The organism is Pelovirga terrestris (assembly GCF_014773365.1).
In the GTDB taxonomy this organism is placed as follows: domain Bacteria; phylum Desulfobacterota; class Desulfuromonadia; order Desulfuromonadales; family Geopsychrobacteraceae; genus Pelovirga; species Pelovirga terrestris.
In genome coordinates, this window is the sequence record NZ_JACWUN010000008.1 from 1 (window position 1) to 115343 (window position 115343).

General features: G+C 55.0%; 101 protein-coding genes, 1 tRNA gene and 1 other RNA gene (1 of these 103 running past the window's edge). 45 read left to right on the forward strand and 58 right to left on the reverse strand.

The genetic code is table 11. The annotated features are described in order from the left end of the window. Nucleotides 1-174 precede the first annotated feature (174 nt). A complete protein-coding gene (locus ICT70_RS08070; protein ID WP_337906804.1) occupies nt 175-1422 on the forward strand; it encodes a methyl-accepting chemotaxis protein in 1248 nt (415 codons plus the stop codon). Nucleotides 1423-1571: 149 nt separating this feature from the next. On the opposite strand, the gene ICT70_RS08075 is transcribed toward ICT70_RS08070, so the two are convergent. From ICT70_RS08075 to ICT70_RS08130, 12 genes are all read right to left on the reverse strand, one after another. Further along, complete coding sequence (locus tag ICT70_RS08075) at nt 1572-2693, reverse strand: ATP-grasp domain-containing protein (protein WP_191155362.1); 1122 nt, start codon at nt 2691-2693, stop codon at nt 1572-1574. A gap of 9 nt (nt 2694-2702) precedes the next feature. Next, entirely contained in the window at nt 2703-3731 is a 1029-nt protein-coding gene (locus tag ICT70_RS08080; protein WP_337906805.1) for an LOG family protein, read from the reverse strand. Beyond that, a complete protein-coding gene (locus ICT70_RS08085) occupies nt 3712-4293 on the reverse strand; it encodes a hypothetical protein (protein WP_191155364.1) in 582 nt (193 codons plus the stop codon). Before ICT70_RS08085 ends, ICT70_RS08080 begins: the two co-directional genes overlap by 20 nt. Nucleotides 4294-4508: 215 nt before the next feature. Beyond that, nucleotides 4509-4896: RNase P RNA component class A (gene rnpB / locus ICT70_RS08090), an RNA gene on the reverse strand. Nucleotides 4897-4906: 10 nt separating this feature from the next. After that, on the reverse strand, nt 4907-5617 hold the full coding sequence (locus tag ICT70_RS08095) for a C4-type zinc ribbon domain-containing protein (protein WP_191155366.1): 711 nt from the start codon (nt 5615-5617) through the stop codon (nt 4907-4909). 29 nt (nt 5618-5646) lie between these two features. Beyond that, complete coding sequence (locus ICT70_RS08100; RefSeq protein WP_191155376.1) at nt 5647-6780, reverse strand: Nif3-like dinuclear metal center hexameric protein; 1134 nt, start codon at nt 6778-6780, stop codon at nt 5647-5649. A 242-nt stretch (nt 6781-7022) separates the two neighbouring features. Continuing rightward, a tRNA-Ile gene (locus ICT70_RS08105) sits at nt 7023-7099 on the reverse strand. Between the two features lie 126 nt (nt 7100-7225). After that, the gene (gene rpoD / locus ICT70_RS08110) at nt 7226-8974 is read right to left on the reverse strand and encodes an RNA polymerase sigma factor RpoD (RefSeq protein ID WP_191155378.1); all 1749 of its coding nucleotides are present in this window, start codon (nt 8972-8974) and stop codon (nt 7226-7228) included. Between the two features lie 104 nt (nt 8975-9078). After that, nucleotides 9079-10947, reverse strand: coding sequence for a DNA primase (gene dnaG, locus ICT70_RS08115; protein WP_191155380.1), 1869 nt, complete (start codon nt 10945-10947; stop codon nt 9079-9081). Beyond that, the gene (locus ICT70_RS08120) at nt 10944-13313 is read right to left on the reverse strand and encodes an endonuclease MutS2 (RefSeq protein ID WP_191155382.1); all 2370 of its coding nucleotides are present in this window, start codon (nt 13311-13313) and stop codon (nt 10944-10946) included. Before ICT70_RS08120 ends, dnaG begins: the two co-directional genes overlap by 4 nt. Next, nucleotides 13310-13807: a CvpA family protein gene (locus ICT70_RS08125; RefSeq protein WP_191155384.1), complete on the reverse strand. Its 498-nt coding sequence runs from the start codon at nt 13805-13807 to the stop codon at nt 13310-13312. Before ICT70_RS08125 ends, ICT70_RS08120 begins: the two co-directional genes overlap by 4 nt. Before the next feature lie 45 nt (nt 13808-13852). Further along, entirely contained in the window at nt 13853-14308 is a 456-nt protein-coding gene (locus ICT70_RS08130; RefSeq protein WP_191155386.1) for a GatB/YqeY domain-containing protein, read from the reverse strand. Between the two features lie 211 nt (nt 14309-14519). Between ICT70_RS08130 and ICT70_RS08135 the strand changes: the two genes are divergently transcribed. The 10 genes from ICT70_RS08135 to ccoS all read left to right on the forward strand — a co-directional run bounded on the left by ICT70_RS08135 (nt 14520) and on the right by ccoS (nt 24388). Then, nucleotides 14520-15914 carry an NfeD family protein gene (locus ICT70_RS08135; RefSeq protein WP_337906808.1) on the forward strand — a complete coding sequence of 465 codons (1395 nt, stop codon included), beginning with the start codon at nt 14520-14522 and terminating at the stop codon, nt 15912-15914. Then, complete coding sequence (locus ICT70_RS08140) at nt 15914-16708, forward strand: slipin family protein (RefSeq protein WP_191155388.1); 795 nt, start codon at nt 15914-15916, stop codon at nt 16706-16708. The genes ICT70_RS08135 and ICT70_RS08140 overlap by 1 nt, the downstream gene beginning before the upstream one ends. A gap of 320 nt (nt 16709-17028) precedes the next feature. Next, nucleotides 17029-18444 (forward strand): cbb3-type cytochrome c oxidase subunit I, encoded by a 1416-nt coding sequence (locus ICT70_RS08145; protein WP_191155390.1) that lies wholly within the window; start codon nt 17029-17031, stop codon nt 18442-18444. Between the two features lie 3 nt (nt 18445-18447). Next, complete coding sequence (locus ICT70_RS08150; RefSeq protein WP_191155392.1) at nt 18448-19320, forward strand: cbb3-type cytochrome c oxidase subunit II; 873 nt, start codon at nt 18448-18450, stop codon at nt 19318-19320. A gap of 2 nt (nt 19321-19322) precedes the next feature. After that, nucleotides 19323-19463: a CcoQ/FixQ family Cbb3-type cytochrome c oxidase assembly chaperone gene (locus ICT70_RS08155; RefSeq protein ID WP_191155394.1), complete on the forward strand. Its 141-nt coding sequence runs from the start codon at nt 19323-19325 to the stop codon at nt 19461-19463. A gap of 44 nt (nt 19464-19507) precedes the next feature. Continuing rightward, nucleotides 19508-20008, forward strand: coding sequence for a cytochrome c (locus ICT70_RS08165; RefSeq protein WP_191155398.1), 501 nt, complete (start codon nt 19508-19510; stop codon nt 20006-20008). Nucleotides 20009-20030: 22 nt separating this feature from the next. Continuing rightward, entirely contained in the window at nt 20031-21320 is a 1290-nt protein-coding gene (locus ICT70_RS08170) for a 4Fe-4S dicluster domain-containing protein (protein WP_191155400.1), read from the forward strand. 53 nt (nt 21321-21373) lie between these two features. Beyond that, nucleotides 21374-21811, forward strand: coding sequence for a FixH family protein (locus tag ICT70_RS08175; RefSeq protein WP_191155402.1), 438 nt, complete (start codon nt 21374-21376; stop codon nt 21809-21811). A gap of 1 nt (nt 21812) precedes the next feature. Next, nucleotides 21813-24209, forward strand: a complete 2397-nt coding sequence (locus ICT70_RS08180; RefSeq protein WP_191155404.1) for a heavy metal translocating P-type ATPase — start codon at nt 21813-21815, stop codon at nt 24207-24209. Then, nucleotides 24206-24388, forward strand: a complete 183-nt coding sequence (ccoS, locus tag ICT70_RS08185) for a cbb3-type cytochrome oxidase assembly protein CcoS (protein ID WP_224746915.1) — start codon at nt 24206-24208, stop codon at nt 24386-24388. Before ICT70_RS08180 ends, ccoS begins: the two co-directional genes overlap by 4 nt. A gap of 46 nt (nt 24389-24434) precedes the next feature. On the opposite strand, the gene thyX is transcribed toward ccoS, so the two are convergent. Beyond that, complete coding sequence (gene thyX / locus ICT70_RS08190; RefSeq protein WP_337906810.1) at nt 24435-25346, reverse strand: FAD-dependent thymidylate synthase; 912 nt, start codon at nt 25344-25346, stop codon at nt 24435-24437. 97 nt (nt 25347-25443) lie between these two features. On the opposite strand from thyX, the gene ICT70_RS08195 reads away from it, so the two are divergent. Further along, nucleotides 25444-25842 carry a tautomerase family protein gene (locus tag ICT70_RS08195; RefSeq protein ID WP_191155407.1) on the forward strand — a complete coding sequence of 133 codons (399 nt, stop codon included), beginning with the start codon at nt 25444-25446 and terminating at the stop codon, nt 25840-25842. Between the two features lie 20 nt (nt 25843-25862). Here ICT70_RS08195 and ICT70_RS08200 read toward each other — a convergent pair whose 3' ends face one another. Next, the gene (locus tag ICT70_RS08200) at nt 25863-27209 is read right to left on the reverse strand and encodes a peptidoglycan DD-metalloendopeptidase family protein (protein WP_191155409.1); all 1347 of its coding nucleotides are present in this window, start codon (nt 27207-27209) and stop codon (nt 25863-25865) included. A gap of 441 nt (nt 27210-27650) precedes the next feature. Here ICT70_RS08200 and ICT70_RS08205 point away from each other — a divergent pair, with 441 nt between their 5' ends. After that, the gene (locus ICT70_RS08205; RefSeq protein WP_191155411.1) at nt 27651-29201 is read left to right on the forward strand and encodes a DUF3373 family protein; all 1551 of its coding nucleotides are present in this window, start codon (nt 27651-27653) and stop codon (nt 29199-29201) included. A 138-nt stretch (nt 29202-29339) separates the two neighbouring features. On the opposite strand, the gene ICT70_RS08210 is transcribed toward ICT70_RS08205, so the two are convergent. From ICT70_RS08210 to gluQRS, 17 genes are all read right to left on the reverse strand, one after another. Then, a complete protein-coding gene (locus ICT70_RS08210; RefSeq protein WP_337906811.1) occupies nt 29340-29732 on the reverse strand; it encodes an ArsR/SmtB family transcription factor in 393 nt (130 codons plus the stop codon). Between the two features lie 143 nt (nt 29733-29875). Beyond that, complete coding sequence (locus tag ICT70_RS08215; protein ID WP_191155413.1) at nt 29876-30016, reverse strand: hypothetical protein; 141 nt, start codon at nt 30014-30016, stop codon at nt 29876-29878. 142 nt (nt 30017-30158) lie between these two features. After that, complete coding sequence (locus ICT70_RS08220) at nt 30159-30521, reverse strand: phosphoribosyl-ATP diphosphatase (protein ID WP_191155415.1); 363 nt, start codon at nt 30519-30521, stop codon at nt 30159-30161. 16 nt (nt 30522-30537) lie between these two features. Continuing rightward, nucleotides 30538-31305 carry an imidazole glycerol phosphate synthase subunit HisF gene (gene hisF / locus ICT70_RS08225; RefSeq protein ID WP_191155627.1) on the reverse strand — a complete coding sequence of 256 codons (768 nt, stop codon included), beginning with the start codon at nt 31303-31305 and terminating at the stop codon, nt 30538-30540. Nucleotides 31306-31343: 38 nt separating this feature from the next. After that, nucleotides 31344-31466, reverse strand: coding sequence for a hypothetical protein (locus ICT70_RS15110; protein WP_272977232.1), 123 nt, complete (start codon nt 31464-31466; stop codon nt 31344-31346). An 80-nt stretch (nt 31467-31546) separates the two neighbouring features. Further along, entirely contained in the window at nt 31547-32275 is a 729-nt protein-coding gene (gene hisA, locus ICT70_RS08235; protein ID WP_191155417.1) for a 1-(5-phosphoribosyl)-5-[(5-phosphoribosylamino)methylideneamino]imidazole-4-carboxamide isomerase, read from the reverse strand. Next, nucleotides 32275-32898, reverse strand: a complete 624-nt coding sequence (gene hisH / locus ICT70_RS08240; protein WP_191155419.1) for an imidazole glycerol phosphate synthase subunit HisH — start codon at nt 32896-32898, stop codon at nt 32275-32277. Before hisH ends, hisA begins: the two co-directional genes overlap by 1 nt. A 201-nt stretch (nt 32899-33099) precedes the next feature. Further along, complete coding sequence (hisB, locus tag ICT70_RS08245; RefSeq protein WP_191155421.1) at nt 33100-33690, reverse strand: imidazoleglycerol-phosphate dehydratase HisB; 591 nt, start codon at nt 33688-33690, stop codon at nt 33100-33102. A gap of 234 nt (nt 33691-33924) precedes the next feature. Then, entirely contained in the window at nt 33925-35220 is a 1296-nt protein-coding gene (gene hisD, locus ICT70_RS08250; RefSeq protein ID WP_420488577.1) for a histidinol dehydrogenase, read from the reverse strand. 17 nt (nt 35221-35237) lie between these two features. Next, nucleotides 35238-35900, reverse strand: coding sequence for an ATP phosphoribosyltransferase (hisG, locus tag ICT70_RS08255; RefSeq protein WP_191155425.1), 663 nt, complete (start codon nt 35898-35900; stop codon nt 35238-35240). A 5-nt stretch (nt 35901-35905) separates the two neighbouring features. Further along, on the reverse strand, nt 35906-37159 hold the full coding sequence (murA, locus tag ICT70_RS08260; protein WP_191155427.1) for a UDP-N-acetylglucosamine 1-carboxyvinyltransferase: 1254 nt from the start codon (nt 37157-37159) through the stop codon (nt 35906-35908). Nucleotides 37160-37162: 3 nt separating this feature from the next. Then, on the reverse strand, nt 37163-38014 hold the full coding sequence (gene prmC, locus ICT70_RS08265; protein ID WP_191155429.1) for a peptide chain release factor N(5)-glutamine methyltransferase: 852 nt from the start codon (nt 38012-38014) through the stop codon (nt 37163-37165). A gap of 3 nt (nt 38015-38017) precedes the next feature. Then, nucleotides 38018-39085 carry a peptide chain release factor 1 gene (prfA, locus tag ICT70_RS08270; RefSeq protein WP_191155431.1) on the reverse strand — a complete coding sequence of 356 codons (1068 nt, stop codon included), beginning with the start codon at nt 39083-39085 and terminating at the stop codon, nt 38018-38020. A gap of 114 nt (nt 39086-39199) precedes the next feature. Beyond that, complete coding sequence (gene rpmE, locus ICT70_RS08275; RefSeq protein ID WP_191155433.1) at nt 39200-39403, reverse strand: 50S ribosomal protein L31; 204 nt, start codon at nt 39401-39403, stop codon at nt 39200-39202. A 116-nt stretch (nt 39404-39519) separates the two neighbouring features. Continuing rightward, nucleotides 39520-40767, reverse strand: a complete 1248-nt coding sequence (rho, locus tag ICT70_RS08280; protein ID WP_191155435.1) for a transcription termination factor Rho — start codon at nt 40765-40767, stop codon at nt 39520-39522. Between the two features lie 358 nt (nt 40768-41125). Then, complete coding sequence (locus ICT70_RS08285; protein WP_191155437.1) at nt 41126-41896, reverse strand: membrane lipoprotein lipid attachment site-containing protein; 771 nt, start codon at nt 41894-41896, stop codon at nt 41126-41128. Between the two features lie 71 nt (nt 41897-41967). Further along, a complete protein-coding gene (gene gluQRS / locus ICT70_RS08290; protein WP_224746916.1) occupies nt 41968-42906 on the reverse strand; it encodes a tRNA glutamyl-Q(34) synthetase GluQRS in 939 nt (312 codons plus the stop codon). Between the two features lie 111 nt (nt 42907-43017). Between gluQRS and ICT70_RS08295 the strand changes: the two genes are divergently transcribed. Further along, nucleotides 43018-43452: an Rrf2 family transcriptional regulator gene (locus ICT70_RS08295; RefSeq protein ID WP_191155439.1), complete on the forward strand. Its 435-nt coding sequence runs from the start codon at nt 43018-43020 to the stop codon at nt 43450-43452. A 122-nt stretch (nt 43453-43574) separates the two neighbouring features. Continuing rightward, nucleotides 43575-44687, forward strand: a complete 1113-nt coding sequence (metX, locus tag ICT70_RS08300) for a homoserine O-acetyltransferase MetX (RefSeq protein WP_191155441.1) — start codon at nt 43575-43577, stop codon at nt 44685-44687. 43 nt (nt 44688-44730) lie between these two features. Here metX and ICT70_RS08305 read toward each other — a convergent pair whose 3' ends face one another. Beyond that, nucleotides 44731-44895 carry a hypothetical protein gene (locus ICT70_RS08305; RefSeq protein WP_191155443.1) on the reverse strand — a complete coding sequence of 55 codons (165 nt, stop codon included), beginning with the start codon at nt 44893-44895 and terminating at the stop codon, nt 44731-44733. 110 nt (nt 44896-45005) lie between these two features. Here ICT70_RS08305 and ICT70_RS08310 point away from each other — a divergent pair, with 110 nt between their 5' ends. Genes ICT70_RS08310 through ICT70_RS08325 form a run of 4 tightly spaced genes read left to right on the forward strand, consistent with a single transcriptional unit; the run spans nt 45006 to nt 51366 of the window. Further along, on the forward strand, nt 45006-45818 hold the full coding sequence (locus ICT70_RS08310; protein WP_224746917.1) for a GPMC system MBL fold metallohydrolase: 813 nt from the start codon (nt 45006-45008) through the stop codon (nt 45816-45818). Continuing rightward, a complete protein-coding gene (gene fusA / locus ICT70_RS08315) occupies nt 45815-47881 on the forward strand; it encodes an elongation factor G (RefSeq protein ID WP_191155445.1) in 2067 nt (688 codons plus the stop codon). Before ICT70_RS08310 ends, fusA begins: the two co-directional genes overlap by 4 nt. Nucleotides 47882-47920: 39 nt before the next feature. Next, nucleotides 47921-50005 (forward strand): ATP-binding protein, encoded by a 2085-nt coding sequence (locus tag ICT70_RS08320; RefSeq protein ID WP_191155447.1) that lies wholly within the window; start codon nt 47921-47923, stop codon nt 50003-50005. Further along, the gene (locus ICT70_RS08325; RefSeq protein WP_191155449.1) at nt 50005-51366 is read left to right on the forward strand and encodes a sigma-54-dependent transcriptional regulator; all 1362 of its coding nucleotides are present in this window, start codon (nt 50005-50007) and stop codon (nt 51364-51366) included. The genes ICT70_RS08320 and ICT70_RS08325 overlap by 1 nt, the downstream gene beginning before the upstream one ends. A 9-nt stretch (nt 51367-51375) precedes the next feature. Here ICT70_RS08325 and ICT70_RS14880 read toward each other — a convergent pair whose 3' ends face one another. Then, entirely contained in the window at nt 51376-51522 is a 147-nt protein-coding gene (locus tag ICT70_RS14880; RefSeq protein ID WP_224746918.1) for a hypothetical protein, read from the reverse strand. Between the two features lie 282 nt (nt 51523-51804). Here ICT70_RS14880 and ICT70_RS08330 point away from each other — a divergent pair, with 282 nt between their 5' ends. Then, a complete protein-coding gene (locus ICT70_RS08330) occupies nt 51805-52020 on the forward strand; it encodes a helix-turn-helix domain-containing protein (protein WP_191155451.1) in 216 nt (71 codons plus the stop codon). A gap of 184 nt (nt 52021-52204) precedes the next feature. Here the strand turns inward: ICT70_RS08330 and ICT70_RS08335 are convergent, their stop codons facing one another. Continuing rightward, a complete protein-coding gene (locus ICT70_RS08335; RefSeq protein WP_191155453.1) occupies nt 52205-53050 on the reverse strand; it encodes a ChaN family lipoprotein in 846 nt (281 codons plus the stop codon). Nucleotides 53051-53916: 866 nt separating this feature from the next. Between ICT70_RS08335 and ICT70_RS08340 the strand changes: the two genes are divergently transcribed. The 14 genes from ICT70_RS08340 (at nt 53917) to ICT70_RS08405 (ending at nt 69125) form a co-directional block, all read left to right on the forward strand. Next, nucleotides 53917-54774: a hypothetical protein gene (locus ICT70_RS08340; protein WP_191155455.1), complete on the forward strand. Its 858-nt coding sequence runs from the start codon at nt 53917-53919 to the stop codon at nt 54772-54774. Nucleotides 54775-54876: 102 nt separating this feature from the next. After that, complete coding sequence (locus ICT70_RS08345) at nt 54877-55611, forward strand: cytochrome C (protein ID WP_191155457.1); 735 nt, start codon at nt 54877-54879, stop codon at nt 55609-55611. Between the two features lie 150 nt (nt 55612-55761). Then, nucleotides 55762-57105 carry a cytochrome c3 family protein gene (locus ICT70_RS08350; RefSeq protein ID WP_191155459.1) on the forward strand — a complete coding sequence of 448 codons (1344 nt, stop codon included), beginning with the start codon at nt 55762-55764 and terminating at the stop codon, nt 57103-57105. Nucleotides 57106-57574: 469 nt separating this feature from the next. Next, on the forward strand, nt 57575-58639 hold the full coding sequence (locus ICT70_RS08355) for an NHL repeat-containing protein (protein WP_191155461.1): 1065 nt from the start codon (nt 57575-57577) through the stop codon (nt 58637-58639). A gap of 10 nt (nt 58640-58649) precedes the next feature. Beyond that, nucleotides 58650-59288: a cytochrome c3 family protein gene (locus ICT70_RS08360; protein WP_191155463.1), complete on the forward strand. Its 639-nt coding sequence runs from the start codon at nt 58650-58652 to the stop codon at nt 59286-59288. 61 nt (nt 59289-59349) lie between these two features. Continuing rightward, the gene (locus ICT70_RS08365) at nt 59350-61635 is read left to right on the forward strand and encodes a hypothetical protein (RefSeq protein WP_191155465.1); all 2286 of its coding nucleotides are present in this window, start codon (nt 59350-59352) and stop codon (nt 61633-61635) included. Nucleotides 61636-61661: 26 nt separating this feature from the next. Further along, entirely contained in the window at nt 61662-62705 is a 1044-nt protein-coding gene (locus ICT70_RS08370) for a 6-bladed beta-propeller (protein ID WP_224746919.1), read from the forward strand. Next, nucleotides 62702-64471: a cytochrome c3 family protein gene (locus ICT70_RS08375; protein WP_191155467.1), complete on the forward strand. Its 1770-nt coding sequence runs from the start codon at nt 62702-62704 to the stop codon at nt 64469-64471. Before ICT70_RS08370 ends, ICT70_RS08375 begins: the two co-directional genes overlap by 4 nt. 18 nt (nt 64472-64489) lie before the next feature. Further along, entirely contained in the window at nt 64490-65176 is a 687-nt protein-coding gene (locus ICT70_RS08380) for a hypothetical protein (RefSeq protein ID WP_191155469.1), read from the forward strand. 132 nt (nt 65177-65308) lie between these two features. Beyond that, on the forward strand, nt 65309-65677 hold the full coding sequence (locus ICT70_RS08385) for a four helix bundle protein (protein ID WP_191155471.1): 369 nt from the start codon (nt 65309-65311) through the stop codon (nt 65675-65677). Between the two features lie 217 nt (nt 65678-65894). Beyond that, on the forward strand, nt 65895-66482 hold the full coding sequence (locus ICT70_RS08390) for a hypothetical protein (RefSeq protein WP_191155473.1): 588 nt from the start codon (nt 65895-65897) through the stop codon (nt 66480-66482). After that, nucleotides 66479-67258, forward strand: coding sequence for a cytochrome c3 family protein (locus ICT70_RS08395; protein WP_191155636.1), 780 nt, complete (start codon nt 66479-66481; stop codon nt 67256-67258). Before ICT70_RS08390 ends, ICT70_RS08395 begins: the two co-directional genes overlap by 4 nt. Before the next feature lie 10 nt (nt 67259-67268). Then, a complete protein-coding gene (locus ICT70_RS08400; RefSeq protein ID WP_191155475.1) occupies nt 67269-67847 on the forward strand; it encodes a methyl-accepting chemotaxis protein in 579 nt (192 codons plus the stop codon). Between the two features lie 6 nt (nt 67848-67853). Beyond that, nucleotides 67854-69125 carry a GGDEF domain-containing protein gene (locus tag ICT70_RS08405; RefSeq protein WP_191155477.1) on the forward strand — a complete coding sequence of 424 codons (1272 nt, stop codon included), beginning with the start codon at nt 67854-67856 and terminating at the stop codon, nt 69123-69125. On the opposite strand, the gene ICT70_RS08410 is transcribed toward ICT70_RS08405, so the two are convergent. Next, nucleotides 69105-69554, reverse strand: a complete 450-nt coding sequence (locus ICT70_RS08410; RefSeq protein ID WP_191155479.1) for a hypothetical protein — start codon at nt 69552-69554, stop codon at nt 69105-69107. The genes ICT70_RS08405 and ICT70_RS08410 overlap by 21 nt on opposite strands. Nucleotides 69555-70001: 447 nt before the next feature. On the opposite strand from ICT70_RS08410, the gene ICT70_RS08415 reads away from it, so the two are divergent. Both ICT70_RS08415 and ICT70_RS08420 read left to right on the forward strand, forming a co-directional pair. After that, complete coding sequence (locus ICT70_RS08415) at nt 70002-71486, forward strand: protein adenylyltransferase SelO (protein ID WP_191155481.1); 1485 nt, start codon at nt 70002-70004, stop codon at nt 71484-71486. A gap of 50 nt (nt 71487-71536) precedes the next feature. Further along, on the forward strand, nt 71537-72769 hold the full coding sequence (locus tag ICT70_RS08420; RefSeq protein WP_191155483.1) for an MFS transporter: 1233 nt from the start codon (nt 71537-71539) through the stop codon (nt 72767-72769). Between the two features lie 113 nt (nt 72770-72882). On the opposite strand, the gene ICT70_RS08425 is transcribed toward ICT70_RS08420, so the two are convergent. Both ICT70_RS08425 and ICT70_RS08430 read right to left on the reverse strand, forming a co-directional pair. After that, complete coding sequence (locus tag ICT70_RS08425) at nt 72883-74508, reverse strand: ABC-F family ATP-binding cassette domain-containing protein (protein ID WP_191155485.1); 1626 nt, start codon at nt 74506-74508, stop codon at nt 72883-72885. Between the two features lie 50 nt (nt 74509-74558). After that, the gene (locus ICT70_RS08430; protein ID WP_224746920.1) at nt 74559-75431 is read right to left on the reverse strand and encodes an ion transporter; all 873 of its coding nucleotides are present in this window, start codon (nt 75429-75431) and stop codon (nt 74559-74561) included. Between the two features lie 95 nt (nt 75432-75526). On the opposite strand from ICT70_RS08430, the gene ICT70_RS08435 reads away from it, so the two are divergent. Further along, complete coding sequence (locus tag ICT70_RS08435; RefSeq protein ID WP_191155487.1) at nt 75527-76963, forward strand: glycerate kinase type-2 family protein; 1437 nt, start codon at nt 75527-75529, stop codon at nt 76961-76963. On the opposite strand, the gene ICT70_RS08440 is transcribed toward ICT70_RS08435, so the two are convergent. Both ICT70_RS08440 and ICT70_RS08445 read right to left on the reverse strand, forming a co-directional pair. Then, nucleotides 76957-77664, reverse strand: coding sequence for a general secretion pathway protein GspB (locus tag ICT70_RS08440; RefSeq protein WP_191155489.1), 708 nt, complete (start codon nt 77662-77664; stop codon nt 76957-76959). The two genes, ICT70_RS08435 and ICT70_RS08440, sit on opposite strands and share 7 nt — an antisense overlap. 2 nt (nt 77665-77666) lie before the next feature. Further along, nucleotides 77667-79334 (reverse strand): ExeA family protein, encoded by a 1668-nt coding sequence (locus tag ICT70_RS08445; RefSeq protein WP_191155492.1) that lies wholly within the window; start codon nt 79332-79334, stop codon nt 77667-77669. Nucleotides 79335-79788: 454 nt separating this feature from the next. On the opposite strand from ICT70_RS08445, the gene trhA reads away from it, so the two are divergent. Next, nucleotides 79789-80454, forward strand: coding sequence for a PAQR family membrane homeostasis protein TrhA (gene trhA / locus ICT70_RS08450; protein ID WP_191155501.1), 666 nt, complete (start codon nt 79789-79791; stop codon nt 80452-80454). Between the two features lie 316 nt (nt 80455-80770). Here trhA and ICT70_RS08455 read toward each other — a convergent pair whose 3' ends face one another. From ICT70_RS08455 to ICT70_RS08480, 6 genes are all read right to left on the reverse strand, one after another. Next, complete coding sequence (locus ICT70_RS08455; RefSeq protein WP_191155503.1) at nt 80771-82060, reverse strand: MFS transporter; 1290 nt, start codon at nt 82058-82060, stop codon at nt 80771-80773. A 113-nt stretch (nt 82061-82173) separates the two neighbouring features. Beyond that, nucleotides 82174-82875 carry an ABC transporter ATP-binding protein gene (locus tag ICT70_RS08460; protein ID WP_191155505.1) on the reverse strand — a complete coding sequence of 234 codons (702 nt, stop codon included), beginning with the start codon at nt 82873-82875 and terminating at the stop codon, nt 82174-82176. Next, nucleotides 82869-83624, reverse strand: coding sequence for an ABC transporter ATP-binding protein (locus ICT70_RS08465; RefSeq protein ID WP_191155507.1), 756 nt, complete (start codon nt 83622-83624; stop codon nt 82869-82871). The genes ICT70_RS08460 and ICT70_RS08465 overlap by 7 nt, the downstream gene beginning before the upstream one ends. Next, nucleotides 83617-84609, reverse strand: a complete 993-nt coding sequence (locus ICT70_RS08470; protein ID WP_224746921.1) for a branched-chain amino acid ABC transporter permease — start codon at nt 84607-84609, stop codon at nt 83617-83619. The genes ICT70_RS08465 and ICT70_RS08470 overlap by 8 nt, the downstream gene beginning before the upstream one ends. Before the next feature lie 37 nt (nt 84610-84646). Continuing rightward, nucleotides 84647-85561 carry a branched-chain amino acid ABC transporter permease gene (locus tag ICT70_RS08475; protein WP_191155509.1) on the reverse strand — a complete coding sequence of 305 codons (915 nt, stop codon included), beginning with the start codon at nt 85559-85561 and terminating at the stop codon, nt 84647-84649. Nucleotides 85562-85587: 26 nt separating this feature from the next. Then, the gene (locus ICT70_RS08480; RefSeq protein WP_191155511.1) at nt 85588-86760 is read right to left on the reverse strand and encodes an ABC transporter substrate-binding protein; all 1173 of its coding nucleotides are present in this window, start codon (nt 86758-86760) and stop codon (nt 85588-85590) included. A gap of 648 nt (nt 86761-87408) precedes the next feature. Here ICT70_RS08480 and ICT70_RS08485 point away from each other — a divergent pair. From ICT70_RS08485 to glnA, 3 genes are all read left to right on the forward strand, one after another. Then, nucleotides 87409-89103, forward strand: a complete 1695-nt coding sequence (locus ICT70_RS08485) for an L-lactate permease (protein ID WP_191155513.1) — start codon at nt 87409-87411, stop codon at nt 89101-89103. A gap of 253 nt (nt 89104-89356) precedes the next feature. Next, nucleotides 89357-90919, forward strand: a complete 1563-nt coding sequence (locus ICT70_RS08490; protein ID WP_191155515.1) for a bifunctional aminoglycoside phosphotransferase/ATP-binding protein — start codon at nt 89357-89359, stop codon at nt 90917-90919. Nucleotides 90920-91085: 166 nt separating this feature from the next. After that, complete coding sequence (gene glnA, locus ICT70_RS08495) at nt 91086-92414, forward strand: type I glutamate--ammonia ligase (RefSeq protein ID WP_191155517.1); 1329 nt, start codon at nt 91086-91088, stop codon at nt 92412-92414. Nucleotides 92415-92819: 405 nt separating this feature from the next. On the opposite strand, the gene ICT70_RS08500 is transcribed toward glnA, so the two are convergent. The 3 genes from ICT70_RS08500 to ICT70_RS08510 form a co-directional block, all read right to left on the reverse strand. After that, nucleotides 92820-93020: a hypothetical protein gene (locus tag ICT70_RS08500; RefSeq protein WP_191155519.1), complete on the reverse strand. Its 201-nt coding sequence runs from the start codon at nt 93018-93020 to the stop codon at nt 92820-92822. Between the two features lie 56 nt (nt 93021-93076). Beyond that, entirely contained in the window at nt 93077-95248 is a 2172-nt protein-coding gene (gene ldhH / locus ICT70_RS08505; protein ID WP_191155521.1) for an L-lactate dehydrogenase (quinone) large subunit LdhH, read from the reverse strand. 164 nt (nt 95249-95412) lie between these two features. Next, nucleotides 95413-95976 (reverse strand): LutC/YkgG family protein, encoded by a 564-nt coding sequence (locus tag ICT70_RS08510; RefSeq protein ID WP_191155524.1) that lies wholly within the window; start codon nt 95974-95976, stop codon nt 95413-95415. Between the two features lie 425 nt (nt 95977-96401). Between ICT70_RS08510 and ICT70_RS08515 the strand changes: the two genes are divergently transcribed. Beyond that, complete coding sequence (locus ICT70_RS08515) at nt 96402-97793, forward strand: FAD-binding oxidoreductase (protein WP_191155526.1); 1392 nt, start codon at nt 96402-96404, stop codon at nt 97791-97793. Between the two features lie 3 nt (nt 97794-97796). Further along, the gene (locus ICT70_RS08520) at nt 97797-99098 is read left to right on the forward strand and encodes a (Fe-S)-binding protein (protein ID WP_191155528.1); all 1302 of its coding nucleotides are present in this window, start codon (nt 97797-97799) and stop codon (nt 99096-99098) included. A 97-nt stretch (nt 99099-99195) separates the two neighbouring features. Here the strand turns inward: ICT70_RS08520 and ICT70_RS08525 are convergent, their stop codons facing one another. Continuing rightward, nucleotides 99196-101367 carry a GGDEF/EAL domain-containing response regulator gene (locus ICT70_RS08525; RefSeq protein WP_191155530.1) on the reverse strand — a complete coding sequence of 724 codons (2172 nt, stop codon included), beginning with the start codon at nt 101365-101367 and terminating at the stop codon, nt 99196-99198. Between the two features lie 13 nt (nt 101368-101380). Further along, complete coding sequence (locus ICT70_RS08530; protein WP_191155532.1) at nt 101381-103486, reverse strand: ATP-binding protein; 2106 nt, start codon at nt 103484-103486, stop codon at nt 101381-101383. Nucleotides 103487-103843: 357 nt separating this feature from the next. On the opposite strand from ICT70_RS08530, the gene ICT70_RS08535 reads away from it, so the two are divergent. Continuing rightward, nucleotides 103844-106669: a GPMC system transcriptional regulator gene (locus ICT70_RS08535; protein WP_191155534.1), complete on the forward strand. Its 2826-nt coding sequence runs from the start codon at nt 103844-103846 to the stop codon at nt 106667-106669. 1 nt (nt 106670) lies between these two features. Here the strand turns inward: ICT70_RS08535 and ICT70_RS08540 are convergent, their stop codons facing one another. From ICT70_RS08540 to ICT70_RS08570, 7 genes are all read right to left on the reverse strand, one after another. Beyond that, a complete protein-coding gene (locus ICT70_RS08540) occupies nt 106671-107954 on the reverse strand; it encodes a M16 family metallopeptidase (protein WP_191155536.1) in 1284 nt (427 codons plus the stop codon). A gap of 105 nt (nt 107955-108059) precedes the next feature. After that, on the reverse strand, nt 108060-109034 hold the full coding sequence (hemB, locus tag ICT70_RS08545; RefSeq protein ID WP_191155538.1) for a porphobilinogen synthase: 975 nt from the start codon (nt 109032-109034) through the stop codon (nt 108060-108062). A gap of 34 nt (nt 109035-109068) precedes the next feature. Then, complete coding sequence (locus ICT70_RS08550; protein WP_191155540.1) at nt 109069-109854, reverse strand: uroporphyrinogen-III synthase; 786 nt, start codon at nt 109852-109854, stop codon at nt 109069-109071. Between the two features lies 1 nt (nt 109855). Continuing rightward, on the reverse strand, nt 109856-110812 hold the full coding sequence (hemC, locus tag ICT70_RS08555) for a hydroxymethylbilane synthase (RefSeq protein WP_191155542.1): 957 nt from the start codon (nt 110810-110812) through the stop codon (nt 109856-109858). Nucleotides 110813-110832: 20 nt separating this feature from the next. After that, nucleotides 110833-112137: a glutamyl-tRNA reductase gene (hemA, locus tag ICT70_RS08560; protein ID WP_191155544.1), complete on the reverse strand. Its 1305-nt coding sequence runs from the start codon at nt 112135-112137 to the stop codon at nt 110833-110835. A 22-nt stretch (nt 112138-112159) separates the two neighbouring features. Then, entirely contained in the window at nt 112160-112996 is an 837-nt protein-coding gene (gene ccsB, locus ICT70_RS08565; RefSeq protein WP_191155546.1) for a c-type cytochrome biogenesis protein CcsB, read from the reverse strand. Nucleotides 112997-113066: 70 nt separating this feature from the next. Next, nucleotides 113067-113645 carry a phosphoheptose isomerase family protein gene (locus ICT70_RS08570; protein ID WP_191155548.1) on the reverse strand — a complete coding sequence of 193 codons (579 nt, stop codon included), beginning with the start codon at nt 113643-113645 and terminating at the stop codon, nt 113067-113069. A 195-nt stretch (nt 113646-113840) separates the two neighbouring features. Here ICT70_RS08570 and trxA point away from each other — a divergent pair, with 195 nt between their 5' ends. After that, nucleotides 113841-114170, forward strand: coding sequence for a thioredoxin TrxA (gene trxA / locus ICT70_RS08575; RefSeq protein WP_191155550.1), 330 nt, complete (start codon nt 113841-113843; stop codon nt 114168-114170). Between the two features lie 63 nt (nt 114171-114233). Here trxA and ICT70_RS08580 read toward each other — a convergent pair whose 3' ends face one another. Beyond that, nucleotides 114234-115343, reverse strand: partial view of a P-loop NTPase fold protein gene (locus ICT70_RS08580; RefSeq protein ID WP_191155552.1) — the 3' portion only. 564 nt of this gene lie beyond the right edge of the window; 1110 of the gene's 1674 nt are visible here — the last part of the coding sequence; its start codon lies off the right edge, out of view — the gene reads right to left on this strand; its stop codon occupies nt 114234-114236.

Genomic DNA, 115343 nt, shown 5'->3' on the forward strand with positions numbered 1-115343 from the left:
CACCCTTGCCGTTCGGCTAGCGGTTCCCGTCATCAGGGTCCGCAGAGGACTTTCACCTCCAAGTCACCATTTGGTCACCACAGCCAAATGGATGGTGCTTGAGCACCACGCGCCCTGCCGGGCGCACGTAGCGAAGCCGCCAGTCTCAAGACTGGCGTCATTATAGTCTGCCTTATGGTGGCAATTTTAGCCGTCATTATCAGTTTTATTCTGGTCCGCGCCATATCTCCACCGGTGCGCCGGGGTGTCGCTATGGCCCAGGAGATCGCCAAAGGTGATTTCAGCATGCGTCTCAACATGAACCGTGGTGATGAAATCGGCACCCTCGCTCAGGCTCTGGATGACATGGCCGAGAATCTCTCACGCAATGCCGATGTCGCCGAGCAGATTGCCGATGGCAATCTCAACGTTGAGGTCCAGCTGGCTTCGGAAAAAGATCAGCTCGGCCTCGCGTTGCAGACCATGGTGCTTAATTTGAACGATATTCTCAGTCAGATCCAGGTCGCCGCCGAACAGATTGCTTCCGGCTCCGGTGAGGTCGCTGATTCGAGTCAGTCTTTGTCACAAGGGGCAACCGAATCAGCCAGTTCACTGGAAGAAATTTCCGCTTCACTGAATCAGCTCTCATCACAAACCGGCACCAACGCCGAGAACGCCAATACCGCCAATCAGCTGGCCGGCGAGGCCCGTAATGCCGCCGAGCAGGGCAGCCGGAAAATGCAGGACATGGTGGCCGCCATGAGCGAGATAAACGACGCCGGTCAGAGCATCTCCAAGATCATCAAGGTCATCGATGAGATCGCCTTCCAGACCAACCTGCTCGCCCTTAACGCTGCGGTGGAAGCAGCACGTGCCGGTCAACACGGCAAGGGCTTTGCGGTGGTTGCTGAAGAGGTACGTAATCTCGCTGCCCGTAGTGCCAAGGCGGCGGCCGAAACCAGCGAGTTGATTGAAGGATCGGTTCAGAAGACCGCCAATGGCACGACCATAGCTGATCAGACTGCCCAGTCCCTCCAGTCGATCGTCAACGTTATCGGCAAGGTCACCGACCTGGTTGCCGAGATCGCCGCTGCCAGCTCCGAGCAGGCCCAGGGGGTCAGCCAGATCAACCAGGGGGTCAACCAGATCGATCAGGTGACCCAACAAAACACCGCCAGCGCAGAAGAAAGTGCAGCGGCGTCAGAGGAACTCTCCGGACAGGCCGCGCAACTGCGTGAAATGTTGCTGCGGTTCAAGTTAAAGGGGAGCGGCAACACCCATGCAAACGTCAGGGCCATCCCGCACATCCCGCAACAGCAGGAAGTGAAAGCCCAAACGGCAGGCTGGGGAGAATCACCGGCCCCGGCACCAAAAAAGATCGCAGGAAAAAAAAAAAAAAAAAAAGCGATTGCTCTGGATGATGATGAATTTGGGAAATATTAAAGATTAGACTCAATCAAACCACAGAGGCAGTAGAGACCAGAAGAGAACCTTAATGGCAAGACAGATTTGCCATACTGACTCGGGAGTGCAGGAAAAACGCCTTAAACCAAAGACTTTCTCAGTGCCTCAGCTCTGTGGTTAGGATAAGATCAGACAATCCGCACCGGGGCAAAACCACCCCCCGGGGTGCGCAGGTTGGTGAGCTGGCCCTGGTACAAGCGGGCGCCGACTCCAAGCAGATGATCGCGGAAGACAAAGAGGCGCAGGTCGACCTTGAACGCTTCGCCGTCCTGACTCCTCACCTGGGATGGCGGTACGATTTGCTGCACCAGGGTTGAATCGGGCTCCAGCTCAGCGAAGCGTTTGCGGGTAATGCTTTTGCCCATCAGCACACCACGGCCGCCAAACTTGTTGACCGGCTTAAAAATCAGCTCCTTGCGTTCATCCCATAATCGTGTGGCATCCATACCACCCATCAGCCGGCTTAAGGGAACCATCTCGAGCAACAGCCGCGTCCTTGCGGCGGAGAGGCCCAGTTGCTGCAATACCTCTTCATCCGACCATAGAATCATCCGCCGCTTGTCTGCCAGCAATCCATAAGCAAAGGGGTTGGGCGACAGACAGATGCTACCGGCCAGATAGGCAGCGCGCAAAGGGGCCAGAGCATCTTCTTCAAGGAAAAAATCACAGTGGCGGTTGTAGATGAGCTCAACCTTGCGCTCCTGATGGTAAACACCATCGCCATCAATCTGCAGATCGCCGGGGTCAGCAATACGGGCATCAATACCATGACTGATCAGCCAGTCACGACAGCTGACCATTTCCGGATACAGGGGTTGGTTCGGGGGATCTTCATCGAGGAGGACCAGACACTGAAGCGCTTGCCGTGATCGGGAAAAATCCCGCCACTCGCGCTGAAAGCTGAACAGCAACCGCTGCTGAAAGCGTTCCGACAAGGGAATCCCGTCGCCGCCCTGCAAATTGCGCATCTGGCTTTGCCAGGCGACAAAAGCCCCGCCGGCATTGGTATTGACCTCAATCAGTTTCGGCCCGTTTGCGCCCAGGTGAAAATCGTACCCCATCATCAAAGCCGCGTGGCCGGGATCAAAACGGGCAATTTCAGGAATCTCAGGGAAAACCCGCTGCTGGTAAGACGTACGCTGACTTAAGCGGAACAGGGTGCGGGCCAGGGTGTGCATGCGCTTGAGATCATGGCGAGAGATGTCGACCCGCGTCGGGCTGATGGGAATTCCAGTATGCTCAGTCATCATTGTTATTTTCTAAAAAACGTTGATACGACGGATGAAAGCGCTGAGCAGACCAAAGCTGCGCTGATTAAAGTCAACAATCAGGCGCGGTAGCTTATGCAGATCAGGCTGATCATGCTCTGCCGGCAAAGCTTCGTTGAGGACCATCGTCCCATCCGGCGCAAGAAGCTCACTAAACTCGCTGATCAGGGTATCACACTGTTCCTGAGCGAGTTGTTTGTTAAGGCGGATGACCAGTTTTTTGCCGACATAGCGCATGGAATGGTAGTTACGGTAAAATTCGTCAATAACGTGAACGGCTTCCCGATAATCGCGGGTAATGGTAAACAGACCAAAGTCCTCACCGGAAATCAGGCCACGCTTGAACAGACTGTCGCGCAAAAACTTGAACCATTCATCCCAGTAGCCACCATCATCATCGATCAGGACCAGAGGAATGGGAGGATTTTTCCCGGTCTGCATCAAGGTCATAATTTCCATCGACTCATCCATGGTACCAAAACCACCGGGAAAAAGAGCTACGGCATGGGCTTCTTTTAAGAAGGCCACCTTGCGATTGAAAAAGTAGCGATAGGTAATAACTTTATCATCCGCACTCATCACCGGATTGGTTTCCTGCTCAAAGGGCAGATGAATATTGACGGCGAAGGAATTCTCGGCGCCGGCGCCCTCATTGCCGGCCAGCATGATTCCGGGACCGCCACCGGTGATGACCATATAGTCGTGTTCGACCAGCCGGCGGCAGAAGTCGACGCAGGTCTGGTAGATTGGTTCGTCACGCCTGGTGCGGGCACTGCCAAAGACCGTGACCTTTTTACGATGGCGATAGGGGGCGAAGATCTTGTTGGTGTAGCGCATCTCCTTCATCGTGGTGCGCATCAGCTTCTGGTCTGCCATATAGCTGTTTTCCTGGCCGGACTTCAGAGCGGTCAGGATCATCTCACGAATCAGCCGGGGATGATGTACGCCCGCCTTGCTCATCAGCAGATCAATATATTCATCCATTTCACCGTTGGAACGATCAAAATTCAAGGTCATCATGGCATAGGTCCTTCGGCTTAGTTGCCGGCAACAAATAAAAAAAAGATCGCCCCTGTAACCGCGCGTATTGCAATAACAATCCGGTCATCGCCGCCCCCGCGTAGCGTCGGGCCAGGGTCAGGTAGTGTCGACGCAATTCACTTTCAATCCGGTAAAATTGTTTTAAATCCGCGTCAGACCAACAGGACTCGATTATATCACAATTAAAAGAGATACAATTGTAAGGTCTGCGACTGGGGGGCAACAGGCATCCCTGCGCCCCAAGAAACGGACAACTTTGCCGAAAATCAGGGGCGGGCAGCGGTTGTTGACGAGCGACATAGTGGAGCAGATTGACCAGGGTCATATGGTTGTGACCGGCATGGCAACAGCCACCGGCACACGCGCGACAATGGTGTTCTCCGTCGGCCGTTACAAAGAGGTCATTGAGTCGTCCCTGCAAATCGGCAATCGCGCTCAATTTAGGGCTTAACCAGTCTTTTTCATCCTGCCCCAGGTTCTGATAGTGTTCCTGAACCTCGGTAACAATCTGCTGCCATAATTGCTGGCGGTGGTGATGCATAGACAACCTTGAATATATATATTCTGCGCAGGGTCGGGGTTCCAGTGGCAAGGGTGTTTGTCGCCATGGACGGCGACAACAAGCGGTCATGGATGACAAACAGCGTCCTTTGACAGAGGATCCCCGACCCTGCGCAAGGACCGTGCTGAATAGTTACCCTGAAAACAACAAAGCGGCAGCATGATCTTCATTCATACTGCCGCTGCCGTCATGGTGGCTGGAGAAGGCCGTAAGCCGGGTTCTGTCTCCTGCGCAGTTACCTGCAAACAGGATGATGATCATTCATCTAGGATTGCCGTTGCCGACAACCTCAAGCGGCCAACCCGGGAACTTCGGGCGGACCACCCTCAAACGTTCCCCTATTAGGCCTTGCTCCGGATGGGGTTTACCTAGCTTCCGCCGTCGCCGCCGGAACTGGTGAGCTCTTACCTCACCCTTTCACCCTTACCCGCTGGAAAAACTTGCGGGCGGTTTCCTCTCTGTGGCACTGTCCCTGGGGTCACCCCCGGTTCCCGTTAGGAACCATCCTGTCCTGTGGAGCCCGGACTTTCCTCCCCCCGTCCCCGGCGAACCAGGGCGAGCGGCGATCATCTGTCCTTCTCCAGCCGAAAGATTAGACCTCTGCTTCTACGTACAAAATGCGATTGCAGTGGGGACATGTCTGCATATCAGCCCCCAACAGCAGTTGATTGAATAACTGGGGCGGTAGCTGCATATTACAACCAAGGCAGGCACCATTTCTGGCAACAGCGAGGGCCTGACCATTGCGTCGTTTGAATAATCCCTGGTATTTGCGCAGCAGGCTTTTGGGGACATCCGCAGCGACTTTTTCCCGATTCTGGACTTGTTGCTCAAGCTGACTGCCGGATTTGCTCAACAGCTGATCCAGTTCACTGCCACGCGCCCTGGCGTTTTCAGTGATAGCATCCAGGCTGGCCTGCTTTTCCTGCTGATCCTCAACCAGTACGGCAATCTCCTTGCGTTTTTCCTGCAGCTGATCCTCAAGCTCCTTGTTCCCCTTTTTGGCAACGTCAATTTCTTTGAGGACCGCCACATATTCTTTCTGGGTCTGAATACCGGGCAAGCGCGCTTCTACCCGGGCTACGTTGTCACGCTGTTTGAGCAGTTCCTGCTCTATCTGCGCTTCTTCATCGCGCAACTGATCAATTTCAGCGTTAAGTTGATCGAGCATGGTCTGAACCTCGGCGGTCTGCTCGGCAAAAACACCCAGTTCCTGTTGATAGTCGCTGCGGGTCGTTTCGATAGTGCTGATTTCCTGATCGATTTCCTGCAGGTCTCTAAGCAGGTTCATCTTGTCTTGCACGCGGTACCTCCATTGTTGTGTATTGCTTATCAGGTGATGGTAACAAACGGATCATGTTCTGTTGTCATGGTGATAACCTCAAGGCCTAAACCCTGCTCAGCCGTCAGGGACGTCAGGAGCTCGGCCATTTTTGTCATCATAATTTTTTCAGTGCCGAAGTGACCGGCATCAATTAAAGCCACCCCATCAGCACGGGCACGCTGCGCTTCATGAAATTTAATATCGCCGGTGACCAGACAGTCAGCCCCCAGGCGTTGGGCATCGGCATAGGTCACCATACCGCCGCCACCACAGACCGCCACCTTACCGATCAACCGGTCGGCGGCTCCTACGATACGCACTGCCGCAACATCAAGTGCTATCTTGACTTGGTGGGCAAAAGCCTCAAGCGTCAACTTCTGCTTCAGAACCCCGATCCGTCCGAGACCGGGACCATGTACCGGATTGGCCAGCGGGATCAGATCATAGGCAACCTCTTCGTAGGGATGCGCCTTGATCATACGGGTAAGGATACGATCACGCAGCTGAATCGGGATAATCGTTTCAAGGCGTAGTTCTTCGGCCTCTTCCTCAATGCCGGGAGTACCGATGAAGGGGTCGGTGTCGACCCCCCCACGAAAGGTGCCGATACCGCTGGTGCGAAATGAGCAGCGGTCATACGCGCCGATATGCCCGGCCCCGGCTGCGAACATGGCCTCCATCACGGCGTTCTCGTGGCCGCTGGGAACATAGACAACCAGCTTGTAATAACCGTCGCTGCGCGGGCGCTCGAGGGGAGTAACAGCAGCAAGACCAAGTTGTGCTGCCAGCCAGTCATTGAGGCCATCGACGCTACGGTCAAGGTTGGTGTGGGCGGCAATGATGGCAATGTTGCGCGAAATTGCCCGAAAAATAACATCTCCCGCCGGATCGCCGGGGGTTATGCGCTTGAGGGGGCGAAAAATCAGGGGGTGGTGACAGACAATCAGATCAGCACCAAGGCGCGCAGCTTCCTCAACCGCACCGCGCTCAGCATCAAGACATACCAGGATGCGGCGCACCGGTGCGCCGGGATCACCAACCTGCAGACCGACGTTGTCCCAGTCTTCAGCCAGATGAGGGGGGGAAATGCGGTTAATCAGGCCGACGATATCCGCTACCCGCGCTGTGTTTTTCTCAGCCATTTTACTCCTACAAACCGGGTGCCGGGCAAAAAGAAAGAGTGCACTGGTTCACCGGTGCACTCTTGGTTGAAATTCTGGTTTCTGGTTGTGGCATACTCTGCTGGGCTGATCTCATCAAGCGACCTCCCCGTTACGGAACCGGAAGGGTGAGTAGTGTAGCTGCTGTTCTCGCATGAATACGACAGGCCTTTATAATTTCAATACGACAAACGACTGGGCAACCGGCAAAAGAGTCAAAAAAGTGGTGGGCCCACCAGGACTCGAACCTGGGACCAGCCGGTTATGAGCCGGCGGCTCTAACCAACTGAGCTATAGGCCCGCTTCCTCGACTTTGCGCAAACGCAAGAGATAAGACTAAAAAATATTCCAGCAGCTGTCAAGCTAATTTCAGAAATTTTAGCCGCCCGGCCACCAGCAATCTCTGCAGTTGGTACCCGAACGCCTCTTAATCTACCGCCGAGAACCCCCGCAGACGTTTGGAACGGCTCGGATGACGCAGTTTGCGCAGGGCCTTGGCTTCAATCTGGCGGATCCGCTCACGGGTTACGTTAAAATCCTGGCCGACTTCTTCCAGGGTGTGATCTGATTTTTCTCCAATGCCGAAGCGCATGCGCAGGACTTTTTCTTCGCGCGGGGTCAATGAAGCCAGCACCCGCGAGGTCTGGTCACTGAGATTGCCCTTAATCACCGCTTCAAGGGGCGAGATAACCCCCTTATCCTCAATAAAATCACCCAGAGAAGAATCCTCCTCCTCTCCGATAGGCGTTTCCAGACTGATCGGCTCCTTGGCAATCTTCAACACCCGCCGCACCTTGTCCAGCGGCAGATCCATCCGCTCGGCTATTTCTTCCGGGGTGGGTTCGCGTCCGCATTCCTGAACCAGTTGCCGGGTAGTGCGAATCAGCTTGTTGATGGTTTCGATCATGTGTACCGGAATCCGGATGGTCCGCGCCTGATCAGCAATGGCCCGGGTGATCGCCTGACGGATCCACCAGGTGGCGTAGGTTGAAAATTTGTAGCCGCGGCGATACTCAAACTTGTCGACCGCCTTCATCAGGCCGATATTGCCTTCCTGAATCAGGTCAAGAAACTGCAGCCCACGATTGGTGTATTTTTTGGCAATCGACACGACCAGACGCAGGTTAGCCTCAATCAGCTCAGCCTTGGCCTTTTTGGCAATCCACTCCCCCTTGTAAACCTCCTTGAGATATTCCTGCAACTCTTCCGGCTCAAAGCCCGATTCCGCATTGACCCGTTTAAACTTGCGCTCAGCGGCAGCAAGACGCTTTTCCACCGAAAGCAACACGTCACCGGACACCTGGAGCTCATCAGCAACAGCATGGGCATCCTCATCACTCTGACGCATCCGCGTCAGGTAACTGGTTATTTCAGCACGTGGGCGCGACAGCATCTGCTCGCAGGCGCTGATTTCCGCCTGTCCTTTTTTTACCTGGGTGCCCATTTCTTTCAGACGGTCGACAATCTTGGCAACCTGAAAATCCTTCAGGCGCACCTCGCGCAGTAATTCTGTCATTTTTTCGCGCGCCTCGGCCTCATCCTTCTTCAGCTTCTTGACCTTGCGAACCGCCGTTTCCTGCTGCAACCCCTTGTCGATCTCATTGATCTGCTGCTCCAGCGGCAACAACCTTTCACGCAGGTCCATCAACCGCTGTCGTTGCCGACCTTCGACCTCACCCCCCTCTTCCTCATCATACTCACGGGTGATCTCGGAAACCCCAATCTGCCCTTTCTCAAGCTTTGCCAGCAGCAGCATGACTTCGCGACCGGCAATCGGGGTACGCATGATGACCTTGGCCACCAGTGCGTCGCCTTCTTCGATCCGCTTGGCGATCTCAACTTCCCCTTCCCGCGTGAGCAGGGCGACCTGTCCCATCTCCCGCAGGTACATACGTACCGGGTCACTGGTTTTGCCGAGGGTGCCGGCTTCCAGCTCGACATCACCTTCGTCTTCTTCCTCATCAATATCTGTGTCTTTGGAGCTGGATATTTTGCTGTCATTGTCGACAATCTCAATATCCATCTCACCGAACATGCTCATCACATCTTCCAGCTGCTCCGACGACACCATACTGGCCGGGAGCATATCGTTGACTTCATCATAGGTAAGAAAGCCCTTTTCCTTACCCATATCGATTAATTGCTGTACCTCTTCGGGATTGGTTTTTTTCGCCATCAGTACTAAATCTCCATGCGTTGTGACATTCGCGTAAAAAATATTGATCGTTAGTGTCAAGTGTAACCGTTTTTATCAAAATTGAAATATGACGCTCTTTTTTTTTACATTTTCCAGTCTGGTCTTCCCTTGATCTGCGATTGCAGCTGCGACAGCTCCGCCCGATAACGGTCGCCAGCCTCTACATCGCCCTGCTCATCAGCAGCCGGGATCAACTCACGCCAGAGCTGGTCCGATCGTCTTTTCAGGGCCTGTTTCTCCAGCGCGCGCAGACAGTCGCCGGCCACCTGATCCAGGGTCTCGGCAAATTCTGCCGGATCACAAATACGCGCCTGCGACAGAATCTCGCGTTGCGGTGCGGTCAGGCCCGGCAGGAGGGACTCGATATCACAACCCGAGGCCGTCGCCTGCTGAAGAATTTCTGCCATCACCGCCGCGACGTCAGGATGGTGAATCAGACGGACCCCGCCGCGTTCAATAAATGCTGTACGTACTGCCGAGCTTTGCAGCAACAACCGCAGCAGGGTCTGCTCGGTACGACTAACCGCCTTCCGGCTGTTCGCGGGGAGCTGCGGCTGCCTGCCCCCCGAACGCTGCGGCCCGGGCTCGTCGGCCGGATGAGGTGGTGAGATTGGCGCTGCTGAACCCTGAACCCGGCTTCGTCCTCGCTGTTGCCGGGCAATCATGTCGAGCTTTTTCTGCAGACGCGCAACCTCGATGCCGCTGTGTCCGGATAATTCCTTGAGATACAGATCCTGTTCTAATTCGCTCTTCAGGGCAGCGATTTTTCCCAGCACCTGCTCGACCGCCCGCACCTTTAACTCAACCCCGTTACCAGCCTCTTTAAGGGTCTCCTCCATGTAGAGTTCCATCAGCGGGCGTGCTCGATCCAGACGAACCTGGAAGGCTTCAGCCCCCTGACGCTGTAAAAACGAATCAGGATCATCGCCTGCGGGCAAAGTGACAGCTGCAGCAGCCACCCCTTCCTGCTGCAGGGTGGTCATCGCCTTGAAGGTTGCCTGCTTGCCGGCCCGATCCTGATCAAAAACCAGCACCACCCGCTGAGCATAGCGCTTGAGCTGCTGGGCATGTTCAGCGGTCAGAGCGGTACCACAGGTGGCAACCGCCTGGGCAAAACCGGCACGGTTCAAGGCCAGCTGATCAAAGTACCCCTCAACCACCAGCACATCACCACTGACGCGGATCGCCTGACGGGCCTGATAGAGACCGAAAAGAACCGCCCCTTTATGATAAATGGGCGATTCCGGCGAATTGATGTATTTCGGCTTGCCGTCATCCAGGACCCGACCACCAAAGGCCACAACCCGTCCAGCCAGGTCCAGAATCGGGAACATCAGGCGGGAACGGAACATGTCGTAGTCGCCGCGCCCCGACGACCCTTCACGCACCAAACCCAGGATGCGTGCCTCGGTAGCCGCTAGCTGGTGCTGCTCGAGATGATCCTTCAGACCCGACCAGCCGGACAGAGCATAACCGATGCGGTATTCAGCCGCAGCTTTTTGACCATAACCGCGCTCTTTCAGGTAATTGCGCGCGCTCACCGCCTGCGGATGCGCCATCAGGTTGGCATGGAAATAATCCGCAGCCAAACCATTGATCCGATACAGCCGCTCGCGCTCCTCGATGTGCGCCCGCTCCGGCGGTGTCAAGGGACGTTCCTCAAGATCGATGCCGGCGCGCCCGGCCAGCCGCCGCACCGCATCGGGAAAGCTCAAGCCCTCGCTCTGCATCAGGAAGCTGAAGGCATCACCGCCGGCACCACAGCCGAAGCAGTGATAAAACTGGCGCTCGGCATTGACGCTGAAAGAGGGTGATTTTTCAGCATGAAATGGACACAAACCCAGACGGTTGCGACCGGAGGTTTTGAGATCAACATACTGCGAGACCAGCTCAACGATATCGGTACGGTCACGAACCTGTTCAATTTTATCGTCGCCAATCTGTCCGCTCATCGTCCTCCCAACTCGACCACCGTCACATTGTCCCCACCCTGCTCCTGCGGCGCTGCATAAAATGCTGTCACCGCCGGCATGGTTGCCAGATAATCACGCACGGCACGGCGCAGGGTACCGCTACCGGCGCCATGAATAATCTCGACCTGCTGCAGATGGGCCAGCAAGGCATCATTCAGGTAGCGATCCAGCAGCGCCAGGGCGTCCTCTACCCGCTCGCCGATCAATTTCAGGCGGGGTGCAAGCTGCTCCACCACCGCAGGCCGTACCAGCATGGTGGAAGCGGGGCGCGATGCGATAAAACGGCGCGGGGCAAATTGCTCCACTGCGGTCAGCGGCTGGCGCATGCGCTTGCCGGCGACCTGCAGATCCACTTGCCCGCCACTAATCCGCTCGACCCGGGCCTCTGCTCCGAGGGCGACAATCCGCACCAGCTCGCCAACCTGCAAATCTTTCGGCACCACGGTCTTTTGCCGCGTTTTTGGCGCAAAGGCGGCAAAAGCCTGCCGCGCTGCTGCCAGTTCTTCACGCGCTGCCGCCGAATGACCTGGCGAGGAAGCATCAGCCTGACGCCGACGCAGCTGTTTCAGCCGCTCCTGGGTGGCCGAAATCAATTCTTCAGCCTGGCGACCGGCACGTGCGAGCACCTTGCTTTTACTTTCTTTAAGTTCCTGCAGCTGGCGCTTTCGCAACTGCTGCGACGCTGCTGCCGCCGACGTTAACTGCCGGGCTGCCGCCAGCTCACGATCTAACTCCTGGCGCTGACGCCCCAGTTCAATCAGTATCTGGTTCTGATCATGCTGATCCCCGAGAAACGCCTGGGCCCGCTCAACCACCTGCGGCGGCAAGCCGAGGCGGCGTGCAGTTGCCAGGGCACTGCTGACACCGGGAAGGCCATAATGCAGACCATAGGTCGGTTCCAGGGTATCAGGATCAAACTCTACCGCTGCGTTGGTCATTCCGGCGCTGACATGGGCGAACTGCTTGAGCTGCCCCAGATGCGTGGTCAGCAGAATCGTTGCCCCTTTAGCGCACAACGCCTGGATCACCGCCTGGATCAGCGCCGCGCCTTCCGCCGGATCGGTACCGCTCCCGGCCTCGTCGAGCAACACCAGGGTGTCGGCGTCGGCCCGTTCAAGAATCGTGCGAATCCGCAGCAGATGCCCGGAGAAAGTCGACAGGCTGTCAGCAATGCTCTGCTCATCGCCAATATCAACAAACACCTGCCGGTACAGATGAATGCGGCTGTCACTGCGACAAGGCAGATGCAAGCCGGCGCGCAACATCAACAGCATCAACCCCAGGGTCTTTAAGGCGACCGACTTACCACCGGTGTTCGGGCCACTGACCACCAGAACCTGATCGTTCTCGCCAATCAGCAGATCAATGGGCACTGCGGCGGCAATATCAAATTGGCCGGCACGGATCATCAGCAATGGATGACGGACCTGGCGCAGTTCAATCAGCGGGGAGCTCACCAGTTCAGGACGACAGCCCCGATAGGAGCGTGACAAGCGCGCCGCAGCAAAGCGCAAATCGATTTGCGCCAGCAACTGCTGGTTGCTGAGCAACAGCGCCCGATCGCGGCGCAACAGATCAGCAAGCTGGAGCAGGATACGCCGTTCTTCGCGCTGTTCTTCGCGCAGCAGATGCTGCAGACGATTGTTGCCATCGAGAATCTGGGCCGGCTCCACATAGAGCGTCTGGCCACTGGCTGACTCATCCTGCACAAAACCTTTAAGCCGACCACGGTAATCACTCTTGACTGGAACCACATAACGGCCGTTACGCACCGTCACCAGACGTTCCTGGAAACAGGCGGCCAGGCGCTCATCCGTCAGCAACCGCTCGAGCTGCTGCTTGACCCGGTCACGCGTCTGCCGTCCTTCATAACGCAGCTCAGCGAGTTTAGGCGAGGCATTGTCCAGCAGTTCGCCGCGTTCGCCGATGGTGTTCTGCAGGCGCCGCTGCAATTCCGGCAGCGGTACCAGCCCATCGGCCACAAGCGCCAGACAAGGCGCCTCCTTGCGTCCCTTGAACCAGTTGCGACAAACCGCCAGCGTCAGCAGCGACTGCAGCACCGGCCGCAGCTCCACCGCCGCCGCCAGACTACCGGGGGCCTGACAAGCGGCCAGGACCGGGGCTAAATCACAACAGCCCCCCAGCCCCGGCGACTTGTCAGCCTGAAGCAACGCCAGAGCCTCATCGACTTCGGTCAGCGCCTGCTCAACCGCGGCCTGATCTTCCAGCAAGCCAAGCTGCTGAGCCAGCAGTCGGCCCGGCTCTGACTGGGTTTGACCAGCGAGCCAGCTGCGCAATTCAGGAAAACCAAGACGCTCAAACAAGGATGCGTCGGCAACCATCATCGGCCGGAAGACCTGCCCATCAGTGCCTGCCCTTCATCCAGCAGGGTCTCTCCCAGGGTGGCAAAGGGCGGCGCCAGATGCGAAGCCCCGATCCATTGCCGGGCCATGGCCGGCGCAGGCTGTGAACCCATGGCAAGAATCAGCATGGCCAGGATGACCACTGCCTGAATCAGACCAAAAACTCCGCCGGCCAGGCGATTAACCCCGCCCAGCAGAATGATTTTAACAAACCGATGCAGCACGAACCCGAGCACCGCAAAAACAATGACGATCCCGAGGAAAATCGCCAAAAAAGCCGCCCACATCGAAACAGCCCCCGGCAGACCGGCACTATCCTGGAGAAACTGAGCAAGGGGGACATGAAAGGTAAAGGCAAAAACACCCCCGAGTACCAGTCCGAGGAGGGAACAGATCTCCTTGAGCAAACCGCGCAGCAATCCCTTGATCAAAAAGACCGCCAACACCACCAAAATCAGAATATCAACCAGACCCAAAAAAGAACTCCCTCTGAGAACACAGGATGAAAGGCGAACAAGGGACTAATCAGCAGGGCCGGCCAGCAACTCTCTGACAACCTGGTTGACCAGTCGACCTTCAGCACTACCCTTGGTTTTTGCCATGACTACCGGCATCACCTTACCGATGTCCTTAATAGAAGCAGCCCCGGTCGCGGTGATCACCTCCGCAACCAGAGCGCGGAGTTCATCCTCACTTAGCTGCGCAGGAAGATACTGTTGCAGGACCGCCAGTTCGGCTTCCTCTTTGTCGGCCAATTCCGGGCGGTCATTGCTGCGATAAAGCTCGGCAGATTCCCGACGTTGCTTGACAAGGGTACTGATGACAGCCAGAATAGTATTATCGTCAATGTCTTGTCTGAGTTCGATTTCTTTGTTTTTGATGGCACTGCGGAGTTGGCGAATCGTGCTGAGGCGATCGGTCTGTCTGCTCTTCATCGCCGCCTTCATATCCTGATTGAGTTGCTCTTTAAGACTCATATTGCTCCACCTGATCGTAGAAGTTGCGGTAGGACGTGAATGCAAAGAGGGCGCGCAGAAGCTTCTGGCACCCATATATACAAACAAATGATTATAACGACTGATGCTGAAAACACAAGTAAAGAAGTAACAATTTATCATATAACCGGAGCAGGGGTTCCACTTGGCCACAACATGAGGCCCCGGAACGACAACAAGAGGCGCGAAGACCGTGATCACCAGCTATCAGCAGGCAAAAAGACTCCTTTTGCGCACTATCAGCGTTTTTGCTGTCCTGTCAGGCTTTGCCCTGCTCGCCCTGAGCCCGGCACTATCGCTGTTTGCCAACCCACCGGCCAGTGACACCATCCTGCTGCTCGAGGTCGCAACACCGATCAATCCAGTGATCGCATCTTTTATTGCCGACACCATCACCACGGCTAATCGCCAAAACCACCGGGCGGTACTGATTGAGCTCGATACTCCCGGCGGTCTCGATACCGCCATGCGCGATATCATTCAAGCGCAACTGAATTCCAAGATCCCGACCATTGTTTATGTTGCGCCACAAGGCGCAAGGGCCGCTTCAGCCGGGGCACTGATCACCCTGGCCGCTGACTTTGCCGCCATGGCGCCGGGAACCAACATTGGTGCGGCAACACCGGTCAGTATCGGCGGCGGCGGCGGTGAAGCCGATGAAACGATGATGAAAAAAGTTGCCAACGATGCTGCTGCCTACGCCCGTAGCCTGGCCCAAAAGCGGGGTCGCAACCAGGAATGGGCGGAAGAGGCAGTACGTGACGGGGTCTCCATCTCTGCCGAGGAAGCGCTGGATCTGGCAGTGATCGACCTGATCGCCGAGCATCGCGAGGATCTGTTACGTCAGCTGGACGGTTACAAATTTATCCGCGATGGTGAGGTCATGATCTTCACCAGCGCCGGCAGTCAGCTGGTAACCGTCGAAATGAATTGGCGCCAGAAGATCCTCAATGCCCTGAGCAACCCGAGCTTCGCCTACCTGCTGATGATGCTGGGGATCCTTGGCATCTTTTTTGAAATTTCCCAACCCGGCTCGATTTTTCCCGGAGCGGTTGGTGCCATCGCCATCCTGCTGGCTCTGTTTGCTTTTTCCGCCCTGCCGGTCAACTACGTAGGCTTGCTGCTGATTGTCGTGGCCTTTATCCTCTTTATTCTGGAAGCCAACGTCCCCTCCTATGGTATGCTGGCGGTTGGCGGCCTTATTGCCATGAGCCTGGGATCACTGATGCTGGTCGACAGCAGCGAACCCTACCTGCAGATTTCCCGCGCGGTGATCGCCGCAACCGTGCTTTCCTGCGCAGCGTTTACTACCTTTGCCGCCACCATGGTAGTTAAAACCCAGAAGCGCCACAGCCCGTTTGGCCAGGACGGACTGATCGGCAAGCACGGGGAAGCGGTTGAGGCCATTGGTCCCGACAGCGGACGCGCCTTTGTTTATGGAGAATATTGGTCGGCTCGGGCCAACGCGCCGATTGTCCCCGGGCAAACAGTGGAGGTCATTGAAATGCTTGATGGTTTAAAGATCAAGGTTGGCGCCGTCACATCAACCGATCAGTCCGCTGACTGTGAAAAAAAGGAGACCCTATAATGTTTGATTTTGGTGCAGGTTTTTTCTGGATAATCATTGTCGCTATCGGCGCGGTCATTATCAGCGCCGCAGTACGGATACTGCTTGAGTACGAACGCGGGGTGGTGTTTCGTCTGGGCCGCTTCTCAAGTGTCAAAGGACCGGGACTGAAATTTATCATTCCTGTTATTGATCAGATGACCAAGATCAATATGCGTACCGTTGCCATGGATGTTCCCGAGCAGGACATTATTACCCGTGACAACGTCTCGGTCAAAGTCAATGCAGTTCTCTATTTCCGCGTCGTCCAGCCGGACAAGGCCCTGATCGAAGTCGACAACTATCTGTATGCCACCAGTCAGCTGGCGCAAACCTCGTTACGCAGTGTCCTCGGTCAGGTGGAATTGGACGAACTGCTGGCGGAAAGGGATAAGATCAACCACGACCTGCAGGAGATTCTCGACCGCCAGACTGACCCCTGGGGGGTCAAGATCTCCAATGTTGAAATCAAGCACGTTGATCTGCCGGCCTCGATGCAACGCGCCATGGCCCGTCAGGCCGAAGCAGAGCGTGAGCGCCGCTCCAAGGTCATCCATGCCACCGGCGAGTTTGAGGCCTCAAAAACCCTGGCCAACGCCGCTGAGCAAATCAACAAGCAGCCCGGCGCTTTACAGCTGCGCTTTCTCCAAACCATGACCGAGATCGCCGCCGAGAAGAACTCGACCATCCTCTTCCCGATGCCGATCGACCTGATCAAGCCATTCCTTGACATGGCGCAGCACAAAACACCGGAGAAATCGCAAGAGCAGAAGTAAATAATGTACTTATTCAGCTGCCGTCCTTCGCGCAGGGTCTTTGAATCCTGCGCGAAGGGAAACAATCGCGTCCCTTGTCATAGGATTTCTGACCCGGTACTGAACCGATACCTCCTTTTTTGATTTACAAATATACCTTGGTTTTTTGCAGCGCACCCTCCTGGATCACTGACCGTCACCACTTTGGTCTATTTTACCCTCAATGTAATTGACTTTCCCTCGTATTTCACTAAAATGGTCACGTTTATCATTCATTATTTTTTCTCTGCCACAGTGATCTGACCATTGGATACATCTGCCAATCTGCGCTAGGAGGCCACATGGGAAAACCGCAATATCATACCGACATCGTCAAGAGCTTTGTCAACTGGAGCCTCGTCTGGGGTGTCGTCGCGGTGCTGGTCGGGGTGATTGTATCGTTTCAGATGATCAACCCCGATCTGAACTACCCCCCCTATTTCACCTTCGGACGATTACGCCCGATTCATACCAATGCCGGCATCTACGGCTGGGGGGTGGGCACCATTTTCGCCATGTTTATTTACATGGTCCAACGACTATGCAAAACGCCGCTGTGGAGTCTCGGCCTGGCACGCTTCCAGCTGTGGTTGTTCAACGCCACCATTATCGCGGCTGCCGTCACCCTGCTTCTCGGCTACAACACCACCCTCGAATACCATGAAATGGAATGGCCCATCGACCTCATGATCGTCGTGCTGTGGGTCGTTTTTTCTATCAACATCATCATGACCATCATCAAACGCAAAGAAGAACAGATGTATATTTCTTTGTGGTACATGATGGCAGCACTTATCGGCGTTGCCATCCTGTTTACCGTCAACGCCCTCGCCGTTCCGGTCTCGGCCTTTAAATCCTATTCCATCTTTGCCGGCACCAACAGCGCCAATGTCCAGTGGTGGTTCGGTCACAACGCCGTAGCCATGGCCCTGACGGCACCGCCGCTGGCCATGTTCTATTATTTTCTGCCCAAGTCCACCGGGGTTCCCATCTACAGCCACCGGTTATCGATTATCGCTTTCTGGTCGCTGATCTTCATGTATCTGTGGACGGGTGCCCACCATCTACTCTGGACACCGATCCCTGACTGGATCCAGACCCTGGCCATGGCTTTTTCGATCATGCTGATCGCTCCTTCATGGGGTTCGGTCATTAACGGCTATATGTCGATGAAGGGGCAGTGGCATCAGATGCGCGACAACTATCTGGTCAAGTTCCTGATTCTCGGCATCACTTTTTACGGATTACAAACGCTGCAGGGGCCGATGCAGGCAATCCGGACCTTTTCAGCCTTCATTCACTATACCGACTGGGTTCCCGGTCATATTCACATGGGGACCATGGGGTGGGTCTCGCTGGTCAGTGTCGCCGGCATCTACTTCCTGTTGCCGCGCATCTACGGTCGCGAGGTTTACAGTATTCCTCTGGCCAACCTGCATTTCTGGCTGGTAGTGATCGGTCAGTTAATCTGGTCAACCAGCATGTGGATCTCCGGAATTCTGCAGGCCGGCATGTGGAACGCCATGAACGCTGATGGCAGTCTCACTTACACCTTCACCGAAACCATGGTCGAGATGTATCCCTACTGGTGGATCCGCGCCATTGGCGGCGTCATTTACCTGATCGGCATTCTGGTCTTTATCTACAACGTCTACATGACCGTGCAGAAAGGGAAAGAACCAGCCCCGAAACTGCTTGAAGTCGAAGGGAGGGCTTAAATCATGTGGGAAAAGAAACCGATTCTGCTGATGCTCATGGCCACCGCCGCCATTCTGGTCGGCACCACCATCACCATGATTCTCCCCTTTGTCTGGGTCAACACCGAGGCTGACCGCATTGAAGGGGTGACTCCCTATACCCCGCTGGAGCAGGAAGGTCGTGATATCTACATGCGCGAAGGGTGCAACAACTGTCACACCCAGACGGTGCGCCCGCTGGTGGCCGAAGTGCTGCGCTATGGCGACTACTCAAAATCGGGTGAGTTCGTCTACGACCGCCCCTTCCTCTGGGGTTCCAAACGCACCGGTCCTGACCTGGCGCGTCTCGGCGGCAAGTACCCTGATGCCTGGCATTACCAGCACATGGAAACCCCGCGCTCCATCTTCCCGAAAACCAACATGCCGGCTTACGGCTGGTTGAGCAATAACGCCCTCAAGCCTGACAAAGTGCGGCGCAAGATGCAGGTATTGGGATTTCCCCACAGCGAAGCGCAGATCGCTGAACTGGCAACAAAAAATGAGATGGACGCCATCATTGCCTACATGCAGAAGCTTGGCAGCGACATTCCCTGGCGCCAGACCGGCCGCACTGAAATCGTGGGCGAATTACGCAACCCCTTCAGTGGCGCTGATCAGACGACCCTGGCCGGCTGGCGTCCGCTGTATCAGAGCAATTGTTCTGCCTGCCATGGCACCAACATGGAAGGGGGGATCGGCCCGGAACTGGTGGGCGATTATTACGATGAGGAGACGCTCTTCCGGATCATCTATGACGGAATAGCGGCAGGAGGCATGCCTGCTTACGCCAATCTTGGCAGCGAGCGGGTCTGGCAACTGGTCAACTTGATCAAGTACGACCAGTCAACGGGAGACTGATCATGGATCTGGCGTCCATTATGTATCTGGCGGTAACCTTTGGCCTTTTTGTTATCTTTGCACTGATCGTAGGCAATACCTACAAGCGCAAGAACAAACAAAAAAAGGAAGCCCCTAAATACCGGATGATGGACGACGATTAAGCCGATCGTAACAAGCCTTCAGAACAAGAGAAAGGTTGCAACCGATGAGTGAAAAAAAACGCGACAAGCATGACGAACATGCCGATGGCATTGTCGAAGATCGCAAACAAGCGCCCCCCCTATATTTCTATATTCTTTTTTACGGACTGATCATCTGGGGAATCGGCTTCAGTGCCTATTACCTGTTCAGTGGCTGGAGCTCGGAAAAAGAGTTTGAAGAAAAAATGGCCGGTTATCAGGAAACCTACACCCAGCCCAATGCGGCCGCTCAGACAAGTGGACAGACGGCCACGGCTGAAGCAGCCGCGGCAGCGAGTGGGATTAATGCGGTGAGTCTTTACAACTCCAACTGTGCGGCCTGCCATGGTGCCGGCGGCGCTGGTGGCTTTGCTACCGACCTGACCGGTGATTACGCCTACGGGAAAGATGCCGACAGCATCCGCACCAGCATTGCTCAAGGGCGTGGCGCCATGATGCCCGGTTTCACTGACAGCCTCAGCAGCAACGAAATTGATGCGTTGGTAGCTTATCTGCTCAAGCTGTAACCGGCGAAGGAACCTTTAAGCGGTGGCTGGCTGCGGCCACCGCTACCTCACCATGCCCAACACCCACCAACACAAGCGCCTGCTGCTCCTTGCCCCCTGGCGCAGAACCTTCCAGTGGTTAACCACCCTGACGATTATTCTGCTGCCATGGATCCAACCGGATGGCGTCAGCCTGGTACGCATCGATATCCCCAGCCTCAGCCTGCATCTGTTTGGCCAGGTCCTGCGCATTCAGGAACTCTACCTGTTGCTGATCTTTATTCTCGCGACAGGTGCTGCTTTCTTGTTCATCACCCTGGTTTTTGGCCGTCTCTGGTGTGGCTGGGCCTGTCCGCAAACGACCCTCACCGATCTGGCGGAATGGTTTGCTGAACGCTTGAAGCTTAAACTCCTCGCCAACCGTCTGCAGGGGGCACTGCCCGGCAAAATCCTTGCTCATAGTTTTTATCTGTTGCTGGCCTCGCTGGTCTCCGCCAACCTGCTCTGGTATTTCATTGAACCTCAGCGTTTTCTTGCCGGTCTGGTCTCCGGAACCCTGCACCCTGGGGTCCTGATCAGTTTTCTGGTTATCGCTGCGATCATCTATCTTGACCTGGGTCTGATCCGGCGACTGATGTGTCGTGAATTCTGCCCCTATGGGCGCATTCAGTCATCCTTTGTTGATCCGGCAACCCTCACCCTGAATTTGCCGGAGAAGGAAAAACCACGCTGTATCCGCTGCAATTCCTGTGTGCGCGCCTGCCCCATGGGCATCGACATCCGCAACGGCTACCAGATCGAATGTATCAATTGTGGCCGCTGCCTCGATGCCTGTCGGCAGATCATGGCCAAACGGGACGAGCCCGGACTGATCTACTACACCTTTGGTATCGACAACCGGGGTGTCAAAGGGCTGCTGAATCTACGTGTTCTCCTGCTGGGGTTGCTCCTGATCAGTCTGCTCAGCGCCCTGACCTACGCCACCCTGACGCGAACTTCAGCATCTCTGAAGGTCTCATTGGCACCGGCTGCGGTCAGTCGGATCGTTGACAACCAGCAGACCACCCTGTTCACTGTCTGGATCAACAACCGCAGCACAGATGCTCAGGAATATCAGTTGCGAGTAAGGGCTCCCGGTGGTGAGCCGCTGGAGATCAGGGGGCAGACGGAACAGATTCCTGTCGCCGCCGGTGGCAATTACCAACTCCGGCTGATGGTTCTCTCCCCTGTCAGCAATCAGCCAATCATGGTAGAATTCCAATTGTTCAGCAGCCATCAGCAACCGGTTGCTACCGCTACCGCCCAACTATCAGCGTCAGCTCATCGCCAATAAGAGTAACGATTCTTGCATGCTGACCTCTTTTGTCGGCAAGAAACGAGTAATTCATGACTAAATTCAATTCTGCCCTGCTTGTTCCCCTGCTGCTCTGCTCCTTCCTGGTCTTTTCCAGCTGGGCTGCCTACCAGGCCGCAACCCGGGTCAGCGAAGTCAGTGATCAGGATTATTACAGTAAAGGATTGAAATATAACAGCACGATGCTGGAAAAACAGGCGGCAGCTGTCCTGGGGTGGGAGCTTCACAGCGAACTGATGGACGGCGTGTTGATCCAGCACTTGACCAACCGTGAAGGGGAACCGGTCAGGGGCGCTAAAGGTCAACTTAAACTGCAGTACCGTGGAGCCTTGCTGATAGTTCCTCTGGCAGAGGCAGATCCCGGCGTCTATCGCGCTCAGCTCCCCGAGCTATCCGGTGAAAACCTCATCCAGGCGGAGTTTGAGCATAAGGGTGCCCGGATTTTGCGGCGCTTGTTGTTGACCATCTGAAATGACCGTCATCAAAGAACTAACCTGCGACCACTGCGCTGAACCGTTTTCCCCGGCCGAGCTGGTAACCGACGAGATCGCCGGGACCACTCGCAACTTTTGTTGTTACGGCTGTCGCGGCGCCTATCTGATTATCCGCGGCGCCGGCCTCGAGCATTTTTATCAGCGCCCCGACCGTCAGGCCGGAACCCTCAAGGAAGCTTTCAACTTACGTTTTGACGAGGCCTACCTGGCGCGCTTTGTCCGTCATCATGAATCAGCAGATGAAATCAGCCTGATTGTCGATGGCATCCGCTGTGCCAGCTGTATCTGGCTGATCGAACGATTGCTGCAGAAGCTGCCCGGAATTATTTCGGTGCGGGTCAACTTTGCCACCCACCGGGTACTGATCCGCTTTGCCGGCGCTGACATCAGTGCCGCCGCTATCTGCCGCAAACTGGCTGACATCGGCTATCTGGCACGCCCTTACAGCCTGGACGAACTGCAGCAATCGGCCCATCGCGAAATGCGCAGCCTGCTCATGCGTTTCGGGACGGCAGTTTTTCTGACCATGCAGCTGATGGGTTTTTCCCTGGCGCTTTATGCCGGCTATTTTAAGGGAATCGACCTGCAAACCAAAAGCATGCTGGAATATTTTGCCGCCCTGGTCACGACACCGGTCGTCTTTTACTCGGGCTACCCCTTCCTGCGTGGCGCCTGGGTCAGTCTGCGCAATCATCAGCCCAACATGGACCTGCTGATTGCCCTGGGCACCCTCTGTGCTTATTTTTACAGTCTCTATGCCATGATGACGGGCGCTGAGGTCTACTTTGAAACCGCAGCCATGATTATCACCCTGATTCTTGCCGGTCGTCTGATCGAAGCGGGAGCGAGGCGCAAAGCGGCCGCCGGTATCGATCGGCTGCTCAAACTGGCACCGGCGCGAGCCCTGCGCTTTGAACACGGTAGCTGGAGTGAAGTTGACAGCCGGGAACTGTTGCCGGGTGATATGATCCAGCTCAAAGCCGGAGACCGCCTGCCGGTGGATGGCATCGTCACCCGGGGCACCAGTGAAATTGATGAAGCAGCGGTCACCGGCGAACCCCTGCCGGTATTTAAGGAATGCGGGGATCCGGTTGTCTCCGGCACCCTTAATCTGAACGGCACCATCGAGGTCAAGGTCACCTCGGCCGCCGCTGAATCCTTCCTTGCCCGCATGACCGCCATCGTGGAGCAGGCGCAATCCGATCAAGCCCCGATTCAGCGGCTTGCTGACCGGGTTGCCGGTGTTTTTATCCCGATCGTGCTGCTGATTGCCGCCGGCACTTTTATCTACTGGCACCTGCGTGATGGCGCCGCCCTGCTCAATGCCGTCTCGGTGCTGGTCGTCGCCTGCCCCTGCGCCCTCGGGCTGGCAACCCCGACGGCGGTGATGATCGCCACCGGGCGCGCGGCAGAAGCCGGGGTGCTGTTTCGTGGCGGCGATATTCTTGAGGCGGCATCAGGCATCAGCCATCTGGCGTTTGACAAAACCGGCACCATCACCATCGGGCGACCCCATGTGGTCGGCATCACCCTCAGCCATGGCACGCAACAGCAACTCCTGCAAGGGCTGGCCGATGTCGAAGCCGGCAGCCATCACCCCCTCGCACGCGGCATTCTCAAGGAAGCCGCGCAGCATGGCATTGTTCCCAAGCCGGTTGACAGATCCACCACCCATACCGGTCTGGGCATTGAAGCCTGGCAGGGCAACACCCATCTCATCGCCGGCAACCGGCGCTTTCTGAAAGAACAGGGGATCGATCTGCCGCAGACCGCAGGCGCCGGACGCAGCGAGGTTCATCTGGCCCTCGATGGCCGATATATCGGTCTGGTTACGCTGGAAGATGAGATCCGCCCTGATGCCCAACAGATGTTCAACGACCTGAATCGACGCGGGTACACCAGTGTGCTGTTAACCGGTGATCGTGAAGATGTCGCCCGGCGTATCTGTTCACTTCTCGCCATTGATACCTGGCACGCGGAACTGACCCCGGAACAGAAGGCGCTGCAGATTGACGCGCTTACCCCGGCGGCGGTGATGATGGTGGGTGACGGGATCAATGACGCGCCGGCCCTGTCGAAAGCCACCATCGGCTGTGCCATCGCCGGCAGCACCGACATTGCGGTTGAAAGCGCTGATCTGATTCTCACCCGTCCGCACCTGGCGAATATTCCCTTTGCCCTGCACCTCGCGCAAAAAACCCTGGTCAACATCAAACAGAACCTGGCCTGGGCCTTCAGCTATAATCTGATCGCCATCCCTCTGGCCGCCAGTGGGATGCTGGCGCCGGTTTACGCAGCGGCAGCAATGGCGATCAGTTCGGTCTGTGTCCTGCTCAATTCCCTGCGACTCAAACGCCAAGGACACCTGCCATGATGACCTCTACCATCCTGCTGATTTTTCTGTCCTTTTGTATCGGCACCGGAGTCTGGTTGTTTTTTCTCTACGCGGTTAAAAAGGGGGAGTTTGACGATATCGAAGGCCCCAAATACCGGATGCTGGATGATGATGATGTCGAGGAAAAGACAAAGGATGATGAGGTGGGTAAACTGTAGGGGCACGGCGCGCCGCGCCCCTGCAACATCATACGATTTTTTGTTCCTACCAGGGCGGTGTCAGGCCGAAACTCGCCAACTTGACCGCAAATTCTTTCGCCTCACGCGACAGGATCCGGCGTTCTTCTTTGTGCTTAACCCAGCCGCTTTTTGCGCACCAGGCGTCCGCCATTTCGGTCTGGCCATTCACCACCAGTGCCAACAGTTCCTGTTCTTGACGCGACAAGGTCATCTGTCCGAAGCGATAATCCTGAAACGCCTCCCAGGTCGCCGGTACCCACTGTTTGACAATCTTCTCGCCAATGGTTTCAGCGTAGCGGCGGATTTCAAGTTGGGCGTGACTGTCCATGCGCAAGGCCAGAAAATGCAGTAGATTATGCAGATCGATCTGCCAGAAGGCTTCGGTGTAGGTACTTAAGGGCAGGTCCTTGCGCGCCTGTTCGCGGGCCACGCCGGCGTCGAGGCGCTGCTGGTAGACCTGCTTGCTCAGACGATGCAACTCCTGTTCAGCGGCACTGAATCGTTCCCCTTCGTCCGACGCAAAAAAACCGCTGCTCCCCTGCTTGTTGTCCAGCGCCTGCTGCCGCCAGGCATTTGCCGGAGTCATCTGGGCGCGATCGATGGCGATGGAATAACGGGTGCTGTATTCGTTGACACTGGCGGTACGGTGGCGAATCCACTGACGCCAGGTATCCATCGGCACCCGAACATGGAGCTTGAGCATGCACATTTCAAACGGGGTCGTGTGTTGATGGCGGAGCAGATAACGGATCAGGGCGCGATCTTCAGACACCTTGCGGGTGCCATCGCCGTAGGAAACCCGGGCCGCCTGAACAATGGAAGAATCATTTCCCATGTAATCGACAAGACGGACAAAACCGTCGTCTAGTACGGGAAAAGCGTGACCAAGCAGTTTATCAAGATCGGGGCTGGACGAGCGCGTCAGTTGGGTTGTCACTTCTTAAATCCTCCGGCTGATGTTCCAATGAAATAGAACTGTGTTATAGTCTAGCGGTCAACAACTCGTCCCCACCTGACCAAAAATGGAGAATGTTATGCCTCACCTGCAATTTGAAATCAACCGTCCCCTGGAAGATCACGCCAAGATGGCCTTTGCCGAAAAAGTCCGCCAACTCTTTTCTACCATCATGGACACCGGCACCGACCATATCAGCATTTCAATCCGCGAATTCGGTACCTACAACCTGTCCATCGGGCGGGTGACAGGGCCGGAAAAAGGGGTCGCCCTGGTCAATGCCGATATCCGCGAGGGGCGTACCATCGAAAAGCGTCGCGAGCTGACCCTGGGTTTTATGCAACTGCTCCATGAGACCTGGGACATCCCTAAAGAGCACATGTACGTTACCATCACCGAACACAAGGGGGAGGACTTTCACCTGTTCGAGCGCTACCTGGCAAGCTGGCAGGAAGGGGAAGATCCGCTGGCCGATTGATCGCAACATCAGGATACGTTTTACTGACGGCTGGTTTCCAGCGCCGCAATCCGGTGACTGCCGTTTTCCATCACCGCAACCAGTTGCTCAACCAGTTGCTTAAAGTCGGTCCGCTTGTCTTTGGGAACCGATGCCGCCATGGGGATCTTGGCCGTGATCGGATTGACCGGCCGGCCGTGAACATGCAACTCGAAGTGCAGGTGGGGGCCGGTTGACCGCCCGGTGTTGCCGGAAAGAGCGATCCGTTCGCCACGCTTCACCGTCTGACCACGCTTCACCAGGATCCGGTGCAGGTGCAGGTAACGGGTAAGATACTGACTGCCATGCTGGACTTCGACATATTTGCCGGCATACGGATGATTCATTACCCGGGTCACAACTCCGTCACCCGTTGCCAGGATCGGAGTACCGGTGGGCATGGCAAAATCAACCCCGTTGTGGGGCTGAACCTGCCCGGTAATCGGATGCTTGCGAGCAGGATTAAAAGAAGAACTGATACGGTATTGGGCACCCATGGGATAGCGCCGGAAGGCACGGGCCAGACTTTCCCCGGTGGCATCGTAGTAGTTGCCGTCTTCAAACAGAAAAGCGGTGTGTTCACGCTGGCGGCGCAGAATCCGCACCCCCTCAATGCGACTCTGGCCGGTAAACTTCTCGCCGACAAACTGCCGGCTGCGTACCACCTGAAAGCGGTCACCGGCCCGCATATCACGGGCAAAGTTAAGGTGATCACGGAACAGGTTGGTAATGTTAGCCGTTTCCATCTCGCTTAAGCCGACACCGATAGCCGACAGATAAAAGCTGCCATTGATTTCACCATCGAGCAGCTGCTGCTGCCACTGGCCCGGATGGATCATCTCTTCATAACCAAAACTATTGTTGTCAAACCGGGAATAAAGCACCTGTTTACCCGGATCGATAAAGAGCTCCATGCTCAGCAACCGCGAACCATCCTCATCAAAGGTGAAGGTCAGATGCTGGCCGGGACGCAGCACATCAAGGGCCAGCAGTGACTCATCGGCCGCAAGAATCTGATACATCACACTGTGGATACCGAGGTGATCAAAGATGGTACTTAAGGTGTCCCCGTTAGTAATCGGATGGACTACGACACGCTCATCAACGGCTTCTGGAGCAGGGGGTACTTCGGGTTCTGCAACCGCTACCGCAACCACATCAGGACGCTCATCACGCGCCCGTTCTGCTGCCATATCACCACCGGCAGGGAGGTTCCGGCGCTGCGCGGGAATGGTGACAAAATAGCTGAGCAACCCAACCAGAATCACGGCGGCGAGGCCAAGGCGCAACAGGCGCTTGCGACGTATGGCTTTACGTTCCTGAGGCGATAAAATCCAGCTTGCATTCATAAATGACAACTCAATCGCTGCGAGGTCAACAGATAGCGGGACTGATAGAAATCTCTAACTTTCCACTTTACACGGAATCCATCATTATTTCCAGCCTTAAACTGCCGATGGGCAGATCCCTGACGATACCGGTTTTTAGCACAAGAGAACGGCGTCTGGCAATCAGGGCCAATCGAAACCCATCAGGACCGACTCACCTTGGTGCCCTTGGTGCCTTGGTGGCGAATCCCCTGCAGATTTACCCATCACATCAGAACGAACGCTCATCCATTTTTGTGTTGACCTATCGCGATATTTAGACATATAACCGCAAGTGATAATTTCTGCCACATTTGATCGGCTGCGAGTTGTATTGGTGCAAACAACCCATGTACGCTTTGCATCAGGTTCCTGCTACGAAACTGACCTGCCCGCAGCCCCCACCCACCACAAGGAGGAAAGATGAAAAAGGTACTTGGTATACTGGTGCTGGTCGGCCTGCTGGCTCTACCCCTCAGCGGCCTGGCAGCGACCCTCGAGGAACGCATTGAGGCGCTGAACCGTCAAACCATGGAACTCAAGCAGCAGCTTGAGCAGATCCGTCAGCAGCAAGCGCAGCAGGAAGAGTTCCTTACGGAAATCGACGAAACCATCTACGAAGACATGAGCAGCCGTTTTCAGTGGTCCGGTGATTTCCGCACCCGCTATGATTACTACAGCCGTGATCGTTACAACTCAGCCAACAACACCGTCACCGAAAAGAACGAGACCCTGTTCACCAACCGCCTGCGCCTCAACATGAGCGTCAGCGCGCTGGAGAATGTTGACTTCGTCGGTCGCCTCACCATGTACAAGGCCTGGGGCTTGCAAAACACCCCAAGTGACGGCATGGGTGGTACTATCGGCGGCTTCCCAGCGATCGATGGCAACTCCAGCCGCACCCCGACTGACGACAGGCTGCTGGTGGATCGCGCCATCGTCAACTGGAACAACATCGGCGGCAGCAACTTCTGGCTCTCCATGGGGCGCCGCCCGACCACCGACGGCCCTCCCAGCCAGCTGCGCCTGAACAACCCCAGCCGCATGGCCACCCCGGTCGCCTACATGGACTGGCCCTTTGACGGTGCCACCCTGGGCTACGCTTACGACAAACTCTTCGGCCTTGTCGATCTACCTGGCCGCATCCGCTTCTGCTACGGTCGCGGCTATGAAGCCGGTCTGGGTGAAAACAGCCTCAACGATACCGACTTCGCCGGCATCAGCTGGGATATCTACAACAAGAACAACCGCTTTATTTATCTGCAGTCGTATGTCGCCATGGAAGTTTTCAACTATCCCGACATGAACTCTATGGCAGTCGCTATGATTAGCGACCCTGCCCAAATGACTGTTAATACACCTATGGGTCCCATGGATATGTCGATGCCACGTCAAAACATTGGTGACATCTATCACACCTCCTTGCTCTACATGGACAAAATCCAGAATTTCAACTACTTCATCTCCGGTGCCTGGAGCCGTACCGACCCAAACAGCAAAGGCATGTTTAACGACCCATTTGCAGGCTCACCTAACACCGATTCGGAAAATGGCTATTCTATCTATATCGGTGGCCGTTTCGATATTCCCAAAAGCAACTTTAAGATTGGTGCGGAATACAACTACGGAAGCGAATACTGGATTGGCATGAGCCCGGGCCATGACGATATGTACGCTTCCAAACTCGCCACTCGTGGCCAGGTTGTTGAAGTTTATGGCATCTATGACCTGCCCGGCAAAGCGGTGGCGAAGCTTGGTGCCGCCAGCTTCCGCGTCGGTTACCAGCACTATCGCTATGATTACACCGGTTCTCTTGACTGGAACACCAAACCGTATGAAATTGACAGTGCAGCAGATCGTGCACAAGCAGCGATGATTGGGCAGCTGCTTGCACAAACACCTGCTGCAGGTTTTGCTCCCGCCATGGTTAAGTCAGCTGACCAGGTCTACGTCAGCTTCGACGTTAAGTTCTAAGAGCCACGAACACTGCAGTATCAGGCATGACGAAAAAAGCCGGACCCTTTTTAAGGGGTCCGGCTTTTTTATGGATAATTTGGATCAAAGCACCAGCAACAACCGATGCACGTCGGTACCGCCGGAAAAGTTGACAACTTAACGTAGGGCGTGAGCTATGTCTTTCGTGGCGATACACTGGTCCTGGGCACCAAAGCGCTTATGGATGCAGTTCATGATATCACCCAGCGCCGGCTCGGCGATGCGATAAAAGACCTTGCGCCCCTGGCGTTGGTTGTCAAGAAAGCCGCGATCCTTCAAGATGCGCAGATGATCAGAGACCATATGGCTGGGCAGATCACAGGCCCGCGCCAGTTCACCGACCGACTCTTCATGATCAAGCAGAATCTCGACAATCCGCAAGCGGTGAGGATGGGCCAGGGTGCGCAGGCATTCGGCGGCCAATTCCATCATCTCCAACGGAATCAGCTGCTGTTGCTGGGGCTTGCTACCTGCGGCAGCGACCTGACTGATAATTGTTGTCGTACCCACGTTTCACATCCTCTCTCAAATAAAAGCTTTTGCAGAATGATCAGCACCACATTGCACCACAAAAGATCCAGACGGTTGGCATTCAGCACACCGATAGGGGCATGCTGAAGTTTAATTTGAAAAAATATCACAATTTTTGCTCTTTACGCAAGTTTTCTTTGTTTTGTAGCCACGGCATCCTGCTGGTACTGACATTTTTTCACTGTTTTTTCAAGGAGTTGCCGTCTGAGTTGGTGGGGACGTTGGTCGTTGGTGGCAGGTTCGCTCGACAGCGTTTTGGTCATGAGATCTCCCGCGAAACAGGATCAAAAAAATCACCCTGAGGGCCCATCAGACGGTTACCAGCCGTAGATGATGGTGGGAAAGTCTCAATGATTTTCGGGAAAGAATCAAGCGGACAGAATATCTGACATGTGACATGTTAGATCAGCTGTCTGATCCCTCAGACAGCTGTCGCGAAGCTTTCTCGTCGATACCGGAAACCCCAAAACGCCGGCGCAGTTCGGCATAGATTGTTTCCGGTGGCAACTCGTAATAGCCAAGCAGCACCAGTAGATGAAAAATCAGATCAGCGGCTTCATAGACCACCTCATCGGGGTTTCCTCCCTTACCGGCGACCGCTGTCTCGGTGGCCTCCTCGCCGATTTTAGCAAGGATCTTGTCGAGCCCCTTGTCATACAGGGATTTTACGTAGGATTTTTCCCCGGGTCCAAGCTGCTTGCGCTCAAGGATGATCTGATAGACCGCTTCAAGGATATCGGGATGGGGGGAGGTATTATCTGAACTCATGCCATTCCTGCTTTCATCAGAGACGAACCACAACACCATGCTCGCGCAGATAGTCTTTGCACTCGGCGATGGTATATTCCTTAAAGTGAAAAATCGAGGCCGCCAGAGCCGCGTTGGCACCCCCTTCAACGAAACCGGCGCGGATATGCTCAAGGTTACCGACGCCGCCGGAGGCGATCACCGGAATAGGGACCGCGTCGGCAACGGTACGGGTCAGGGCGATATCGTACCCCTGCTTGGTACCGTCACAATCCATCGAGGTCAGCAGAATCTCGCCGCAACCATAGTCTTCCATCTGCCTGGCCCAGGCCACCGCATCAATACCGGTCGGCTTGCGGCCACCGTGGGTGTAGACCTCCCAGGCTGCCGGATCGCTGCCGGGCACGCGCCGGGCGTCGATGGCCACGACGATGCACTGACTGCCAAAGCGCTGCGCTGCCTCCCGCACCAGTTCAGGGCGCTGGACCGCCGCTGTGTTGATCGATACCTTGTCGGCACCGGCATTGAGCAGGTTGCGGATGTCGGCGATCTCGCGCACTCCGCCACCCACCGTCAAGGGCATGAATACCCGTTCGGCGGTACGGGCAACAACATCGAGGATAATGCCGCGGTTATCGCTGCTGGCGGTGATATCGAGAAAGGTCAGCTCATCCGCCCCCTGGGCGCAGTAGGCCTCAGCCGCCTCGACCGGATCACCGGCATCGCGCAGATCGACAAAGTTGACTCCTTTGACGACCCGACCATCTTTCACATCGAGGCAAGGAATAATCCGTTTAGCGAGCATCAAGGTTTCTACCTTTTTCGTTTAGGGTTCTTGCGCTGTCAACTATTGAGGTCATTCATGGCTTCATGGTCGGTGATCAAGACCGGTTCTTTAGAATCGTGCAGATCCGCCAGAATTCTGGTGGCCTGACGTTTCAGGTTGGTAACAAGCTCGACCTTCATAGGAAACCTCCACCCTTCCAAAGTGACACTATTCTATCACTTTGTTTCCATGAATACCAGGCTGGCTCGTCAATCAGCCGTCAACTGCCTTTGGTCAGAGCAACCGCCGCGCGCAGGTCAAGGGCGCCGGTATAGATCGCCTTGCCGGTAATCACGCCACTGACGCCGGAGGCTTCGATGGCCAGCAGATTGCGGATATCCGCCAGGGAGGACACCCCGCCCGAAGCAATCACCGGAATACAGATCGATTCAGCCAGAGCTTTAGTCGCTTCAATATTGGGGCCCTGCATCATACCGTCACGAGCGATATCGGTGTAGATGATGGCCGCCACTCCGAACCCTTCCATCTCTTTTGCCAGCTCGGTCGCTTTTTTTTCAGTCACATCGGCCCAGCCCCGGATGGCGACCAGACCCTCTTTGGCATCAATACCGACCACAATCCGCCCCGGGAACAGACGGCAAGCCTCTTGCACCAGGGCCGGATTCTCCTTGGCGACAGTCCCCAGAATTACCCGCTCGATCCCCAGCTCAAGGTAGGCTTCGATGGTTGCCAGATCGCGGATGCCGCCGCCGAGTTCAGCCGGAATATCGATGGCCGCAACAATCGCCTGGATCGCCTCGCGGTTCTTCGGCACCCCGGCAAAGGCCCCATCGAGGTCAACGATGTGTAAATACTCGCCACCCTGCTCCTGCCAGATGCGCGCCTGGGCGGCCGGATCATCATGATAGACCGTATCCTTGTCCATCAATCCCTGCTCGAGGCGCACACAGCGCCCGTCTTTTAAATCGATTGCCGGTAGAATAATCACTACAACTCTCCAAAATTACGAAATATCTTAAGGCCCAGGTCCTGACTTTTTTCCGGATGAAACTGGGTTGCCATGATGTTGTCACGCCACAGGGACGCGCAGAATTCAATAGCGCCATAACGACAGCCGGCAGCAACATCCTTCTGATCTTCTGCGGCACAATAGTAGGAATGGACAAAATAGACGTAACTGCCGTCGGCAACCCCCTTGAACAGGGGGGAGGGTTTGCGCAGGTCCAGGGTGTTCCACCCCATGTGCGGCACCTTGAGACGCTCCCCCTGCTCAACCATGTCAGCAGGAAAACGCACCACCCGCCCGGGAATCAATCCCAGCCCCTGGTGGCGACCAAACTCCTCACTCTCGTCAAACAGCATCTGCATGCCGACGCAGATACCGAGCAGCGGCTTGCCCTTGTCAATATGTTCGAGCAACGGCGCAACAAAACCACCCTGGCGCAGATTGTCGATACAATCACGAAAGGCGCCGACCCCCGGCAGCACGACCTTATCAGCGCTTACGATATCCCGTGGATCACCACTGATCCGCGCTTTTAAACCCAACCGTTCAAAGGCATTGGCAACACTGCGCAGATTGCCCATTTCATAGTCGATAATGTTGATCATTGTTCAACTGTCCACTCTTAAGTATCCAGCAACATTGCAGGCAGGGCTTGTGGTTTCCATGACGAGGGTGTCTGTCGCCATGGATGGCGACAGTCAAGCGGCCATGGATGGCCCAAAGGAAACTGTCGCGTCCCTCGGATTGGATGCCACAAGACCGGCCTGCAAATGCAGTAGCTGCCCGTCAATTGGCACAGGTCAATATCACTCCAATGTGCCCTTGGTCGACAACACCCCCTCGATCCGTGGATCGATACTGGTGGCTTCATCCAATGCCCGGCCGAACGCCTTGAAAATCCCCTCGATGATATGATGGAGGTTGTCGCCATAGGCCAGGTTCACATGGATATTGGCGCCGGAATGGTTGCAGAAGGCGACAAAGAACTCTTCAACCAGTTCGGTATCGAATTCACCAACCTTGGCTTTGGGCAACGCGACATTAAACACCAGAAACGGGCGCCCGGAAAAATCGATCACCACCGACGCCAGGGCCTCATGCATCGGCATGGTCGCCCGGCCGAAACGCCGCACTCCGACCTTGTCACCTAAGGCCTTCTTGAAGGCTTCGCCAAGGACAATGCCGAGATCTTCCACCGTGTGATGGGCATCGATCTCAATATCACCACTGGCCTTGACCCTCAGGTCAAAAAAACCATGACGCGCCACCGCACTGAGCATGTGATTAAAAAAGGGCACCGGACTGTCGATCTGATGCTGACCGCTACCGTCCAGATTCAAGGTGAGACGGATGGAGGTTTCCTTGGTTTGCCGCTCAATCGTGGCTGATCTGGTCATAATATCCTCTTTTCGAAGCATACATTTTTACCACAGAGACACTGAGACACAGAGTTTTTTAAAATCATAAACTTTATACAAAAGCCCCTTTATTCGTCATTCCCAAAGCCTTTCTTGGTGCTCTTGGAGCCTTGGTGGCTAACAAAAAAACTATAAAATAGTGCCACCAAGACACCAAGGGCTCCAAGAGGAACAAAAACTCAAGCTTTTCTCTGTGTCTCAGTGTCTCTGTGGTTAATCTGGATCATGCAACCGCAACGACACCGATCGCCCATGCGCCTCCAGCCCTTCCAGCTCGGCCAGATGAACAACCTCTTTACCCAACCGTTTCAAACCATTGGCAGAGAACGAGATAATACTCGATTTCTTGACGAAATCTTCCACCGACAAGGGGGAGAAAAAACGTGCCGTACCGCCGGTGGGCAGGGTGTGGTTCGGTCCGGCCAGATAATCCCCGGCCGCTTCCGGGGTATGGTGCCCCATGAAAATGGCTCCGGCGTGGCGGATTTGGGGCAGGATGGCAAAGGGATCAGCTACCGCCAGTTCGAGGTGTTCGGGGGCGATGCGGTTGGAGAAACGGATCGCTTCAGCCAGATCAGCAGCAATAATGATCGCACCATAAGCGTCAATCGACTTGCGCGCGATACTCTCACGCCGCAACTGCTGCAGCTGCTTTTCCACCTGTTGCTGCACCGCCAGCGCCATCTGCTCACAGCTGGTGACCAGCACCGCCGAGGCCAATTCGTCGTGCTCCGCCTGCGACAACAGATCAGCAGCGATGTGGGCAGCGTTACCGCTGCCGTCGTTGATGACCAGAATCTCGCTCGGCCCGGCGATCATATCGATACCGACCTGGCCGAAGACCTGTTTTTTTGCCGTCGCCACATAGATATTGCCCGGCCCGGTGATCTTGTCGACCCGCGGCACACTGGCGGTTCCATAAGCCAGGGCCGCCACGGCCTGAGCCCCACCAATCTTGAATATCCGGTCGACACCGGCGATGGCAGCCGCTGCCAGCACAAAAGGGTTGGCCTCGCCACCCGGCATCGGCACCGTCATGATGATTTCGGAAACTCCCGCCACCTTGGCCGGGATGGCATTCATCAGCACCGAGGAGGGGTAGGCCGCTTTACCGCCAGGCACATAGATACCGACGCGCTCTAATGGAGTGACCATCTGACCGAGGAGGACGTCATCTTCTTCGGTTGACAGCCAGGTCTGCTGTTTCTGCTTCTGGTGGTAAGCGCCAATGCGCCGCGCCGCCAGCTCCAGCACGGCCAATGAACGGGGGTCGATAGAGGCTTTAGCTGCGGCCATTTCTTCCCGGGTCACCTCGATGGAGGCGGCCGACAACTGCAACCGATCAAACCGTGCGGTCAGTTCAAAAACCGCCTCATCCCCCCGCTGACGCACAGCGGCAATAATCTCTTTGACCGTCTCTTCGATACCGGCAGGAATTTCATCCGCGCGCTCTTCAATGCGGCGAAAGCGCTCGTAAAAATCGCTATCGCTGAACCTCAATATGTTGATCATCCCATGCTCCGTCGCTATTGCGAAATTCTTACCTCATCGCCGATCACCTTTTCCAGACCATCGATAATCGCCCTGATCCGCTGATGTTTGGTCTTCAAGCTGGCGCGATTAACAATCAGGCGACTGGTAATTTCAGCGATGGTTTCTACCTCTACCATGTTGTTGGCTTTGAGAGTACCGCCGGTGGACACCAGATCGACGATCCGCTCGGATAAACCGACCAGGGGGGCCAGCTCAATGGAACCATAGAGCTTGATCAGCTCCACCTGAATGCCACGGGCGGCGAAATAGCGTTCGGTGATATTCGGGTATTTGGTGGCGACACGGATATTGGACCAATTCAGCGGATTGTCGGAATTTTCCATTCCCTTGGGTTCAGCCACCACCAGGCGGCAGTAACCGAACTTGAGGTCGAGGGGCTCATAGAGCTTCTTCCCCTGCTCAAGCAGGGTATCCTTGCCCACCACCCCGAGATCGGCACAACCGTATTCCACATAGGTCGGTACGTCGGTGGCGCGCACCGCCATAAAGCGCAGCTTCAGTTCAGGATTCTCGAACACCAGCTTGCGGCTGTTCTCGTTCATCTCCGGACAGGTGATGCCGATCTTGCTGAACAGCTCCATCGAATCCTGCATAATCCGCCCCTTGGGCAGGGCAAAGGTAATCCAGTCATTCATCAGCATTACTCCCGTTCACGCCGGATGCGGGCACCCAGCGTCGCCAGTTTTTCCTCAATCCGTTCGTAACCACGATCAAGATGATAAATCCGCGACACTTCCGTCGTGTTCTCAGCGGCCAGCCCCGCCAGAATCAATGAGGCACTGGCGCGCAGATCGGTTGCCATCACCGGCGCGCCGGTCAACTGCTTCACCCCGCGAATCATCGCACTGTTGCCATCAATCTGGATATCCGCACCCATGCGCTGCAATTCACAGACATGCATAAAACGATTTTCAAAAACCGTCTCCGCGATCCGGCTGCTGCCCTCGGCGAGGGTCATCAGGGCCATAAACTGGGCCTGCATGTCGGTCGGAAAACCAGGAAAAACACTGGTCCGGATATCGACGGGCGTCGGCTTCTTCGGCCCAATGACCCGTAAGGCATCGCCCTCTTCACTAATGCGCACGCCGGCCTCAATCAATTTGCTGATCAAGGCTTCAAGATCCTTACGCAGCGCGCCCCGAACCAGAACATCGCCGGCGGTCATAGCGGCGGCAATCATAAAGGTACCGGCCTCAATGCGATCGGGGATCACCTGACAATGGAGGGGATCCAAACGATCAACACCCTGGATCTGGACGATGGCGGTACCGGCGCCTTCAATTTTGACCCCCATGCTCATCAGCGCCTGCGCCAACTGTACCACTTCCGGCTCACGCGCGGCGTTTTCCAGCACCGTTTCCCCTTGCGCCAGGGCCGCTGCCATCAGCAGATTTTCCGTCCCCCCGACCGTCGGCAGGTCGAAAGAAATCCGTGCACCGCGCAAGCGTGGCGCAGTGGCCTCGACATAACCGTGGTCGATATGGATCTTCGCCCCTAACGCTTCGAGCCCTTTCAGATGCAGATTGATCGGCCGCGCACCAATGGCACAGCCGCCGGGCAGACTGACCCGGGCATGGCCGCAACGCGCCAGCAGCGGCCCCAATACCAGCACCGAGGCGCGCATGGTTTTAACCAGATCATAGGATGCCTGGATACTCTCGATGCGCCGGCTGTCGATGCGGCAACGGTGATTGTCCAGCGTCACCTCAGCACCCAGTTCACCCAACAGCTTGATTGCGGTACTGATGTCACGCAGTTCCGGCACATTACTGATCTCGCTCACGCCGTCGGTCAACAGGGTTGCGAACAGCAGCGGCAGGGCAGAATTTTTCGCGCCACTGACCTGAACCTCACCGCGCAGGGGCACACCACCATTGATGACAATTTTATCCACGAATCATCCGTTCCTTTGGCCGCCGACCACCCGTGGATGACCACCGTAGTCGTGACGTAAAAATAGCTCGGTCAAGCCCGCTGCTGCGAACAAGGCCGTGACGGCATCCCCTTGATCGGCGCCGATTTCCACCAGCAGCCAACCGCCGGGATGAAGGCAATCATCCGCCTGAGCGGTCAGACGACGATAACAATCAAGCCCGTCCACTCCGCCCAGCAGCGCCAGTGCCGGTTCATAATCGCGAACTTCCGGCATCAACTCATCCCACTGTGCTGTCGGAATGTAAGGGGGGTTAGACACAATCAGGTCAAACCGCCGCTTTGGCAAGGCCGCCAGATCGCCGTTAAGCAGTTGGCCGCGCTTTTCCAACGCATGTGCAGCAAGATTGTGCCGGGCAATGTCCAGAGCTGCCGGCGAAATATCGATACCGACCCCCTGCCAGCCGGGCAATTCCTTGAGCAGACTGATAAGGATAGCACCACTGCCGGTCCCGACATCAAGCAGGACACCATGAGCAGCACAACGCTTGAGAGCTTCCTCCACCAACACTTCGGTATCGGCACGCGGTACCAGCACCGCCGGCGTCACCTTAAGCGGCAGCGACCAGAATTCCGTGCTGCCCAGCAAATATTGCAAGGGTTCGCGCTGACCACGACGCTTAACCAGTGGACGAATCGCCCCCAGTTCGCTGGTTGTCAGCGGCCGATCATAATTCAGATAGAGACCAACCCGATCAAGGCCTAGCTGGTGGGCCAGCAGCAACTCGGCGTCAAGGCGCGGGTTGTCAACCCCTTTTTCAGTGAAGTAACTGGTCATCCAGCGCAGCAGTTTCAGCAATGTCCAGCGTTCACTCAACCGTTACGACTCCTGATGGCTCATCAGTCGGGTTTGATGGTCGGCGATTAACGCCTCAATAATCTCATCCACATCCCCCTGCATGATCGCCTCAAGCTTGTACAGGGTCAGACCAATGCGGTGATCAGTACAGCGCCCCTGGGGGAAGTTATAGGTACGAATCCGCTCACTGCGATCGCCGCTGCCAACCTGGCTCTTACGATCGGCAGCAACTTCGGCCTGCTGCTCGCGCTGCATCTGCTCATAGATGCGCGATTGCAGCAGTTTCAGCGCCTGCGCCTTGTTTTTGTGCTGAGACTTTCCCTCCTGGCAGGCAACAACGACGCCGGTGGGGATATGGGTCAAGCGCACCGCCGATTCGGTTTTATTGACATGCTGGCCACCGGCACCGGACGAGCGGTACAGGTCGATGCGTAAATCGGCCGGGTTGATCTCGATATCGACATCCTCAACCTCAGGCAGAACCGCCACAGTACAGGCTGACGTGTGGATTCTCCCTTGTGTTTCCGTGTCCGGCACGCGTTGCACCCGATGGGTGCCGCTTTCAAACTTTAAACGCGAATAGACCCGCTCACCGCTGATCTGGGCAACGACCTCTTTAAAACCGCCGCCGTCGGTTTCCGACAGGCTCATCAACTCCACTTTCCAGCGATTGCGTTCAGCATAGCGACTGTACATGCGAAACAGGTCGGCAGCAAACAGGGCGGCTTCGTCACCACCGGTACCGGCACGAATCTCAAGAATAATGTTTTTTTCGTCGTTGGGGTCTTTAGGCAGTAACAGCAGCCGCAGCTCTTCCTCGATCTGCTCCTGCTGCGCTTCAAGCTGCTCCAGTTCAGCCGCGGCCAGCTCCTTCATCTCCGGATCGCTGTCGCCAAGCAGTTCCTGATTGTCAGCAATGTCGCAACAAACCTGCTTATAGCGATGGTAGACCGCGACCACTTCGCTGAGATCAGCGTGCTCTTTGCTCAGCTGCCGATAGCGCTTCTGATCGGCAATCACCTTCGGCTCAGAGAGCAGCCCTTCGACCTCACGAAAACGATCTGCTACATCTTCCAGATTGGCAAACATAGGATTCTTTCACACCGCTGAGGAAGGTGAAGGCCCTGCCGGTACAATCATCCGGCGGCACCATAAAAAAAAGCGGCCCCTTGACCCGGGCCGCTTTTCTAAGATCTTAGCCGATTACTTCTGGGCGTACTTCTTGCGGAAGCGTTCGATCCGACCGGCGGTATCAATCAGCTTCTGCTTTCCGGTATAAAACGGATGGCAAGCCGAACAGATTTCCGTGTGGATTTCCTTACACAGGGTTGAGCGGGTTTCAAAGGTGTTGCCACAGTCACAGCGAACCGGGCTCACATCGTACTTGGGGTGGATTCCATCTTTCATCGTTTTTCTCCTTGGCGACCTGGCTTGGGTACAGGTCGGTAAAATTGCCATAAACAATTGGTCTTGATAACACTTTTAGCAGGTGTGGGCAAGCATTTTTCTGTCAAGAACCGCCCTTACTGATTCATCGAGTCGAGAAACTCCTGATTGGTTTTGGTTTCCGCCATCTTTTCCAGCAGAAACTCCATCGTGTCGACGGTATTCATCGATGTCAGCACCTTACGCAACAGCCAGATACGCTGCAAATGGCTTTCATCAACCAGCAACTCTTCGCGGCGGGTACCGGAGCGATTGATATCCATGGCCGGGAAGGTGCGTTTGTCAGCCAGACGGCGGTCAAGGTGCAGTTCCATGTTACCGGTGCCCTTGAACTCTTCGAAAATAACCTCGTCCATCTTGCTGCCGGTATCGATCAGAGCGGTAGCAATAATGGTCAGGCTTCCCCCCTCTTCAATGTTACGCGCGGCACCAAAAAAGCGCTTCGGCTTGTGCAGAGCGTTTGCGTCCACCCCACCGGAGAGAATCTTGCCGCTGGAAGGCACGATGGTATTATAGGCGCGCGCCAGGCGGGTAATGGAATCGAGCAGAATCACCACGTCGCGTTTATGCTCGACCAGGCGCTTGGCCTTTTCTATGACCATCTCGGCAACCTGGACGTGACGGGTCGCCGGCTCGTCAAAGGTCGAGGAAATTACCTCACCATTGACGTTGCGCTGCATATCCGTTACCTCTTCCGGGCGCTCATCAATCAGCAGCACAATCAGAAAAACCTCAGGGTGATTGGTGGCGATGGAGTTGGCGATATTCTGCAGCAACACCGTCTTACCGGTGCGTGGCGGAGCGACAATCAGACCGCGTTGCCCTTTACCGATGGGTGCGAGCAGATCCATCACCCGGGTTGCTTTGTTGTCAGGGGAGGTTTCAAGGATCAGGCGTTCTTCGGGATAAAGAGGGGTAAGATTATCGAAAAAGGTCTTTTCGCGCATCTTAACCGGATTCTCAAAGTTCACCTCAGAGACCTTGAGCAGGGCGAAGTAACGCTCCCCTTCCTTGGGCGGGCGAATCTGCCCCGACACCGTATCGCCGGTACGCAGAGCAAAGCGGCGAATCTGCGACGGCGAAATATAAATATCATCAGGCCCGGGCAGATAGTTGGCATCCGGTGCCCGTAAAAAACCGAAACCATCAGGCAGGATTTCCAGCACCCCTTCGCCAAAAATGGCGTTCTTCTGGGCTGCGGTAGCCTTGAGAATATTGAAGATCAGATCCTGACGGCGCATACCGCCAATTTCTTCCAGGCCAAGTTCCTTGCCCAAAGCAATCAGATCCGTCATTTTCTTTTGTTTGAGTTCTTTCAGATTCATAAAAGGTTCTCCGGTATTGACCGACAAGACAGGTGCCGACGACATATCTGTATTACCTGCAACAACAGGCCGCAACAGATCGGTTTAAAACTGTAGGGGTGGGTTTTATTAATTTGTCAGTGTGTAAGTCAGGGCTCTTTTTGGTCCAGGTTTGTATGCTATCGATGGTTGGTCTTATTTATATGTTAGGGGCACAACGGATTATATCTATCCAAACCACACGTGGTGCAGGAACGACACAGCGGGCCGGGCGCTCAAATGTTCGCGCTTTTTGTGCTTTTACCCGCTTTATCATCCCTTGTCAACCAGGAAGATACAGTTTTTGCTGCTGACCACTACGGATGTCTCAAAAAATATCCTAACGCAGAGAGTCCAGCAGACCGGGGCTGATCGCCGCGACAATTTTCGCAAAAAGCTCAGCGTACATGCGCGAGGGCTCAGGGCTAGCACCCCCTTCATCGTCGGTAATATAGCGCTCCGCACCGGCAACACTGATGTTTTTGACATGAACCTGGTTGGTCCGATTAAAGTGTGCTTCATCAAAATCCGGATATTGCAGATTGATCGCCATATAGCTGTCGGCGCCAGTCAACTCCCAGAGAATCTGGCCGTCACGATCAACGACCCTGGCGGTGGCCTGAATACTGCTGTAGGTTGTGCGCAAACTTTCCAGTCTGGTACGCGAACGCCGGTTTTCTTCAATCTGTTCACCGGAAAAGACCACGACCAGCAGCGCATCAACAACATTCTGACGCGTCAGGGCCGACACCGTTGCCGGGTCAAATTGATAGCCCAACGGGCGACCGCTGTCATCGTAGCTAGCGCCACCGGCCAGCAACGACAAAGCCGTCATGTCAGCAGGGATATCAAGGGCGCGCACATCAAAGTAGCCCTTCTTCGCCCGCAATTGTTCCGTCAGCAGATAGTGCTTGTTCTGTGCCGAGAGTTGAAGCAGGTCGTAAACTTCATCACTGTGGGGATAATTGATCGGTCTGCTGTCGACCAGGATCGGCACCACCCCCAGCACCTGCACGCGGGACTGATATTCGCGCTTTGGGATATTGTAGGTACCACTGCTGCAGGCAGCAAGGAAGAGCAGGACAACAATGGCAAAAACAACTCTTTTCATTTTATGCTCCATGAACGAAAGGGTTCAGTAAGGTGCAGAATAACCTTCTTTGCTTAAAAAACAAACACCAATCAAAGCTCAAGGGGGCGATTTTCCCGCCCGACGCGGCTGATGGAGAAGTTCGCAAGCCCCCAGCCCAGAACCTCGTGCGGGGTTGCATCGAGCAGCTCAGGCGGCGGGGTCTGACCAAGAAAAGCGAGGGCCCGCCACAACTGAGCGGCGCCATTGACCTGGTTGATCAGGGTATAATCACCATCGCGTTTGCTGAGTTTTTGCCCGTCAGCACCCAGCACCAGCGGGTGATGAAAATAGGCCGGTGGCTCAGCCCCCAGACAATGATAGAGCCGGATCTGCCGCGGGGTTGAAAACAGCAGGTCCGCACCACGGACAACATGGGTTACCCCGGCATCCATGTCATCGATCACCACTGCCAGCTGGTAGGCAAAAACCCCATCGGCGCGATACAGGACGAAGTCACCAACCTCACGCTCCAGATTCTGGCGTTGTTCTTTCTGGATGCCATCAACAAAGTGAATGTCGCGATCCTCAACCCGCAGACGGACTGAGCGCTCACGCCGGCTACCGCGAACGCCATGGCGGCAGGTCCCCGGATAGATCGGGCCTTCCTCACCGGGATGTGGAGCACTGGCGAGAATCTCACGGCGACTGCAGCCGCAATCAAACACCAACTGCCGATAGCGCAACTCCTCGAGAATGCTTTGATAACGCTCAAACCGCGTGCTTTGGTAAACGACCGGACCATCCCACTCAAAACCCAATTCTTCGAGCAACAGCAGCAGCGCAGCGGCGGACCCGGCAACAACCCGTGGCGGGTCGAGGTCTTCGATCCGCACCAACCACCGGCCACCCGTCCGGCGGGCCTGAAGATAACTGGCAACAGCGGCCACCAGAGTGCCAAAATGGAGTGGCCCGGTAGGACTGGGAGCAAATCGACCGATGACAGGGGAATGGGAGTGAGGTACAATCGCGGTCATAAACTTAATAAACATGGTTAAGATTCTTTACAGCAGCAACAGCAATCGGTTAATTATAGCAGAAGTACCCGGAAAAAAACCATCCGGCAAAAAGATTCAACGTATCTGTTTTGGGAGGATCATCGAGTGGTCATTACACGCGCAACTGAGTATGCCATCAGAACCATCATTTACCTGGCTCAACAGCCCCGCGACCAGGTGGTTCTGAAAAAGGACATCTGCCGCACCCAGGGCGTAACCCCGGCGTTTTTAACCAAAATCCTGCAACCACTGATCAAAAGCGGCATCGTCAGTTCTCAACGCGGGGTCGGTGGGGGGTTTTTATTGGCAAAGGATGCGGAGCAGATCACCCTGCTCGATATTTTCCAGGCCCAGGAAGGGGATCTCAAACTCAACCACTGCCTGATCGACTCCGAGTTTTGTGCCCGCGATGCCTTCTGTGCTGCCCATGAAGTCTGGGAGGAAGCACAGCAGGCACTCTCCAAGGTACTGCTGTGCCACAGTATCGCTGACATCGTTCGCCGCCAGGAGGAGAAGCTCAAAGCATTAGACAAGGCCTGATGGGTCACCATGAAAGGCCCTCCCAGATCGGAGGGCTTTTTTTGTTTCTGGTTTTACGAGTCTGAAACTTGCCCGCTTTCGGAGCTTCTGAAGGCCAACAAACTAATATAAGGGTTGTTTCATTGGAACAGAGTGTCGGCCTGGTCACAACTAAACAATTAAATATCAATACCGAGCTGCGCCTTGAAAGCGGACGACTGCTCGGCCCCTTGACCATCGCCTATGAAACCTACGGCACCCTGAATCGCGATGGGTCCAATGTTATTCTTGCTACCCATGCCTGGACTGGTGACGCCCACGCCGCCGGCTACCATACGCCGGAGGATCGCAAACCGGGCTGGTGGGACAACATGATCGGCCCCGGCAAAGTGCTGGATACTGACCGGTATTTTGTTATCTGCAGTAACACCATCGGTTCTTGCAAAGGATCTACCGGCCCGACCAGCATCAACCCCCGCAGCGGCAAACCGTACCGCCTCAAATTTCCGGTACTGATGATACGCGACATGGTGCGCGCTCAGAAACTACTCCTTGATCATCTCGGCATTGGCAGTTTAAAAGCTGTCATCGGTGGCTCCATGGGGGCCATGCAGGCGGTCGAATGGGCGATTCACTATCCCGATATGGTGCGCTCCATTGTTCCCATTGCCGGTACCGGCCGCACCTCGCCCATGGCCATTGCCCTGAACGCCCTGGCACGACAGGCTATCTACAACGATCCGCTGTGGAAAAAAGGGAATTATCCCATCGAACATCCGCCCGGGGATGGCCTCGCCTTGGCACGAGCGGTGGGTCACATCTCCTTTTTGTCTGACGCTTCCATGTGGCTTAAGTTTGACCGGCGCTTTTCTGTGCGCGACGGGATGTTCGATTTTTTCGGTCAATTTGAGATCGAACGGTACCTTGAATATAACGGCGGCACCTTTGTCGAAAGATTTGACACCAACTCTTTTCTCTACCTGGCAAAGGCCCTCGACCTGTACGATATCGCCTGGAATTTTGATTCTCCCAGTGACGCCTTAAGCCATCTGCATTGCCCATCCCTGTGGTTTGCCTTTACCTCCGACTGGCTCTACCCCCCCCAACAGACCGAAGAGGTCGTCAACGAATTGCAGCGTCAGCACAAACCGGTCGAGTACCACTGTATCCCTTCCGACTACGGTCATGATTCCTTTCTGGTGGAACCGGAAAAATTCATCCCCTTGCTGCAGAACTTTCTCGATCGGATCGAGTGACGTTCATTGTTCATCAAACAGCAGGCAGGATGCCCTGCGACAATCACTTGTCATTAAACAGATCGAGCTGCTTGAACTTGATTTCTTCCGGGTCAAAGGGGCGCTGCCGATAACGCGGACAGGACAACAGCAGCATATCTTGTGGCTGCTTGCAATGATGGATGCAACGGCGACACAGCTTGTTGATTTCCGGCTCTTCTTTTTTCACAACGCCTCCACCCTGGTTGCCAGTCAATCTGTTCTTGTCTGTCACCAATTCAAAGTGTTAGATTGCCTGACGATTTATCTGTTTCTCTTTCGTCATGGATACCTCTGACCATGCCAACAACCGCCCTGAACATTGTTCTGCTCGGCACAGGTACAAGTACCGGTATTCCGGTGGTGGGCTGTCGTTGTCGTGTCTGTTGCTCTGCTGATCCTCATAACCAGCGAACCCGCTGCAGTGCCCTGCTCAGCTGCGGGGGGCACAATCTGCTCATCGATACCGCAACCGATCTGCGTCAACAGGCACTGCGGGAAGACATCCAGCACATCGACGCCGTTCTCTATACCCACTGCCATGCCGACCATGTCCACGGCATTGACGATCTGCGCGGCTTCAACGTGCCCGGTGGCAACCCCATCCCGCTCTACGCCGACCCGCAGACCCTGATCAGCCTGCGTAGAAATTTCAAATATATCTTCGACCCGTGCCAGCCGCCCGGCTATGTGCCCAAACTAACGCTGCATCCGCTTGCAGGCCCGATGGACCTGTTCGGCCTGGAGATCATTCCCATCCCCCTGCGTCATGGCGCGCAGCCGGCAACCGGTTATCGTTGCGGCCCCTTCGCTTATCTAACCGACTGCAACCGGATTCCCGACAGTTCCCTGGCGCTGCTCAAAGGGTTGGAGCTGCTGGTCCTCGATGGTTTACGCTTCAAGCCCCATCCCACCCATTTTAACATTCCCGCGGCGGTTGCCATAGCCCAATCAATCGGAGCCAAACAAACCCTGCTGACCCATTTGAGCCATGACGTCGATCATGCAGGTGTCGATGCCGACTTGCCCGACGGTATCAACCTTGCATACGATGGACAACGGTTTTCCTTTGATGTGCCATACCATTTTCTCCCCGCAACAGGTGATCCATGACCCTCTCACAGCTTGAACGGATTCGTAATTTCGGCATTATCTCGCACATCGACGCCGGCAAAACCACGGTTTCCGAGCGGATGTTGTTCTATACCGGGGAAATCCACAAGATGGGCGAAGTCCACGACGGCATGGCGGTCATGGACTGGATGGAGCAGGAACAGCAACGCGGGATTACCATCACCGCCACCGCCACCCGCTGCCAGTGGAACGACTATACCTTTAATATCATCGACACCCCCGGCCATATCGATTTCACCATCGAGGTGGAGCGCTCCCTGCGCGCCCTTGATGGTGCCGTGGCGATTTTCAGCGCCGTCGAGGGCGTCCAGCCACAGAGTGAGTCGGTATGGCGGCAGGCCGACCGCTATCAGGTACCGCGCATCTGCCTGATCAACAAGATGGATCGCATCGGCGCCGATCATGAACAGGTCCTTGACGCCCTGCAGACCAAGCTCCAGGCCCGACCGGTGCTGCTGCAACTACCCATCGGCAGTGAAGAACATTTCGTCGGCGTGGTCGATCTGATCCGGCAACAGGCGATTTATTTTGATGTTGATGATCTCGGTCGGACCCTCGAATACCACGAGATTCCACCGCAGATGATTGACGCCACCCGGCGGCAGCGCGAGCTGCTGCTGGAAACCGCCGCGGATTTTGACGACGCGATCCTCGCCGATGTTCTGGATAACAAGCCGATTGCGTCAGAACGCCTGTTGGCCGCTTTGCGCAGCGGGGTTCTTGCCTGCCGGATTTTTCCGGTAGTGCTCGGCTCAGCCCTGCGCAACAAGGGCATTCAGCCGCTCCTCGATATGATCTGCGCGCTGCTCCCCTCCCCCCTTGATGCCCCACCCGCACCGGCAACACAGCTGCAAGACGGCACAGAGGTATGGATTGAGACCTCACCGGACGGCCCGGTCTGCGCGCTGGCGTTCAAGGTGTTGGCCGATGAAGGGCGCAAACTGACCTACCTGCGCATCTATTCCGGGCGCATTGCCCCGGGGGAGGTGCTCCACAACAGCCGCACCGACAGCGATGAAAAAATTGCCCGCCTGTTCCGCATGCACGCCCATAAACGTGAGCGCATTGATGAGGCCGGCGCCGGCGACATTGTCACCGCCACCGGCTTAAAAGGGGTACTGACCGGCGATACCTTAAGTGCGCCGGACACCCCCTTACAACTGGCCGGCCTGAGCTATCCGGAACCGGTTGTCTGTCTGGCAGTTGAACCAAAAACCGTCGATGACCGCGACAAGCTCCCCCTGGCGCTGGAGAAACTCCAGTGGGAAGACCCCACCTTCAAAGTCAAGGAGGATCCGGAAACCGGCCAGACCCTGCTGACCGGCATGGGGGAACTCCACCTCGAAGTCGTGGTACAGCGCCTCAAAACTGATTTCGGCGTTGAGACCCAGACCGGTCGGCCGCAGGTCGTCTATCGCGAAACCATCCGCTGTGCCTGCCGGCACCATGAAGTATTTGAACGCGACATCGAAGGGAAAACCCACTATGGTGAAGTCACCATCCAGCTTAACCCGCAGCCACGCAAACAGGGGCTTCAGATCGACCTCCCGGCAGAAGTCCTCGCTCCCTGGCCGCCCGAGATGGCCCAACGGATCAAAGAACAACTGTATCAGGCCTGCCAATCCGGCCCGGTCGCAGGCTACCCCCTGACCGACCTGACCCTGACCCTGACCGCCGCCCCCTACGACAGTCACCGGGTAACGGATCTCGGTATTGCAACCGCCATTTCGCGCGCCATCTACCAGGCCTTACGGGACAGCTCTTTGACCCTGCTCGAACCGGTCATGGCCCTGGAACTGACGGCACCCTCCGACTGTACCGGCCGGGTCATGAGCAGCCTCCAGCAGAAACGTGGTCAGATCGAGGGCATCACCTCCCGCCCCGGCCAGGATGTTATCCGCGCCGGCGTACCGCTACTGGAAATGTTCGGCTATATGACCGAGTTGCGCAGCGCCACCAAAGGCCGGGGAAGCTTCACCATGGAGTTTTCCCACTTTGAACAGGCGCCGGCACAGACCCTCGGAAAGTTTGGCCTGAAATAACGGTTTCACCCGTTAGCACGCTCTTGCAAGAGGCAGATCATGAAAAAATACAACCTGCAAAGACTGGTGTTGATCCCCTTAAGCCTGACCTTTCTGGTCCTGATCAGCGCTTTCGTATTAACCAGTTACCATATCAGTCAACGCGACGAAGCGACCTTCATGGAAAGTCGTTATCGCCAGTTCCGTACCATCTTCAGCGGACTGGCCGCACGTGATGCTCAAGCCATGCTCACTGCCGCAGAATTTATCGCCAGCCAGCGCCGTTTTCAAGAGGCCCTGCTTGAAAACAAGCTGGACCAGTTACAGGCCCATGCCCACGAAGTTTTTCTGCGCCTGCAACGATCATTGCAAATCAGTCACTTTTATTTCCGCGATGCCGAAGGAAACCTGATCCTGCGGGTTTACCGGCCAGAGGACAAATCGCCGGCAACCATGCGCGCATCCTTGCAGCGGGCGATGGAAACCGGCCTGCCGGCGGCGGGACTGGAATTGGGAAAATCCGGCCTGTTGGCACAACGGATTTTTTATCCATGGCGAATCCAGGGTGAGTTGGTCGGCTTCATCGAATTAGGTATCGAAATAATGCCGACCCTGCGCCAGATCAAGGAACTCAGCGATATCGATATCATGATTGTCCTTAACAAAGACCGCCTTGATCAGGACGCCTGGGAAGCCGCACATGTCTACCATACGCATCGCAAGGACTGGAACCTCCTGTCGGATTGTGTTATTTGCGAAACGACTCTTGATTTGTCCAAAGAAGACCTTGGTCATCTTTACACCACCGCAGTTGTCAACAATTTAGAAAAAACGGCAGGCATTTCCGGACAGATTTTTCGTTTGGGGCACTTCCCCCTGTTTGATGCCGGGCAAAACCAGATCGGCACCTTGCTGATGGTCGTTGACATGACGGAACGATCCGATATCTTTAAAACCTTTATTTTCAGAATTATCGGCTTCAGCCTGTTGATCAGCATGGCGCTGTTTATTTTCGCCTTCAGTATCCTCGGGCGCGCCAGTCGCCAGTTGAATTCAGGTGCCGAACGGTTGCGCCAAAAGGGTGAAAATCTGGCCCAAAGCAATCAACGCCTGCAGCAGGAGATCGTAGAGCGCGAAAAAGCCCAACAGCAACTGCAGGAATTCAGCAAATACCTTGAGGAGCGGGTCAGCGAGCGGACCAGAGAGCTGGCCAACAAAAACCGCGAAATCGAGACCAGTCGTAAATCCCTTGAAGCCGCCTACCATGAACTCAAGGAACAGCAGGCCACCATCCTGCACCAGGACAAAATGGCCTGTATCGGGCAACTGGCGGCAGGCATCGCTCACGACATCAATAACCCCATCGGCTTTATCAGTCACAATCTAACGATCTTTGAACGTTATCTGCAGCGACTCAACCAGTTTTTTGCCCTGCAACGGGACCTGGTCCAGCGCCGTGGTGACAGCGAACTGATCGCCGCCTGCCAAAAAGGGCGCCGCGACTTCCAAATCGACACCATGCTGACCGAACTACCAACGATGCTGACGGAATGTCGCGACGGCACCTCCCGGGTCAGCCAGACCGTCGAAAGTTTACGCATCTTTTCGCGGCAGGAAGTCCCGCAGCACAAGTTGACCGACCTGCACCATTGTATCGACAGCACCCTCGCCATCATCCGCCATGAGCTACGCGAAAAAATCAGGGTGGTGAAAAACTATGGCGAATTGCCCCTGCGCTATTGCTATGCCGGCCAGATCAACCAGGTCTTTCTCAACCTGCTGATCAACGCCATCCAGGCCATCGACGAGGGTGGCACCATCAGCATCAACACCTGGGCAGAGAATGAATTCATCTACATTGCCATCAACGACAACGGTGGCGGCATCCCTGCGGAAAAAATTGAAAAGATCTTCGAACCCTTCTATACCACCAAGGAAATCGGCGTTGGTACCGGCTTGGGGTTAAGTATTGTTTATGAAATTGTGACCCGCCATAAAGGGCGCATCGATGTTGCCAGCAAGGTCGGGGTTGGTACCACCTTTACTCTGATCCTGCCCTTCGATGAACGGGCTAAACCACGCCAACCGCAAGCCAACCCGCTAGGAACACCAATTAACTCAACACCAGAGGGGAATCTTTTCTGATGGATAAAAAAACCCGCCTGCTCTATGTCGACGACGAACCCGCCTGGCGCAATATTTTTCGTCGGGAAATAAGCGAAGACAAACGCTATGAGATAAAAACCGCCGACAGCGGTGCGGATGCACTTGCCGTGCTGAACAACTGGCGGGCCGATATTGTGCTGACGGATCTATCGATGCCGGGGATGGACGGCATTGAGTTGCTGCAACACATTCACTTGCTCTACCCGGAAACCTTTGTACTGATCCTCACCGGCGTCAACTCGGCCAATGAAGCGGTTCGAGCAATGAAGGCAGGAGCCTACGACTATGTTCTCAAGCCCTTTGATTTCACCACCCTGCAGATGCAGCTCGCAAAAATCATCGATCATCAACAGCTGTCAAATCAGGAAGCCCATGAACCGGACGCCCGTTTTGAGCAGTTGATCGGCCGAAGCCCCTCCATGTACCAACTGTTCGAGGGGATTCGCCGCATCGCCCCCACCAATGCCACGGTGCTGATCCGGGGCGAAAGCGGTACCGGCAAAGAGCTGGTTGCCGCCGCCATCCACAGTCGCAGCTCACGGTGCGACAAGGCATTTATCCCGGTCAACTGCGCCGCGCTGACCGAAAGCCTGATCAACAGCGCCCTGTTTGGTCATGAAAAAGGCGCTTTCACCGGAGCCGATAAACGCAAAGCCGGTTTTTTTGAACACGCCCACGGCGGTACCATTTTTCTCGATGAAATTGGCGACATTCCCCTGCAGACCCAGGTTGCCCTGTTACGGGTGCTCGAACTCGGCACCTTTCAGCGGGTTGGCGGCATCGACACCATCCAGGTCGATACCCGCATCATCTGTGCCACCAACAAGAACCTTGAAGTCGCCATGCGGGAAAAAACCTTCCGCGAGGATCTCTTTTATCGCCTCAATGTGGTCACCCTGAATACCTCCCCCCTGCGCGACCGGGCCGCTGATATCCCGCTGCTGGCCAACCAGTTTCTGCGCACGTCGAGCCAAAAACACAACAAGCAAATCGACCTGATCGCTCCCGGCACCCTGGAACTGCTCAGTGCTTATGCCTGGCCGGGCAACGTTCGCGAGTTAAAAAACGCCATCGATCGCGCTGCGGTCTTCAGTAACGGCAACACATTGTTACCCGAACACCTGCCGCCGGAGCTGCTCCAGGCAGTTAGCGCCCGTCACGGCAAAGCCTCGGCAGCCCAAATGACCCTGGATTCAACCAACCTGCCGGAAATTGAAGCGGCGGTCATCCGCAGGGTGCTGGAAGATAAAAACTGGAACCTCTCCCAGGCCGCCGAAGCCCTCGGCATCGCCCGCGGCACCCTCTACAGCAAAATCAAAAGTTACAACATTGAAAGGTAGGGGCGCGATTCATCGCGCCCAGGGCCACCCCGCCCCCGCTGTCACTGTCAACTGTTGTAATTTGCACAGTTGCCGCACAATCAACCATAAAGCACCATATTCCGGCGGCTGACACGCCTTGTCGGCAGCCGCGTAGTGCCCAATACTGAACAACATGTCATCCCCCGGCGCGTAACGCGTTTTGGTATCCGCCGTCGGCAGTCCGTTTTTTTTGTCACCCTGTTGCTCGGTTCATAAGCGCTGACACATCATCCAAAAATTTAGTCATTTCAGCTAGGTACTTGATCAAACCAGAGCGGCATCCGATTACTCAACGCTAATCAGCCAATCGTAACACCATAAAATAATTGATTTTTGGCACCATGTTTGCTTTAATTTTTACCAACAGACGAACTGACTCTCAAACTGACTCTCAAGCAAAGAAAGGGGGGCAATACAATGACCAGAATCACCATATCCGTCGAGCGCAAAGACGCCCCCGCCGAAAGCTTTTCCCTGCAGCTGAACTCATGCTCCCTGCCGGACATCGAAAAAATGGTCATCAGTGAAGTCCTCACCGGCAAAGACTGGAACCTCTCCCAGGCCGCCGAAGCCCTCGGCATCGCCCGCGGCACCCTCTACAGCAAAATCAAAAGCTACAACATCCAACGGTAGGGGCGCGTTTCATCGCGCCCTGATGCCCCTCCGTCCCAGCACATACGGGGACATAAACCAATAACGCCCTTAATTGGTATTATGTCCCCGTATTCATCGCGCCCTGATGCCCCTCCGTCCCAGCAAATACGGGGACATAAACCAATAACCCCCGTTATTGGTATTATGTCCCCGTATTTGCTGCCTACAGCCCGCCATCGTCGATCAGGTAATCGGCCTCGGTGGCGGTGCGGGGGTCGTTGGCGGCGAACCCGTCCGCCGCCGGCAGCACCACCCGGGTGGTCAGGCCGCCTTCCTGCAACTGCACCGGTACGCTGCTGTTGATGCTGTGCCAGATGCCGGCCAGGCTGATCAGGGTGCGCTGCGGATGCTGCTTCAGGTAACGGGCGATGGTCAGGGCCATGCCGCTGTTGCGCACCCCTTGCGCTTGCTTGAAATAGCTGAAATTACGCTCGCGCGTTACGGCCTCGAAGGAGGGGCGGAAAAATTCCTCCATCAGGGCGTCGTAGGTCGGGTTGAGGGTCGCGCTGATGGCGGCGGGGACGCGCAACAAATCATCAAAATCAAGGGCCGCGAACCCTTCGCGGCCGACCTTGCGGATGACGTTACGGTCACTGTTGATTGCCAGCAACGGGATGTTGTGCGCGCGGGCAAACAGCAGCAACTCGCTGTAGTGCTCCCAGGGGTACGACCAGTTTTCGGCATACACCTCACGAAACCCCTCCTCGTCCAGTTCCCCCGCCAGCCAGGCATCAAGCGCCCCCTGGGCACCGTGTTCAAACATCTCCAGGCCGATGGTCAGTTGAGCGCTGTGCCGCTGTACCCCACGGATAATCGCCACTGCCAACCGGCGATGCTCCGGTTTTTCGTGGGATTCACCAACAAATACCACATCGGCTGTTGCCAGATCAGCGAACAGGACCTCAGCACTGACCCTATCAGTGACTCCGGGCCGTACAATCTCAGCAAACCCGCTCAGCGGAACCCCCAACAATACCACCACCAGCAAGTAGCGTCCTATCAATGTCATACCACCATTCCTTTCAATTTAAGGGCAATAAGATGTAACGCAGAGCCGCAGAGAAAACCTTTTTAAGGGTAAAGCATCACCCCTCACTGTTCACTGTTCACCGCTCACGGCTCTTTTCAACCTGAAAACAATAGGGAACGCAGATACACGCAGATGTTACGCAGATCAAGCCAAGCAAGTCTTAGTCCCTAGTCGCGTTCATCTGCGGCTATAAGGTTTTTCATTGTGTCATTCCTGCTACCAATCTGGATCCTGCGACTGCGCGCAGGATGACACAGGCATTACAGGATGACACAGGCATTACAGGTTGACACAGGCATTACAGGATGACACAGGCATGAACTTCCGTCAGGGGTGGCGTCTACTCACGGCTCACAGCTCACGGCTCACCGCCTTTCATTCTTTGCCCTCTGGCTCTGTGATTCACATTTTTTCAACCATACTCCGGCGCTGGTCACCCTGCAACTGTCGGAAATTGAACAGACCCAACGGCGCTAAAAGCGCCTGTGGTTTGGCGTTGATGGCTCTACGGCGTGGCGGCTGCTTACTGTCGGGATTTGAACAGATTGCGCAATGTCCGAGTTATGCATTGTAATATCAGCTGGTTAAGACATCATTAGCGCTCACTATGTTGGTATTTGAACAGTTTGCGACAAGCAGAACGCATTAATTACCATTCCAGTGATAATTCTACGGCCCCTGTTTTTGGCGATTTACCCTTTTTTTTAAAAGTTGGCATCACGCTTGCTAAAGGGAAGGCATGCACACAACGCACTGTGCAAAGACACACAAACCAGCGGTGACGATCAAATAGGTGATCCCATCGCACCTGCCACCATGACACATGGAACAAGGAGAGAAACAAAATGAGAAAACTGTTAGTATTCGCATTGGTCGCAACCTTCGCCTTCGGCGCAACCGCTCTGGTTGCCACCGATGCCGACGCCCGCGCCATGGCCAACGGCATCGTCGGCAGCGCCCACGATTTCACCAACAACAGAGATGGTTCAGTAGCACTTGACGCCGAAAATAACCTCATACCTAACCGTGACGAAAGCTGGAACTACCGTGGCGAAATCTGCCGCGTCTGTCACGCACCCCACGATAAGGGCCGCACTGCATGGAGCAGCTGGGGCGAAGAGGTTGGTGAAACCGGGCTACTGTGGAACCATGCTTTGAGCCAAACCGCTGATTACCCCATGTATGCCAGCTCATCCCTCGAAGGTGAGATCTCCAATCAAGTCATCGGCAAATCCAAGCTGTGTCTCTCCTGCCATGACGGCACCGTCGCCCTCAATGCCTTTGATGGTCAGCAAGATAAGCCAGCTACTGATCCTGATGCCGTTCTGATTCAGAGCTTCTCCAACGGCTTCACCATCGGACCGGGCCGTACCGGCAGCGATAATGACTTCCTGATGGGTACCCACCCGATTTCCGTCGCCTATGCCGCCGGTTTCTATGACGAAAACCCCAAGGTCGGCCGCAATGGTGGTCTGCATATCCCTGACGGCCAAGTGTTCGGTAACCTGGTAAAAATGACCGGCGCCCCGACTGTAGATATGGTGCTTGAGCAGGGCATGGTTCAGTGCCACTCCTGCCACGATGTTCATGACTCCAAGGACGTCAACGCTGTCGGCACCCGCCTCAACCGTGCCGGTCAGGGCCTGGCTGAAAACCGCGGTGGCGACCCCTCCGGTCTGTGCCTGAGCTGCCACAACAAGTAACAGCAGGGCTTCTGCGCTTAACGCAGAACCGCTGACACCCCGAAGGGGGAGAGGAACAACCCTCTCCCCCTTTTAGTGCATCAATGATGGAAGGGGAATAAAATGAAAAAAGCGTACTGGAACTATCTGCCACTGTTACTGATCTGTCTTGCGTTCCCCCTGGTCGCCAGCGCCGGCAACGGCTTGGGCATCAAGGGGAGCAAACATGACTTTTCCGGCGAAGACTGGAACAACGGGACACTGCAATATGGTGGCGAAGTCTGTCGGGTCTGCCACGCCCCCCATGATCGCGGTCTTGACTTGTGGCGCGACGCCGACGTCTCCGGACTGTTATGGAACCACAAGATGAGCACCGCCGAATACAGCATGTACAGCAGCAACAGCATGGCCGGAACGATTGAAGATCAACCCATCGGCCGCTCCAAGCTGTGCCTGTCGTGCCATGACGGCACCGTCGCCCTGGATGCCTTCGGTGACGGCCCGAATAATGGCAACGGCGACATGGATACGGCGCTGACCGGCCGTTTTGTCATCGGCGCCCTGAAGGATGGCAGCAACCTGGATCTGCGCGGTCACCACCCGATCTCCCTGCAATATGTTGATAACGACAAGATCGGCACCAACGGCGGCTTGCACGATCCCGCCGACCAAACCTGGTACGACCTGAGCAGCGTCGCCCTGTCTCTTGAACAGGGGCGGGTCGAGTGTCACTCGTGCCATGATGTCCATAACCGCGTCTCGGTACCCAATACGCAGGTGCTGCGGGCCGGCATCCGTGAAGGTCAGGGCGGGGCAGAACATGCTTCGCTGTTATGTCTGACCTGTCATAATAAGTGAATATATGGGTAGTAGGTAGTAGGGAGTAGGTAGTAGTATCATCTTTACAAGCACCCGTGCACAGGATCCTTTCGGGCTTCTGTGCATTGGTGCGTTGAGCATCACCATTGTCACCGCAGCAATCCAGCAATCACAGGAGAGTCAGATCACGTGATAGCAACTCACCGAACTCACCGGCACCCTTTACTTCGATCAGTACTGCTGTTCGGCCTTTTTTTGCTGATGCCCCTGATGGTTTCTGCGGGCTTTGAACTTGACGGCATGGCGTGTCTGGACTGCCATGCTGAACTGAGCGAGAAAAAGGTGATTCACAGTATTATTGCCGACAGCGACAGTTGCACCATGTGCCATGCCCAGGACAACCCTGATCTCCATGGTTTTGACCCTTTTGCTGCCAACATCGGTGAGGGCGTCTGCTCCATGTGCCATGGTGAGTTCCCCGGCAGCGGTGAGCTGCATTACCCCGTCGCCGATGGCGATTGCCTGACCTGCCACAACCCCCATCAGTCCGACCTGGCAGCGCTGTTGACCCGGCCCCAGGGGGAACTGTGCTTCGATTGCCACGCGCCCTTTGACAGCAAACAAAAAGCCCACGCTCCGGTGGCCTCAGGCAGTTGCAGTGACTGCCACGACCCCCACCGCGCCGATCAGCCGAGCCTGCTGCGCGCCGTTGAACCGGAGCTGTGTTTTCAGTGCCATGGGCCCTTTGACGCGAGCGGTTCGAGCCACATGCCGGTGGAGTTTGGCGAATGCTCCAGCTGCCATCTGCCCCATGTGTCCGCTGAACCCAAACTGCTGAGTGCCCCGCAAAAGGAGTTGTGTCTGCAATGCCACGCCGAGTTCAGCGGTGCCCTGATCCACGGCCCGATCAAGGAAGGCAACTGCGCCGGCTGTCACGATCCCCATGGCGCCGCCCAGCAGAACCTGCTCAAGGCGGCCGAACCGGACCTCTGTTTCAGTTGCCATGGTCGCCGCCTCAACGCTGCCGATGGTCGCCCCCTGGTGCCGATCCAACCGCTGTTTGAAGGGGAGGAGCAACTCAAGCATTTCCCCTTTGAGGACGGTCGCTGCAGCGATTGTCATCTGCCCCACGCCGGTGAGCACGCGCGCCTGCTCAATGATGCCTATCCCAGCGGCATCTACGCCGCTTATAGCGAAGAGGCTTACGCTTTTTGTTTTAACTGCCATGACAGCGGCGCTTTTGAGGATTTACGCAGCACCTCGGCCACCAATTTTCGCAATGGCGAGCTCAATCTCCATTACCGCCATACCAACCGCGACAAGGGGCGCACCTGCAACGCCTGTCACTCGGGCCATGCCTCGGTACAACCCTCGCTGGTGCGTGAGCGCTTCAGCTTCGGCAAAAACCTTCTCGGACAACGGTTCACGGCCACCGCCGGCGGCGGCACCTGCGCCACCGCCTGCCATATTGAGGTGAGTTACGATCGCGATACACCGGTGAACAACCGCCTGCGGACCACGCCGTGGGAGTAGGTTAGGGGCGGGGAGTGGGGAGTGGGGAGTGGGGAGTTTATCCCTGTGTCATCCTGCGCGCAGTCGCAGGATCCAGATTGGTAGCAGGAATGACACAATGAAAAATTTTATAGCCGCAGATGAACGCAGATGAACGCGGATAGGGTCAAAACCTCATTTAAGAATTTATCTGCGTAACATCTGCGTGTATCTGCGTTCAATAGTGTTTTCAGGTTGAAAAGAGCAGTGAGCAGACTGGCATCGGTTTTGCTTATGTCTTCAACCCAAAAAAAGGTTTTCTCAGCGCCTCTCCATCTCAGCGGCTCTGCGTTGAATCTTTTTTTTAAAGACAGTAAGCAGTAAGCAGTAAGCAGTAAGCAGTAAGCAGTAAGCAGTATTTTGAATTCTATATTCTATATTCTAAATTCTGTATTCTGTATTCTATATTCTGTTTTCCTCATCCTGACTTTATCTTTCAAGGAGTTGACCGATGGCACGAACTTTTCTTTTGATCCCCCTGCTGGTGTTTGCTCTGTTCGGTTGTGCGCCGCCGGCAAAACAGCTGGAAACAAAATTTTATCCGGAACTGCCCATCGAACCGCGCATGCAATTTTTGACGACTATCTCCAACGAAGGGGATATCGGCAAGACCACCTCGGGGATGCGCGCCTTTGTCGCCGGTGAGGATGCGCTGCGGGGCTTCAGCCGCCCCTACGCCATCGCCAGCCGCCCGGGCACCCTCTATGTCAGCGACGTTGGTTTTAACATGGTGATTGTTGTTGATTTTGCCAACAAGGAATTCCGGCCATTGCCGAGCGAACGGGCGACGGCGTTACGCCAGCCCCGGGGGCTGACGGTTGCCGAGGATATTCTCTATGTGGCCGACAGCCAACGCCGCCAGGTCCTGGCCTTTGACAGCGAAGACAAATATCTGCGCCTTTACGGCGGTGCGGAAACCCTCGAGCAGCCCCTGGATGTAGCGGTTTATGGCGATCGCGTCTACGTGGTGGATCATTCCGCCTACAACATCAAGGTGTTCGACCGTGAGACGGGTGAGCTGCAAGGCACCATCGGTGAACGGGGGCGTGAGGAGGGGCAACTGGATCGCCCGACCCACGTCCGCGTCGACCATGAAGGGAACCTCTATGTCACCGATTCCCTGAATTTCCGCGTGCAGAAGTTTGATGCCGAGGGTAACTTCATCCACATGTTCGGTTACCCCGGTTCGACCCCCGGTGGTTTTGCCCGCCCCAAGGGGATCGATGTAACGCGCGACGGGTATCTTTACGCCGTTGATGCGGCCTTTGAAAATGTCCAGATTTTCCATGACCCGTCACAGTTTCTGGTCTTCTTCTTTGGCGGCTTTGGTCATGCCCCGAGCTATATGTACTTGCCTTCGCCCTTGACCATTTCCTACGAGAACATTGACCTATTCAAGCCTTACTTCGATAAAGACTTTAAAGTGGAGTATCTGGTCTACGTCGGCAATCAGCTCGGTGACTACAAGATCAATGTCTATGGCGTCGGCAAGTGGATCGGACCCCCCTTGAACTGATGACGGCTTGATGACCTTGTTTTCCCTCTTGCATATCAGGCGTTTGGGGCTGATCTTGCTGTTTTTGGCGCTGCTGCCCGCGGCAGTCGGTTGCAGCCCCGAGGCGCGCCATCAGGTGCTGACCGTTCTGTTTACCGGGGTGCCCCCCTTGGGTTGGAAAGAGGAGCTGCAGCGCCTGCAGGCAGAAGAGGCCATCGTTGTGCGCCAGGACTTCCCCTCCCGCTTTGATTCCGGCGGCTGGAATCACGGACCTTACGCTGCCGGTGAGTGCGGCAGCTGCCATGAAATGGTACCGCCGCGCAACCCCGGCGAACGACCAACGCGGATTGTCGTCGGCCAGTTTGTCGAAACCCGTGAGCAGATGTGTGTTGCCTGTCATGCCGAAAAAACCGCTGAGCGGGCGCGCAACGACGGACTCTGGCTCCACGGGCCGGCGGATAACTGCTTGCGCTGCCATCACCCGCACTTAAGTGCGCAACCGGCCATGCTGCGCCGCACGGCGGATGAGTTATGCCTGAGCTGTCATGATGACGGCTTGATCCATTCCCAGGATCTTCATGCCGGAGTCAGCGATTGCCTGTCGTGCCACAATCCGCACTTAGGGGCGGACGCACTGATGCTTTCTTGGGATTACGAGGAACTATTTTAGGGTGCGGGGTAAGAGATCGACATTCTTTATTCTTCCGGCAACGCCCCGCGGAATCATGGTGATGGCGCTGCTGATGCTGATGTTCCCGGTTGCTGCCGATGCCCGCGGGCTGTTTTTGCAGCGCCCCTTTCCTTCTTATCACGAGATGCCGAAATGGGATATCAACCTGGGTTACCGTTACGAAGACTTTACGCGCAAAACACCGCAATCGACCACCACCACCTCGACCCACCGCTTTACCGAAGGCTTCACCATGACGACCCGTGGCTTCAGTTATCACCCGGCCTTGATTAACTACACCCTGAGTTTAAGCCCGTCGTGGGAGCAGGAGCGGCGCCGCGCCCGCGACGGCAGCCGTTCAAGTGGCAACAGGGTGCGCCTGGAATACGGCATCGATGGTACCCTGCTCGCGCTAAAACCCTTTGCCACAGAGTTTTTTGCCGAAAGCACCAGAGAGACCAGAGCCAGTACCTTCGGGATCACGACCGAGCTCGATACCACCCGCTATGGTCTTTCGCTGACCCTGCCCTGGTGGCAGGAGAGCTTTCCCCTGCGCGTCCGCTACCGCCATCAAACCACTGATCGCACGACCGCCGACGCGCCGACCAGCACCACCAACACCGACTCCTGGTTTATTGACGGCGCCCAGATCAAAGAGCGCAGTGTCACCAGCCTGTCGGCCAGCTATAGCCTCGACCAAACCAGCGGCGGCGTCAGGGATGGCCGCTCGGAAGTGACCAACGGACAGTTTCAGAACACCCTGTTTTTGACCGAGGATCTGCAATTGCGGCTGGTTTCGCGCCTGCGCGGGCGCTGGACTGAAACACAGTTCGGCACACGCAATGACAACCTGCGCCTGAACGAAGAACTCTTATGGAATCGTGAACACAGCGCCAACCTAACGAGCGACTACGCGGCCAGATACGAATATCAGCGCAACAACGACCAACGGGAGCAGCGCTTTGAGCTGAACAGCGGCCTGCGCCACCAGCTCTACGAAAACCTGACAACCACCCTGCGGGGCCGCGCCCAACGGGAGATCGGCTCCACCCGTGACCAGGACACCTACCAGGGAAATTTCGACATGAACTATAACCGCCGGATTCCCACCGGGAATGTGAATCTCTATCAACGTCAGGAATATCGCTATGATAAGCGTTTCGTAACCGGGGGGTCTGAGATTCTCGACCTGACAGGCTGCGACGAGCTGAGTAGTGATTCCTGCAAGCTGACCTTGGGTGAAAATGCTCAGCGGATTAACCGGGACACCCTTGAGCTGCGGTCCTTCGACGGCGATATAATTTTTAACTTGGGTTCGGACTACGAGATCGATTTCGAGGGCGACCGGGTCTTCATTACCCTCAGCGCCGATCCTCTCGGACAGATCTTTGGTGACCCGCCGCTGGAACAACTGCGCGTCAGTTACGATTATCTGCTGACTGACAATTACGATGCCACCACCCGGACCCAGACCTATGGTGGCCGCCTTGATTTTCTTCACTACTGGAACATCCACGGCCAGACCCAGCGCAGCAAAGAGAATTTTATCTCGGGCATTCCCCCCGACGAGCTTGAGGATGATCGCTCCTACATTGTCGGGTTCGGCTGGGCGCGCCCCTTCGGCAGCATCATCCTCAACACGTCCGGCAGCTACAGCGATTCGCGCAGCGCAACCACTGCCAGCGAGAGCTACAATGCTACCGCCGGGCTGGTCAAACGCTTTGCCGGCGGCTCAATTATGACCAACAGCGCCTCTTATCAGCAGACCGACGGGTATGCGCAACGGCTGGTCGAAGATGAAGAACGACACAGCGACGAAGACAGCAAACAATACAATCTGCTTGCCGCTTTTGATATTCAGCTGCGGGAGGACCGTCTGTTAAGGCTGCAGTGGGAATACGAGCACCTTGACAGCAATGAGGAGTTTTTCGAGGAGCGCAGCGAGGACAGTGTACGGCTATTGAGCAGTATTCGCCTGGGGCGCAACACCAGTGCCGCCCTGAGTGGTCGCTACACCAAAGCGGACATCAGCAGAACCTCGAAGACTGGCATGGAAACCCGTGATGAGGAACGTATCCTGATCCGTGGTAATGTTGTGCGCCAACTCGACCAGCACAGCCGACTGAAACTCGACGGCAGCTACCAGAGCAGGTCAACGATCCGCCGGCGTGAAGAAACCACGGATCAGAAGTTGGAAACATATATTTTTTCAGCCGGTTATGAGTATCGTCTGGGGTGGATCACGCTGGCCGCCGATTATCGCTACCGCAACGAACGCAGACCCCATGACGGGACCAGCACCATCAACAACAGCGTGCTGTTGTCCCTGAAACGAGCACTGAACTGATGACCTGTCGATCTGAACACTCATTTATGTCTCATAGCCGGCGTCTGATCCGGCTGGCGTTGCTGTCCATGTTGTTCATTGGCGGCTGTCTGGCACCGGCGCCGCCGGTAAGCCACGATGCAGGCTACCTGCGCTGGCCGGCGGCACCGGAAATCGCCCGCATTACCTATCTGCACAGCCTCAGCGCCCCGACCGATTTGAACATCCGTGGTCCATTGATGCAGCGCCTCTGGCGGGGGCTGTCCGGTCACCAGGAGCCACCGATGGAACGCCCTCACGGGGTTGCCGGCGACGGTAACGGGGGCATCTACGTGGTCAACAAGGCCACCCGCGCACTGCACCTGTTTGATCCCGGGACTGATCGCTATCAACTGCTGCCGGCAACCCAGACCGGCTTGCGCATGCCCATTGATATTGCGATCGATGCATCGCGTCAGCGTTTTTTCGTCAGCGATGCCGAGGCCGGTTTGGTCCGCATCTTTGCCCGGGACAAGGGTCGGGCGCTGGGGGCAATCAGTCACCCGGAGCTGAAGCGTCCGACCGGCATGGCGATTCACCCGCAAACCGCTGAACTGCTGGTGGTTGACACTGAACAGGCGACCATTATGCGGATCGATCTTGACACCCTGCAGCTCAAGGGGCACATTGGCGCAAGCGGAGAGAAAGAAGGGCTGTTCAACGGCCCGGTGGCGGTGGCGGTCGGGCCGCAGGGACGCATCCATGTGGTAGATTCCCTCAATCACCGCATCCAGGTGTTTTCTGCCGCCGGAGAATTTCTCCTCGCCTTTGGCAGTGCCGGCATGGGTCCGGGCTATTTTTCCCGCCCCAAGGCGATCGGGGTTGATTCGGAAGGGAATATCCACGTACTTGATACCCTGTTTGATAATATCCAGGTCTTTGACCCTGATGGCCGCCTGCTCATGGCCTATGGCGAACCGGGGCAGGCACCGGGGCAGTTCTGGTTACCCTCCGGCCTGTTTATTGATGCTCATGATCGCATCTATGTCGCTGACACCTACAATGACCGGGTGCAGATATTCCAGTTTCTTGCGGGAGGAGAACTGCCATGACCAGAAACCTCTGCGGAGTTGTTGCCATCCTCTCACTGCTGGCCCTGCCGTTGTGGGCGTCGAGCAGCATCGTCGATACCAAGCACAACCTGTCGGTGACCGGGCCGGGACCGGTAAAATCCAACGCCGATGAAATCTGTATTTTCTGCCATACCCCGCACCATGCCAGCCCGGAGTTCCCCTATTTGTGGAACCGCAGCTTAAGCCGTGCCGACTATATCCCCTACAGCAGCTCCACCCTGCATGCGGCGGTGGGGCAGCCGACGGGAGCGTCAAAGCTATGCCTCTCATGCCACGACGGCACCATCGCCCTGGGCGCGGTATTGACCCGGCCGGAGTTTGTGTTTGACGATGATGTGCGCTTTATGCCGGAAGGGTTTCGTTCGCGCCTGGGCACCGACCTGTCGGATGATCATCCGATCTCTTTCGTCTATGACAATGATCTGGCCATGCGCAATAGCCAGCTGCGCCATCCCGACAGTCTGCCGCCGGAGGTGCATCTTGATGGACGCGGCGAACTGCAGTGTACCGCCTGTCATGACCCGCACGATAATCGCTTCGGCAAATTCATGGTGATGTCGAATGAATATTCGGCCCTGTGCAGCGCCTGTCACAACCGTACCGGCTGGGACGATTCCAGCCATGCCCTGTCGACCGCCACCTGGAACAACCAGGGGGCTAACCCCTGGCCCCATGCTGACTACGCAACCGTCGCCCAGAACGGCTGTGCTAACTGCCATGTCTCCCATGCCGCCGGCAGCTCCGAGCGGCTGCTGCTGTATGCTGCGGAAGAGGATAACTGCCTGGCCTGCCATAGCGGTCATGTCGCCACCTCCAATATCAACAGTGAACTGCTCAAGGAGTTTCGCCATGGCGTCCAGGATTATTTCGGCATTCATGATCCGGTCGAAGATTTCAGTACCGATCTGGTGACGCAGCACGTGGAATGCACCGACTGCCACAACCCCCATCAGGCCAACAGCGCGCAGCCACCAACGCAAATCGGTCAACCACGCGCAGCAGCCGGTCCCACCCGCGGCGTCAGCGGCATCTCTTTGAGTGGCCAGCAGCTGGAAAGCGCCGATTACGAGTACGAAATCTGCTTCAAATGTCACGCCGATACCAATTTTCTCGGCACACAGCCGCTACAACGGCAGGTCGATCAGCAGAATTTGCGCTTTGCTTTTGATCCGGCCAACCCCTCGTTCCACCCGCTGGCGAGTTTTCGCTCACGCGCTGGTCGCCCGGCCCCGCCGAGTTTGCTGCCACCCTACGACACCCAGGATCAGTGGCTGATCGGTTGCGGCGATTGTCACGGCAACAGCAACCCGAACGGCCCGCGCGGCCCCCACGGCTCGGATAACCCCTATCTGCTGGTGAAGGCCTACGAAACGGAAGATTCCTTCCCCCTGGAACCGATGACGAGCGAGATGACTGCCTATGCTCTCTGTTATCAGTGCCATGACCGCACCAACGTGCTCAATAACAACAGTTTTGGCGCACATTCACTTCATATTTCTACCCACCAGGTCACTTGTGCCGTCTGTCATGATCCCCATGGCGTCAGCTATCGCGACGGGGGGACGGAACTCAACAACAGCCATCTGATCAACTTTGCCACCGGGCAGTATCCGGGTGCGGTTGCTGATGATATCATAGTCCGTCCCGATGCCCAGGGACGCCTCTACTACGAAAAGCTTGGTACCTTTAGCGGACAGTGTTTCCTCAATTGTCACAATGTCGAGCACAGCCCGAAAACCTACTAACCGATTGGAGATTCAACGATGAATGTCAAAATAACCGCCAATACCCTCCTGCTCCTCCTTTTGCTGTTCTGGGCCGGATCATCCTTGGCCATGGACGTGCGTACCGGTACGGTGCTGATGGGTAAACATGCGGGCAAGTACACCATGATGCTGATTGAGGAAGGCGGGGAACAATACTGGATCGCCGCCAATTTCATCGACATCGCTGTCGGCGATCAGATTGAGTTTCTTGGCGGCCTGCTCATGCGCGATTTTCACAGTGCCGCCATGAATCATACCTTCCCGGAGATTCTGCTGGTGACCAATATCCGCATTTCTAACCAGGTTGAGGTTCCGGGAGACACGGACATAGTGCAAACAGCGCCAGAGCCCAAGGAGGTAGCCATTCCGACCACCCTGATCGTGCAGCAGCCCGGACAGATATCGGTTGCTGACCTGTTTGCCACCCGTGAGGACCTGGCCGGCAAAACCGTCAGCCTGACCGCCCGGGTCATCCGCGTCAGCAGCAATATCCAGGGGAAAAACTGGATCGCTCTGGCCGATGGGACCGGTAGCGAGCCTGATAACCAGGTGATGACGGTCACCAGCGAAACGGCAAATCTGGGCGATGTCGTTACGGCGACCGGCATCCTGCGCAGCGATCACACCGTCGGCATGGGGCACAGCTTCAAGGTGCTGCTGGAAGACGCGGTATTTGCGAAATAAGAAGAGAGGACGGAAAGGCTGTAAGGGCCGTTAAACGTTAAACGTTAAACGTGAAAAGTTAAAAGATTTACGTTTTACGAATTACGTTTTACGATTCACGAATTACGTTTCACAGTTCCTCAGGGGGGGGGTATGGATATCAGGCCGCATAGAAAATTGGATGTTTGGCAGAAGTCGATGCAATTGACAAAAGATATTTACGAAATTACAACCAGCTTTCCCAGGTCTGAAGTTTATGGCCTGAGTTCGCAAATGCGACGTGCTGCAACCTCTATCCCAAGCAATATTGCTGAGGGTGCTGGACGCAGAGGAAACAAAGAGTTTTTGCAGTTCATTGGTATTGCCCAAGGCTCGGCGAGTGAGTTGGATACCCAGCTTGAACTTGCAACCATGGTGGGTTATATCGATAAAGCGACGGGAGAAAACCTGGCACAAAAGCTGAATGACCTGACGAAGATGCTCTACGGCCTTTCAAGGGCGCTTCATCCGGAAAGGCCTTAGAGGCCTTAGAGGCCTTAGAGGCCTTAGAGGCCTTAGAGGCCGTTAAACGTTAAACGTTAAACGTTAAACGTGAAAAGTTAAAAGATTTACGGATTACGTTTTACGATTTACGGATTACGTTTTACGATTTACGTTTTACGATTTACGTTTCACGTTTCACGTTTTACGTTTTACGAATTACGTTTTACGAATTACAGATTACGGATCGGAGTACAGCATGGCAAACGACCAACCAACAGCACAACTCGACATGATCCCGCGCTTTTTCTATCGGCACATCGGCATTTGCTTGAGCTTGTTCTTTGTCGTGGTGGTGCTGGTCTGGCAGGTGTACCTGTATTTCCAGACCCGGGTCTTTCTCGAGGCTCATTACAGCGCGGTGATGCTGAAGCTGATGCAGATAAAGGAAGATGTTCTGCTCAACTCGGTTATCACCAGCCTGGTGTTTTTTGCGGTCCCCTGCTTACTGGCGGCGGCTTTTCTGGTCTACTATTCTCATCGCATCGCCGGGCCCATGTATCGGATTAAACGTTATCTGAAAGAAGACCTGAAGCAGCCGAAAGCCCAGGACCTGAGATTCAGGGAATCCGATGTACTCCATTCCCTGGCAACGGCAGTCAATAAGGTACAGCATCGCTACCGCGCTGATCAGCAAACCCTCGATCAGTCGCTGCGGGAGATCGAGGACTTGCTGGAAACAGTAACCTCACGCCATAACGCAGGGGAACCGGTTGACGTGCCGCTGGGCAGAATCAATGTCCTGTGTAAAAAAATGCAGCTCACGGTTGAAATGGTTAAAAAATGAGCAGAACAATCCGCAGCATTTTCGTTGTTGTTATTATCAGCGTTGTACTGATTGCGGCCTGGGTTCTGTCGTCACAGGATGGTCACCGCTTTGCCCCTGACGACTGCCTCATCTGTCATACCAGTGCGCAAGGTGGGCGTAACAACCTGCGTCCCGATGTCACTGAATCCTGCGCCACCTGTCACCCGTCGCAGCGCGACTATCAGGCCCATCCAACCGACATCATCCCAAAAAAACACCTGCCCGGTGACATGCTGCTGGTAGACGGACGATTTACCTGCGTCAGTTGTCATGATGTTCACCAGGGCAAGAGCAAGTCGGGACGGCGGGCGGCCTATTACCTGCGCCGTAATGTTGCGGGCAAACCCTTTTGCCTGATCTGCCACGATGTCGACGATAAGGGACACATGCTGATCGGCACAACCCACGTCGGCCAATTTGAGGTGCAAGACCGCGGGATCCGCATGGATGCGACCACCCTGTTGTGCATTGAGTGCCACATGGACCGCATCGCTTCGATTGACGCTGACCTTGGCGCCGGCAACTGGAACCACTTTTCCGGCCGCTTGAACCACCCGATCGGCAGCTCCTATCAGGAGGCTTACCGCGAGCGCCCCATGGCCTATACACCGCCTGAATTTCTACCCGAAGAGGTGAAGTTGTTTGATGGAAAAATTGGCTGCGGCACCTGCCACAACCGCTACTCGGGCATTCAACACATGCTGGTGATAAGCAACTACCGCAGCGCCTTGTGCCTGTCCTGCCACAATAAATAAGGAACCTGGAATGAAGAAAATCCCATTTTTCCGCAGACAATACATTGTCGACAAGGGCACCTTTCAGGGCAAGTTTCTCATCCCCTTTATGCTCTCCTGGTTTTTGGCGGCGGGGCTGTCAACGGTATTTTTCAACTACATGGTGCACCGCGAGATCGACAAGCTGCTGTGGCGGGCGCACGTGACCATTGACACAACCGACCAGATCATCGGGCAGATTTTTCTGTACACCGTCGGCCTTACCTTTGCCCTGATTGTTATCCTGGTGGCCGGATCCTGCTGGTTTATCCGGCAAAAGTCCAACGGCGTCGCCATCCGCCTGGTGAAGGATCTGGAGATGGTTGCTACAGGGGATTTTTCAAAGCAAATCTGGCTGCGCAAAAATGATGAATTTAAGGAGGTTGCCGCTGCGCTTAACGACTTTATTGCAGAAAAACGCGCCACCTACCAGCAACTGCACAGTGGCCTGAACCAGCTGGTCAGTCGTGTTTACAACGCTGAGCTGGCAACAGCAAGAAGACAACTGACCAACGAAGACCTTAAACTACTGACCGAGCTAGCGGGCAAACTCCGACAACAGCTGAAATGAGGATTGATGCCCCTGCACAACACTGACAACAACAACCTGTCTTCGCGCTTTTTTGCCCGGTTGATGGGTATCGGGATGTTGTCTATTCTCGCTATCCTGATACTGGCCGGGCTGGGCCTGAATAGAACCTACCACCACCAGATTTTTGATGAGGCCAAGCTGGATGCCGTGCAGATTGTCGCGGCGCTTATTCACTTTGAAGGCAATCAATTTATCAAGCAGGATAGCCGGCAAACCTGGCAGATAGAGATCGGGGACGACCAGATAGCGGATTTTGATCTGAGGTTGCGTGACCTCCTGAAACTTTTTGACATCAGCAAGATCAAAATCTTCGACCATCTATCCCGGGTTGTCTACAGTACCGATCCTGCCATCATCGGTCAGCGGGATGACAACAACCAACGGCTGGCCAACGCCCTGGCCGGGCAGGTGGATTCTTCGCTGAAACACAAGGAGGTTCCGGTTGATCTGGCCGATGAGCAAAATTTCAAGCCCGATGTGGTAGGAACCTACGTACCGGTTGTTTCCAAGCAGGGCCAGGTGATCGGTGTCATTGAAATCTACAAAGAGGTAACCCACTATCAAGAGATCATCTCGTCCCTGATCTGGAAAAATGTGAGTATTCTGGCGATTGTGTTGTTTCTGGTCGCTTCGCCGGCCATGCTGATTGTCAAAAACCTCACCGGCCGCCTCGCCGTTGTGCAGGCCCAACTTAAAAATCTGGCAAACATTGATCAACTGACCGGCGTGCTGGCCCGCCGGGAGATTATGGCTCAAGCCCTATCTGCGGGGTTAAAACCTTTACCTCGCCAGGAAGAGCACAAGGAAAAAACCAACGGTTTGATGATGCTGGACATTGATCATTTCAAGCAGATCAACGATAACCACGGGCATCTGACTGGTGATCTGGTACTAAAAATTATTGCCCAGCGCATTCAGACCAGCCTGCGTCAACAAGATCTGGTAGGGCGCTTCGGCGGCGAGGAATTTCTCATCATCCTGCCCAACAGCTCGCTGGAAACAACTCATACCCTAGCCGAACGCTGCCGCAAGCACATCTGCGAAACCCCGATCTCCTGCAATGGCAAAATGATTGACGTGACGGCATCAATTGGTATCAGCTGGTACCGGGTCGGTAGCGATGAGCCGGCATTTATGAGTGTCCTTAATGCGGCAGACAAGGCCCTTTACCAGGCTAAAGCCGGGGGACGAAATCAAACTCAAACAAAAGGATTGCCATCAGAGAAGGGCGGAGAGTCAACTACAGTTAGCCATTGAATAGACCTGGTCATTTTCAATGAAGTGTTCCGGTTCTCGCCGATTGTCAAAAACAAGGGTCAGGCATTCGCTGGAAAATGATTTGATGTTTTCAATCACATAATAGATCAAATCATCATTATCTTTGATAATCAGCAGCAATTTTAATTTTTTCCCCGATGAACGAAGCAGTTTTGTACTGAACAGTTGATCAATGGATTTCTGATCTATTGCAGATATCCTGCTGTCGAGAAAATCGACGACCCTGTAGCGAACCGGTTGTGAGCGAAGGGTTCTTTGGACGTTGGTAGAAAGATAAAGTGCTTCTGCCAGACAAATCTGACCAGATACACGTTCAAAAAAAATGTCATTTTCAACTCGATAATCGTATTTTTGGATGGTCTGCGCTGCCATCTCATCCAAAACACAACAGTTGTTTCGCATATCCATTAGTCCTCTTGTGTTGTTCTTTGCACGATCACAAAGAACCAAAAAGAGAAGCAAAAAACATACCTCAACCCCCCAAAAAACCATACCCCTCGATAAATCAACACCCTAACAGTCATATTTAGCATAGTTGTTAAAACTCATTGACTGCATCAATGTTCAATTCCCAACACGAAAAATTTCACGCTAACGACTAACCTACTGAAATTCATTAATTTATATTGTAAAAGGCCACCTGTTCAATTTACAACAGGGGCGACACCCCCGACCCGGTGCTGGACAGATACCAATGTGGTTGTTGTTTCACCGCCCCCCCCCTCTATCCTCCGCCGCCTGCTTGACGTTACAATAGGACCAGCCGACAAGGTAACTATTCAGCTCTATCCTTGCGCCGGGCCTTTGGATCCGGTGCTGAACAGAGACCCGGCAACGTCAATTATCGGGGGCACGATGGCCACTGCAGAATTCGCGACGTCAGCACAGACCGGTTGGAACTTTGATAACAGCTACCTTAAGCTGCCCGATATGTTCTACCAGCGACAAGCGCCGGTGGCGGTGCGGGATCCTCAGTTGACGCTATTTAATCACCTCCTGGCAGAGCAACTCGGCCTTAAATCGCAGGAACTGAATACTTCCCGGGGTGCTGAAATTTTTGCCGGAAACCTGTTGCCTCCGGGCGCTGTTCCTCTCGCCCAAGCCTATGCCGGCCATCAGTTTGGCGGCTTTACCATGCTGGGGGACGGCCGCGCCCTGCTGTTAGGCGAGCAGATCACCCCGGCGGGAGAGCGGGTCGATATTCAGCTCAAGGGCTCCGGTCAAACGCCCTTTTCGCGCCGTGGCGATGGACGGGCGGCATTAGGGCCGATGCTGCGCGAATATCTGATCAGCGAGGCGATGCATGCCCTCGGTATCCCGACCAACCGGAGTCTGGCGGTGGTGACAACGGGGGAATCGGTGCGCCGCGATACCCTGCTGCCGGGCGCGGTCCTGACCAGAGTCGCGGCCAGCCATCTGCGCGTCGGCACCTTCGAATACGCCGCCTGGCGCGGCACCAGGGATGACGTGAAAATTCTCGCTGATTACTGTATCCACCGCCACTACCCGGAGGCCGCCGCGCAGGACAATCCTTACCTCGCCTTGCTCGAGGCAGTTATCGACCGACAAGCTGCTCTCGTCGCGGGGTGGCTGTTGATCGGCTTTATTCACGGGGTGATGAACACCGACAATGTATCGATTGCCGGAGAAACCATCGATTACGGCCCCTGCGCCTTTATGGACGCCTACAACCCTGCCACCGTGTTCAGTTCCATCGATCATCAGGGGCGCTACGCCTATGCCAACCAACCCCCCATCACCCAGTGGAACCTGACCCGTTTTGCCGAAACCCTGTTGCCGCTATTGGCCGAACAGCAGAAAACCGCTGTCGCTATGGCGCAACAGGCGCTGGATCAATTTGAGAGTAGATTTCGGCGCTACTGGTTACCAGGGATGCGAGGAAAACTGGGATTGCTGGACGAACAAGAGCAGGATGTCGCACTGATTGACGATCTGCTCGCCATCATGCAGCGCTTGCGCGCCGATTATACCAACAGTTTCCGTGATCTGGCCGATGAGCAATTAACGCACAGCGAGCTGCATCAGGACGCAGCATTTCAGGAATGGCACAAACGCTGGCGGGAGCGACTGGCGCAACAGGGGCAACCGTTGCGCACAGTCAGAAAAATCATGGATCGGCACAATCCGGCGGTGATTCCGCGCAACCATCGGGTCGAAGGGGCGCTGACCGCCGCCGAACAGGATGGCAACCTGCAACCTTTTGAACATCTGCTGCGGATCCTGGCAACGCCCTATGCCGACCTGGCTGACGCTGACCGCGACTACCGTGAACCGCCGGAACCCTCAAATCGAATCTATCAAACCTTCTGTGGAACCTGATACAGTGGAATGGTTGCGTTTAACCTCAACCCATTGCCATTGATCTTTTGATGAAACCACCTAAATTTATCGCAGAACATCCACAACTGGCCCTGTTTGCCCTGTTTGCCACGGCTACCTCAGGTTTTGGCCAGACATTTTTCATCTCGGTTTTCGGCCATCTGATTCGTGATGAATTTGTCTTGAGCAACAGCGCTTACGGCTTGAGCTACGGTGGTGCGACCCTGGTTTCGGCGCTGCTGCTACTGAAATTTGGCGCACTGGTGGACACCCGCCCCTTACCCCAACTGACCCTGGCGGCATTGCTGATTCTGGTTGGCGGTTGCCTGATGATCGGGCTGGCTGCCCACTGGCTGATGCTGATTCCCGGTTTTTTGCTGATCCGCTTTGGTGGCCAGGGGCTCTTGTCCCATCTGGGTGTTACGGTGGCCGGGCGCTATTTTCATCAGCAACGCGGACGCGTCATGGCCCTCACCGTTAGCGGTTTTCCCTTGGCAGAATCGACCTTGCCGTTGGCTGCCGGACTCTTGCTGGTCCTTGGTAACTGGCGCCTGCCGTGGTTTGTTGCCGTTACTTTTCTGTTACTGGTTGCTCTGCCGATGTTACTGCTGCTGGCGCGCCATGCCCCACCGCCGGACGACACCAGGCAACAGACGACGACCAACGACCAACAGACCAGCCTGACCCGTAACCAGGTGCTGCGTGACCCCGGCTTTTATCTGCTGTTACCCGCGGCCCTGGCGACTCCTTTTACCATTACCGCTATTCTCTTTCATCAGGCCGCTATTGTCGGCCTGCGTGGCTGGCCACTGGAAAAGATTGGCGTCGCCTTTACCGGCTTTGCCCTCGGTCATCTGCTCAGCCTGCTGGTTGCCGGACCACTGGTTGATCGTCTCGGTGCCCAGCGCACCCTGGCTGTGGGTCTGCTGCCTCTGGTCGGCGGCTTGCTGGTGTTGGCCATCATCCCCGGTGACTGGGCTCTCTACCTCTATCTGCTGCTGACCGGAGGCAGTCTTGGTGGCAGTGGTGCGGCCGCTGGAGCCCTGTGGCCGGAGCGCTACGGCACCCGGCACCTTGGCGCCATCCGCTCTGTTGCCTCGGCCATCATGGTCGTGTCAACGGCACTGGCACCGGTACTGGTGGGGTTTATCCTGGATATCACTGATTCCGCGACCCTGATCGGTCTATTACTGGCGGCGCTGGTCAGCATGGCAATCCTGCTGACATTCAAGGTACGCCCCCCCGGAAATAGGCTGAAATCGGGGGACATAATACCGATTTAAACAACAAATCGACCGAAATCGGGGGACATAATGCCGATTTAAACAACAAATTGACCGAAATCGGGGGACATAATACCGATTTAAACAACAAATCGGTATTATGTCCCCCGATTTCACCCCCAGTTTCCGGTCTTTTCCAGATAATATTCATATCCTCCCGCAAAAGGGGTCATGACACCATGGTCGATCTCAAAAACGCGATTGACCAGTGAGCGCAGAAAGTGGCGATCGTGACTGACGATCAATACCGTCCCGGCAAACCCCTGCAGTGCTTCGAGCAACACCTCGCGCGACTGGATATCGAGGTGGTTGGTCGGCTCATCAAGGATCAGCAGATTTAAAGGGCGACCAAGCAGGGTGGCGAGCACCAGGCGCGATTTCTCCCCGCCGGAAAGTTTGTCGACCCGTTTCTCAACATCATCCCCCGGAAACAAAAAGGCCGCACAGAGGTTACGCAGCACCCCGACGGTCAGTTGCGGCAGGGCATCCTGTACGGTTTCGTAGACGGTTTTTTTCGGATCGAGCAGATCCATCGAGTGCTGGCTGAAATAGCCGGGGAAGACATTGGCTCCTACCGTCACAGTCCCCTGACTCGGCGCTACCTGCTCACTGAGAACTTTCAGAAAGGTCGATTTTCCGGCGCCATTGATCCCCACCACAGCAATCTTATCACCGCGCTGTACCAGCCCGGACACTCCGGAAAACACCGGCAGATCGCGCCCATCCTCGCGTTGCCAGACCTTAGCGAGATCCTTGAAAGCCAGCACGTCATCACCACTACGCGGCGGCTCAGCAAAGTCGAAGCGCACCAATCGTTGTTCCTGCGGCAGTTCAATCCGATCAATCTTTTCCAGCTTTTTTACCCGTGACTGCACCTGGGCGGCGTGGGAGGCACGGGCAGCGAAGCGGGCGATGAAATCCTCTTCCTTGGCGAGCATCTCCTGCTGGCGGCGATGGCTGGCGATCAGCTGCTCACGGCGAATATCACGCTCGCGCAGATAAAAATCGTAATTACCGCCGTAGGTGGTAATGGTACCGTTGCCCACCTCGATAATGCGCGTCACCAGCCGATTCATAAAATCGCGGTCGTGGCTGGTCATCAGCAGGGAGCCCTGGTACTCATCGTTGAGCCAGTTTTCCAGCCAGATGATCGACTCCAGATCAAGGTGGTTGGTCGGCTCGTCAAGCAGCAGCACATCGGGATTCAGGGTGAGAATCCGGGCCAGGGCAATGCGCATTTTCCAGCCACCGCTGAAGCTTTCAACCGGGCGGTTATAGTCGTCGGGGCCAATCCCCAGCCCGGTGAGTACTGCCTGGGCGCGTGATTCCAGATCATAGCCTCCACGCTGCTCGTATTCCTGCTGGACGTCACCGTAACGCTCGAGCAGCTGGGCCATGGCGTCATCATCCATCGGCTCGCACATCTGCGCTTCCATGGCAGTGATTTCCTGTCCGAGGCGGACGGTCTTTTCCGAGGCGGCAATCACTTCGGCAAGGGCGCTGCGGCCGGCCATGTCACCGACGTCCTGCGAGAAATAACCGATCACCGTTTTTTTTGAACAGGTGATATCACCACCATCGAGGCCTTCCTCGCCGTTGATCAGACGGAAAATGGTGGATTTACCGGCACCGTTGGGGCCAACCAGGCCGGTGCGGCTAGCGGGAAGGATCTGGCAGCCGGCATTTTTGAACAGCACGCGATGACCATGCTGCTTGGTAATGTTGGTCAGGTGAATCATTGTCCAATTCCTGTAGGTCTGATAGTCAAGGGGCGATTCATGAATCGTCCTTACGGTTTGGCAGTGAACTGATTGACCGATGTACCTTTGAGCAGCTCCTTCAGCTCGCGGATCTCTCCGCGCAAGCTGTCGATATCGGCATGCAGCTGTCGCTCTTTTTCTTCAGCCAGCGCTTCAATATCACGCATCTGTTCTTGCTGGGCAACATGAGCCTGGCTCTGCATAGCATCAACGATCACGGCGATAAACAGATTGAGCATGGTGAAGGTCGCCAGCATGATAAAGGGGACAAAAAACAGCCAGGCGTAGGGGAACACCTCGAGCACCGGCCGGACGATCCCCATCGACCAGCTTTCCAGGGTCATGATCTGAAAGAGGGTGTACATGGAGGCGTTGATGGAACCGAACCAGTCGGGAAAATCGGCACCGAACAGCTTGGTGCTCATGACGGCCGCCACGTAAAACACCAGCAACAACAGTGCGATAATCGAACTCATGCCGGGAATCGCCGCCAGCAACGCTGACACCACCACGCGCATGCGCGGCGACGCCGAGGCCAGACGCAACACCCGCAATACCCGCAAGCTGCGCAGAATACTGAAGGCACCGGTCGCCGGCACCAGAGCAATACCGACGACGATAAAATCAAACACCCGCCAGGGTTCACGGAAAAAGCCGCGTGGCCCCATGGCAATAATCGCCAGAGTCAACTCCACGACGAAAATCAACAGGCACAAACGATCAAGCTGAAACAGCAAATTTCCATAGGGTTCATTGATACTCGGCACCGTTTCCAGCCCGAGAAGCACCGCGTTAAACATAATCACGGCAATCACCAGCCGCTGGATAACGCGGCTTTCCAGCCAGTAGTACAAACGGATTCGCCAGTCCATCAATTGCTTCGTCGGTTGTTTGGTTGTCATTTCTTTACTCGCTAGGCATCGTCTTTTGCTAAACTACAAACGCTGGAAGTTAAAGCAGGAATCAGGCTAAAATTCAATGGAAAATGGATATCCGTATGAACCCTCAATCTGGATCAACCATCAGGATCAACAACCCGACCACAGCGGCAGCACCCAAACCTCAAACCTGTCGACACCACCTGCAACAGATAGTTCAAGCGGCGCTACAGCGAGTTGACCCTTACCAGGCGATCCACACCAGGGTCACCCTGTGCGGCGACCTGTTGCGGGTTAACACTGAAGACCTGGCAATCGACCTCGACCTGAGCCACTATGGCCGGATCCTGCTGCTGGGAGCGGGCAAGGCCACGGCGCCGATGGCCCGAGCATTCGAAGAGCTGTTGGGAGAGCGCATCGACACGGGGCTGATCTGCGTCAAAGAGGGACATCTCGAAGCATTGCAACGCACCGAGGTTATTGAAGCCTCGCACCCGGTCCCCGATCAGCGCGGGCTTGACGCTGCGCGCCGCTTTGCGCAACTGGCCAACATCGCTGACGAAAAAACCCTGATCATCAATTGTCTTTCCGGCGGCGCTTCGGCCCTGCTCCCCTACCCCCTGGAGCTGCAATCTTCCGGCGCTGGAGTTGCTGTTTCCCTGGCCGATAAACAGATCCTCACCCGCCTGCTGCTGGGCTGTGGCGCGCCCATCGACGAGATCAATTGTGTCCGCAAGCACCTCTCCGCCATCAAGGGAGGGCATTTTTTACGCCTGGCGGCACCGGCCCGGAGCCTCAACTTTATTCTCTCCGACGTTGTCGGCGACGACCTCAGCAGTATCGCTTCCGGCCTGACCAGTGCGGATCCCACCACCTTCAGCGACGCCATCAACATTATTGATCGTTATCAGCTGCGATCGCGAACCCCGGCCAGTATCCTGGCGGCCCTGGAACTGGGGCTGGCCGGCACGTTGGCTGAAACCCCCAAGGAAGGTGACCATTGCCTCAGCTATGCGACCAATATCCTTATCGGCACCAATCACCACGCTCTGCTGGCGGCAGAGCAACAAGCCAGACAGCTCGGCTATCACACCCGGGCGGGTAGCGTCATGATCACCGGCGAAGCCCGCCATGCCGCGCGCTACCTGGCAACCATTGCCCGGGAGGTCGCCGCCAGTGACCTGTTCATGGAAAAACCGGCGTGTCTGCTGTTTGGTGGCGAAACGGTGGTCACGCTGCAAGGGAACGGCAAGGGGGGGCGCAATCAGGAACTGGCGCTGGCATTTCTGCAGGAGTTATCAGCATGGGGAGATGCTCTGAACAAGAAGGTGTTCTTTCTCTCGGCCGCAACCGACGGCAACGACGGACCGACCGACGCTGCCGGCGCTTTTGCCGACGCCGAGGTCCTGTCCCGCGCCAAAAGTGACGCTCTGGAGATAGATCGCTACCTTGGCGACAACGATTCCTATCACTTTTTCGAAAAGGTTACAGGGTTGCTCATGACCGGCCCGACCAACACCAATGTTGGTGATCTGCAGATAATCCTTATTTACTGACCCCGGCGCGGCAGCAGGAAACGATAGCGGCCGGAACGCAAGATCGCCCCATTGCTGGTAATTTCATCAACGCTGAGATTGTCCGCTATTTGCGTTCCCTCACGCACCAGGTGACCGTTGATCTGCACCAGACTGGCAGCGGCATCGGCAGCATTATAGGCATGCAACGCCATTTGCAACGGGGGTAAGCGGCGCCGAACCTCTGTCGGCAAGTCACTGATAGCGTAAACCTGATTCTCGAGCGGCGGTGGAGTCGTCATTATAACAGGCTCCGCAGCAGGCCCTTGAACCGGCACAGGAACGGGTTGTAGAGCTTCTGCTGACGGGGCAGAAACAGCAGCAGCCGGTTCCCCGGTTTGAGCTACCAGGGATTGCGGGGCGGGTTCAAGATCCTCGTGTGACTGCGCTGTCGGCGCCGGAATGACCACCGGAGGCTGTGCTGCCGGTGCCGGAACTGACGGCTCGGCAATCCCTATTTCCGGCATTTCCGACCTGTTCGTAGCATTCCAGGGGCGTTGCCACACGAGCACACCGAGCAGCAGCAGAATTGCCAGTAATAAAACAATCATCAGTAACTGTAATGATCGTCGCCGCGCGATTATTTTTTTATCGTACAGCTCAAAAAGCGCAACAGATTCCCCCCCAGCTTGTGCTCGGCGTTTATGTTCTGATTTTTTCAAGGCATCAAGAATAAATGACATCTTCATTGCTCCCGCTCAAAGGCAAGCCGCGGCTGATCTGTTGCCATCTGGGCGTTCATTGTCATCAGGGTCCGAGGACCCACCAAGCCGTCAGCAGTCAGGCCATGGCGACGCTGAAAACGCCGCACCTCATTCATCAACTGATGATCGAACCGCAGGTTCAGCATGTCACGCGGCTCACGGTTGGCTAGCGCAGCGAGCTGCTGCTCCAGCCAGAAGACAATGATCCCTTGGTCGCCATAGCGCAGGACCTGTTCGTAACCCGGGGGCAACTGCCAGAGGATGCTGAAATGGCCATCCCATTGACGCAACAAGGTGGCAATGGGAACCCGAACCAGATCTGTACCGACGATCAGTGTCGCATTTGCGTCATCAAGGGCCGTCAGCAAAACATAAAATTGACCATCCCCATAGGCATCGATCAACGACAGAAGGGCCGGATGATTGAACGTGCGTAATAATTCCAGCCCCCCCTCTTCTTCCAGCAAGCCCAGTCCATACAAATCAGCAACAGTAGTTGTGGCTACCGGGTCTAAAGAATCAGTATAGCCCCACAATGCCAGCAGCGCCTGCATCGCTTGATTGCGGCTCTGCTCGGCTGTTGTCTGCGGTGGCGCGGTCACGGCAAGGACTGCTGCCAATTGCTCCGGGGCGGAATCGACCACTGGCGGCGACCGATGCTCGCCGGCTTCTTTTTCTTCAATGACATCCGCTTGCACTGGCGCTAACGGTTCCAGCGCCACCGTTTCTTGCCGCTGTGGCGTCGGCAAAAAAAGAACCAGGGCAACAACGACGGCAGCAATCACAAGCAACAAGGGCACGGCAGAAAAAAACCATTTTCCAGTTCTTCGGTGCTTGCGCTCGGCGCCAAATATTTCCCGGGCGGCCTGGGTCAACACCGTTGAACGAACCTGATGCTCCCCCCGCGAATAAGCCCCTAGCAGAGCTCGATCACTGATCAGATTGATCAGTCGCGGCACGCCACCACTTAAACGATAGAGTTTTTTGATGGCTGCCGGCGTAAAGAGCGGGCGCTCGACTCCGGCTTTTGCCAACCGGTAGCCCAGATAAGCTGAAATGTTGCGTAGCAAGAGCGGCTCGAGATGATAACGAGCGGTAACACGCTGTGACAACTGGCGCAATTCGGCTCGCTCAAGCAGCTGGTTGAGTTCCGGTTGGCCGAGGAGAATCACCTGGAGCAGCTTACGTTTATCGGTTTCCAGATTGGTTAGCAGACGGATCTGTTCCAGCACATCAACACTGAGATTCTGTGCTTCATCGATAATCAATATCGTCCGCTTGTTGTGACTGTGGGCATCAAGCAGAAACAGATTCAGGCAGTCGACAAAAACCTTGATACTGGCGGTTCCGGCCGGATATGCGATCCCCAGCTCATCACAGATGGTCGCCAGCAATTCGAGCACCGACAGCTTGGGATTTAAAATAAATGCGACCTCTGAGTTGTCCGGAATTTGATTGAGCAGACAACGACAGACCGTGGTTTTCCCCGTGCCGACCTCGCCGGTCAGCAGGACAAAACCACTGTCGGCTTTCATACCGTAGAGCAGATGAGCAAGAGCCTCGCGGTGGATCTCACTCATATAGAGAAATTGTGGATCGGGCGCGATAGAAAAAGGATCTTCCTTAAACCCGAAATGTTCTTTGTACATGGCTAACCGGACCTTGGTGGGTAACGGGCTAAACAACGGTAAAAGACAGGATATACCACAAACGCCAAAGCCAGGTCAGCTGAAACAACGCAGGGGAGGTTCCACACAAAAAAATGCCCCGTGACCAGGAGGGGGGTCACGGGGCGACACACTAAGGAGGTAACGAGAGAAAACTTGTTAAAATACCTTTTGCCTGCCACAACAAAATGTATTTGAGCCAAATATAACCACATAGGTCATACTTGTCAAGAAGATTTTGAAAGTTTTTTTCAAAATGGGTAATCGGGGGGACATAATGCCTATTTTGTTCATAACAGGTATTGTGTCCCCCGCTTATGCTCCCGCCTCCCACCAACGTAATACTTTTGTAAAACAACAACTTCAGACACTGATTGACCTTTATGTCAATGCTATACTTCCGTCTTAGGCATAATCGCAGATACGGGAGCAATGAATGAGTGAGCTATTATCAAACACGAAAAGATACAGCCTCGCAGAAGAGCTTGCCAATAGCATAACCCATGGGATTGGAGCGTTGCTGTCCATCGCTGGGCTGGTGGTTCTGGTTCGTCTTGCCGTCAGCCGTGGCGATGTGTGGCATATCGTCAGCAGCAGTATTTTTGGTGCCACTCTGATCTTGCTCTATCTATCTTCCACCCTCTATCACTCGATCACCGCCCCCCGCGCAAAAGAGGTGCTGCGCCGGTTCGACCACATCGCCATCTATCTGCTGATCGCCGGCACCTACACCCCCTTCTTGCTGGTTAGCCTGCGTGGCCCCTGGGGCTGGTCAGTATTTGCTCTGGTCTGGGGGATTGCTCTGACCGGGATTCTGCTTAAGGTGTCACCGTTGGGACAAAAGCGTGGGTTGTCCCTGACCCTTTACCTTGTCCTGGGCTGGAGCATTCTGATCGTGCTCAAACCGCTGCTGGGCTACCTTGAACCTGCCGGCATCCGCCTGCTGGTCGCCGGCGGGTTAGCCTATACCGGCGGCGTAATTTTTTATGGCTGGAAACGCTTGCCCTATAACCACGCCATCTGGCACCTGTTTGTCCTGGCCGGCAGCTGCTTGCACTTTTTTGCGATACTCTTCTATGTGATTCCGCCAAACGCCACCTGAACAGTCGGTTAGAACTGTTCTTTATCGAAATCGAAATCGCTATCGGGATCAAAATCGTTCTTGCCCTTGCCGTAAACCGCCTGATCCTCTCGGCGGGATCGGGGGACGTAATAGGTATTATGTCCCCCGATTAGAGAACTGTTCTTTATCGAAATCGAAATCGCTATCGGGATCAAAATCGTTCTTGCCCTTGCCGTAAACCGCCTGATCCTCTCGGCGGGATCGGGGGACGTAATAGGTATTATGTCCCCCGATTAACCGATCAACCCGATAGCGATCCCGATTTCGATTTCGATTTCGATTTTTCACCTCGCAGCTATAACTCTTCGGTCGACATGTCACATCTGGTTTCTGTAACCGGAATTAAGGCCAACACAGACAATAAGACACAACTAAAAAGCCAGAGAAAAGCAAAAAAATAGGCATCAGCACTGTAACTTGGCGTCCCACCCAACAGGGTACCATCCCAGTGACGATCAAGGACAAAACCCAGTAACGGCTGCAACAATGCCGCAAAGCCCAAAATGGACATATTGACGACCCCTCCCACCGTGCCGGCAACGGCAGGATGATTTGCTTCACGTGCAAAAGCAAATCCGACAATCAACCCGCCGGAGGCAAAACCCATAGCCGCGAAGAGTGGATAAAGCAATGGTTGAGGGATATCAGCAAACAGAAACAGTCCCCAAAGCAGGGCTGCACTGACATTGGCCGCAAGATAGGGCAATTTACGGCGTCTGAAGCGATCCGAGATAGCTCCCAAGGACGGCCCGCCAATGGCCCACGCCAGCAGCATGGTGGAGGTCAGCCCGGCGGCCTGAGAACGTTCCATCCCATAGATCTGGGTCAGATAAGGGACACCCCAGAGTCCGGCAAAGACGAGCAGGGGCGCAGCGGAAAGACCACCGGCAAAAAACAGCAGCCAAGTATCCCGCTGTTTCACAACCCTCTGCAATGACTCTCGAGCAGATAGTTTTTTCCCATCCAGCTGGGCCGCGTAGGCAAATGAGGCATAACCCCGTTCGCTAGGATCATCACGCACAACGACCCAGATCAGCATGGCACCGACAAGGGTCACAAATCCGCTGACAACCATGGAGGAACGCCAGCCGAACAGGGCAATAGCTTCGGATAAGGGAATCCCGGCCAGAATACCGCCCAGATTACCCATGAGCAGAGCAACGCCGGTGATGGTGGCAAACCGATTGGTAGGAAACCAGTGGCCGGCCAGCTTCATACAGGCGACGAAGGCCACCGCCACCGAGGCACCGATCATGAAACGTCCCAGATACGCCAGCCACAGGTAAGGCGACAGGGCAAAAGCAAAGATACCAAGAGACGCTATCAACGCAGCGTAAGTACTCAAACGACGGGGACCGATGGCATCAGCGAGCATCCCGCTGGGGATCTGCATGGCAGCATAGGCATAAAAATAAGCGGCAGACAGATTGCCCAGAACCGCCGCACCGATCTGAAAATCGGCCATTAATTCATCAACCATGACAGCCGGGGCGACCCGTTGGAAAAAACCGACAAGATAAAGATGAGCAACCAATCCCCACATGATCCAACCCAACAGCGGGGAGGCATAACGTTTTGATGTCACAAAAACTCCTCCACCTCGGGGGACAGCTGTTTTACCGCCCCGATCCGGTGCTGAACTGATACAGATTGCGTTGATATGTTCCAGATGATCCTGAGTTTCCAACAACCCGATTATCAGACCCCCAGGTAACGGGCCTTCAACTTCTCATTGGCAGCGATTGCGGCGGTTTCCCCTGACCAGACCACCTGCCCTTTCTCCATGATGTAGTGTCGGTCGGCCAGTTTCATCAGGGCATCCAGATTTTTGTCGATCACCAGGATCGCCTGACCGCGTCCTTTAAGCACGCTCAACCCGTGCCAGATTTCCTTACGTACCAGGGGCGCCAGCCCTTCGGTTGCTTCATCCAGGATCATCAGTTTGGGATTGGTCATCAGGGCGCGGACAACCGCAAGCATCTGTTGCTCACCGCCGGACAGCTGATCGCCATAATGATTGAGGCGTTCGGCCAGACGGGGAAATATCTCAAGCACCTCCTCAACGGTGTAGGGTTCTTTGCGACCACCACGATTAGCGGCAGCGACCAGAATGTTTTCACGCACCGTGAGGTTGGGGAAGATCTGGCGGCCTTCCGGAACCAGCCCGATGCCAAGCCGGGCAATGGCGTAACTGGGCAACGGGTGGATGTCGATATTGTTGAAGCTCATCCGGCCACTGCTGACCGGAGTTATCCCCATAATCGATTTGACCGTGGTGCTTTTACCCATACCATTGCGACCGAGCAGGGTGACCACCTCACCATCACCGATCTGCAGGCTGACGCCGAACAGAGCCTGACTACTGCCGTAAAAGGTTTCAATCCCCTCGACCTTCAGCATGGTTCTTCTTCTCCCAGGTAGGCCTCGCGCACAGCCGCGCTGGAGCGGATTTCATCAGCCGTCCCGGTGACGACAATCTCACCGTACACCAGCACGGTAATCCGGTCAGCAAGACTGAAAATCGCCTCAACATCGTGTTCTACCAAAACAATCGTCATCTGCTGTTTTAAACCGGCGATCAGTTTGCCTAACTCTACGCTGCCCCCGGGGCCCATTCCAGCCATCGGTTCATCAAGAAACAAAACCCGTGGGTTGCATGCCAGCGCCATCCCCACTTCCAGCTGTTTTTTCTCACCATGAGACAGAGCAGCAGCCCGGTCGCGGGCACGGTGTTCAAGCCCAACACGCTCCAGCGCCGGCTCCAGTTCACGCCGCAATTGAGGATCACTGACCGCCTTTTTCCAAAAGCGAAAACTATGGCCACTGTGGGCCTGAATTGCCAGGAGCAGGTTCTCCTCGACGCTGAGTTGCGGAAAAATCGAGGTAATCTGGTAGGAGCGTGCCAGTCCCAGGTGGGCACGGTGATAAAGCGGGACCCGGGTGATGTCCCGGTTATCGAGAAAAATCTGACCGGCATCCGGCTTTAGATCGCCGGACAACAGGTTCAACAGGGTGGTTTTACCTGCGCCATTCGGGCCGATCAGGGCATGAGTCTCCCCCGTGCAGATCTCCAGCGACAGATTGTGACAGGCCCTGACCGCACCAAAATGTTTGCGCAGGCCAACGATCTTCAGTAAAGGGTCAGACATTGTTACGCTCCCGACCGGTCAAGATGCCGTAAATGCCATGGCGGGCAAAGAGGGCAACCAGAATCAACGCCGGACCCAGATAGAGCATCCAGTGTTCGGTGTAAATCGCCAGCACTTCTTCCAGAATCAGAAACGTCGCGGCCCCGAGAACCGGCCCGAACAGAGTGCCGCTGCCCCCCAGCAGCACCATGACCAGAATCACTCCGGAGTGGGTCCAGTGCATCAATCCCGGGCTGACATACTCGGTGTGGTTGGCGATCAGTGCCCCCGCCAGTCCGGCGGCCGCCCCGGCGATCACAAAACAGGCCAATTTGTAACGAAAAGTCGGGAAACCCAGGGCCTGCATCCGTTTTTCATTGTCCCGGCTGCCCCGAATCACCATGCCGAAACGGGACGACACCAGGCGATAAGCGATCAGCAGAAAGATTCCGAGCACAGCGAGGCAAAGATAGTAGAAATGGGTATCATCGCTCAGATCCAGACCAGGGAAGCGGTTGCGCGCAAACAGGCTGAGACCGTCATCCCCACCGTAGGCTTCCAGGGAAACGAAAAAGAAGAACAGCATCTGGGCAAAAGCCAGGGTGATCATGATGAAGTGCATACCGCTGGTGCGCAGGCTCAAGGCACCGATGATAGCTGCCAGAAGTGCCGAAACCAGAATCGCCAGAGGCCACAGTACCAACGCCCCATCCAGTCCGGGCAGAACAAAAGGCCAGGAAAGGACAGGAGATCCATCGAAGCTGTGATGGGTAAAAATCGCTACCACATAGGCTCCGATCCCGAAAAATGCCGCATGACCCAGGCTCACCATACCACCAAACCCGAGCATCAGATCGAGACTGACCGCCACCAGTGCGTAAATCAGGATGCGGCTTGCCAGCGAAATCAGATACTCTTCACCCAGCCATCCGAGCAATGTTGGCAACAGCAACAACAGCAGGGTGGCGGAAATCAACAGGAGCATTTTTCGGGTCGGTCTGAACATGTCGAATCTTTCGAGTTGGGGGGTCGGGCAGAACCTGTCAGGAGTGCGCCGGCAACAGTCCACGCGGGCGCCAGATCAGAATCGCGGCCATGAGAAGGTAAATCAACATGGAAGCAATCGAGGCGGCAGCGCCATCAGCCGTTGCGGCCGGGAACACCAGGCGAAAAAACAGCGGTAAAAACGCTCGCCCGAGGGTATCAACCATACCAACCAGCAGGGCTCCGACAAAAGCGCCGCGCACCGAACCGATGCCACCAATAACGATGACGACAAAAGTGAGAATCAAAATACTCTCCCCCATCCCCGCTTCAACCGCAAGGATCGGTCCGGCCATCACCCCGGCCAGTCCGGCCAGCAGGGTGCCAAGGCCGAACACCAGGGTGTAGAGGCGCTTGATATTGATCCCCAGAGCAGCCGCCATCTCACGGTTGCTGGCACCGGCGCGAATCTGCATGCCGATGCGGGTATAGGCGAACATCAGATAGAGGAACAAGGCGACCAGCAGCCCGACCCCGATCACGGCAAGGCGATAAGTCGGATAGGGAATGCCGGGGATCAGTTCAATGCTGCCTGACAACCAGGCCGGGACATCCATGAACAGGGGCTGGCGCCCCCAGATAATCCGGGTCAATTCGTTGAAAAACATGATCAAGCCGAAGGTTGCCAACACCTGATCAACATGCTCCTTGTGGTACAGCCGACGTAACATACTCATTTCGACCAGCATACCGATCAGCGCGGTAACCGGCAGGGCGACCGCCAGCCCGAGCAGAAAAGAACCGGTATAGGCGGTAACCGTCGCCGCGACATAAGCGCCGATCATGTAAAAGGAACCATGGGCCAGGTTGATCACCTGCATGATGCCGAAGATCAGGGTCAGACCGGCGGAGAGCAGAAACAGGGTGACGCCTAGCTGCAGGCCGTTGAGCAATTGTTCAAAAACTAAAAGCATAAATTCGCCAGAATCAGATTATTCCTTCATTCACCCATTGCGCATTCGCCAACATAGGCATTGCTGTGTTCAGTGAAGACAGCTTTGAGGGTCTTGTTGGTGAAAATTCCGGCTTCATCCTGCACCACTTCACGGATATAGAGGTTTTGAATCGGGTGCTGGTTGCTAGAAAATGTGAAATTCCCGCGCACCGATTCAAAGTCAGCCGCCCGCAATGCCGTACGCAATGCCGTCAATTGCGCGACATCACCGTTGACGCTTTTCAGGGCACTAGCGATCAGGCGCGCGGCATCATAGCCCTGACTGGCATAGAGTGTCGGAGTGCGCCCGTACGTTTCACGGAACGCGGCAACAAACTGACGATTGGCGGGATTGTCGAGGTCATGGGTCCATTGGGAGCCGTTTTTTACCCCCAATGCTGCCGAACCGACGGCTTGCAACAGCCGTTCATCAAAAGAAAAAGCCGGTCCAAAGACCGGAATTGTCCGGTTAAGGCCGGACTGGTCAAACTGCTTAAGGAAGTTGATCCCCATGCCGCCCGGCAGAAAAAAGAACAGCGCATCCGGGTTGCCGGCGCGCATGGTCGCAATCTCGGCCGCATAGTCGGACTGGTCGAGCTTGGTGTAGACCTCACCGGCAATCTGTCCCTGATAGTAGCGCTTAAATCCGGCAATGTGATCTTTACCGGCAGGATAATTGGGAGCCAGCAGGTAAACGTTGGTAAAACCGGCTTCGTTGACATATTGACCGACCACTTCATCCAGATTGTCGTTCTGATAAGCGACGTTGAAATAATTGGGATCACACCCCTTGCCGGCCAGCAGAGATGGCCCGGCATTAGGGCTGATATAGATGACGTCGCTGCTGACCACCCTGGGTACCACGGCAATCGCCACGTTGGAGAAGATGATTCCGGTCATGATCTTGACCTTGTCGCGCTTGATAAAACGATCGGCGATCTGCCTGGCCTTGCCCGGGTCAGCGCCATCGTCTTCTACCACCAACTCAACCGGAATACCGCCTAACTTGCCACCTCCCTGGGCCAGGGCCAAGCGGAAACCATCACGAACCTCTTCCCCGAGATAACCGGCCTTGGTGGAAAGGGTGGTCACCATGCCGATTTTGACCGGGTCAAGGGACCAGGCGGTAGCCGGTATTATAATGACGATACAAAACAGGGCCAAAAAAATCTTTTTCATTTTTATCTCCTTGGCAAAAAGAATTTGAACGCAATCGAATAAGACGGTTTCAAGTTCAGTGTCCACCATTGGAACTGGTAAAAACCAATAGTTATTCTGCAGAGGACTAGAACAACATTTTTTTCCATCCTGGAAAGGGCAGGGGAAAATACCACAGGTGGTCAAATTTTACGACAAAAAGCCAAGGGGAGACAGGCACTGAATCACACCAGAAGCCAATCATGACTGTTTTTGTTGTTTTAATCGGTCCAGGTATTTGCTTTACAAATCTTATCATCCTTATGACAAAAAATTATCGATATACAAAAATTGTATTTACATGGACAACAATCATGACATATAAGAGGTCATACCTCTTTGCCAAACATGGTGTTTTATATATTTTGCCAAGAGCTTTTATCTTATACCGGTAAGAACACTATTATAGAGGAATCTCGACCCGGCCTTGATGGCGCGCAAGGAGTCCAGAAGGAGTCCAGATCATCAGCGCCCATCCATTGACGGAATTCCTTAATTTACATAGTGCCCATTCGGGAACTGTGTTTTTTTTCATAATGGACCTAGCTGAATAAACGCAAGAGTCGGCACCATCGCAGGACAATACGACCGCAGGTAGCACAATAAATCTTTTTCGCAAGGGGTTATTTTATGTCACCAGGGATCCAAGCATTACTCGCAGCTACACCTATTATTATCGCAGCCGTGCTGCTGGTTGGCCTGCAATGGCCGGCTCGGCGAGCTATGCCCATTGTTTATCTTTCAGCAGCAGGCATTGCTCTGTTCTTCTGGGAGATGAGCCTGAACCGTGTGCTCGCCTCAACCTTCCAGGGCATCATTGTTACCGCCGCAGTACTCTGGATTATTTTTGGAGCGATCATGCTGCTCAATACCCTTCAGAATTCCGGTGCTATTTCAACTATCCGGGCGGGGTTCACCAACATCAGTCCAGATCGACGGATTCAGGTTCTTATTCTGGCGTGGCTTTTCGGCTGTTTTATCGAAGGTGCCTCCGGCTTCGGCACGCCGGCTGCCATCGCCGCGCCATTGCTGGTCGCCATCGGTTTTCCCGCCCTCGGCGCTATCATGGTGGGCATGATGATTCAATCAACGCCGGTTTCTTTCGGCGCCGTTGGAACCCCTATTATCATCGGTGTCACCAATGGACTGGATCATATCGCGATTGGCAATCAGCTCACCGCCAGCGGATCAAGCTGGGAAGTGTTTCTGCAGATAATCACCTCTGAAGTAGCCATTGGCCATGCCATCGTCGGAACCCTGATGCCGTTGCTGATGGTCATGATGCTCACCCGTTTTTTCGGCAAAAACAAGAGCTGGAAAGAGGGACTTGAGATGACGCCTTTCGCCCTCTTTACCGGCCTGGCCTTTGCTGTCCCCTACGCCCTTACCGGAATCTTTCTTGGACCGGAATTTCCTTCTATCGTCGGTGCCTTGGTCGGCATGGCCATTGTTGTGCCGGCCGCCAAAAAAGGCTTCCTCGCGCCCAAAACCGTTTGGGACTTTGCGCCACAAGAAGAATGGCCAAAAGCCTGGTTTGGTACCATCGTTCCCAAGAAGCCCAGCCTTGATGAGCGCAAAATCTCCCTGGCCATGGCCTGGACCCCGTATCTGCTGGTTGCCCTGATTCTCGTCGCCAGCCGGGTCTTCCCTGCTCTCAAGTCAGCATTACTTAGTGTCTCATTCGGCTGGTCAAATATTCTTGGCGAAACAGGTGTCAGCGGCAGCATTCAACCGCTCTATCTTCCCGGTGGAATTTTACTGTTCGTCTGTATATTGACCCTGTTTCTCCACAAAATGAAATTCTCTCAATTCACCGAAGCGGCCAGCTCGGCCGGTAAAACCCTTATTGGTGCCGGATTCGTTTTGATTTTTACCATCCCGATGGTGCGTATTCTGATCAACTCCGGGGTTAACGGTGCCGATCTGGCATCCATGCCGGTCGCCATGGCTGACTTTGTTGCTGTGACCTTCGGTTCCGTCTACCCGTTACTTGCTCCAACCGTTGGTGGCCTGGGGGCGTTTATCGCCGGATCGAATACCGTCAGCAACATGATGCTCAGCCAATTCCAGCTTGAAGTGGCTAATGCCCTGAGTGTTTCCGGTGCCGTCATGATTGCTCTGCAGGCAATGGGCGCAGCAGCCGGCAACATGGTCGCTATTCATAATGTGGTTGCTGCCTCGGCAACCGTCGGGCTCCTCGGGCAGGAAGGCAGAACAATTCGCATGACAATTATTCCAACGGTCTTCTATGTACTTGCTACTGGAATTCTGGGCCTTGTGGCCATCTATGTGTTTGGTCTGACCGATCCCCTGATGGGACTGTAATTCAGCCGGACAGCTCATCACTGTCGAGCTACAACACTGTTAACACTCCAATCAGAGGGCACAATTGATTTTGTGCCCTCTGATTCTGATTCCAACCCTTAAAGTGTGCCGGTCGCAAACTGTTCTTTTTTTACTTTGGTTACCCAGCCACACGGCGGGTAGAAAAATCCTTGCCAAACCTTCCCCATCGGCTAGACTTCACGTTACGAAAACCTTTTTTTCACCATTGACAAATCGCCCCTAAGGCATCGTCATGGAGAAGCACCGTCAACTTGTCAAGCACATGCTTAAACCTTGCTTCTTCGGGTCTTCGAACCCTGCCGCCGAGCTGATCGAAACCCACGCCTCATGGATTTTTTTAAGTGGTGATTACGCCTACAAAATGAAGAAGCCGGTCAATTTTGGCTTTCTCGACTTCTCCAGCCCTGCCAAGCGCCACTTTTTCTGTACTGAAGAACTGCGCCTCAATCGTCGCGTTGCCCCGGAACTGTATCTAGCAGTTATTCCGGTCGGTGGCTCCATCAACCAACCGCGGCTGAACCGGGAACCGGCACTGGCCTATCTGGTCAAAATGCGCCGTTTCCCTCAGGAAAACCAGCTCGACCGGATGCTGGCGGCAGGAACGTTGGATGTTGCCGTATTCATCGGGTTTGCTGAAAAAATTGCTCACGTTCACTCGCTGGCCCCTCAGGCTGATCGGCATAAACGCTTCGGAACTCCGGAGAGCATCATCGAGCCGGTGCGCCAGAATTTCGCGCAGATCAAATCGTCACGGCCAGACAATGTATCGCTTCAATCAATCAGCACCATTGAAGAGTGGAGCGAATCAACCTTCGTAACGCATCAGCCTGTCCTGCTCAGACGCCGTGAAGAGGGTTTTATTCGCGAATGCCATGGTGATATGCACCTGGCTAATATGGCCTGGTTTCAGGGCCGACCGCTGCTGTTTGACTGCATTGAATTTAACGAGAACTTGCGCTGGATCGACACCATCAACGACATCGCTTTTCTGGTGATGGACCTTGATGCTCGGGGTCAACATCTGTATGCCTGGGCCTTCCTCAATACCTACCTGCGCCACACTGGTGACTATGCCGGCCTGAAAGTGTTACACTTTTATCAGACTTATCGCGCCATGGTCAGAGCCAAGGTCCTTGGTTTGCGTTTAGGTCAACCAAATATGTCAGACCGGGAACGCCGCACCGACCTTGAGCAGCTTGATAACTATCTGACTCTTGCAGAAAACTATACCCAACCAACAACACCCCGGCTGATCATCACCCACGGACTATCAGGGTCCGGGAAAACAACTTTCGTCAATGAACTGGCCCCCCATATCGGAGCCATCTGCATCCATTCGGATCTGGAACGCAAGCGTCTTTATCACCTTGAGGCGACCCAGTCCGGTAACTCGGGGAGAGGAAAAGGAATCTACAGCACAACAGCAAATAATAAAACCTACGACCACCTCAACCAACTGGCTACCATCATTATTGATAGCGGGTTCAGTGTTATCGTTGACGCGACCTTTATCAGACACGCTGATCGTCGGCAGATCGCACAACTCGCGACCAGCCGGCAATATCCTCTTAACATTCTTGATTTTCAGTTGCACGAAGGAGTGTTACGCAGGCGGATTAAACAACGCCTAAAGCAGGGAGGCAGCCTGTCTGACGCAGATGAAAAGGTGCTGGCATGTCAGCTCACCAGCGCAGAACCGCTGACCGCAGCGGAACAGGATATCAGTATCGTTATTGATGAGCAGACGGACGTGAAATCGGTTGGTAAACAAGTTGAGGGAGGCTTGAACTGTTAGAAGTAATGCATCTCAGAGATCCAGTCCAAGCCCATAGCTACTGCTTGAAAGCCAACAAAGAGTCCCTTTATCGGAATGAGATAATCAAGTAGAATGAGCGCTGCATGACCCATTCTGCCCACCTCCATTCATTTTTCAGCCACCCAAACCACGCAGGAGAGTGCTTATGACCCGTAGTGAGATCATGGAAGCCATCAAGGAACACAATGTCAATTTTTTTCGTCTGCAATTTGTCGACATCTTCGGCTTCATGAAGAACGTCTCTTTACCGATCAGCCAGATCAACAAGGCCCTGGATGGAATGATGATGTTCGATGGGTCATCGATTGACGGTTTTGTCCGGATCAATGAGTCGGACATGTATCTGAAACCCGACTATAACACCTTTGTTGTCCTGCCGTGGCGCAACAAGGACGGCGTTAATGCCGCTCGGATTATCTGCGATGTCTACAAGGCGGATGGGACCCCTTTTATCGGCTGCCCGCGGGTTAACTTGAAGAGGGTTCTGGCTGAAGCCAAAGATCTCGGCTACACCATGAATGTCGGCACTGAGTGTGAGTTTTTTCTGTTTCAAAAGGACGAAAACAGGATTCTCTCAACCCGCACCAATGATGTGGCGGGCTACTTTGATGTCGATCCCGATGATACCGGCATCAATTGTCGCCGTGAAATTATCGACACCCTCGAAGCCATGGGGTTTGAGGTTGAAGCCTCTCATCACGAAGTCGCTGAGGGACAACATGAAATCAACTTCAAATATTCCGATGCCCTGACCGCCGCCGATAACACCCTCACCTTCAAATGGGTAGTGCGCTCAATCGCTGCCCAGCATGGCTTTCACGCGACCTTCATGCCCAAACCGGTCTACGGCATCAACGGCTCGGGGATGCATACCAACCAGTCACTGTTCAACCTGGATGGCACCAACGCTTTTTTTGACGAAAACGGCCCCTTAAAACTCAGCACCACGGCCTACCACTACATCGCCGGTATCTTAAAGCATGCACGCAGCTTTACCGCCGTCACCAACCCGTTGGTCAATTCCTACAAACGTCTGGTTCCCGGCTATGAAGCCCCGGTTTATGTCGCCTGGTCCGGCTCCAACCGCTCGGCCCTGGTGCGCATCCCCTCATCCCGCGGTTTAAGTACCCGGACCGAAGTACGCAGCCCCGATCCGTCCTGCAACCCCTATCTGGCCCTGGCAATGATGCTCAAATCCGGGCTGGATGGAGTTGTCAACAAGCTTGCGGCACCGGAGCCGGTCAATGTCGATATCTACCACATGACCCAACCGGAGATGGATGCTGCCGGGGTGATCTGTCTGCCCGCCAACCTGCATGAAGCGATAGAAGCACTCAAGAGCAACCCCCTATCAAAAGAGGCCCTGGGTGATCATATTTACACTAAATATATCGCAGGAAAAGAAAAAGAATGGGACGACTGGCGGACCGCCGTTACCGATTGGGAAATCAACACCTACATGAAAAACTTCTGACCGCCATATACAAAGCAAGCGACAAAGCCATCGCAAAAACCCTTCATGGTGATGGCTAAGCAAAAAACGCTAAATGCAAGGCGCGCAAATGTTGAGCAATGAGACGTACTTATGTACGTCGAAGCAGCGAGACAATTGCAGCAACGCAGCAGTTAGCGAGTTTTTGCGACGCCATCAAAAAAATGCCCCGTCAGGGAGGAGATCCTGACGGGACCAAGCACGTGGGAGAGAGAGTCTCACGGCAACAAACGAATTTTTTTGGTTTTTATTTTTAACCGGCAGAGGCCGGACACCATCTGAACCAATAATGAGCTGGTAAGACCATTTAATATAGTAACCACCCCGCTGCTGTCAATAAAATTCTTGACCGGGTTAATTGTTTTCCTTTTTTCTACCTTGAGCTGGTTACTCGTGCCAGGGCCCTGGGGCACAAAGGGCCCCTGCTTCGTTGGCCTTGCTGCCACAATTACCACAGACAAAACGCGGCTCCACCGCCAGGCGCTCAATCTCATCGTAACGCCCGGCAGCCTTCATTTCACAGATATGGTGCTGGTGATTTTCCGGATTACGACATAAATTGTCAACAACGGGTAGACGTCCGCTCATATTGCATTCTCCATCACGTGTTCTCCAATGGCCCTGAACAGGCTGGAAACCGACTGCTACTGCCGCCCTGTTATGGCCTCAGCCAACAGCTCCATGGTGTGGGCACAACGTACTGTCGAATCGGCCTTGCCCATACTTCCACCAACCATAATCATACAACCGGGACAGTCCATGGCAACGGTTTTAACCCCGGTGGCCATGATACTCTCAACCTTATCGCCGGCAATCTGGCGGGAGATCTGCGGGTGGCTCAAAAACGAATAGGTTCCACCGAAGCCACAGCAGCGATCGCTGTTTTTCATCTCCTCAAGCTGGTAGCCGCTCGCCTGCAACAGGGTGCGCGGTTCCTGCCAGACATCGTTACCTCGCTTTAAATGGCATGAGTCGTGATAGGTAACGCGGGCAGCCGATGTTGCCGTGAGCAGATCGGAAGCCTTGAGGACATTCTCCAGAAAGGCAGCGGCATCCATGGTTTTTTCCGACAAACTGACAGCACGCTGCGACCAGATCGGGTCATCGACCAGCCGCTCAACGAAATCGCGTTTCACCCCCATGGTGCAGGTCGGGCAGACACACAAGACGTAGTCGACATCAGCCTCATAAAAAGCTTTGACGTTCTGCTTAGCCAGCTCAACCCCGGTTTCCGTATCCCCGGCGTAAAGCGCTGGGATACCACAGCAGTTCTGGGCGTTCGGAAAAACCACCTCGACGCCCAGATGGTTGAGAACCTTGACCAGACTAACACCGACCTCGGGATAGACAAAATCGGCCCCGCACCCGACAAAAAAGCCGACCCGATAGCGCGGCTGATCAATCTTCTGATCAATGTCGGCAAAAAGATCGCGGAACGACCTGGGTGCCACCGCCGGCAGATCGCGCCACTGGGTCAGATCCTTGTCCATAAAATGCATCGGCAAATGGCGGATCACCCGGGTGGCAGGCTGCCCTTCTTTTTGCTGGGTCACCGGTTTCTGTAATTTGGATGCGGCCTTGACCATATTATGGAACAGGGCGCGATTGCGCATCACCGCCTTGAAGGTGATGTTTTTCACCAGCCCCATGCCGTATTCGTTGGTCACCTGCTGACGCAGATGAAGAATAATCTCTTCCAGGTCAATATTGGCCGGGCAGACGGCGGTACAGGAGCGGCAGCCGATACAGGCGCGGGTGATCTCTTTGGCCTTATCCAACCCTTCATAAAAAGCGGTGAGGATGATCCCGATGGCAGAAATATAGATGCTGCCGAAAACATGACCACCGACGGTCTGATACACCGGGCAGACATTGGCACAGGCACCACACTGGATACAGCGCAGGGCATCACGACACACTGGTGATTCGTAGAGTGCCTCACGGCCGCCATCGATCAGCACAATGTGTTGTTCTTTATCATTGCCGGGAGTCGGCACCGCGCCACGAATCCAGGTCACATAGGATGTCAACAACTGACCGGTAGCATTACGCGGCAGCAGTCGGGTGATCTTGACGGCATCCTCAATATTACGGACGAGTTTGTGGATACCGGCAAATACCACATGAACCTTCGGCAGGGTGGCACACAGGCGCGCATTGCCTTCGTTGGTGACCAGGCCGATGCCGCCGGTTTCAGCCACCAGAAAGTTGGCTCCGGTCAGACCAATATCAGCAGCAAAATAGTCTTTGCGCAGCTGCTTTCGAGCGGCATTAACCAGGGTTCTGATATCTGCTTCGAGGGGTTCGCCAATTTCTTTACTGAACAGCTCGGCGACCTCCTCCTTGAACATATGAATGGCGGGCATCACCAGGTGGGAGGGGCGCTGACCGGCAAGTTGAACAATCCACTCACCCAGATCAGTTTCAGCGGCACGCACCCCGGCGGCTGCCAATGCTTTGTTAAGATGCGCTTCCTCCGATACCATCGACTTGGATTTTGCTATCAATCCGGCGTTCTTCTGTTTGGCCAGATTCACCACATAGTCATTGGCCTCGCGGGTGTCTTTGGCGACGAAGACTTTAGAGCCCGCCGCTTCAGCGTTAGCGATAAATTGGGCAAGCAACTCCTTGCGCCGCTCCCTGACATCATCTTTAATCGCCGCCAGCTCGGTTCGCAGCTGATCAAAGTCGAGCCCACGAAAGGCATTTTCCCGGGCAATCAGATAGGCATCACCAAACAGGTGTAACGCCTCGCTGAGCTTTGGCTTAGCCAGGGCATTCTCAACGCTTTTTTTAAAATCGGCGGTAGCGGCCATGTTTTTCTCCTCAGCGATCGTAGTCAGATCAGTCAGATCTCTTGCTGTATCACATCAACAACGTCGGGAGCAATAAATTGCCCCCACCCCCTTCGTCCGTCTCGGTGGCACCAATATCACTCTTGTGGGGGCGCGATTTATCGCACCCGATGGTTATCTGTCGCCTATATCTCCAGCAGATCATCAGATACGTCAGGGACAAGCAAAATATGGAGTTGACGGGGCCCATGGCAGCCGATGGTCAGCACCCGTTCTATATCTGCGGTACGACTTGGACCGGTAATGTACGCGACAAAACGTGGTTCAGAACCTTCATACAGCCTGTTCATAGGGTCTACGGCAGCCAGATTATCGGGGAGAATTTTAGTCGGATCGAGAAGGACAAAATGAACTTCGGGGATGGTGGTTGCCAGACGGATATCTTCACTGGTGCTGTCGAGGACAACCGTACCGGTGTCGGCCATGGCAAAATTGCAGAAGGTAACACCGGCACCAGGCAGTTGACCAGCGTCTCGAAAGCTGCCCGCATGAACTTCCACGCCAGCCGCTTCAAGTAACGACCACAACTGGAACTTGTCCGTCAGTGCCGTTTGGGGGACCAGGGTTTTACCGACCGCAGTGCGCGCAATAAAGTCAGCTGCATCCTCCAACGTCCCATAGTGCGCAACTGTTGCACCGACCCGCTCGGCACTTTCTGTGAACCTTTTAACCTGGTCTTTTCCTACCATAGCACTATCTCCCTGCAGATCGATCAATCCGCCAACTGTACCCAACATAAATGAAACAGCAAGAGCTAAACCACGAGACTGGTATGACCATTTCTATGTTATAACTTATCTGCCATTATTTCCATAATTATTTCCATCCTAAAGCCACCGATGCGACCTGCTTACAAGAATGTACCGTTACCACACAACACTAAGCGTTAAAGGGCCTGATGAAACCGCTATGGTTTTCTGATATCCCCACGGACAGCACCCGCTATCAGAGAACCTGGCTATTTAAACCCGCTTGACAATATACCAGCATGCACACTATTGTATGGTATTACCATCTAACCATCTTACCACCCATCGGTGGACATTAACAATAAAAACAAAAAAGCCACAGCAACCGGTTTGTTCTTCCACCCATCAGACAAGACGAGGGACCAATGATCAATCAAAGCGCTATGCAACAACTTGAACAGGCTCTTGGAAAAGAAAAACTGGTAACCGCCAAGGAGGATCTGCTCGTTCTTGGCTACGATTCAACTCCGGGACTCCATAGCCTGCCGGATGTGGTTGTCTATCCGACCAGCACCGAGGACGTCGTCAAGATTGTCGACGTAGCCCGCGACCACAACCTGCCGTTGACACCGCGTGGCAGCGCAACCGGCCTCTCCGGGGGGAGCATCCCGGTGCATGGCGGCATCGTCATCTGCCTGAACAAGATGAACCGGATTCTGGAGATTGACGAGGAAAACCTCACCGCCACCTGCGAACCGGGGGTTGTGACCCTTGATCTGTTCAATGCGGTGGCAGAAAAAGGGCTGTTTTATCCGCCCGATCCCGGCTCGCAGAAAATTTCTACCCTGGCCGGCAATGTCATGGAAGATGCCGGTGGTCTGCGCGGTCTGAAATATGGTGTGACCCGCGATTATGTCATGGCTCTGACCTGTGTTCTTGCCGACGGCAGCCTGATTTCCACCGGCGGCAAAAGCGTCAAGGATGTGGCCGGGTACGCCTTCAAGGATCTGCTGGTTGGGTCGGAAGGCACCCTGGGCATCATCACCCAGATCACCGTCAAGCTCATCCCACCACCGCAGACCAAACAGACCTTTCTAGCCTACTTCGATAATATCCGTACCGCCGGCGAAGCTGTTTCAAAGATCATCGCCGCCAAAATCATCCCCTCCACCATGGAGATCATGGACAAGGCCACCATCAATTGCGTTGAGGATTATGTCGGTATCGGCCTGCCACGGCAGATGGCGGCCCTGCTGTTGATTGAAGTTGATGGTCATCCTGCGGTAGTTGCCGAAGAAGCTGATGCATTAAAAGCGATTCTCGAAGAGGTCAAAGCGGCGGAAGTGCATCAGGCCAAAGATGCGCAGGATGCCATGAAACTGGCTGAGGCCCGCCGTACTGCCCTGTCGGCTCTGGCCCGCGTATCACCCACCACCCTGCTGGAAGATGCCACGGTACCGCGTTCGAAACTGGCGGACACCTTTACCCTGATTGAGCAACTGACCGAAAAATACCAGCTCACGGTCGGCACCTTCGGTCATGCCGGCGACGGCAACCTGCATCCGACCGTACTTTGTGACGAGCGCAATGAAGACGAAATGAAACGCGCCCATGCTTTCTATGATGAACTCTACGAGCAGGTCCTGGCCTGGGGTGGCACCGTCTCGGGTGAACACGGCATCGGCATTGCTAAAAAAGGGTACCTCGCCAAACAGATCGGCCCCGGCGGAGTGGCCGTCATGCGCCGGATCAAATCGGCCTTCGATCCGCAGGGGATCATGAATCCCGGCAAAATTTTCATTAGCGAACAGGAGTAACGCATGAGCGATCAGCAGCCACTGGGTAACTTCACCTCCAAGGATGCCCCTGACTACGAAGATGTACTGCAATGTATGCGCTGTGGATTCTGCCTGCCCACCTGCCCGACCTTTGCCTTGACCGGACGTGAACGTTCGAGTCCCCGCGGCCGTGTTGCACTGGCCCGAGCGGTGGCCGAGGGGAAGCTCGATTTTAATCAGGCGATGAAGGATGAGGCTTTTTTCTGTCTCGACTGCCGCGCCTGCACCACCGCCTGTCCATCCGGGGTTAAAGCCGGGGAGGTGATGGAAGTCTGCCGTGCCCAGGTCCATCAGCAACTAAAGGCACCGAAATGGCAGGGAACCTTACGCAACCTGGTATTGAAAAAAATGGTGCCGAATCCTGGCCTGATGGAAACTTCGATGCTGCCGGCCCGCCTCTACCAGAAACTCGGTATTCAGTGGCTGGTGCGCAACAGCAAGATCCTCAAGCTGGGGCCGGTCTGGATCGACAAGGCCGAGGGCATGCTGCCGGAGCTTCACGCCCCGCTAAGGCCCCAGTTGCCGGATCTCAGCCCGGCCAAAGGAGAGAAGCGAGGCACCGTCGCCTTTTTTCTCGGCTGCGTGATGACCCTGCTCTATCCGGAAGTTTCACGCCAGACGGTCAAGGTGCTCAATCATCAGGGGTTTGATGTGATCACCCCCAAAGAACAAAAATGCTGCGGCGCCCCGCATCTGACCGAAGGTGATCGGGAAACAACCCGTGAGATTGCCGCCTTTAACCTGGATCTGTTTCTTGATCTGGAGGTCGATGCCATCGTGACTGATTGTGCCGGCTGTGGGGCAGCACTGAAGGAATACGAAGAGATTCTGGCCGAGCGTGAAGACCACGATCGTCTCCACCTCTTCCGTCAGAAGATCAAGGATATCAGTGAATTCTTATGTGAACAGGGGATACGGACCGAGGGGCTTAAACCGGTTGACAAGAGCGTTACCTATCATGAGCCTTGTCACTTGTGTCATGCTCAAGGAATCAGCAAACAGCCGCGGGCATTGATTCAAGCTATTCCAGGAGTCGATTTCCGAGAGATGAAAGAGGCCTCCTGGTGCTGTGGTTCAGCAGCTACCTTCAGCCTCAAGTTTACTGATGAGAGCCAGAAGATTCTCGATCGCAAACTGGAGAACGTCAGAAAAACCGGCGCCGAGGTCCTGGTAACCGGCAATCCCGGCTGTCACCTGCAGCTCGCCTGGGGATTACAGCAAGCCCAGATGCCGCAACCGGTGCTTCACATTACTGAATTGCTGGGGCTGGCGACACCGGACTAGTTGTCATTCGGGAAGGGGCACTGACCCATTGTATAACCGGAGTGTGTCCATCCATAAGCTATTAGGTGGTGTTGGATGGACACCTGTTGCGCCGCGCTCAGTGTTTGGCCAGACTTATTCCCGGAGCCAGGTTCGGATGAGTGCACAACAGGGCAAAGGCGGCATCAGCAGAAACGGCTTCACCGTACAGATAACCCTGCACTGCATGGCAACCCAGGTGGCGCAAGTGCTCCAGCTGGATGAGGTTTTCAACGCCCTTGGCCATCAGGGTTAAATTAAGCCCGCGCGCCATCATGGCGATACCATCGGCGATTCGCGCCCGCCCCACATCCTGCGTAATGTCGCGCACAAAGGAACGATCGATCATCAGGGTATTGACCGGATAATCACGCAGATAATTGAGCGAGGAATGGCCGCAACCAAAATTATCTATGGCAACAGAGACACCCATGCGACTCAACCCCCGCAACACTCCCGCTACCCCACTGGAACCATCCAGCATCCCCTGCTCGGTAATCTGGACTTCGAACAGCTCGGCATCAAGCCCTGCCGCTTTGATAGTGGCGGTAAACTTATCCGTGTAGTCCTCCTGCTGCAACTGGAGGACCGACAGGTTAAGAGCCACCCTGATCGGCGGCAACCCCTGCCGTCGCCAGCGCAACATCTCCTCACATACCTGTTGCAGCACCCAGTCTCCGATCGGGATGATCTGGCGGTTTTTTTCAGCAACATGGATAAAATCACCCGGGCACAGCAAACCACGATACGGATGCTGCCAACGCAGCAATGCCTCCATACCGACAATATGACTGCTGGTCGGATCCACCTTGGGCTGGAAAAATACCTGCAGCTGGTTGCGTTCCAGGGCAGTGCTTAATTCTTTCTCCAAGTTCACGCCTCCCAGGATGTTCCCCATCTGCCGCTCATAGACACAATAGCCATCCTTGCCTGTATCCTTGGCATGATACATGGCGATATCAGCACTATGGAGCAAGGCCTCTATGCTATCCCCCCCTTCCGGATAAAGAGCAATTCCCATGCTGGCGCTCAAACGTACTTCATGACCATCAACCGTCAGGGGCATGCGAACCGCTGCGAGGATTTTATCTGCAACAATGGTCGCATCCTCCAGCGATGTAATATTCACCAGCAGCAGTGAAAATTCATCGCCACCAAAGCGACTGACCGTATCTTCGGCACGGACACATTGAACGATGGACCCTGCCACCTGTTGTAAAATCCGGTCACCAACAATATGGCCATAGCTGTCATTGATCTCTTTAAAAAAGTCCAGATCGATAAAAATCACCGCAATTCTGGTGTTGCTGCGCGTCGCGTGGGCCAGGGCCTGGGTCATACGATCAGCAAAAAGAAGACGGTTCGGCAAACGGGTCAACAGGTCATGGTAGGCCTGATAGCTGATCCGTTCTTCTGAGCGTTTTCTTTCGGTAATATCGCGGGCGCTACCGAGAGTTCCAACGAATTCCTTATGACCAGCGTTGTTCTGGGCATAGACCCCCATGGCATTCAACTCTACCAGAAGCTCTGCTCCGCCTTGTCCCTGCTGACTGTTCCGACTTGCCTGCAAGCGAATCTCCGTACTGCGGGTCGCCCGCTCCCCGGTACGTTGTTCACTGAAGAACCGGTGCGCAATATCGGCATTATTAGGATGGATAAGAAAGGAAAAATGACGCCCGATAATCTCATGCCGCTTGTACCCCAACAGTCCCTCGATCATATCATTGACAAAGGTAAACACCCCGTTGGCGTCAAGCATATAAATAAAGTCAGGGGAATTATTAACAATAAAACGATGCATCCGTTCCGATTCTTCCAGCGCCAATTCGGTACGGCGCAACTGTAACCGGGTCTGCTGCCGCTCAACGCCCCGACTGACACTGACCAACAGATCTTCCGGACGATAGGGCTTGCGGACAAAATCATAAGCGCCCAGGCGCAAAGCATCTTTAATGGAGACAACGGAACTATCGGAAACCAGGACAATGGTTTCAACATCAAGGCAGGAGTTCCGAACCGCTTCGATCAGGTGGCAACTGTCACGACCGGAAATCTGTAAATCGAGTAATAATAGAGCGTAGCGCCCTTGTTTGAGTTTTTTCACTGCCTCTTCACAGGAGGTTGACAGGTCGGTACGATACCCGTTGATGCGCAGCAGCGCCTGCAGACTGTAAAGCAAGGGCAACTGCTCACCGACGATCAGAATTCCCGCTGACGGGTTTTCTAGTTTGGTGGTATGTTCCTGAGACATGATTCCCCCCTATTCAGGCAAACAAGCTGAAATCATCCACGACCGGCAGTTGCAGATAAAAACTGGTGCCCTGGTCCGGGCCACTGTGACAGCTGATCCGTCCCCCGAGATCTTCCACCATCCCCTTGACAATACTTAAGCCCGACCCGGCATGCCCTCCACCTTTGGTGCTGACAACCGGTCGGAACAATCGATCCCTGATGGCAGCCGGTATTCCAGGACCATTGTCGGCAATATGTATTTCGACATAACGCCCACGCTCAGAACAAAACCCTTCACGGGTCGCCAGGGTAATTTGGCCGCCATGATCGAGAGCTTCTGCTGCATTCTTAATCAGATTGACCAGGATCTGTCGAATCAGGATAGCCATGCTCGACAGCAGTGGAAGATCCTGCTGGAACTGTTGGATCACCTCTATGTTGCGGGGTGTTAATTCAGCCTCACGCAAGGTATCAACGGTTTCCTGCACCAATTGGTTGATATCAATCTCCTGGTCAGGAAATTCGTAGGTATCCTGCTGATTAAGATAGTAATGAACGATTTCATCGACCCGTTGTGATTCCTGCTTAATGGCTTCAGCCAGTTCCCGGCCGGATCTCCCTGACAGATTGTGTTTCAACACCTCGGCATAATTGCCGATAATGGTCAGAGGACTGCTGATTTCGTGATTAACCCGACGCAGCAGCAAGGCACCATCTCCAATGCGATTAAATTCTGCCATCGATACCTGGGCCAGCGCCGCACTGACGATAGGGTGCAAAACAGTTATTGCCGGGGACTCAAGTCCGTCAGCCTGGTAAGCGTTATCGAAACCAAAAACTACCACCGCCAGAGGATGATCATTGGAACGTAAAGGGTAACACACGAAGCCCTGGCCACCGCCCAGGCGCAGCAGCAGATGGTCGGTCACGGTCAAGGCTTGATCTGGAGCAAAACTGCTGACAGCACCCCCGCCGGACAGAGCCCGGGCCGCCAGGCTCGCCTCACTGATCAATGGAATTTTCAGCTCACGTGACAAGCGCGAGCCGTCTTTTGAAGAAATCCCGATCAACTCCTGACGCCGCTGATCAAGCAGAAAAAAATGAACCTTCTTAGCCTGACTGTTCTCCAGATAAAGACTCCTGGCAATCTCGGCAATCTCTTCCGGCGTAGTGCCGCTGGTCAAGCGGGCTCGGGCCGCCTCCTGGCTGGCAACCAGAAAAATCTGCCGGGTTAACCGTCGACAGGCCTTATTGAAGGACTCCACGGATGCTGCATCGTTATCCTTGGCCTCGAAGGAAGGGGCAGAAAGACTGGTCACCCACTCAAACAGATAATCTGTTTCTGTGGGACGCAGATTAAAAAACAACTCGCCCAGGCGCCCCGCTTCAGGATTCAATTCACCATCGCTGCCGGCAAAAAGCTGGGCCAGCCTGGCGATCCGAAAGAGTGGATTGGCCGTTTGCAGTTGACCGCTGTCCACCATCAGGAAACGGATGGCATCAGCCAGAAAGGAGTCAAGTCCCCAGCTGTCAATCTTGTCAGCCGCCAACGTGAGATGGTCGGTCTGAACGTGCTGCGGCTCCAGTCCTGCTTGCTTTTCGCAACTCCAGGAGACGGGTTCCTTATCCAGAAAAAGATCACCGTGCTGCGCTAGCAACTGATAAAGGCCAAGGGTCTGCAACAGTCCACCGAGTTGTGCCTCTTCGATGTAGGGGTAGTTAACCGAAGGAGCAATACAGCGGGCCGCCTGACCGGCAAAACGCGATGTCCGCCACAGTGTCCTTAAATAGGATATTTCAGTTGCCGACAGCTTGTGCTCCAGTACGTGCCGGGCGGACTGAAGAACCAGGCTGACAATCATCGGGTACCCTAAAGAATTCACCGCAGCGGTAACCGGTTCGGTAGCATCCAGTTTATGGTGACTACCCTTTGCAGCAACGTCAATCAAGTGAGCAGCGAAGGGGGCATCCTGTAATATAATCTCTACAACTAACTGGGGACTGGCACCTTGAAGGCAGGCGGACAGGAGATCGGCAAGGACATCGGGCATGGAAAGCAAAGAAGATCCCTTTGCCCCATAGGTTTTGGCAGGCGGCTCCGGGAGAGGCTCTTTTTTATTGATTGAAATGACCCCCATAAATACATCCCTTGCTTATTGATGAAACATGCAGCCATTATTCATCAGCTATGCTAGATTAGCAAGGACAAAAAAAAGAAATATGCTTAACATTCAGGCATTTAGATAGAGAAACAGGTTCAAAATTTTCATAATAAAAACCTCACAAACTCATATTTCCCTCATCAATTGCAAGCAAGCTATCAAAACCAAAGCCTATTTTATATTGGCTTAATAAAAATCTAATTCTTAAAGATTAAAAAACATCGCAATGATGATCCCAGGATCAGCCTGCCGCTGGTACTATTTTTTTGACAGCGATGAGCATTCCCTCTACCCTGCAGACTAAGCAACAAACAACTCATTCGGAGTACTTACATGAACATACCGGCACAAAAACAGATCGACCAGATCATTAAAACTCTTGACGAATTCGGCAAAGAGAACCTGGTCGAAATTTTACGCCGTATCAGCCAGGGAGTGCAGCTGATAAGTGGTGGTGGACATTGTCGCATCTACCTTGAAGATCTGACCGTGGGGTCTTTAAGCTGCGCTGCGGCAGAGAGTGATGACCTGCAGGGGATCAGCGAGCCCAACTTCCCGATTAATGACAGCTTCTTTCCGATCCCGCAGGTTTATCAGCAAAAGCAGGAAATGGCGGTTGCGAGCCTGTCACGTCATTCAAGGACCGCAGTCACCACAGATGAGCCCTTTGCCCAGTCCTTTTATCTGCTGCCGATCCTTCACCTTGGTCGCGCTATCGGGGTGATCAGTCTTGACCGCAGTGGCGCTGAGCAACTCCCATCAGAGCTGGTGTTGCGGCAATTACGCAAACTGCTGAGCGGGGCAGCGCCAAGCCTGAACCGCGCCCGCAAGTACCACCAGCAATTGCTCCTTGCCCGGCGCGTCGATGAAGCTAAAAAGCGTGAAGCAGCCCTGTTCATGGTGAAATCGGCGGCCCAGCTGATTGATCGCGTGGCGCTGGCCTCGGTGCTGATCCCGGTTCCCTCCGGCATCGACGGTGAACGCACCCTGGAAATTCTCGCCTCCTACTCCAAAGAACGCGAAGCCCGGCGACTTTACGAAGAAGAAAAACTGATCAACCTGGCTCCCGGAGAGTCCCTGATATCCCGCTTTATCGATCGCGCCGGGGTTATTGTCGACGATAGCCTGCTGGCCCCCCTGTATATCGAAGATCTGGCCGTTGAAACCCTGCAAAAACGCTATCTGACCGAAAACCTGGGCCTGAAATCCCTCTACATTGTTCCCCGCTATGACAGACACAATCGTCGTGTCATCTGCCTGGTCAATTACTACACCAAGGATCGCTACCACTTCAGTTCCTTTGAGCGTGACCTGCTCGATGCTCATGCAGAAATGGCACAGCGGGTCGTGCAGGAAATCGGCGATGAACACCTGGAGATCCAGATCCTGTCCGAAATCGGCGATCTGCTGCAACAGTCAGGCGATGGGCTGCGCCCCTTTTTACACCGGGTGCTCTCCAAGGCAACCCAGCTGATCGGTGCCGACACCGGTAGTCTTGCTCTGGTGCGCGAGTCCCAGGGGGAACGTTGGCTATTGGTGGAAGATGACCAGGGGAATCTGATCGGAGCCAAAAACAAGGAATGGCTGAAAAAATATATTCCACCGATCCTCATTGGTGGCAATGAACTTCCCCCCGATCAACGCAGTCTGACCGGCCTCGCCGCCGCCACCCGCCGCCCGCAGATTCTTGATGACTGTCATGAAGGCAGTAATGAAGAAAAGTTTTACCGCCCGGTCACCGAGGCGATTCGTAGCGAAATTGCGGTACCGGTAGTTTACGAAGATGACGTTCTGGCAGTTGTTTGTCTCGACAGCCTGCGACCTCACTACTTCACCGATGAGCATCAGCGCATCCTGCAGATTATTGCGCGGATGATCGGCCACCATCTGTCAATTCTGCAGAAAATCGATCAACTCACCAGCGAAATCGACCGCCTGCGCCAGGATGTCGGCTACAAAGACCCGAAAATCACCTCTTATCGGCTTGGCAATATTATCGGCAATTCCAGCAAAGCCCAGGAAATCATCACCACCATCCAGCGCATCAGTCCTCCCCTATGCGAACGCATCACTCAGTGGCACAAGCAAGGGGTGCCTGATCAGGGCGAGTTTCTCGGCCTTCCCTCTATCCTGATTACCGGCGAAACCGGTGCCGGCAAGGAGTTTCTGTTCAACAACTTCTACACGGAACTTAACCGTATTTTTCGCCAGCTGCTGCCCGGTCGCAGCAGTCTGCCGCTAAAAAAAACCAACATTGCCGCCTACAGTGGCGATCTGACCTACTCCGAGCTGTTCGGCCACAAGCGTGGCGCCTTTACCGGGGCCCATAATGATCGCCGCGGCATTCTTGAGGAAGCCCATGGCGGAGTCGTGTTCCTTGATGAAATTGGTGATGCAGACCCCAAGACTCAGGTACAGCTGTTACGGTTTCTTGACAATGGCGAATTTATCCGTCTCGGGGAAAACATCACCCGTCACTCCCAGGTACTGCTGGTTGCCGGTACCAACCGTGATCTGCGCCAGCTGATCGCTGACGGAACGTTTCGCGAAGACCTTTATCACCGTCTCTCCGAATTGATCATCGAGGTCCCCTCCCTCAACCAGCGCCGTGAAGATATCCCTGACCTGGCCATTCACCTGCTTGGTCGCCTGTTTCAGGCCTACCACAAGCAGGACGAAAAAAACGCCCAGCCGGCACTCAGCCAGAAGGCCAAAAACCTGTTGCGTCGCCATCACTACACCGGCAATATCCGTGAACTGCGCAGTATCCTGTTGCGCGGCATGCTGTTGCGCCGGGGAGATGTGATCGATGTCGAGGAAATCACTAATGCCCTGCAACCGCAGGCCTTTAGCCGGGCGGACCGTAGCGACCAGAACAAAGTGCTGAACGATCAACTGGCCGAGGAGATTTTGCAGAGGGTTATCCAGCAGGAGGAGACCTTCTGGTCGGCTCTCTACGAACCCTATGCGCGCCAGGAGATTACCCGGGATCTGGTGCTCAAAGTGGTGGAAAAGGCGCGCACCGAAGGGGCGACCAACATGCCTAAACTGGCCCGGCTGCTGGAGGCCTGTGACCCGTCATCAACGGACGAAAATGAAAAGAAGCGCTTTTTCCGCTTTAAAAACTTTTTTTACAAAACCGTCAAGCTGCGCTGGTAAGTTACAAACCGGCATGAAGCAGTCGCTCAACCTGACGGCGATCCTGCTCGGACCAGGGACCAACAACGGCCAGATTGATGGTAGACGGCGTCACCAGTTGTTGAACCACCTGCCGGATATTTTCTGCGCTCAGGCTCAACAGTTCCTGCCGATCCTGTTCCAGGGTGCGCAGATAGCCGGCCTGCAGCCCCCAGCCATAACGTACTGCCAGCGATTCACTCTGGTCGCGGGAGAAATCAAGATCAAACAGATAGGTTTTAACCGCCGCCGCCAGTTCAGCGGCGCCAAGCGGTTCATCGCGCAAGCGTTTTAAGATTGCCAGAACCTCCGTAACAGCGGCAACCAGATTGTCAGGAGCAACCGCCGTATCAATTGCCAGGTAACCGGTATCGTCCAGCAGTAAACAGCTGACCTCCACCGAGTAGGTCAGGCCGAGTTCTTCGCGTAAGCGCAACGGCAGGCGCGCACCTGCACCCCAGCCGAGGATCCGCCGCAGCAAACGGATCGCCATGGTGCGTTCATCGTTACGTCCAGGCAAACGAAACGCCAGCTGAAAACTGACCTGGGAGTCAGAGTCCTGGACCCAGCGGCTGCGTGGTACCCACTGCCGCGACTCCTCCAATGGCACCGGAGTGCGCGGTTCACGCGGCTGCCAGTCGCCGAATTCCCGTTCAGTAGCCCGGCGCAAGACGGCAGGGTCGACTGCGCCGCAGGCACAGATCACCAGATTGCCGGGATGATACCAGTCATGATAATAGGCCTCAAGCTGCGGGCGACCGATAGCGTTCAGCGTCTCGGGGGATCCGATCAGTGATGCGCCCAACGGATGATCCGGCCAGAGTAAGTCGACCATCAGATTATCGAGATTAACCTGTTCGCCGCACTCGTTAAAATCCTCCCGCGCTTCTTCCAGAATAATCTTCCGCTCCGTATCGATCTGGTTAAAACAAGGGCGTCGCAGCATGGAAGCAAAGAGTTCAACCCCGCGCTCAATATAATCAGGATGAACGCGCGAATGGAAACAGGTGGTTTCAACATCGGTTGAGGCATTTACCGCCCCGCCAATCTCCTCAAAAGCGCGTTCCAGTTCGGTGCTGTTGGCAAATTCGGCGGTGCCGCGAAACACCATATGTTCGAGAAAGTGGGAAATCCCCGCCTGGGCCAACGGCTCACAACGACCACCGACGGCCAGATAACAGACCAGCTCCACCGCGTGCTGGTGCGGCATGGGAACCGTGACCAGGCGAATACCGTTGGGGAGTTGATCGATAAGATATTCTTCCATAGATGATTCTTCTCTTGCCGAAGCCAAGCGGCCAGTTTGCAAAAAGGACAACGGGCCACCGTTTAACGATAGCCCGCTGACTGATATTTTCATCCTGTAGATTTATTACCTGGCCAGCAACCGTGCCGCTTCCTTGGCGTGGTAGGTGATAATCAGGTCGGCGCCGGCGCGTTTCATTCCCAGCAGGGTTTCCATCATCACTCCATCCCCATCGATCCAGCCTTTTTCTGCTGCGGCCTTGACCATGCTGTACTCGCCGGACACATTATAAGCGACCAGTGGCAGATCGAAGTTGTCTTTCAGCTCGCGCAGCAGATCCAGATAGGCCAGGGCCGGCTTGACCATGAGAAAGTCTGCTGCTTCGGCCACATCCTGAGCCGCCTCGCGCAAGGCTTCCAGGCGATTGGCGGGATCCATCTGGTAACTGCGGCGATCGCCAAAACCGGGGGTACTTTCCGCCGCTTCACGGAAGGGTCCGTAGTAGCTGCTGGCATATTTGACCGCGTAGCTCATTATCGGGACAGGATCAAAGCCATTTTCATCGAGAATCATGCGGATTGCCGCTATCCGCCCATCCATCATGTCAGACGGGGCAACAATATCAGCCCCGGCCTGAACATGGCTCAACGCCTCCTTAGCGAGCAGCTCAAGGGTCGCATCGTTATCGACATCCCCGTCCTTGATCACCCCGCAATGGCCATGATCGGTGTATTCACACAGGCAGACATCGGTGATCACCAATAGTCCCGGGATCTCGGCCTTAATCGCACGGATGGTGTTTTGAATAATCCCGCTGTCACTGTAGGCGTCGCTCCCGACGGCATCCTTGGCTTCCGGAATACCGAATAAAATAACCGCCGGAATTCCCAGATCACGCACTTCTTTGGCTTCAGCGACAATATGCTCGATGGACTGCTGATAGATGCCGGGCATGGAGCTGATCTCTTTTTTGATGTTGGTGCCAAAAGCACTGAACATAGGGTAGATCAGATCGTCAACGCGCAGATGGGTTTCACGTACCATGCGCCGTAGCGTGGCGTTGCGGCGCAAGCGACGAGGACGGTAATCAGGGAAATTCATAGGTCACTCCTGTTGCTGTCTTGAAGTTCAGATGTTAGCGGTAATAATTTACCATCGCCTGCAGCAAAGCATCCATCGTCCAGGTCTCGGGCTCAAGATCAACCTCAAAGCCTCCCTCTCGAATGGTCTGTGACGTTTGCGGGCCAATGGAGAAAAATTTACTTGTGCCCTTAAGATGAGCCAGATCTGCGCCAAGCATCTGGTGCAGGTGACGAAAAGTTGATGACGAACTGAAGCAGATCGCGTCCAGCTCGCCGGCAGCTAGCAGGGAACGAATTTTTTCCGTATTTTCCTGGGGAATCACGGTCTGGTAGGCGATGGGGTCGATCACCGTGGCACCGGCAGCGCGCAACTCTGCGGCCAGCAGCGGACGCGCAGCAGCAGCACGGGGATACAAAATCCTTTTCCCCGTAACCTCGCGGGCCAGCAATTCCTTCACCATCCCTTCAGCACGATGATCCACCGGCATGAGGGTTGGTCGCAGCTTGTATTGCGCCAGCGCTTCAGCAGTTTTTGGCCCAACGACAACCAGTTCCAACTGGCGCAACAGACCGAAGTACTGATTATTCTCCAGCATCCGCGCAAACAGTGCCTGCACCGCATTGACCGACGTTAAAATGACCATCTGGTAGGTATCCAGATCACCCACTGCCAGATCCAGCTCCTTATAGCTGGCGGGTGGGACAATCTCAATGGTCGGGAGGCAGATGGCTTCACCGCCCAGGGCATTGATCTGGGCAACAAAGGGGGCGGCCTGGTCAGCCGGGCGCGTCACCAGAAACCGCCGACCACCCAGTGGCAGTGGGGACTCTCCAGTCATCTTAGTGTTCTGCTTCGGGAAAGGTGCGACACCCATAGACTTCGTTGAGGATCGCCGCAGCGCCCTCTGCCAGCAATTCTTTCGCCAGGGCGACGCCGGCAGCATGAGCCTGATCGGTCGGCACCAGGGTGGAGCGCTTGAGCAGGGTTTTTCCCTCCACATCAGCCACCAGGGCGGTCAAGGTGAGCTGCCCTTGGTTGACTGTACCAAAAGCGGCAATCGGCACCTGACAGCCCCCTTCAAGGGTTGCCAGGACCGCCCGCTCACCAATCACGGCGCAGGCGGTTTCGGTGTGATTGAAAAAGTCGATCAACTCATTGGTGCGATCATCGTCAAGTCGACTCTCAAGCCCTAAAGCACCCTGTCCGATCGCCGGCAGACAGACATCGGGTTCGAGGTAACAGCCGATCTGCTCGGCAAAGCCAAGACGCTTCATACCGGCGGCGGCGAGGACAACCGCATCGAGATGATCATCGATCAGCTTGCGGATCCGTGTTTCGACATTGCCCCGCACGTCAATCATCTGCAGATCCGGGCGCAGGTGCAGCAATTGCGCCTTGCGTCGCAAGGACGAGGTGCCGATGCGCCCACCCTGCGGGAGGTCCGCCAGCGAACGCCGCCCCGCCGGCAACACCAGAATGTCACGCGGATCCTCACGCTTGGTAATACAGCGCAGCCCGGTCCCTTGGGGAAACACGGTAGGCACATCCTTCATCGAGTGAACCGCGATATCAATTTCGTTACGCAGCATCGCTTCCTGGATTTCCTTGACGAACAACCCCTTACCACCGACCTTGGCGAGGGGAACATCGAGGATTTTATCACCTTGGGTCTTGATTTTAGTCAGGGTGACCGCCAGATCAGGATAGCGCTGTTCAAGCTCAGCCTTGACCCAGTTAGCCTGCCATAAAGCCAGGGCGCTGGCGCGGGTACCAATACGTAATGTGCGGTTGGACATGCTGTCTCCTTCTCTTATGACTATTCTTCCGGCAATTCAGGCAGATCGTCAGATGGGGGTTGAACAGAAAGATCAAATAACATCTGCACCGCATCGAGATAACGCAGTTTATCATCGTCACAATCACGTTGTTTGAGCAGACGGGTGGGATGATGGAGAATTTTATTGACGATGGCGCTGGTCATGGCATCAAGCATCTTGCGCTCATGCTCATCCAGGTTGCCGAGGCTGGACAGGGTACGCTGCAGCTCTTTCCGGCGCACCTCTTCGAGTTGTTTGCGCAAGGCGACAATGGTTGGCCTGACCGTGAGGTTGGACAGCCAGTCATGGAAGCGGCCGACCTCCTGAGTAACAATCTGGTCCGCCTTGACCGCCTCCTTTTCACGTTCCTTGAGATTGGATTGTACCACACCCTGCAGATCGTCGACATCATACAGATAGACACTGTCAATCTTGCCGGCCGCCGGATCAATGTCACGCGGAACGGCAATATCAATCAGAAACATCGGCTGATAGCGCCGTATTTTACAGGCGGCCTTGAGATCCGCAGCGCTGATGACATAATCAGGAGATCCCGTCGATGACAACAGGATATCAACCCGGTGAAGCTGCTCCCGGAAGTTGGCAAAATTAACGGCAACCCCGTCAAAGCTTTCGGCCAGGCTTTCGGCGCGGCTGAAAGTCCGGTTGGTCACCAACACCTTTGATACCCCGTAACGGACAAAATGTTTGGCCGCCAATTCACACATCTCGCCGGCACCGACCAGCATGACCGTTTTGTTTTCAAGGGAGTCAAAAATTTTACGCGCCAGCTCCACTGCAGCATAAGAAACGGACACGGCGTTACTGGCAATGGCGGTTTCAGTGCGTACCCGCTTGGCCACGGAAAACGCCTTGTGCATAAAGCGATTAAGGACCAGACCGGCACTCTTGCAATCACAGGCATGGCCATAGGCAGTTTTAATCTGACCTAAGATCTGCGGTTCGCCAACCACCATGGAATCCAGGCTGGCGGTCACCCGGAAAACATGGCGCACGGCGTCCTGACAGGTGTAGGAATACAGATGCGCATTGAGCTCGTCTGCGCTCACGCCGTGACACTCGCCGATAAAACGCTGCAACTCGGCACAGGCCTGTTCCGGGCGCATGGAAGCTGCATAGAGTTCAACCCGGTTACAGGTCGAAACGATCATCGCTTCAGATATGCTCGGCAGAGCGAGAACCTGGGCAAGGCGACCGGCAAGGGTATCCGCCTCAAACGCTATTTTTTCGCGAATTTCAACCGGAGCCGTTTTATGACTGAGTCCAACGACAACAATATTCATAACAACAATCCGCGGTAATGAGTCATGGCATGGAAAAAACTTCAAAGGTGTGATAGCCGTCAAACAGCAGACTCACCCCGAGGAAGCTGAAAAGCAGAAACATAAAGGCAACAGTAGAGAAAAATGCGGCGCGGCGCCCCCGCCAGCCGACCGTCAGACGGCCATGCAGCAGGGCGGCATAGAGCAGCCAGGTAATCAGCGCCCAGGTCTCCTTCGGGTCCCAGCTCCAGTAGCTGCCCCAGGCCAGGTTGGCCCAGGCCGCGCCGCTGATAATCCCCAGGGTCATAAACGGAAAACCGACACTCAGACAGGTGTAATTGACCCGGTCCAGGACATCGATGGATGGCAGCATCCGGTATAAGCGATTAAACCGTTTGCTTTTAAGCATTCGATCCTGAATCAGATACATGACCCCGGCACCGAACGACAGGGCAAACGCGGCATTTCCTAAAAAGGCAAAGCTGATGTGCAAGGGAAAGAGCCAGCTGCGCAGCACTGGATTGAGAGGCACCACCACATCCGGACTGAACGCACTGAACATCATCAGACCAGTGGCAACCGGAGCGGCAAAAGCTCCCATCACCGACAGACGGAAACGCAGATCCAGCAGCAGGAACAACAGCACCAGACACCAGGCAAAAAAGGACAGGGATTCGTGCAGGCTGGTAACCGGCGTGCCTAGAACCATGGTATGGCGCACGGCAAAAACACCGGCATGAATAACAATCCCCACCAGTAACACCCAGCGCCCCAGCTGCCCGGCTCCTTCACGTTTGCCGATCATGGCCGTCAGGTAGAGCACCCCGGCTACCAGGTAACTGACTGTTGTTAGTGCAAAAAGCAGCTTCACAGGTTCCATAGGTTTCCTTTCTGCACACATGACAACAGTCGATAAAAGGAAAGTACGGCAGTCATGCCGGGCAACCAACTCAACATTGAAAAAGCTCCGCTTCCACCAACTCGCACAGTAAATGACCGGCAAATTGCATTAATTCAATTTGTCGTGCCCGACTACCGGTTGCCAGATCCAGGCACCATTCGAGATCATCACGATAGAGGGGATCCTTCATGCCGGCACCGGACAATAAGGCAACCGCCTGATCATTCTCGAGCATCTCATCACGCAACCGCTCCAGGGCCGGACTGAGAGCCCCGCTACCAAAGAGCAGCAGCAGCTGTTTTTCGCCGCCCAGCGCACGATAGTGGCGAATAAACAACTGTTCGTAATCGCCACTTGAAGCCATTGCCGCCGCCAATGCGCTATCACTTCCCAGACAGATGGCCGGCAGGGCCGGCCGATCAAAATCAAGACGATAGGCAAAAGCCGTAGCGACCAGTTGAGCCACCGGATGGAACATGCCAATTCCGACCGTCAACAGTTGTCCTCCATCGGCAAAGAGGGTGGCGACCCCCCCGGCCAGGCGCTTCATCTCTACCTGTTGGGTATCGCAAAACCGCTTGATGAGCTCCCGGTGGAGACCAGTTGATTGGGCGAAACGAGAATCCATAAAACCTCCGCCGGCAAAGATATGACCGGCATGCCAAGTCACTGCGGCATGATAGGGAGGCTCCTGGTTAGTGTCAAGCGTCACTTCGGGTCCGATGATTAGATCTTTGATTTTTTAACCGAGTTACTATATATTAGCTTTTGCATGAATTGACCACCCTTTTTGAGTATTCGAATCAAGAATAAGGAGAAACTGATGGCTAGCGATAAAATTATCGAAGTTACCGACGACCAGTTCGATTCCACCGTACTGAAATCTGACACCCCGATCCTCGTCGATTTCTGGGCAAGCTGGTGCGCCCCCTGCAAAGCGATTGCTCCGGTGCTGGATCAACTGGCAGACGAATATGATGGCAAGGTCAAGATCGGTAAAGTCAACGTCGACGACAACCCGGCGACCCCGGGTCAATACGGGGTCCGCGGGATCCCGACGATGATTCTTTTCCATCAGGGCAAGGTCGTTGATCAGCTGGTAGGGGCCGTGCCTAAAAACCAGATTGAAAGTCTGATCAAAAAAGCCCTGTAGTGCAACCTGCTGCATAAAGTGGTTGATAAAAAAGCTCCAGCAAACAGGCCGGGGCTTTTTTATTTAGATCGAGACCCCGAAACGCCTCACCCGGCTCGCATTCAAGCGGCTTTCCCTGCCGATCTGTTGCAGGGCGGCGGTGGCTTTTTCAACGATCAGCCGCTGCGAATCGCTGATGCCGCCCAGTCGCCCGTATCGCAGACAAGCGTCGATATGACGGGATAATTGATCACCGTTTAACCCCTTGAACAGCAGGATAAAATCAGTCACCGACGCCTGGGCAAGCTGATGTTCCTCATCGCTGTGGTCCCCCTCTTCGTGCAACCGCTCGCAGAGCTGTAGCACGGTCAACTTTTCGCGCAGGGCGTGCTGAACCTGGCGGAATTTCTCTATCACCTCTGGATCGCGAATTTCCTCTGTCTCGACAGCTGACGCAATGGCAAACAGCTTCGTCTCACCTTTGCGTTTTTCGATATACAGATCAATAATCCGACTGGCCAACTTGTCTTTACCCAGATAGCGTAGCAGGCGCACGCTGCCATCAAGGTTGACCGGGCTGATATGGCGGGCATTGTCGCGAAAACTCTCCGACAGGCAAGTAATAACATCAGTGGCATTGTCATCAAACGAGCGGTAAAATGTTTGCCAGGCCTCCTGGAAAGATTTTTCCGAGCGTGCTGCGCGAATCTGCTCGTCATAGATGATTGCCTGTTCCTTCATCGGTTCTTCATCGAGGTACCCATTCTCGACCAGACGACCGATCTGACGACCAAAATCATCCAGACAAAAATTATCATAGCCACGCAGGATCGCATTCCACTGTTGCTGCTGCGTGGTCAAATTCTCCTCACTGTCAAGGCTGGCGAATGAGGCGGTACGATTCATGATAAAAGCATAATCAGGAGCCTCAGCAGAGCGGCTGTAATAACACCAGGCCAGTAGAGCAAGAATACGCACCGCCCGCTCTAACACCTGCGGATCAACGTTTTTCAATACCGGCACCAGCAAACTCGCCAGGGCTTCGGTTTTTTTGATGATGCGAATATTGTTGATCTGCAATTGCATCACCGCCGGCCCCAGAATCTTGCCTAAGAGATCGTTGCGCAATGAAATAGCAACACAATCTTTGGCGCTCGGGGCAAAGCGCAGTTCGCTGTCGATCACCTTCTCGCG

Coding starts and splice junctions, on each gene's coding strand:
- ICT70_RS08200 (WP_191155409.1), bottom strand. CDS start 27,209: ATGAATGCAAGCTGGATTTTATCGCCTCAGGAACGTAAAGCCATACGT.
- ICT70_RS08150 (WP_191155392.1), top strand. CDS start 18,448: ATGTGGGAAAAGAAACCGATTCTGCTGATGCTCATGGCCACCGCCGCC.
- ICT70_RS08140 (WP_191155388.1), top strand. CDS start 15,914: ATGTTTGATTTTGGTGCAGGTTTTTTCTGGATAATCATTGTCGCTATC.
- ICT70_RS08365 (WP_191155465.1), top strand. CDS start 59,350: ATGGCGCTGCTGATGCTGATGTTCCCGGTTGCTGCCGATGCCCGCGGG.
- ICT70_RS08130 (WP_191155386.1), bottom strand. CDS start 14,308: ATGAGTCTTAAAGAGCAACTCAATCAGGATATGAAGGCGGCGATGAAG.
- ICT70_RS08410 (WP_191155479.1), bottom strand. CDS start 69,554: ATGGATATGCGAAACAACTGTTGTGTTTTGGATGAGATGGCAGCGCAG.
- ICT70_RS08145 (WP_191155390.1), top strand. CDS start 17,029: ATGGGAAAACCGCAATATCATACCGACATCGTCAAGAGCTTTGTCAAC.
- trhA (WP_191155501.1), top strand. CDS start 79,789: ATGAGTGAGCTATTATCAAACACGAAAAGATACAGCCTCGCAGAAGAG.
- ICT70_RS08330 (WP_191155451.1), top strand. CDS start 51,805: ATGACCAGAATCACCATATCCGTCGAGCGCAAAGACGCCCCCGCCGAA.
- ICT70_RS08070 (WP_337906804.1), top strand. CDS start 175: ATGGTGGCAATTTTAGCCGTCATTATCAGTTTTATTCTGGTCCGCGCC.
- ICT70_RS08195 (WP_191155407.1), top strand. CDS start 25,444: ATGCCTCACCTGCAATTTGAAATCAACCGTCCCCTGGAAGATCACGCC.
- ICT70_RS08420 (WP_191155483.1), top strand. CDS start 71,537: ATGAAACCACCTAAATTTATCGCAGAACATCCACAACTGGCCCTGTTT.
- ICT70_RS08120 (WP_191155382.1), bottom strand. CDS start 13,313: ATGATGGTTGCCGACGCATCCTTGTTTGAGCGTCTTGGTTTTCCTGAA.
- ccsB (WP_191155546.1), bottom strand. CDS start 112,996: ATGGAACCTGTGAAGCTGCTTTTTGCACTAACAACAGTCAGTTACCTG.
- ICT70_RS08325 (WP_191155449.1), top strand. CDS start 50,005: ATGGATAAAAAAACCCGCCTGCTCTATGTCGACGACGAACCCGCCTGG.
- ICT70_RS08460 (WP_191155505.1), bottom strand. CDS start 82,875: ATGCTGAAGGTCGAGGGGATTGAAACCTTTTACGGCAGTAGTCAGGCT.
- hemB (WP_191155538.1), bottom strand. CDS start 109,034: ATGAATTTCCCTGATTACCGTCCTCGTCGCTTGCGCCGCAACGCCACG.
- ICT70_RS08510 (WP_191155524.1), bottom strand. CDS start 95,976: ATGGTAGGAAAAGACCAGGTTAAAAGGTTCACAGAAAGTGCCGAGCGG.
- hemA (WP_191155544.1), bottom strand. CDS start 112,137: ATGAATATTGTTGTCGTTGGACTCAGTCATAAAACGGCTCCGGTTGAA.
- hisG (WP_191155425.1), bottom strand. CDS start 35,900: ATGAATGACTGGATTACCTTTGCCCTGCCCAAGGGGCGGATTATGCAG.
- ICT70_RS08310 (WP_224746917.1), top strand. CDS start 45,006: ATGCCAACAACCGCCCTGAACATTGTTCTGCTCGGCACAGGTACAAGT.
- rpmE (WP_191155433.1), bottom strand. CDS start 39,403: ATGAAAGATGGAATCCACCCCAAGTACGATGTGAGCCCGGTTCGCTGT.
- ICT70_RS08490 (WP_191155515.1), top strand. CDS start 89,357: ATGGAGAAGCACCGTCAACTTGTCAAGCACATGCTTAAACCTTGCTTC.
- ICT70_RS08385 (WP_191155471.1), top strand. CDS start 65,309: ATGGATATCAGGCCGCATAGAAAATTGGATGTTTGGCAGAAGTCGATG.
- ICT70_RS08445 (WP_191155492.1), bottom strand. CDS start 79,334: ATGTACAAAGAACATTTCGGGTTTAAGGAAGATCCTTTTTCTATCGCG.
- ICT70_RS08285 (WP_191155437.1), bottom strand. CDS start 41,896: ATGAAAAGAGTTGTTTTTGCCATTGTTGTCCTGCTCTTCCTTGCTGCC.
- ICT70_RS08180 (WP_191155404.1), top strand. CDS start 21,813: ATGACCGTCATCAAAGAACTAACCTGCGACCACTGCGCTGAACCGTTT.
- ICT70_RS08485 (WP_191155513.1), top strand. CDS start 87,409: ATGTCACCAGGGATCCAAGCATTACTCGCAGCTACACCTATTATTATC.
- ICT70_RS08400 (WP_191155475.1), top strand. CDS start 67,269: ATGAAGAAAATCCCATTTTTCCGCAGACAATACATTGTCGACAAGGGC.
- hemC (WP_191155542.1), bottom strand. CDS start 110,812: ATGTCCAACCGCACATTACGTATTGGTACCCGCGCCAGCGCCCTGGCT.
- hisF (WP_191155627.1), bottom strand. CDS start 31,305: ATGCTCGCTAAACGGATTATTCCTTGCCTCGATGTGAAAGATGGTCGG.
- trxA (WP_191155550.1), top strand. CDS start 113,841: ATGGCTAGCGATAAAATTATCGAAGTTACCGACGACCAGTTCGATTCC.
- ICT70_RS14880 (WP_224746918.1), bottom strand. CDS start 51,522: ATGTTGTTCAGTATTGGGCACTACGCGGCTGCCGACAAGGCGTGTCAG.
- ICT70_RS08165 (WP_191155398.1), top strand. CDS start 19,508: ATGAGTGAAAAAAAACGCGACAAGCATGACGAACATGCCGATGGCATT.
- ICT70_RS08340 (WP_191155455.1), top strand. CDS start 53,917: ATGAGAAAACTGTTAGTATTCGCATTGGTCGCAACCTTCGCCTTCGGC.
- ICT70_RS08380 (WP_191155469.1), top strand. CDS start 64,490: ATGAATGTCAAAATAACCGCCAATACCCTCCTGCTCCTCCTTTTGCTG.
- rpoD (WP_191155378.1), bottom strand. CDS start 8,974: ATGGCGAAAAAAACCAATCCCGAAGAGGTACAGCAATTAATCGATATG.
- ICT70_RS08540 (WP_191155536.1), bottom strand. CDS start 107,954: ATGGAAGAATATCTTATCGATCAACTCCCCAACGGTATTCGCCTGGTC.
- ICT70_RS08215 (WP_191155413.1), bottom strand. CDS start 30,016: ATGACCAAAACGCTGTCGAGCGAACCTGCCACCAACGACCAACGTCCC.
- ICT70_RS15110 (WP_272977232.1), bottom strand. CDS start 31,466: ATGAAGGTCGAGCTTGTTACCAACCTGAAACGTCAGGCCACCAGAATT.
- ICT70_RS08155 (WP_191155394.1), top strand. CDS start 19,323: ATGGATCTGGCGTCCATTATGTATCTGGCGGTAACCTTTGGCCTTTTT.
- rho (WP_191155435.1), bottom strand. CDS start 40,767: ATGAATCTGAAAGAACTCAAACAAAAGAAAATGACGGATCTGATTGCT.
- ICT70_RS08355 (WP_191155461.1), top strand. CDS start 57,575: ATGGCACGAACTTTTCTTTTGATCCCCCTGCTGGTGTTTGCTCTGTTC.
- ICT70_RS08405 (WP_191155477.1), top strand. CDS start 67,854: ATGCCCCTGCACAACACTGACAACAACAACCTGTCTTCGCGCTTTTTT.
- ICT70_RS08360 (WP_191155463.1), top strand. CDS start 58,650: ATGACCTTGTTTTCCCTCTTGCATATCAGGCGTTTGGGGCTGATCTTG.
- gluQRS (WP_224746916.1), bottom strand. CDS start 42,906: ATGTTTATTAAGTTTATGACCGCGATTGTACCTCACTCCCATTCCCCT.
- ICT70_RS08075 (WP_191155362.1), bottom strand. CDS start 2,693: ATGATGACTGAGCATACTGGAATTCCCATCAGCCCGACGCGGGTCGAC.
- ICT70_RS08515 (WP_191155526.1), top strand. CDS start 96,402: ATGATCAATCAAAGCGCTATGCAACAACTTGAACAGGCTCTTGGAAAA.
- ICT70_RS08100 (WP_191155376.1), bottom strand. CDS start 6,780: ATGGCTGAGAAAAACACAGCGCGGGTAGCGGATATCGTCGGCCTGATT.
- ICT70_RS08320 (WP_191155447.1), top strand. CDS start 47,921: ATGAAAAAATACAACCTGCAAAGACTGGTGTTGATCCCCTTAAGCCTG.
- fusA (WP_191155445.1), top strand. CDS start 45,815: ATGACCCTCTCACAGCTTGAACGGATTCGTAATTTCGGCATTATCTCG.
- ICT70_RS08395 (WP_191155636.1), top strand. CDS start 66,479: ATGAGCAGAACAATCCGCAGCATTTTCGTTGTTGTTATTATCAGCGTT.
- ICT70_RS08465 (WP_191155507.1), bottom strand. CDS start 83,624: ATGTCTGACCCTTTACTGAAGATCGTTGGCCTGCGCAAACATTTTGGT.
- ICT70_RS08470 (WP_224746921.1), bottom strand. CDS start 84,609: ATGTTCAGACCGACCCGAAAAATGCTCCTGTTGATTTCCGCCACCCTG.
- hisB (WP_191155421.1), bottom strand. CDS start 33,690: ATGACCAGATCAGCCACGATTGAGCGGCAAACCAAGGAAACCTCCATC.
- ICT70_RS08370 (WP_224746919.1), top strand. CDS start 61,662: ATGTCTCATAGCCGGCGTCTGATCCGGCTGGCGTTGCTGTCCATGTTG.
- ICT70_RS08430 (WP_224746920.1), bottom strand. CDS start 75,431: ATGACAACCAAACAACCGACGAAGCAATTGATGGACTGGCGAATCCGT.
- ICT70_RS08480 (WP_191155511.1), bottom strand. CDS start 86,760: ATGAAAAAGATTTTTTTGGCCCTGTTTTGTATCGTCATTATAATACCG.
- ICT70_RS08570 (WP_191155548.1), bottom strand. CDS start 113,645: ATGGATTCTCGTTTCGCCCAATCAACTGGTCTCCACCGGGAGCTCATC.
- ICT70_RS08220 (WP_191155415.1), bottom strand. CDS start 30,521: ATGAGTTCAGATAATACCTCCCCCCATCCCGATATCCTTGAAGCGGTC.
- ICT70_RS08085 (WP_191155364.1), bottom strand. CDS start 4,293: ATGCATCACCACCGCCAGCAATTATGGCAGCAGATTGTTACCGAGGTT.
- prfA (WP_191155431.1), bottom strand. CDS start 39,085: ATGTTTGCCAATCTGGAAGATGTAGCAGATCGTTTTCGTGAGGTCGAA.
- ICT70_RS08080 (WP_337906805.1), bottom strand. CDS start 3,731: ATGATGACCTTGAATTTTGATCGTTCCAACGGTGAAATGGATGAATAT.
- ICT70_RS08335 (WP_191155453.1), bottom strand. CDS start 53,050: ATGACATTGATAGGACGCTACTTGCTGGTGGTGGTATTGTTGGGGGTT.
- ICT70_RS08390 (WP_191155473.1), top strand. CDS start 65,895: ATGGCAAACGACCAACCAACAGCACAACTCGACATGATCCCGCGCTTT.
- hisH (WP_191155419.1), bottom strand. CDS start 32,898: ATGATCAACATTATCGACTATGAAATGGGCAATCTGCGCAGTGTTGCC.
- ICT70_RS08375 (WP_191155467.1), top strand. CDS start 62,702: ATGACCAGAAACCTCTGCGGAGTTGTTGCCATCCTCTCACTGCTGGCC.
- ICT70_RS08175 (WP_191155402.1), top strand. CDS start 21,374: ATGACTAAATTCAATTCTGCCCTGCTTGTTCCCCTGCTGCTCTGCTCC.
- dnaG (WP_191155380.1), bottom strand. CDS start 10,947: ATGAGCGGACAGATTGGCGACGATAAAATTGAACAGGTTCGTGACCGT.
- ICT70_RS08520 (WP_191155528.1), top strand. CDS start 97,797: ATGAGCGATCAGCAGCCACTGGGTAACTTCACCTCCAAGGATGCCCCT.
- ICT70_RS08525 (WP_191155530.1), bottom strand. CDS start 101,367: ATGTCTCAGGAACATACCACCAAACTAGAAAACCCGTCAGCGGGAATT.
- ICT70_RS08205 (WP_191155411.1), top strand. CDS start 27,651: ATGAAAAAGGTACTTGGTATACTGGTGCTGGTCGGCCTGCTGGCTCTA.
- glnA (WP_191155517.1), top strand. CDS start 91,086: ATGACCCGTAGTGAGATCATGGAAGCCATCAAGGAACACAATGTCAAT.
- ICT70_RS08500 (WP_191155519.1), bottom strand. CDS start 93,020: ATGAGCGGACGTCTACCCGTTGTTGACAATTTATGTCGTAATCCGGAA.
- ccoS (WP_224746915.1), top strand. CDS start 24,206: ATGATGACCTCTACCATCCTGCTGATTTTTCTGTCCTTTTGTATCGGC.
- ICT70_RS08415 (WP_191155481.1), top strand. CDS start 70,002: ATGGCCACTGCAGAATTCGCGACGTCAGCACAGACCGGTTGGAACTTT.
- ICT70_RS08425 (WP_191155485.1), bottom strand. CDS start 74,508: ATGATTCACCTGACCAACATTACCAAGCAGCATGGTCATCGCGTGCTG.
- ICT70_RS08345 (WP_191155457.1), top strand. CDS start 54,877: ATGAAAAAAGCGTACTGGAACTATCTGCCACTGTTACTGATCTGTCTT.
- ICT70_RS08475 (WP_191155509.1), bottom strand. CDS start 85,561: ATGCTTTTAGTTTTTGAACAATTGCTCAACGGCCTGCAGCTAGGCGTC.
- ldhH (WP_191155521.1), bottom strand. CDS start 95,248: ATGGCCGCTACCGCCGATTTTAAAAAAAGCGTTGAGAATGCCCTGGCT.
- ICT70_RS08550 (WP_191155540.1), bottom strand. CDS start 109,854: ATGACTGGAGAGTCCCCACTGCCACTGGGTGGTCGGCGGTTTCTGGTG.
- ICT70_RS08530 (WP_191155532.1), bottom strand. CDS start 103,486: ATGGGGGTCATTTCAATCAATAAAAAAGAGCCTCTCCCGGAGCCGCCT.
- ICT70_RS08535 (WP_191155534.1), top strand. CDS start 103,844: ATGAACATACCGGCACAAAAACAGATCGACCAGATCATTAAAACTCTT.
- ICT70_RS08435 (WP_191155487.1), top strand. CDS start 75,527: ATGAACCCTCAATCTGGATCAACCATCAGGATCAACAACCCGACCACA.
- ICT70_RS08440 (WP_191155489.1), bottom strand. CDS start 77,664: ATGTCATTTATTCTTGATGCCTTGAAAAAATCAGAACATAAACGCCGA.